The sequence below is a fragment of the Aeromonas popoffii genome (assembly GCF_000820025.1).
In the GTDB taxonomy this organism is placed as follows: Bacteria; Pseudomonadota; Gammaproteobacteria; order Enterobacterales; family Aeromonadaceae; genus Aeromonas; species Aeromonas popoffii.
Map to the genome: position 1 here is coordinate 1 of NZ_CDBI01000066.1, position 112,665 is coordinate 112,665.

A 112,665-nucleotide genomic window follows, 5' to 3' on the forward strand; every position below is an offset into this window, starting at 1 on the left:
GAAGGGGGCGGTCTCGCCATCCAAGGCCAACAGCTCCCCCTCCAGCTCGATCTCGATGGGCTTGTCACTGAGGAAGTCCACCGCCTTCTTGGGGGCCAGACTGGCGCGGGGCACCGTCAGTATGATGGACTCGCCACCGATCACGCTGCGCCCGTCCAGAACCAGCTTGGCTTTCACCTCCGGCTGCACGTTGCCGGCGATGCGTGACCCTGTGACAGCGTTATAGCTGGCGCTGACGGTCACCGGGCCGCCGTCTGCCACGGCGCCCGCCTTGGTGGCGCGCAGCAGTCCCAAGGCATAGTTGATCTCAAAATCAGTGCCGAGCACCAAGGCGGTGGCTCCCTCCTTCACCACCAGACCGGTGGCCGAGAGGTTAGTTTTACCGAGTGACAACCATTTCGGATGGGCGGGCAAGGTCAGTGGGACCTCGGCCAGCGTCCCCGCCCCCTGGTTGATGGGGCTCTCCAACCCCATAAAGGCGGCGGCCAGCAGGACCGGCGGGATCTCGCTGGTCTTGATGGTGACAGTAGCGGGCTTGGGCACGAAGTAGGTCTCCCGCGCCTGACCCAACTTGCCCTTGCGCTTGCTCGGGATGCTGATTTTCTCGCTGTCCGGTTTGACCTCCAGGCTGTTGACGTCCACCGGGCCTATCACCCCGTTCGATACGTTGTTGGTGAAGGTCTCGATATAGAGATCCCCTTCCAGGTGCAGTGTTTCGCTCATCAGCGTTCTCCCTTGAATTTCACTGTCGTCTTGAAAGCAAGGGGCAGATACGCCACCCCGCCCTTGTAGCTCGGCCGAACCGGTGCAGTTTCACGCCGAAAGGTGCTGTCACCGCAGGCCCGCCCGGCAACGACCTGCAGCATCCGCCCCATCCACACACCGGCGCCGGCCTCCTTCGGGCTGGCGCGATGCACCAGCACCAACAGCCAGACCTGATCGAACGCGCTTTGCCGCCCCGACTGGGTGGTGTCGCTCTCCCGTTCGCCCTGGTAAATCACATGGATGGCCGGGGTGTGCTGACCCAGGTTGGCCACCGCATCCAGGTCGGTGGCCACAAACACCTCCTTGAGCCCTTTCGCCTTTAATGGCAGCAGCAGGTCGCGCAGCACCTCACCGGCAGCGAGGTAGTCGAGCTCGGGGGATGAAGTGCTGGCTTGAGTGCTGGCTTGAGTGCTCATAGAAAGCCCCCATTGCTTCGGCCAAAGACCCGGCCATCAGAGTGCAGTTGAGCCAGGTTCTGGCTCTCCAGGGTGGCCCCATCGACCGCCAGGCCCAACGCCAGCTCTCCCTTGCCCACCAACTTGAGGAAGGCCAAGGCAGCCTCGTTGCGCTTGGCGATCTGCTCCGGTGCCTGCTCGCCATAGAGGCGGTGACGGGCAATATCGGCGCAGATAGGTACCAGGGCACTCGGGATATGGGCCAGCGGCAAGGGGTAGCGCCCTGCCAGGTAGCCATCGATCAAGGCTCCGGCGTCCTGCAGGGCGATGGTGATGGCGGCCTGATCCAGCTCGCCGGCTGGCGTCATGGCGAGGCGCAGCAGCTCCGCCTCGCCAAACCGGATCACCATGTCATTGACGCTGGCGTAGCTCATTTGCCCTTACCCTTACCACTGGCAGGCTTGGCGGCAGGCACCTGGCTTGGGGGCTCTGTGCTCAGGCCACCCACTGCTGCGTCCAGCACCCCGCCCGTCTGCGGTGGGTCAGCTGGCGAAGGCTCGGCATCCTCCGCCAACCGCACGACCACCAGACGCGGATCGGCCTCCAGGGTCTCGCACTGCAGAGGCGACACCGCCATCTCAGACTTGCCTGGATCAATCGCCAAGCCCGCTCGGAAATAGACCTGACGAAGCGTTGATGTAATGCCAACTCGAATAGCCTGTTCCATCTCATGTTTCCCTCTGTCTCGTTCAGTCCAGGATCCTGTTTAAACGAGGGTTAAACACCCGCTCTGGCTCGTTTAACCTCACCGTTAAACAACACGGGTGACTTACAGGTAGTCAGCCACCACCAGCTTCAGCTTGCCCTTGAGCTCGTTGCTGCTGCTATCGGAGAGCTCCCGCTCCAGCATCCGGGTCGCCAGCTTTTCCAGGGAAGGCGGTACCACCAGCAAAGTCGGCTTCACGCCAAGCTTGCGGCCGCCATCCGCCTGGAATTCCCGCATCCTGGAGAAGGCATCCCACAAATTGTCTGGGGTGAGTGCCCGTTTGTTGGCAAACGCCAGCTGCCAGAAACCAAAGCCAGCGGCATCGCGGCAGTCCACCCCGTAACGAAACTCCTTGCGGGTGAACACGGCTTCATCATCGATCTTGGTCATGGCGATAAGCTGCGGCGCCTTGCGCTCCTGGAAGATGATGGGCTTGAGGGCGCGGCTGGTATCGAGCAGGAACCAGGGCTCACCGGCATAGGCGCCATCCACCACCAGGTTGGCGCTCATTACCGGAGTCCCCGTGCCATCGGCTTTGGGATAGACGGGGTGATCGGTGTCGAAGAAATACTGAGCGTCGTAGCATGGCGTGGTGAAGCCAGCCCCGAGCAGGCCGAAGCAGAGCTCGTCGGGATGTACCCCTGCCGCCAGACCCATCTCCTGAAACAGGGGGGCATAGATACCCAGCTCGTCATCCTCGATATCGTTGCGATCGACCCCCACGGTGGCCTCGAAGTCTTCGTTGACGATTTGGTAACCGTGCGCCTTCATTGACTCAATTACCCGATCCCCGACCCACTTGCGCAGACTGGGAAACTTGCCCAGCCAGCCATAGGTATTGGATTTGGTGGTCGATTTGATGACGGTCGCGATCTCTGTGTATTGGGTCGGCGCCTCCCCCTTGGCGTCTTCAAAGTTCTTCTTGAAGCCGGTGAAGAGGGACTGCAGCAACGCAGGTGTAATGATGGCCATAGCGGTGTTCCTTCTCTGGATAAACAGGTTGGTCTGGCGGTCGCGTTCGTCCGATTACGCCGCTGCGCGGCTAATCGCACCTACCGGCCTTTTGCCTTGGCAAACTCTTCGTAACTGATACCGAGTTGATCGGCGGCATACTTGTCATCTGCCGAGAGCACCGCCTCTCCCTTCTTCTCTGGCAGGGTCACTTGGGTGGTCTGGCTGGCGGCCAGCGCGGCAATGGCCGGGCGCGGCTCCAGCAACGCCTTGAGGGCGGCCACCCCCTTCTGGGCGGCGTAGGCGGTCAGGTACTCCTCTTCTGCAGCCACCACCTTGCCCTGGGTACGGGCATCTTTAATCAGGGTCGCGGCATCCGTGGTCTCGACCTTGGCGCTTAAGCTCGCCACCTGAGTCACCAGGGCGTTGTAGGTCTCCACCGGCACATACTTGGCCAGGTCAATCTGGCCACCCTGCCCTGGCTGTGCCTTGAGGGCGGCCAGCGAGGCCTTTTCTGCTGAGAGGGCCGCCTCAAGTTCCGGCGCTTTCTTGGCGCTGGCCTGCAGGGTATCCAGAGCAGCCAGAGCGGCAGTCCCCTGCTCGGCGGTAAACTGGCCATCGGCCCCCGGCTGGATGCCGAGTTTGCCGAGCAGCGCGATCAAGTGTTCGTTCATGGATTTCTCCTGTTGTGCAACATGGGATGAGGTGGCCAACTGGCCGGGTTGATTGGTCTTGGGGGGTAAGGCACTGAGGGCGGCCAGCGCCTGCATGCCCACCACACCGGGATCGTTAGTGATGGCAGTCATGCGCAGCTCCAGCGGGCGGCCTTGTGCGTCATAGGGGAAAACGGCAGACAGGAAGCGGTACTCTTTGGCAGCCACCAGAGCGGCGGCGCGATCGGTCCAGCGCGGCTTGATAAAGAGGCCCTGCCCTTCGCGCCATGCAATCTCGTCACTGTTGTACCAACCGGCCGCAGGAGCTGGCTGGCCGTTCTGGTCGGTCTTGAGGGTCTGGTGGTCGTAGTCGATGAGGATGTCTTGCCCAAGGGCTTTGGCGCGGGCAATCAGGGCTGCAGCGATCTGCCCGTCCAGTTGCCAGTGACCACTCGCCACATCGAACGGGCGACCATCACGGGCCTTGAAGGGGCCAACCGGCAGCAGCTGGTACCAGCCATCGCCTTGGGGGGTGAGTTGCGCATCGAGCACCGCCAGCCGCTCCCCGTTGACGGGGTTGGGTTGGAGGATGGCCACGAAGGGCGCTGAGTATGGGGTCTTGGATATGTTCATGCCGCCATAGTGCGGCGGCATGAAAGGAGATGGGGTTTATGGTAGGTTAGAACACCTCAGATTACTAATAACGACTATTTATATGAATCAGATTAAGAAAGTTGTTCAAGATGGTTATAAGTGCGACACCGATCACTCAGACCTTGAACTAGCATATATCTCATTGAAGATCGCATTAAAGGCTTACACGTCAACATATAAAGAGCTTCAGTATGAATTTGCGCCATTAATAAACACACCCACTGTTGACTACTCTAAAATTTCTGCAAAAAACACCTATCAAATCCTTTATACTGAAACCATTATTCATTTTCAGCATTTCTTTGAGCTTGTATTAAAAAGTTTTTTAAGAAATGAACATCCATTACTAAGTGATCGTATACAAGATGACCAAGCCACTCTACTTTTCAAGATCTTAAAAGGCCAGAAAGTTACACCAAAAGAAGATACCCAACTCCTGTCGATAGAGTTCGGAGAAACAATTAACCGCGTAATAAAGTTAGGCTGCGAGATCGAAGAAATAAAAGAGCTTGCACTGTCTCCTGTAGACTTCGATACGCTAAGAGAACTTAATAGCCTTAGAAATAGGATATGGCACAGAGGTCTTTTTATTCTCAACTATAATTCCCTTGATATTTTAATTTGTAAGTTCGTATTACCTCTCCTGAAGAAAATACTAAGTAAAAAAGTATTCACAGAAAACGAATCAAAATGGAAATATTCGCAGTTAGCATGCTCATTGAAACCTCTAGAAGAACTCTTTGAAATGTCTAACTCTGAATCTATTGATATTGGTAAGATAGCAATGCTAAAAGAGTTCTGCCGCGCAGCTTATAACAATCCCTTAGACATGAATAACATCGAGGATGATTATGATTTTAAATGTGATAACCATACCATAATGGAAAGATATGCGGCATTCGCTAGAACCAATGCGAATGATGACTTTGGTGATGTAACGGATTGCCCCGTGTGCGGTGCTTTTACTTTAGTTCATTATAAGGACTGTGACTTTGATCTTGAAGATGAGAGCGAAATTATCTGCTATACAACCCGAGTTGCATGTTCATGCTGCGACTTCACCTTAATAAGAGGATTCAAAAACCCTAGAGAATACGGACTTCCGAACATAGATGACTTTCATCTCCATGAGTAACGCATTCCAGCTATATGACTCGATCTAGCTGTTTAAGGGTGTTTAAATCACTCTCATAAGCCGTCAAATCAGGCGCCCCACCCAATTGATGGGGCACTTATCCAAAACGTCTACACCTTCGCCTTATCAGCTAGTGACTTCACTATGATATCAACGGGACTGTTAAAGGAGGTTTCGGCAATCATGCCGGTCTGAGAAGTGCGGAACAGAGCCTCTAATGCCAGATGGCGATCTTGGTCAGACTTCAGCTTACCCTCATTAAGCAAGGCAAGGTACGTTTTGACCATAGTGACCCGTTCCTCCGCCTCAAGGCTAAGATGTGAATAGGTATTAAACTGGCGTAGCGCAACTCTGATGATAACTGCCATCAGAGTGACGACAAGAGCGGCACCTGTCGTATTGAATACTAGGTGCTCCATGCCACCACTAGCTGAACCAACTACAGATTGTATTTTATTAACTGTTTCCCCAGTACTGGCTAAATTAGAAGAAATTCCAATAATTCCGCCTTTTGCATAATACTCCGCCAATAAATAAAAGGTAGCTGCAACAGACCCACCAACACCAAATATCAACCATATAAATGCATTTCTATTATTTCTATCTTTCTTTGACTTCCAGTAACTGACAGAAGCATCTAGATCTACTTGTTCGTGGTATGCAGCAGAAGCCTGTTTCACATCAGCATATGATTGTGTGAGTCGCTCTCTTGCCACACTACCAACCTTATTAATTGCCCTTAGAGACCGCGATGCTAGCGTTTTGAATTTAAGCTTGGTATCTTCATGTAATGAGTGATGTTTAGCAATAATACCATCCATCTCATCACTATATTTCCTTTCAGAAAGGATAATTTTCTCTTCAATCGAAGATAATGTAATCACAAATTGTTCATGAGCTGCCTCGACAGATGTGATATATGAACTTACTTTTTCGCGTTTATATTCACCCTTAAATGAAAATACTAAATTTATAGCGTAAGCGTTTTGAGAAGAGTACCTACTCAAAAGATTCACATAAGCGCTATCTTGCTGTGCAGCATCTGATATAACATTGTGACTAAGGTCGCAAATATGTATCAAAGCAAATGCCGCTATTATGTCACCGTATTCTTCCTTTATTGTGAAGATGTACTTCCCTTCAGGAGTAAAGGAGTATACAGGTAACCAATTACTACATCTGCCATTAAGCAGTTCTATATGATATTCGAGATTATCATAATCTACTTCATATAACTGCTCTTCAATACATTTATTCCAAGCCAGAGTAAACAACAAATTGACTGGATACGGGCTACTTGTTTGTAACCATCCCCAAAAACTTCGCTCTCTCTCAATAAATTCGTTATATATATCCATGGAAGGAAATGACTTTTTTTTCCCTCCTTGACCGAGAGGAATAACTAATTTATTGATAATCTCTTGTTCACTCATCACACACCAGCCTCAATCGAATTCTGGATATGATGACACTGAAACTTGCTAGATCTCAATCATTTTCAATCAGTTATGAGATACCCCTCCAACGTCTCCAGCACGCTCTGTTGATCCTCTTCCGACAGCCCCAGATAGGGGCGCTCGGGCAGATTGATCTCGGGACGGCCAAACTGGTGGGCCGCACCATATTCCAGAGGGGTACCGAAGTAGAGGGTCTGGGGCTCGGCCTGATAGTTGAGGGTATCGCGCAGATCGTCATTGAGGCGCAGCACCTCATCGGTATGTCGGGGCTTGCGGGCACGGTACTTGTCCGAGAGCGGGGCCCAGGGCTCCCCTTCCGGGCTCTCTTGGGCATCCCAGCGATCCCGGTGCGCCAGCAGCAGTCCTTCGCCAATATCGGCCAGCGGCTCACTCAGGTCACCGGTTTGCTGGTAGAGCTTGGCCAGTAGATCAAAGGCATCGGCCACCCCATGATGGCTAATGGCAATAAAGCTACCGGCCATCAGATCTCATCCTCAAAGGTGGTCATATAGTGCAGCGCTTCCTCATCTGCATTAGCCATCGCGGCCTCCCAGAGATCCCCCATCAGGTCAGCCTCCGCATCACGGGCTTGCTCACACAGGGCATCCAATGCCTTGGCTTGCGCAAGGGTAAAGGGGCCATCCTGTGCCAGCAGGGCGCTGGCTTGTTCCAGCAAGGTCATTATCTCGCTCCTTTATTTTTTGATCTCTGGGCCACTAGCGGCCGCCTTTGGTAGTGGCAGCCGTGGCGTTGGCCAGCATGGCTTCCACCCGCTTGGCCAGTTCGGGAAAGTGCTCCAGCATGGATTCCCTCGCCAGTACCCAGGCGGCAAACGCCTCGGCAGCCATCTCTTTGCCATTGGTTCCGGCATATTCGGTAATCAGGCCAATACCGGTGAGATTAGGCTCCCCGGCCCAGAAGTGAACCTGATGGCCGAGCTCATGCAACCAAGTCGAGATCCGCTGGGCCGATTCCCCCAGTTTACCGCCTACATTGGCCGACACACTCCAGTGACGACGCAAGGTTTCGCCACTGGTACCTCTTGGCAGCCATTGGCGCGGACCGCTATTTGCGTGGGCATCAGTCAGCACTTCGGTGGCCGCCGCTTGCACCGCCTGCATATCCACCGTCTTTAAAGTATCGCCCCCCTTTACCTTGATAACCAGATGATCCCAGCTGGTTGCGGTAAAGCCGTTGACCCTGCTGGCCCGGCGCGCATAGTAAAAGGAGCGCACCAGGTACGGGTCTTTACCCAGGTAATCAGCAATCGCCGGGGCAATCTTGAGCCCTGCCGCCCCCTTCCCCATTTCGGTCTGCTTGATAAACAACGTTTTGACCGGATGCGCCTTGAGGAACGCCGCCAACGGTTCGCGCTGGGGGGCTGGCAACTTGGCCAGCAGATCACTCAAACCCTGTGCAGTGACGCCTTTAACGCTGGAGAAGGCGCTCTCCACTATCCGCTCTGGCAGCCGCGCTGCCAACGCAGGCTTGGCCGCTTCGCGTTTGGCCACTGCTTTGGTCAGCTCTGCCGGGGTCTGGGGGCGATAATCAAAGCCAGGATCGATACCTTTGGGGATCTTGTGCAACTCCCCGGTGGCCTTGTCCACCCACTCATATTCGCCATCGTCCGGGGCCTTGCCCACCACCAAGCCGCGCCGCTTGAGGTCGGCCCCGGAGAGCAGGAATTTCTTGCACTTGCAGCCATAGCCATTGCTCGGGCTGTGTGTCTCCCACCAGGGGTGATCCACCGGCAGCACCAGGTTGTTCCACTTGAGGTGCAACTCCCTGGGGTGCTCGGAGTCCCCGTGACGATAGAGCGCATAGGGGCGTTTGTGCTTGATTCGCTGGATCTGCTCTTCACGCCCGGCGTTATAGCTCTGGCGCAGGTTGGTCTCGAAGATGACGCGAGAGCGCCACGACGCCGGGCCGGTATGCTCCCAACCGTGGCGGGCCACAATCTCCTTGAACGCCTTCTGAAAGGCCCCGATGGATTGTCCTTCACTGATCGCCTTGTCTACCGCACCACGCAAGTCAGCCAACAGATCCCTTTTGGTGGCCCCCGCCACCATAAAGGCGCGGTTATGGGCATCGCGCCACACATCGGCCCAGCGTTCGCTCGGCATATCAAGCTTCTGGCGAAAGAAGGCGATCGCCTCGGTAAAGGGCAAGGAGCCATATCTGACTGGCGAAGAGCGAACCGGCATCAGCGGCCCTCCTCCATCTCAAGCATGCCGAGCAGCTCGCTGGCGGCGATGGCTTGTGCCATCAGCGCCCCCAGTTCGTCATGGCTGAGCTCAGGCTCCATTGCCAACAAGCCATCCCGGATCTCCTCCAGGGTGGTGGCCTGCATCACCAGTGCCTGGACAGCATCGGTCATTCCTGCCAGCAAAGGGGCTGCTTCGGCCTGCAGTCTGGCCAATTGGGCATCGTTGTTATCTCCCTGCGCATCTTTATGTGCGGCCAGTGTCGCCAGTCCCTGACGGGTCAGCCGAGCCTTGAGCTCAGCCTCCCCTGTTGCGCCCCGGTTATCCTGAATGGCCAATACCTCATCCTGGGCGGTGGGCACCGGGATCTGCAGCTTGTCATAGACCCACTGGGTCGGGATCTTCATGCCGATAGAGACCAGAGTGCGCAGCGGCCCCGCCAGTTGCTGCATATCCTCCGGCTCGGTCACGTCGAACTCCAGCCGGGGACTGCGGCGCGGGCCCTGATAGCTCTTGCCGTTCAGGGCATAGAGCGGATAGACCAGATCGCGGGTCAGGGTGGCGGCCAGCTGGCGTAGGTCGGCATCTCGCACTTCCTGGCGCACCTCGTTATGGACATTGCCCAGGGCATTGGTCGAGCTCTTGCCATCGGCCTGCGAGGTCAAGGTGCCCCCCAGAATGGCCTTGCTCATGGATCGCTCGCACCACTCCATCATCACCACGAAGGGATCAGCCTGACCGCTGGCGGCGTTCTGGAACTCAATATCCATCCCACGCGGAATAATGCCCCCGGCGTTATGACCGATGGAGAGCACTGCCTGCAGCAGGGTGGCCTTCTCTTTCTCGGTCGCCCCTTCCGGGTATTTGCCCAGCCGCACCGGCAGACCGTAGATCTCCAGAAACTCGGCGAGATCCCGCACGCTGTAGTTCTTGAACAGAAAGGGCCAGATCAGGGTACGGACAAGGCCGGTGCGCGCCAGATATCCCGATTTGGACTTGGCCTTGTGCAGCAGCCAGCCAAAGGGATTGAGCGCAACCCCCTCGTGGCTGTTATCACGCAGCCGCAGCTGGTTGCGATCGTCCGGGTGGGTCTGGAACCAGGCGGGATCGCGCCAGATGATGCCCTTGGGGAGCTGCAACCCCTCCACCAGCTCCCAGCCGCAGAACTCCTGGGCACAAAACCCCTTGAGCACCGCATCGGTGGCGTCAAAGATGGCATCGTCGAACCAGGTAAAATCCTCAATCAGCTCGCGGATCATCTCGCTGTCGCGCTTCTCCGCCGGGGTGGTATTGCGGGGCGGCTCGATTGTCCAGCTCACCCCCAGCAGAGCGCGGCGACGCTTGCCCAGCTCACTTTGCAGGTGGGCGTCTTTCTCCTCCATGTCTTCGGCCAGTTCGCACTGGGCGATCAGGTTGCCCTGTTCTGCTTCCTTCAATGCGGCTGCCGCCCTGCTCGGGGTAAGCCCCACCGTGGGGTGTTCACTGTAGTGACGGCGCAACTGGGCCAGTGCCGCCGAGTTCTCGGTCTGCGGCTCTTTTTCAAGTCGCAGGGGATTGCCGTTGATATCGATGATCCTGCCCATTACCAGGCCCCTCTTTCGAACGAATGATGGTGATCGCCCCTTGCTTCATCGCGCTTGTTGGGCAGAGGGGTGAACTCGATAGCGCCCCCCTCCATCCAGCTGGCCCGCACCGCCATGGCCAGGGCCACTGCAAAGTCACCGTGGCGCTGTTGGCCCCCTTGGCCTGTGTTCTTGCCCTTGTCGATCTTGGGGATGCCGTTGATGACCTGGATTTTCCCCAAGTCATCCTGCACGTCTGCATGGCGCGGGATTGTCAGGTTGCCATCCTCAAATTCCGCCTTGAGCTTGGGCATCCACTCTCGGTACCAGGGGTCATTGAGCATCACGCACTCGATCATCCCGGCCCCCCAGCGCAAGCGGGCGGCCTCTGCCAGATAGCCGCCGTTACCGGTGGCATCGAAGGCCGCCGCCGTGAAACGGTGCAGCCCAATCAGCAGGTAGAACAGGATCTGGCGCTGACTCTCATAGGGGGCGTTGATCAGCTCCACCACAAAAGGCACCCGTTTGCGCAAGTTGGTGGCGAGGGAAAGCGGCACGAACACCGACAAATCCCCCTTACGGGCGAAGTCTTCGCCCAGCACATGGCGGCAACTGCGGTCGAGCGCTTCCAGACAGGGTTTTAGGTTCTCCTCGCACCAGATATCCACTACCGCCTTGCGGGTCTCCTCGCTTTGCAGCTCGAAGTCCTTGGGCGCGGTAAAGCGCAGGATGGGAATATCCGGCTGCATGGCCCGCTCAATCAGCACCCGCTTGATATAGGCGCCGCTGCTCTGCTTGGGCACGCAGAAATACTCCTCCAGGGCGTCTTCTTCGGTGGCCGTGTCCTTGAGCAGACCCGCCTTCCAGGCTTCCTCTGCCTCCGGTGTCCAGGGCGTGCCCTTGACCTGGCAGATGCGGCGATAAAGCCCCTGCCGACAGGCGTCGTCCAGGGTGATGGTATGAATGGAGTAGCGTTTCTTCCCTGCCCGGCTGTCATTGATGAGCTGGTTAAACAGGTTATCCACCCCGTTGTGGGTGCTGATGAGGCGCACCCTGGCGCCCCACATGGTTAGTGCCAGCGCCGCTTTCAGTACCTCGGCCAGCCGGTCGTGGAAAGCGGCCTCGTCGATGGTCACATTGCCCTGCATCCCCCGCAGGTTGCTGGGATTACTGGAGAGCGCCTGTACTTTGAAGCCGGAGGCGAAATAGACCACGAAGGTGAGGATGGCTTTATCCTCATCGTCGGTGAATACCTCCTCCTGGATCTCACCGGCTGCCTTGTTGAACGCCTTGGCCCACATGGCCACGGCGTCGATAAACTCGCGGGCCATCTCCTTGTTGCTGCCCACGTAAAAGTGATGGCCACCGCCAGCCGCCTTTGCGCGAGAGGCCGTGAGCGTGGCATCGGCGGCCTCTGCCCAAGTGATGCCGGTACGGCGGCTCTTCTCGGCGATCTTGAGCGGGCTCTCGTCGGCGATCCACATCTTCTGATAAGGCAGCAGCACCTCATCCGGGCTGTATTCGGTGCCGAGCTCCTGCGCCAACTGCTGGGAACGGGCGATTGCGGTCTGCTCCATAGGGCTCTCGCTCATCAGGCAATCCCCAGAATTTCACGGCGAATGGCTGCAGCAGCTTCACCGCTCAACCCCGTCTGGGTGACGATCGCCTCTGTCTTGGCGGCCACCTCTTCGGCGAAGGCCTGGCGGATCTCCTTCTCCCGCTTGTGACTCTGCATGGCGGTGGATTCGAGCCGCTGGGCCGCCAGCATGGCGTTTTTCAGCATGTCGATATCCACCGCCTCCTCCGGGTTTTGCACCTGGGCCAGCATCGCCTTGAACAGCTGGGATCGGCCCAGCTCCAGGATGAGCTTGGTGGTCTCCCCCATCGGCTTGTCACCGAGTTGGGAAGTCAGGGCCGCTGTGGTTTCGCGCAAATCCCGCAGGTGCTGGCCCACCTGCTCCACCTGGCTGGCGTGGCGACTGAGCCCGGAGCGGGAAAGCTTGAGATCGTCCGGCAACCCGGCCTCTTCGATCAGACCATTTATCTCATCCAGAATGGCGGCCTGGCTGTTGCCCTTGTCCCGTAGCATGGCATTGAGGGCATCGCGGATAGGCTCGGGTAGCAGCCACACCTTGCTGGCGCGGCCACGGGTCGGTTTCTCGGCCATGGCTAGTCCTCCTCAATCTTCAGCTCGGGGCTTCTTGATGCCAGGCACCACTGCCCGGCCCTCTGCAACCTCCTGACCCCGGCCGGTGAGGTGAGCCACCTGCACCGTGGCCAGCCGCTCAATACGCACCAGCCCCTGCTCTTCCAGCCAGGCCAGCAGCGTCTTCACCCGATCCCGTGTCACCCGGCCGGTACCCAGCTGATCGAGGCAGTCATTGAGGATCGACTCGTTGGCCGCACCACCGATATCCAGCAGGGAGCGCAAGATCACCAGGCGCTGCTGGGAATCCAATATCGCTTGAATGCTCATGGCTTCTCCTTCTGTACCGCTGCAAGTTCATTCTCCAGCAGCATGTCGGCGAGGCGGCGGGCTTGGCGCAGCTCTGGCTTGACCTCTCGCAGCTCACCGCGCAGCTCGCTTATCTCCAGCTGCAGCTTGTGCAGCTCCCGCTCGCTCGGCAGATCGATCAGCGCCTGCTCCACCCTCTGCACCCGAGCCACCAGGGCGGTGAGATCTTCCCGTTTGGCGTAGGTCTTGGAGAGCAAGATGATGACCACCAACCCAACCAAACTGGCCAGGGCATACAAGGGCCCCCAGTTCCTAACGATGAATTCCCACACGGACTGCCTCCTTGCGCTCATACAGGGTCTGGCACTCGATACAGCGCTCGGCACCCGGTTCTGCAACAAGGCGGGATGGCGGGATCGCGTCATCACAATCGCAACAAATGCCATCCCCCTGGGGCCTTGACCTTGTTTGATGGGATTGAATAAGGCGCCCGGTTCGCTCGGCGTCGAGTTGCTGGGCGCGGTCTATGAGGTCGCTCAAGATCGTCTCCTTGCGGGCCGGTTACTTGACGATCATTTAACAATCTGGGTCGCTTTGAGACGGCCCCAGATAGCAACCAGACCACCGACTGCGCTGGCCAGATCAACAAGGGTGGTGGCCAGACTGGCTTGGGTACCTACATCGACCGGCACACCGAACAGACCGGCAATACCGGCGCCGACAGCAATCAGGCCGCCGATCACGGTGCGGCTCTTAAACGCCGATTTTGCTTGGGGTAACAGAGAATCAGCCATGTTGAGGCTCCTTATGTGGGGGTTGGTACTGACAGGGGGAAAATCGGGCACGGGCCCGCAGGCGATCCAGCTCGGTGACCGAACACCAGCCCTGATCGAACAGCGATTGGCGGGTGGCGTGGTGGCTGTAAAGCGGGATCGTCTCCAGGTCTGCACTGGTGGTGCTCGAAGCGGCCAGGTATGCCTTGAGGTGGGCGCGGCGCCCATCCTTGAAGCTGGCGAGATAACGGGGATTCTTGAGCTCGGGAATACCAAAACAGCCAGCGGCCTGGATCCCTTGCAACGCCTGACGGCGCTTGTTGATCAAGCTGGGTTTGCTCATGCCACCTCCCCGAACCGGATCGAGAGCAGATAGCTTTGCAGGCGCAGCAAGCGGTTGACCCAACCCCAAGCGTTGGCCCATTGACTCGGGTCTTTGCGCACTATGCCCAGCATGTAGCTGGCGCGGATCTCCAGTAATCCAAGCAGCAGGGCGCGGCCACCATCCCGACCGGTCTTGGCGGCCAGCACCCGCAAGGTTTGCTGGCCCAGCACCCCATCGGCCAGGATGCCCAGTGCCTGCTGCAGCTGACGCACCGAACGGCCAGGGCCGTGATGCACAGCCCCATCGAACAGCGCGATGGCAATCAGCGGGCAGACGCTATCGACCCGATCACAGCGGGCGGGTAACCAGTAGTTGGATCGGTAAAACAATTCGGTGTGAGCAGGTGTCAGATCGCGAATGGCGATATCTGGTTGGCCGTCTCGATCGAGGTCGGCCATGCCGTCCTTCTTGCCATCGGCGGCATCGGCGATACCGTACTTGGTATGACCACCCCGGTCTGCCGGGTGATTGACCTCGCCCCCTTCCACATCGGGACGAAGCAACCAGGCAAGAGCAATGGGGTAGGTATCAGGCAACATAAAAGGCCCCTCGATTAACTGCGTTATCCGCAGCGTACCGAGGGGCCTCTATGGCAGGGGTTTATGGTGGGTTACATGAAAATTAACTGTCTAACTTTTTGAATTCCGAATTGAGACATTCTTAAGCGACAATTTGCCTAGCTCTCTTTTTGTCCAAAAAGAAACTTGCCTACATACCAAATAGATCGCCCAATATTGTGAATGAGTTGCTCGCCTTGTATTAAAAATGAATTGTCTTGATCAATACCAGCAAGCTTGATTGCGTCTGTGATTTTTGAGCCAGTTGGATGTGCATCACCGACGCGCATATCATAGACACCAGCAATTTCAGAAAAAACTTGACGAGCCTTATCTGCTCCAATTTTCTGGGAAAGAATATCTTGCAGAAGCTTGTTTGAGCCAAGCTTATCTTTGTCTGCATGGGTAGCAATTTTTCGAAGGTCACGGACGTTTAGTCGATCCGAAAAGACGCGGACAAGGTCTTTTGCCAATCTGAGCAACGATGCTTGATCTTTGCTATGGAAGCGAGATATCTGCTGCATTGTAGATTCATCATCTATGTCGTGACTGAATAACTCCATCCCAAACTTATCACGGAAGCCTTGCTCTAGCATTCGCATGCTAGCAAAAAACAATTCCTCAACCGCATGTGTAGACGCAGGCTCGGCCTTAACTTGCGCCATCAGCAACTCTGGTGAAACCTTGCCCTCTGGCGCAACGTTGTTCGCAGCCCAGACATGTTGTTCCCAAGCAGCGAGACGGGCAATGTCGTAGGCATAGACTGTTATCAAATCCGCAGAATTTATGCCAAAGTGGGTAGCGTAGCCAGAGGTAGAACAAATCTTACCTGTCTCCGCCGTACACCATTTCAAGGCAAAGCCGCGGTGGCCTAGAAGGTCAGTCACAACACTTGAACGAAACCAAAGCCATCGGCCAATATCTTCATTATTTAGTTCAGAAGATGCCATGCGTTTGCCATCAGTCTCAACTATGAATTGAGGGAGATTAGTATCGGTATCACCACGAACACGCACGCTATGAGCTTGGTGATCAATCCACTCATCTCGCCAAAATTCACCCTCAACTCGGACTCCTTCATATCCACCTCGCTCTCCTGTCGAGCTTTCATGGCCAGTATTATGATCATTTTCTGGCCCCATCACTGGCGCATCTTCATCTTCGTCAACATCTGTACGCCAAGCACGGAATATCGCCCAACGGCCTCCGAACACATCATTGACATCACTAATTCGGAGCTCAAATCGACCGCTGTCCCGTTCCTCTTCGTGTGCTTTTAGAGCTGCGTACTCACTGCCTTCAATAGATGGCACATTTTCCACTCTTTGGCGGTAATAAGAGAGTCGAAGTGAAAGGTTCCTTGCAGCCAAATAATCAATGAGGAATTCTCGTTTGATTTCTATCAAACGATGTTCACCATTTTTATCAAAATGCTCTCGTGCTACAACAACGAAATCCTCTTCAGGCCTAACCCAATTCGTTCCATCTTTTATCAAGCGGAGCGCAACCACTAAGTCTGGATTTAGTATCCATTGTTTTCCCCCAACAACAGGTTGTGGATGCTCGAATACAAGATTTACGCCTATTGGCTCTTTATCGTTGTATTGATATTGGTCAATAGTGGCGTAATATCCATCTTCGTAAGCATAGGGGGCTACTGTATGCCCTATCCCGATATCACTCCAGCCTAGGCGCTCCTCAACTAATTTTCTATGCTCTGGTGGAAATGCGACAGACCCACAACCTAAATACTCGCTGTAATAACCAACTTTTTTTATCTTCCCATTCTCATCGTTTTCGTTTGCCCTCAATGGGATCCAGGTTGCGTTAGAGAATGTTCGGCGAGTTTCTTTGATTTGGAGAATCCACTCTTGATTCATGGTTCATCTTCCTTCATCAGCATGTTACATGCACAATTGACACCATGCTTTTATCGTAAAAGAATCTACATATCAATTATTTATTATCTATGTAGGTTATAATTGATGACCTCCAATGACCGATATCAAAAGACCTCATCAATGTGAGGTCGTTGGTGATACCTAAAACAGTTCTTGCTGTATCCGTCGTCGCATCAACTCCCGCTGTTCAGCCACCACCGCATAGGTCTGTGGGACCGACAGACCATGCTTGCGCGCAAGCTGGTCGATATTGCGGCCGTTGAACTCATCCCAGATAGCCCTATCCCGCAGCGCAGCCTTGAGATGATCCCCAGTGGGGATGTAGTAGGCACGGCCCCCCATATAATGGGCCTGCACCAGCGCCAACTTGCGGGCCTGAGCCTTGGCCTGCTCGGGCCCCATCCCCCCTCTGACCAATTCGCAGGCCAGCACATCCACCAGCTCGCTCAGGGCTTTGGGCCATTTGGCCGTCAGCTCAGAGACAGGGATCTGGTCAAGGCGATCGACCAGTTGCCCCAGCGAGGCATGATCATCGGCGAACAGATCCAGATTTTCAGTGTTAGCGTCCATCATGCATCTCCGCTTTCATCTGCTCGAAGGCCGCCAGCACAGTCTGATAACCAGCCACCCGTCCACTCTTCTTATTTGTGGGGATTACCTTCTTGGCCTTATGTAGCGCCTTCACCATCTCCCGCTTGTGCCAATTTTTGAGGGATTCCAGCACCGAGTAAGCCAGCGCATCGCTGAGCCAGGCCACCTCAGCGACCCCGATCCCCTTGTTTATCCGCACCGTCTGGCGCTCGACGTAATGATTGAGCGCTGTCTCGCTACCATCACGCAGTAGCCCATGGCGGTGCATGGTGATCCAGACTGCCCGGATAACGCCTATCTCGCCCGTTCTGACCAGGCCACCGCTGGCGGGGCTTAAACGCTGGCTGGCAGCCCCTTTAACAGGACGTTTAACGGTCGGTTTAAAGCCTGCGGCCTTCATGGCAACCAGCACCTTATCCAGTTCCTGAAGGGTCAGTTCGGAGGCTGAACGCTTGCCGCTCTGCTGCTCCAGCACATCCCGATACGTCTCCTCATCGAGCCCCAGGGTGCGCCTGCCTACCTGGACCAGCCGGATCAGGCGGGTGCGCTCACTACTTGGCTTATTGCTCGTGATTGCGCTCATCTTTACCTCCTGCCTTTGCCGTCCAGATTTGCCCTGCAGCCATCACGTCCGGCCCGCTGCGCCACTGAGGGCAATGGCTATCGAGCCACTGCTCTGCCTGCTGCTGATTCTGGGGGACGAACTTCATCACATATGCCAGCAATTGTGGCCAGTTAGACATGGCCATGACTGACTTCCCCCATAACGGCCCTATCCCGTTGCAACTCTGCCACCAGTTGCCAGCGCATCTGGCAGGCTTCTTGGGCCAGCGCATGAAAGCCACGAGCCCGTGCCTCTCTATCGAATTGCTTGAGCTGTTTGCACACAGTCCGTTTATCAGGGGCTGCCTGTGCAATGGCTGCCGCGCTGAAAATCTTGGTAAGCCGAATATCCATCTCTGTTTTGGTCATCGCCGAGCTCCTTTATCGAGGCGGTGAACTCCTGGGCTGCGCTTTCACGTTTTCCATATCGGATTCCTCAGTTGGCCAAAAACAGGCCGATGCACAGACCAGCAATGAAGGCCCCATAAACGGCGGCCATCACGTTGACCAGCAACCAGAAGGCGGCTTCGTGGTTCATACCGCCCCCAACTTGGCTTGTTCCCGGCCACTCCCCCCTGCATTCAGCTCAACCTTCATCGCCGCCATCAATGCATGGATCGTCTTCATTGCATTGGCTGACTCATCGGCGTTACCCCGCTCAACCAGCGCAAACAACTTATTGGTCTGCACTAACATTCGACTTTTCATCTGCTTCTCCCTAGCTGCTCATCAGTACCCGGCCACCACGCCGAGCAGACAGGGCGGCAGGCCGCCCTGTTTCGCACCCTCATTGCTCAAACTTGAGCGGCATCACGCCCTGATACTCCTCTTCATTGAGAGGCGCGGGCCCCAGCCCCAATGCCCAGAGCAGGGCGGCTTTGATACCATCCTCATAGGTGTCGTCGGGGTAGCAGGTGCCCTCGGTTTCGGTGATCTGCTCACAGAGCAACAGTTGTTCTTCGGCTTTTTCCACGTTGATTTCCATCGCGCATACCTCTTTTACAACTTGGCCAGTTCCAGGCTCATCTGGACGTAACGGCCCTGGCCATCCCGCTCGTAGAGCCGCAGATATTGACTGGTGCCGGTCACCTGAATGGCGTCGGCGATCGCTTTCATGGCCTGCTCCCAGTCGGCATCCTCGATATTGAGCTGACGCAGGGAGAGCACCTGGTTGACGTCGATATGACCCGCCTTGGAGACCCTAAACGCATGGTCAACCAGTGCCCGCAGCTTGGCGTCGGCACCATCGCTCCAGCGCGCGATGCACTGGTCAATCAGCGTCTTGGCTGCCTGGATCCGTTCATCAAATTTGCGGTGCTCCCCCACCGCCCGGATCAGCTTGTAACGACCGTCGAAACTGAGCAGGGTCACGTTGCCCTTGGTGCCGCCCCACGCCACCCCGTACTGCTCGGCCGAGAGATCTACAAAGTCAGCGATCTGCTGCATGGCGTTTATCTTGAACGCCGCCAGGCGGGAGCGTTCTTCACGGGCGGCCGCGATGATGGCCATCACCACCTCGTCGCGCAGCTTGTCCGCCGAGCCAATCAGGTTTTCCGGTACCCAGTGCCCCTGGGCGTTCTTACGCATCGGGGTCGAACTGCTGGTGTGTGCTTCTTGCATGACTCTCTCCTTGATTAATCCCGTTTTATTCCGGTGGTTGTCCTTACTGGCGCCAGTGCAACAGGCAGCCACCAAAACGCACTAGGGCCACATCGCGCACCACACCCCCCAGGTACTCCCGCCCCCACACCGCCCGTTTGGTCATCACTTCGGGCAGGGGGCCGGTCACCGCCAACAAGGGGGTATGACACACCCGGCTGGTGCTCACCTTGCACCCGTTCGCCGTCAGCCAGATCTGCAACTGCTCGGCAGTTTTTTGTAGATTTCTGTTCATCCCGCTCTCCTTGTGATGCCCATCCCTGTGCCCACAGGGCCCGCTGGTTTACTGGTTATTCTTCTCGGCCCGGTCGAGCAGCCGGTTGTACTTGATCCCCATGATCTTGAGCTCCTCCGCCAGCAGCTCGGTCAGGATGCGCAGGGACGAACTGGCATTCTCTCCATCGCTTTTTGCCTGTCTGCGTAACCGCGAAAGAGTGGCCTCGGCGTCATATCTGGCGCTCCTGTCCATGCCTTTGTTGTGAGGCTCAACAGAGATGCGCATCGGCCGACGCAGTTGCTGCTCCTCACCCAGTTGGCTATGGGGACAACCGCTACGGCACGCCTTCCAGAGTTTGATATCCATCGGACTGCTGCCCACGTCACGAGGACCACGCCGCTGATGGGCGAGACACTGATGCACCGGTATTTCGCCCAGAATGGGGCACATCACCTTGCTGCCCATCAGGGCCCCTTCCACCAGGGTTTTTACCCTTGCCATATCGCCGGGGTATTTTTCGTTGCAGACCTGGCTGATGGTGGTGCGAGAGATCCCGAGTTTCTCTGCCACCTGGGCCAGCGAGCTGGCCGCCACTTCGGCCTGCAACACCTCAAGCCACGTGTCCATGTGTATCCTCCTCTCGCTGGTACGGGTATAACTGCTGCTGGTTTTGATCCCAGCAACCATGGCCACGACACAGAGGGGCGTAACGTCCTGTATCCCTGACCAGCTGATAGCGTCCTGTCAGCCCTTGTCTGGCGGGCACAGGCAGCAAACTGTCAACTTTGAACAGCACTTTGACGTAACCGGCTTTCACCAACCGATCAGTAAAAAACCAGGCTTGTTGCTGACCCGCCCCAGCGGTCAGGATCAAATCAGTGAGGGTGAAGAAACGGCTGATCTTCATGGTGTTCCACATCTTCTGTTGATTGGTTTTGCGCTTGTTCCGGCATTTGGGCCTCTTCTGGCCACAGCTCTTGCCAATAGGTGGCATGTATTGGGCGCTGACCACTTTGAAATAGGCCGGACGAGATACCACGCCGTCCGGGTGTTTGACTAGGTGGCCAGCGGCCAACCAGTCACGCATGACCTTGTAGATATGTGCCTCTGACATTCCCGTCACGGCGATCACGTCCTTGATCAGAAATACCTCTTGCTGACACATCCATTCCCAGGCTTGCAACGTCATTAACGTCGCTTTTTTATCAACCACTGGAATCCCTCCCGTGCTTTGTTTTTATTGGCTGTAGCCTGACGGCTAGCGACTACGGCGCACGTCATGGAGCAGTTCGCTGGCGTCCACATCCTCCAACCGGATAATCCGGGCATCAGAGGCCATGGCCATCTTCTCTATCTTGTCGAGGGCCGAGACGATGGTGCGCACCACGCCATTGGAACGCTTGCGGATGAGATCCAGCAGGGCATCGTCGATCTCCACGTCCACCTCCAGCATTTCGCTGGCGATCAGGGACACGTCTTCCAGATCGGCGGGTTTGAATTCAATCCACTGAGATATGCGGTTAAACAGCTGCTTGCGCTGACTGATACGACGGGCAATCTCTTCCATGCCCACCAGGATCAGGGGTTGTTCGGTGGCATCGTAGATATCGCGCAGTGTCTCCATGATGCGGGCATTGCCGACCACGTAATCGGCCTCATCCACGAAGATGGCCAGCTCTTCGGCGCGCACGGATTCAATGATGCTATCGACCTGGGCCCGCAAGTTGTGGCGCTGGGGAATGCCGATCTCTTTGGCGATCTGCTCCAGCAAACTGGTCACAGTGTCGGCCTTGTAGCAGCGGACATAGATGCCGTTCACTTCGTCCTGGTTGAACAGCCACTCCACAGCGGTGGTCTTGCCAAAGCCGGAGGGGCCGTGGATTAGCCCGATACCCGGCACTATGCTGGAGCGGTTGAGCAAGTTGTCGAGCAGCTGCTCGGTCTTGATCATGTTTTTGACTTCAACGATCTTGTGTTTCATCGTGGTTTTGTCCTTTGTTTTTGGGTCTTTTCGGGCTAATCGCTAACCTTTTGCCTGGGTGTGGCGGATCGCCCGAACATCATCCAGATGGCGGTTAATCCGTTTCGCCATCAGCTTGTGGCTGTAGAGGTACCGGGTCAGCCACTCCCTCTCCCGCTCTGTCAACGGGGCATCCAACTCCTTCTCTGCCAAACAGATGGCCTGTTCGTACTCGGTCTTGAGCGCTCTCGATTCCTGCCCTGCCGTTGCTTGCTGGCGGGCGGCTTTCTCTTCTCGCCTGGCCTCAATGGCGGCAAGTTCTGCAGCGCTGAACTGAGCCGGTTCACCGGGGACGGCAATGCCCGATAGTGCGGTCAGGGCCGGGTTATCGAGGGTGAGATCACTGCGTTGGAACTGGGCGATATCCCGCGCCTGGGAGACGAAGTGGCGCACCACATCCTGATGGAGCTGGTCGATGCCAAAGGTCTTGGCCACATTGCGCATCTCGCGGCGAAAACCGGCCAGAGCCTTGGCATCGGCACGCTTGGCGGCACGGAAGGCATCCGGGCTGACACCATTGCCCAGCAGGTCGATGTTCACGGCCTCGATCCGCTCGTTCCAGTCGCCTGTGCGATACAAGATGGCGCGGCCCACATCGCTGGGGTCGAGGAACACGCTGACCCGCTGGCTCTTCCAGCTATGCTCCAGCAGTTCTGGGGCCGTGTATTTGAGCCCACCGGCTTTGATGAAGCCTTTGGAGACGGTGGCCTCGCCGATGTGGTTAAGCAGCAGATCCAGCGCCGACTCATCGCCAATGGCCCGCCGCTGATAGCGGGCATGACCATATTTTTCGTTGGGGGTCATCCCCAGGGAGCCATGCTTGCGGTTGTGGTAGCGGGCATCGAGCCAGTTATCGAGCAAGCTCTGCAGCTCACAGGCCGTCATGGCCAGCTCGAAGATCTCCTTTTCGGCATCCGGTTTGCGTTTTTCTTCCAGACGCTGGGCAAAGCTCTTGCGTGCCTCGATCACCTGCCGATCGGCCACGCAGTGGCCGATATAGGAGGGCAGCAACTCGATAAGGCCGTGGCTCATGGTGCGAAAGAAGCGCTCTATGTGCGGTTTCTCCCACCCCGAATAGGCGTTGGAGCGGCTAACGTTCATGCCGAGCAGGGTGCAGATGGACATGACCCGCTGACTCACGTAATCAGAGCCGTTATCGGTGCGCATCACGCCGTTATCGTTGAGGGTGCCCCACGCCAGCAGCGTCTTGCGCAGCAGCAGGCAGATCCCCTCGCTCGATGAGGTTTTAGCCACCAGCAGGCGCACCCGACGGGTAAACACGTCGATCACCGCGATGATGCTGTGACGACCATCCACCAACATGGCATCGACCGGCGTACTGTCGAACTCCCAGACGTCGTTGGGCTGAGCCATCCAGGGGTACATCTCCTCGATCGCGCTGCGGTATTTGTTGTTGTAGGCATCCGGGTTGGTGGCATAGGTAAAGGCCACCTTGTTGTCTGCCAACCATTTCACCATCCAGCGACGCAAGGAGGATTGGCTGGGGATGTGCCATCCCAGCTGATTCATCTCGTTGTATTGGCTGGCAAGTTCGTGCAGGGCTCCCCACTTGTTGGCCAGATGGGGTTTGGCGGTGACCAGTGCGGTGAGAAACTGGGCCAGATCCGGGCTCTGCTCGACGGTCGATGGCCGCTCCCGCTGGTAGTTGCCCGCCAGGGCTGCGGGGCCTTCGTCCGCCAACGCACTCTGCCAACGGCGCAGGGTGATCAGGCTGAATGGTTTTTGCCGGTCATAGACGCTCGCAGGGAGTGACAGGCTGCGGGCACGGTAAGCCTCAATAAATGCCCGGCGCCCCACCTCCCCTTGTTGGCAAGCTTGATAGGGTGCCAGGAAAATATCGGCGGCCTGCAGGATCAGCAGTCTGGCATCGACCTTCTGGCGAGCACCCTCCCCCAATGTCAGCAATTTGCGGCCTGCCTCCGGTTTGACCGGCACCTCACGCGCCAACAGCTTGGCCATGGCCTTGCCACCCGCCGCATGATCGGTCACGGCTTGACCTTGTGCGGCCACGGCTTGCTCTGCCAGATAACGGCGGGCTTCGATCGGCAGTGAGCTGATGTGGTACTCGGCCCCTTTGCCTTTCTCGCGTTTGCGGCTTTGCCACTCTTCACGCTCGGCCTTTTTTCGCACACCATCGGGGTAAGCCGGCATGCCGGCCAACCCCGCCAACGCTTGGGCGGTGTACCAAGTGCTCATTGGTCACCTCCCAGCAGATCGATCCCAAGCGACTCGGAGAGCAAGGCCATGATGGAGCGACTTTCCCGACGCTTGGGGCTGACACCCTTGGCTGGGGCATAGTGTTTGATACAGCGCTGTACGGCTCTGGGATGCAGCCCTTTAGCGCGGGCCCAAGCAGCTTGGGAATATCCACGTTTTATGAGCTCAGCCCTGATCCACTCTGGTGTTTTCCCTGACATACTCACCCCGTTTCGGTATCATCAAGTGTCGCGGCGCGCGTCTTCACCATTCATAAATGAATGATTTTATGTCGCAATGCGTCATATATGAATGATTGATCACCCCAAAAAGATTGACAAGTCTTTTTGTGCGGAATTTTTTGTCTGTTGAATCACCAGCATTAGCTACTAGCCGAGAATTCCTTGTATGTCAGAGCGTTATGAAGAAAAACCACAAGCAGTACAAAAAGACGGTGAGGTATCTTTTCTGACGGCTGGAATGGATACTCTGAGTGACCGTCTGGATGAGCTTCGCGGGAGTCTGAGTTACAAGGCATTCGCTAAACAGGCGGGGATGAGTGAATCGGGGATGCGTAAATACTTCCCTCCGTTCAATTCACTGCCCACCATCGACAAGGCGCTGCGCATCGCGCGGGTGTTCAATGTCAATCTGGAGTGGCTGGCCACCGGTCAGGGCCCGAAACATCCTGATGGAACGGGCGAGCAGATGGTGCAATGTGAGGAGTTTGATGAGGAGTACGCGCTGATCGATGGCTACCATGTCACCGTCAGTACCGGCCATGGTGCGTTTAATGATGATCATGAGGTTAAACGCAAGCTGGCCTTTCGCCGCAAGTGGCTCACGTTTCGCAAGTTAAACCCGGATAACCTGGTGGTGGTCTTCGCCAAAGGCGACAGCATGGAGCCCACCATCCACTCTGGTGACTCTATCCTGGTCGATATCAGCAAGAATCAGATCGAAGATGGATCCATCTTCGTGTTGCGCCTTGGCGAAGAGCTCTATGCCAAGCGCCTGCAGAAAAACTTCGATGGAGGGATCACCATCATCAGCGACAACCGCGATGATTACCCCCTGCAGGTCGTTCCAGCCAACCAGCTGGAGAACTTGACCGTGATCGGCAAGGTAGTCTGGGCAGGACACGATTTTTTTTAAACTGTCGCGCTTCAAAACGGGCTCTAAACAGTAGCTTTAACCCCGTTTTGAAGCGCCAGATCCTGTTTTTCATTTCCAGCGCATTCACGCCAAGAGTCACGCACCGTCTTTCATTTTGGTACCGCGCGCACCTGGCGTCTTCCGTTCCCCCTCCAAGCCTTGTCAGCCTTGAGTTTGTCCCGCGATCTCCCACTTACTTTCGGTTGCTCCCGGCTTTTTCATTCTCAGTGGTCGGTTACATCAGGGGCACCGAGATCTGGCCGAGCAAGGAGGCGCTGGTCACCAGGTATTCCGGCAGCGCAATGTGCAGGTTAGCCACCAGCAAACCGGCGAGGGCGGCCCACAGCACCGGGCTGCGCAGCCAGAGCCAGCGGGAGGTGTTGGCCGAGAGGATGAACATGCCCACCGAGAAGTGGAGCAGGTTGGAGAGCACGAACAGTATGATAATGGCGCCCAGCTGCTGCTCGCCAAAGGCCAGCACCATCAGCGGAATGCCGAGGTTGCCCGTGTTGCGAAACATGGCGGGCAGGATCAGCGCCGGCCGGCTGATGCTTGTTAACCTGAGCAAGGAGAGCAGCAGACCCGGCAACAGGATAACCAAGGCCCCCGCCGCGATGAGCGGCAGGTGGGCCATCAGCGCCAGCGGGTACTTGACCAGTGCCGAAAACACCAGCGCCGGGGTAAACAGCTCGATATTGGCCCGGTTGACATAGCCCAACGCCCCGCCCGGTCGCAACCGGCCATAGAACGCGCCGAGGCCCACCACGGCAAACACGGGGATGACGATATTGAGCAGTGCGCTGAACATGGGCGGGCTCTTTACAGTTCGCGGGCGGGTGGCCCCATCAGCAAGACGGGATCCAGTGTCACTTCCAATGTGCCGTTGCTGACCCAGAGCTGACCGTCGGAGATGGTGCAGGTGAGGTGCATGGTGCGCGCCACCATGGCGGTCAGTGGCAGGGTCTGACTGTCGGAAAGCTCGATCACCGTGAGGTTGTCGTGCTGGCTGAGCTTGCCCTGATTCTGCTTCCACCAGACGTGGGTGCCACGGCCACCGTAGAGGTAGAGCACCACATGACGGGAGCGGTTACACGCCTTCTTCAGACGGCGCTCGTCGGGCTGGCCCAGTTCGATCCAGAGCTCGATTTCGTCGGAGTAGTTCTTGCGCCACAGCTCGGGCTCGTCGTCGGCACTGAGCCCCTTGGTGAACTCCAGCCGCTCGGCGGCGTGCCAGGCGAAAGCCGCCAGCCGGATCATCATGCGCTCATCGGTCTCGGAAGGGTGACGAGCCAGGGTCAGTGAGACGTCCTGATATTGGTGGCGGTCCATGTCGGACAGGCTGAGTTGAGCCTTGAATACGGTTGCCTTGAGAGCCATAGAAACCTTGAATACCTTGAGTGATCAATCCGGGGTGGAAAAACTGCGCGTCAGTGTAATCAAAATCGGCGATCGGTTCGACCACCTTGACCACACATTTGGCCTGAGTCTCGCGGATAAGTGTCGAAAAAGGCTAAAAAAACAAATGCCAGTCCGAAGACTGGCATTTGGCGGTATGAACGAAAGAAGCGTATCACTTCTCGGCGGACTTGACCCCGAAGGCATTGAGCAGCAAGCAGCAGGTCACTGCCACCGCCACAAACCCGCTCAGGAAGATAAAGGGCATGGCCCCGTATCCCAATACAGTCCAGATGGTTTGTTCAAGCAGACTCATTATGTGTCCTTCATCCAGTGAAATGGGTGTTCCTTTCGTGACGGGGTTATCTCCCCGTTCCTGATGACGCTATTTGACCCCAACCGGCGCCTGAGTCCTATGCCACCAAAGTAATAAATAGGGGGCTACTTTGCGCTGGATCAACAATTTAGCCCTTGACCAGGCCAAATATGGACACAATTCAACCCATGTTGCCTGCCGCCCCTTCAGGGATCGCACAAAATGCAGGAGGCGACCCGGGGGTCGCCTCCTTGAGATGGGCCCTGCCGTCACCGGCACGACACTCTGCTTAGTAGAAGCTCAACTGCTCCGCCGCCATCGCCTTGAGACGCTCACAGGGTGCAAAGCGGTCGCCGTAGCGTTTCTGGTAGTGCTCGAGGCGCCCCACCAGATGTGCTATGCCGAGCGTGTCCATGTAGCGGAATGGGCCGCCGAGGAAGGGCGGGAAGCCGATGCCGAAGATGGCGCCTATGTCGCCGTCACGGGCCGAGGCCACCACGCCGCTGTCCAGCGCCATGGCCGCTTCGTTGAGCATCATCAGCACGCAGCGTTCAGCCATCTCCATCCGGGATTGCTTGGGCACAGGCTTGACTCCCAGCACGGCGTAGACGCTCTCGTCCACCATCTTCTTGCCCTCTTTGCCAGTCAGCTTGTTGCGCGGCGCCGCCTTGCCGTAGAGGTAGAAGCCCTTGCCGTTCTTGCGTCCCTTACGATCGTTTTGCAGCAGCTTGTCGAACGCCTTGGGCGCCTGGAACTGCTCGCCGCCCAGCTCTTTCTCCAGAATGGGGGAGATCTTGGCACCCACGTCGATCCCCACCTCGTCGAGCAGGGCGATGGGGCCGACTGGAAAACCGAAATCGAGCAGGGCACCATCCAGCACCTCCACCGGCTCCCCTTCCAGCACCAGCCGCGCCGCCTCGTTCATGTAGGGGGCCAGGATACGGTTGACGTAGAAACCGGCCTCGTCTTTCACCACGATGGGCGTCTTGCCCTGGGCACGGGCAAACGCCAGCGTGGTGGCCACCGTCTCGGCACTGGTGCCAGCGTGAGGAATAATCTCGGCCAGCGGCATCTTGTCCACCGGGCTGAAGTAGTGCAGCCCCACGATCCGCTCCGAGTGCGCCGCCTCGGCCGCTATCTGGTGGATGGGCAGGGAGGAGGTGTTGGAAGCAAAGACGGTGTGGTCACCGCATTCGCGCTCCACCTCCTTCACCATCTGATGTTTGAGGGCGAGATCTTCAAACACCGCCTCCACCACCATGTCCACCCGGTGAAAACCCGAGTAGTCCAACGTGCCTGACAGCAGGCTCATCTGCTTCTCCAGCTCGCTGCGCAACATGTGGCGACGCTTGAGCTTCTTGGCCAGGATCTCGTAGCTGTAGCGCATGGCATTACCGATACCATTACTTGCCACATCCTTGATCCGCACCGGCACCCCCGCCTTGGTGGCGGTCACGAAGGCGATGCCGCCCCCCATCAGGCCCCCGCCCAGCACGGCGGCGTGAGTGACCTTGCGCGGTTCGGCCCCCTGATAGGTGACCTCCTTCTTCATCTCGGTGGTGGCAAAGAAAATGGAGCGCAGGGCGGCGGATTCCGCCGTCATCACCAGCTCGCCAAAGTGGCGGGATTCGGCGGCAAGGCCTGCCTGCATGCCCTCTTCCACCCCGATGCGTACCACCTCGAGGATCCGCTCCGGCGCCGGGTAGTTGCCCCGGGTCTTGGCTTTGACCCCCTTGCGGGCCTGATCGAACAGGACCTTGCGACCCAACGCATTGGTCTCCAGCAGCTTGCCCTGCAGATCCCGCTTCAGCTCGTGGCGGGGTTTGCCCTTCTTGGCCAGCTTGATGGCGGCCTCAAGCAGGATGGAAAGTGGTACCACATCGTCCACCAGCCCCAGTTTTTTGGCCTGTTTGGCTCTTACCTGCTTGCCGGTCAGCATCAGATCCAGCGCCTTGGCTACCCCGATGAGACGCGGCAGCCGCTGGGTTCCGCCAGAGCCCGGCAGCAAGCCCAGTTGCACTTCCGGCAGCCCCAGCACGGTTTTAGCGTGATCGGTCACCACCCGGCCATGACAGGCCAGCGCCAGCTCCAGCCCGCCGCCAAGGCAGGGGCCATGAATGGCGGCGATCACCGGGATGGCCAGCGACGCGATCTCGGCAAAGATCACCTGCCCTTCCCGCGACAGCGTCTGGGCATCCTGGGCACTGCTACAGGCCGCCAGCATGCTGATGTCGGCACCGGCGATGAAAGAATCCTTCTTGCCGGAAACCACCACCAGACCGATCAGCTCCTTGTTGGCCTTCACCTCGGCCAGCACGGTGCGGACCTCGTCCACGAAGGCGGCCTTCAGGGTATTCATGCTCTCGCCCGGTACATCCATGGTGAGAATACCGATGCCATCCTGGCGTACCGCCAGGGAAAAACTCTTCTCGCTCATCACTCTACCTCCAACACCATGGCCACACCGAGCCCACCCGCCGCACAGGCGGTGTTAAGCCCCAATCCCCCACCCCGACGACGCAGCTCGTGCAGCGTCTGGGTGATCATGCGCGCGCCCGTCGCGGCAAAAGGATGGCCGTAGGCCAGGGAGCCACCGAGGACGTTGAACTTGTCCATGTCCACTTCACCTATGGCTTGGCTGCGCCCCAACTTGTCACGGGCAAACTCGGCGCTCGCAAACATCTTGAGGTTGGCCAGGGTCTGGGCGGCAAACGCCTCGTGCATGTCGATCAGGGTGAGATCGGCGAGGGTGATGCCGGCGCGGTCCAGCGCCAGCGGCGTAGCATAGGAGGGACCCATCAGCATGTCTTGCCAGACATCGATGGCAGAGAAGGCGAAGCTGCGGATATAGCCAAGCGGCTCAAGTCCCAGCTCTTTGGCCCGCCCTTCTCGCATCAACAGTACGGCGGCGGCGCCATCGGTAAGCGGGGTGGCGTTAGCGGCGGTCACTGTGCCATGCACCCGGTCAAACACGGGTTTGAGCTTGGCGTAGCTCGCCAGATCGGACGCTTCGCGGATGTTGTTGTCCCGCTCCAGCGGCGACGTGTAGGGGGGCACATGGGCGGTAAACACCTCGCCGCTCAACTTGCCATCGGCCCAGGCTTGCGCCGCCAGGCTGTGGGAGCGGTGGGCCAGCGCATCTTGCGCCTCGCGGCTGATCTGGTGGCTCTTGGCCATCTGCTCGGCGGTCTGCCCCATGGAGAGGCCAGTGGAATACTCGGCCACAGCGGGCGGCACCGGCATCAGATCCTTGATCCTCAATGTCCGCAGAATATTGAAGCGCTGCTGCAGGTTACGTGCCTTGTTGAGGTCCACCAGGGCGCGCGCCAGCTTCTTGCTGACGCCGATGGGCAGCACGGAGGAGGAGTCTGCCCCGCCGGCGATGGCGATGTCGACCGTGCCGGCCATGATGGATTCGGTGACGTTAGCCACCGCCTGGAAACTGGTGGCGCAGGCGCGCGACACGCTATAGGCATCCGTGGTAACGCTCATGCCGGTGCCGAGCACGATTTCGCGGGCTATGTTGGGCGCTTCCGGCATCTGTACCACCTGGCCGAACACCAGCTGGTCAATGAGTGTGGGATCGAGATCGGTGCGGGCGAGCAGCTCGCTCACCACCAGCTTGCCAAGATCCACCGCGGGCACGCCGTGAAAGGCGGTGGCCTGCTTGGCAAAGGGGGTACGCAAACCCGCCACGACGGCAATCCGTTCGCCCTGGCGAGTCGTCAGTTTCAATGGCTGTTTCATCCTGGCTCCTTGGGTTAAAAGGCAGAGGTCTGACCTCATTGCGCCACATCTTAACAATCCACTCACAAATTTCATACGGCTGATTGAAACTTAATTGGCCCCATCTTTGCCCCCTCCCTCGCCCTCGGGGACCAACTGGAGTATAAAAAGAGCAACCTCCATAAAAACAACGGGTTCATCACATGGCAGCAGCCGAGTTCAGACAGCTTGGGGACTATCTTGGCAGTCAAATTCTGGGACAGGGAGCACTGATAGAAGGGCTGCTGATCGCCCTGCTATGTGAAGGACATGTGTTAATCGAAGGCGCTCCCGGTCTTGCCAAAACCCGCGCCGTCAAGGCGTTGGCCGGGGCCGTGGAGGGGCGTTTCGCCCGCATCCAGTTTACCCCCGACCTGCTGCCTGCCGATCTCACCGGCAGCGAGGTGTTTCACCCGCAAGACGCCAGCTTCGTGTTCCAGCCCGGCCCCCTGTTCAACCACCTGGTGCTGGCGGACGAGATCAACCGGGCCCCCGCCAAGGTGCAATCCGCGCTGCTGGAAGCCATGGCCGAGCACCAGATAACAGTGGGCAAGAAGAGTTGGCGCCTGCCACCGCTGTTCATGGTTGCGGCGACCCAAAACCCCATAGAGCAGGAAGGGACCTACCCGTTGCCGGAGGCCCAGCTCGACCGCTTCCTGCTCAAGCTGCTGGTGGAGTACCCCAGCCCTGCCATGGAGCTCGCCATCTTGCAACTCAACGCCCGGGGCGAACAGCTGACGCCACCGCCAGTCACCCTGAGCCAGGCCGACCTGCTGGCGGCCCGCTCGGCGGTACAGGCAGTCCAGATGCAGGGGCGACTCGAGCACTATCTGGTGCAATTGGTGTGCGCAACCCGCCCGGACAGCGGCCTGTGCCCCGAGCTTGCGCCCCTTATCGCCGTGGGTGCCAGCCCCAGGGCCAGCATAGGCCTGGCCCGCGCCGCCCGCGCCAAGGCTTGGCTCGCCGGACGGGACTTCGTGCTGCCGGAAGACATACAACAACTGGCGCCGGCCATACTGCGCCACCGCCTCATTCCCAGCTATCAGGCGCTGGCAGACAACCTGGACAACGACATCCTGATCGCCCGACTACTGGACGCAATACCGTGCCCTTGACTTCCCACCCGGCCCCCCGCGCACATCCCGATATTGCCCTCACCCTGGCCCAGTTGCTGGCCATCCGGCTGTGGGCGAGACAGGGGCCGAAGCCGCGTGTCCAACCGGCCCAGCAGGGCCGGCTTGGCCGCATGCCGGGGCTCACCTTTCGCGAGCTGCGCGCCTATCAGGCGGGGGATGAGGTGCGCCACATCGACTGGCGGGTCACTGCCCGGCTCGGTCGCCCCTACACCCGACTCTACAGAGAGGAGCAGGATCAGGCCCACTGGCTGCTGCTCGATCTCTCCCCCGCCATGTACTTCGGATCCCGTTGCCAACTCAAGGCACGCCTGGGCTGCGAGCTGGCGGCGGCCCTCTTGTGGCAGGGGGAGAAACAGGCCAACACCCTGATCTGCCACGGCGTTGAGTGCCATGTCCACCCCCAGCGCGGCCCCCTGGTGCCCTTGCTGGAGGCCCTTTGTCACCACTACGACAAGGGGCTGGATCGCACGCCCCTGCCGCGATCACTGGCCCAGACCCTGGCACGGCTCACCCTGCCCCATGGCGCCAGATTGACGATCATCACGGATCACCAACCCTGCGATGCGGCCCTCTGCCAGCAGTTGCAACTGCTCGGTCGACGCCACGACATCCACTGCTGGCAGATCCGGGATCCGCTGGAGGCAGACCTGCCCGACCAGGGACGGCTGGCGGTGCAAGCGGGCAGACAGAGAGGCTGGCTCGACGCCACCCAGCCAGGCTTTGCCCACCGCTACCAACGGGCGGCCGAGCGGCTGGCCCGGCAAAGCCATCAGCAACTGCTGCCGCTGGTGCAGCGTCTCTACCGGCTCGACAACGGCCAGCCGCTGCAACGCCAGTGGCAGGAGGGCGCATGTCGCCAGTTCTGAGCCTGCTCGCCGCCATCTCCGGTACGCCTCCCGTGTCCGCGCTGGCAGCGCAGCTGCGCGACATCCACCCTGGCCCCATGTTGACCCAGGCACCGGATCCCCGCCTTCAGGGCTGGTGGGCGCTGCTGATCATACTGCTGATGGGGGCGCTGATCGGCCCAGCCCTGCTCAGCCTGCTGCGCTATCGCCACTGGCAGCGACAAATCGACTGGCAGGCGCCCGAGCTGGTGCCCCGACTGCAGGCCGCGCTGCGTGAGGCCGCCCTTGGCCGCTGGCCCGAGGCGCGCACCTTGCAAGGGGAGGCCTGGCTCGCGTTTCTGGACAGGCAGGGAGGCAGCCAGTTCCGTGAGTTTGCCCCCCTGTGGCCACACTGGCTCTACGGTCAGGGGATACCGGATCCCCGCCAACGGGAGGCGCTGCGCCGCGCCTACCTCCGTTGGGGGCGAGCCTGCTGCTGCCTGCCACAGAGGGTGATCACACTGAGGATCCGTTGGCAACAGGGTCTGGCGCGCCTGCGCGCAAGGAGCTCATCATGATCCTCGCCTGGCCCTGGTTTGCGCTGGCACTGGTAGTGCCACTCCTGGTGCGCTTCGGCCTGCCGCCGCGTTCAACCGACCAGCACAATGGAACTACGCTGGCGCACGACGGCTTTCCTCTGTTGCGTGCCCACGCCGGCCAGCCACTCTGGCGCATGGCCCTGTGCTGGTGCGCCCTGGTGCTGGCCCTGTGCCGCCCCCAATGGCAGGAGCCGCCCCTCGTCAGTTACCAGAGCAGCCGGGATCTGATCCTGGCGGTGGATCTCTCCGACAGCATGCGTACCCAGGACATGCTGGATGAGGGGGAGCAACGGGACAGGCTCAGTGCGGTGCGCCAGCAGATAAGTCAGCTGATCCAGGCCCGCCCCGGCGATCGCATCGCCCTCATCGTCTTCGCCGATCACGCCTACCTGCTTTCGCCCCTGACCCAGGAGACCCAGGCTCTGCTCACCCTGGCCCGCGAGCTGGACTTCGATCTGGTGGGCCGCACCACAGCACTGGGGGAAGCCATACTGCTGGCCCGCCAGCACGCCGACCCCAACCGCCCCACCGCTCTGCTGCTGGTCACCGATGGTCGCAACACGGCGGGCAACGCCGATCCCCTGAGCGAGGCAAAACGGGCCGCTGCCAGCGGCATGACCCTCTATACCCTGGGGGTGGGGGCCGATCCCGATACCTTCGCCGAGGCACTGGCTCCGGCTCAGAGCGATCCCAGCACCGAGCTGGACGAGACCCTACTGCAACAACTGGCCAAGATGGGCCATGGCCGCTATTTCCGCGCCCGCACCCAAAGCGATCTCGATGCCATCAACCAGACCCTGGATACCCTGGAGCCCGTCGCCACGCCCCACACCCACTATCGACCCAACGTCGAGCTCTACCCCTGGCCGCTGGCGCTGGCCTGGCTGCTGTTGAGCTGGCCCGCCCGGCTGCGCTGGCCACCCTCCTTGCGTCTACGCTGGCGACTGCCACGGGGGCAGGCTCATGATTAAACCACGCTGCCAGGGATGGCCGTCATGGAGCTGATCCTCTTGCGCCCGCTCTGGCTGCTGGCCCTGCTGCCCTGGCTGTGGCAGGGCTGTCGTCGCCGGCAGCCACCGTTGCTCGCCCCTGCCATGCAGGCCTACCTGCTGCCGGGGCGCCGCCGTACCCTGCCCTGGCTCTGGCTGGCAGGTCTGCCCGTCATACTGGCCCTCAGCGGCCCCGCCCTGCGCCAGCAGAGCCAGGCCATCCCGACACCGGCCCTCGACATCTGGTTACTGGATCTCTCCCGCTCCATGCTGGCTACCGATCTGCTGCCAGACAGAGCCACCCGGGTGCGGGTGCTGCTGCAGGATATGTTGGCCGAGGCCCACCCGGGCAAGGAGGGGCGCCCCATCGCCCTCATACTGTTTGCCGGCGATGCCTACCTCGCCATGCCTGCCACCCGGGATCACCAGGCCATGGCGCTGCTGTTGCCCGACCTGCGCCCGGCCATCATGCCCAAACAAGGGAGTGCCCCCGAGCGCGCCGTGGCGCTGGCGCTCGACCAGATCCCCCCGGGCCAGCAAGCACGCCTGCTGCTGGTCACCGACGGTCTCTCGGCGCAGCAGGCAGAGAGGATCCGTGCGCTCTGGCCCTGTCAGGGCAGCCTGTTTTGTCATCAGCAGGCGGCGCCCCGCCTCGATATCCTGCTCGCCAACGGCGGCAAGAGCAGCAGGCTGCCGCCCGCCACCAGCAAGATACAAAGCTTTGGCGCAACCTTAGGCAGCGAGCTGCCCGCCCCCGATGTGGCGACCATGCAGCAGCTGGCCAGCGAGCTTGGCGGTCAGTTGCAATGGCTGCAGGCAGGGCTGCCACGCTTTGCGCCCCTCCCCATGAGCCAGACGCTGACGGCCCATCAGTCACGGGATCTGGGCCCCTGGTTGCTGCTGCCCCTGCTGCCCCTGGCCCTGCTGGCCCGCGTCGGCACGCTCTGGCTGCTTCTGCTGGCCGCAGGTACTGGCCTCTTCAGTCCACCTCCCTTGCAGGCCAGCCCAGCCTCCGCGTTATCCACGCAGGAGAGCCAGGCCTGGCAAGCGTTCCAGCAGGGGCACTATCTGGCAGCGGCTCGCCGCTTCCAGGACCCCGTCTGGCAGGGGAATGCCTGGTACAGAGCCGGTGACTACGCACGGGCTGTCGCCGCCTACACCCGTGCCAACAGTGCAACCGCCCACTACAACCGGGGCAATGCGCTGGTACAGCTCGGGGATCTTGCCGCCGCCGAGCAAGCTTATCTGGCAGCGCTGGCGCTAGAGCCCGGCCACCAGGATGCACTCTATAACCTCGCCCTGCTGCGAGCCCAACCGCCCCAGGCCAGCCCGGCTGCGCAAGATCCCAAGCCCATCGACGCCCCCGAGCAGGCCACCACCCCGGACGCGCCGCTGCCGCCAGCCCCCCCCGTGGTGCTGCTGGAGCAGCGGCTGCGCAAGGAGGCCGAGCGTCGTCAGCTCAAGGAAGAGGTGAAAGGCACCTGGAATAGAGCACTGAAAGGGGATGACACCTGGTGAAAATCAATCCTCTGCTGTGTTTGCTGCCTTGCTGGCTGCTGCTCTGCCTGCTTTCAACCCCTGTGCTGGCCGCGCCGCCAAGGGCAGAGCTGTTGCCGGGGGCCGACAGCCGTGACTGGCTGCTGGTCATAGAGGCGGACGGGGAGCGCCAGAGCAACGAACTCGTCATCGCCCCCCTGCTGCGCCAGTTCGCAGTGGGCAAGGTAACCATGAGCCGGGTCACCACTCCCGTGCACAGCCTGACCCGCTGGCAGATCCCGCTGCACACCCTGGATACAAGCCCCGAGGTTGTGCCCTCCCTATCACTTGGGCAGGAGCAGACTCCAGCCTTGCCCCTGCCGCTGCGCCGCCAGGCGGGCACACTGGTAGCGCAACCCAGCCAGGCCATCTCCCCCATAGAGCTGCAGGCCAGGGTGCTGCATCAGGGGCCGCTTTATCCGGGCCAACCCTTCATCTATCAACTCAGCCTCTGGTTACCCGCCAACATGGAGGCCCCCAACCTCACAGAGCCAGCCAGCGACGCCTTCACCATTCGCCGCCTGGGCGAGGATCAGTGGCAGGCCCCGGCAGGGTCAGGACTGCCGGGCCGGCTGACCCGCAACTGGCTGCTGCAGGCCAGAGAGCCCGGGCTACATCCGCTGGTGTCGCCGCGTTTTCAGGGCCGTCTGCCCCAGGATAACGGCACCAGTGACCCCCTCTCGGCCAGAGCGGACACCCTGTTTGTGAAAATCGACCTGGCGCCGCAGCAACCAGTGGCCAGCCAGTTGACCCTGAGCCAGCAGTTAAGCCCAGCCTCGGGTGCCAGGGTGGGAGAGCCGGTGATCCGCACCCTGACGCTGGTGATGGAAGGCGGCGATGGCAACCGGCTCACCCTGCCCAAGCTCACCGGGCCCGCTGCCCTGCCCGCCGCAATGGCGGCAAGACCGGATGGAGAACAGCAGCAGGAGCGCTTTCTCGCCAAGGGAGTGCTGCGCTTCGAGCGCCAGTGGCGTCAGGCCTTGACGGCCACAGCGCCAGGCGACTACCTGTTGCCAGCCATCACGCTGCCCTGGTTCAACACCCGGAGCGGGCGCATCGAATACGCCCGTCTGCCCGCCACCCCGCTGCGCATCGAGGCAGTCACACCGACACAGGAAGCCTTCACCGGACCAAACCATGAGAGCCTTTACTGGGTGATCTGGGCCCTGCTGCTGCGCGCCCTCTGGCAAGGGTGGCCACGCTGGCACGCCTTCTATCGCTTGCAGCGGGCACTGCGGCGCGAGGATGCAAACCATGCCAGAGCGACCTTGCTGGCATGGGCCAGCCTGCGCTGGCCACGACGCCATGCGCACCGCACCGCACACCTCACTGACTTGCCCTGTCGCCATGCCCCCGCGCTTGCCACCGGACTCGCCGCACTGGATTGCGCCTGTTTTGCCACCCAGGCCTCCCCCTCTGACCGTCAGCCCCCATGGCAAGGCCTCGCCGGCCCGCTATGCGCGTATGAACCTTTTGCGATAGCCTATGGCCTCATGCAACTGGCACGCCTGGGTCAATGACCCTTGGGGACACTCATATAAAGGAAGCCCAGCGATGGCGTTAGGTTTTTTCAAAAAAAAAGGAGCCACCGTCGGAAAGGATCCCACGGTTTCCCCGGTCTATGGAGGCATGGCAGACAAACAGACCAAATACGAAGCCCTGGTGCATGCCCTGCACGGGGACATTTATCGCTACGCCTACTGGCTATGTCGGGATCCGCAGGTGGCGGAGGATCTGGTGCAGGAGACTTTCCTGCGCGCCTGGAAGGGCATCGACTCGCTGCTCGATGACAAGGCCGCCAAGGCCTGGCTCATCACCATATTGCGACGGGAGAATGCCCGCCGGTTCGAGCGCAAGCAGTTCGATCTCATCGATCTCGACGCGCATCCCCAGAGCGATCCGGATGCCTTGCACAACGAGCAGGAGATGGAAAACGAGTGGCTCAGACGCCACATAGCCCGCCTGCCCGCCGAGTATCAGGAGCCCCTGCTGTTGCAGGTGTTGGGGGGCTTCAGCGGCGACGAGATAGCGGCGCAACTGGGATTGAACAAGAACACCGTCATGACTCGCCTGTTTCGGGCCCGCAACCAGATCAAAGAGGCCATGGAGTCAACGACACAACAGAGAGGACACACCAATGGATGAGCTGGAATTTCGCCGGCGGGCCATCACCCATCCGCTGGAGCATGACCCCGCCTTTCTCGATGCGGCGCAGGCCTCCCCCGCCAATCGCAAGCATCTGGACGAGATGAAGCAGCTGGACCGTCGCCTGCATCAGGCGCTGGAGGTCGAGGTACCGGCCGGGCTGGTCGAGCGCATCCTGCTCAGGCAGGCGCTGAACGCCGAACAGGAGAGCCAGGTTCCCCTGCAAGTAAGCCCGCGCAGCCAATGGCGCCCGCTGGCCATGGCTGCTTCGGTCGCCTTCCTGCTCGGCATGAGCACCCGCTGGCTCAGCTGGCCGCTGACGCCACCGGCTGAACTCTCCCTTGCCCAAGTCGCCATGGCCCACGTCTACGGGGAGGAGCCCTTCATCAAGGATGTGGATGAGAAGGTGAGCCTGCGCACCATCAACGCCAAGATGGAAAAATATGGCGCTACCCTGATGGGCATGCAAGACCTGAACGTCACCTACGTCAATCACTGTGCTTTTTACCAGGGACCGGCGCTGCACATGGTGTTCCAGGGCAAGATGGGACCCGTGACCCTGTTCCTGGTGCCCAAGCATGTGCCACTCACCCTGCAGCCCACTTTCGAAGATGGCCAGCTCAAGGGGGAGATAGTACAACTCAAGGGGGCCAACATGGTGTTAATCGGTGACATGCAGGAGCCACTGGATCCGATGGTGCAGGCGCTGGGGTCCCGTCTGCACTGGTCGATTTAACAGGAGTTAACCCAATCCTGACTCGCATCGCATCGAGTCAACTGCACGGGCAGACAATCCGGTTGTCTGCCCGTTCCTCTCCTTTCCCACCACAATCCTCACTCATTTGCCGCCCAATCACTGCAAATGGTCAAAATTATTTTTGTGATGCGGATCAGCATTAACGCTCGGATTTCATTCAATAAGTGGCAAAAGAGACTATTTAAACGCCAAGTTAAAACAAATGATTAACACAATAGTCACTTTTATGTATTCTGCTGTCACTGGTCTGATTTCTTACCTCCTACCAGAACCATAGAATCACGCCAGAATTGAATGGGAAGAAGCTGAAATAACAACAGATCTTGTCATATACGGTGGCAAAAAAGCCCTGATGCTGACAGAAAATCTGCCTACAAGAGAGAACACTATGACAACTGCCTTTTTCAAAAAGAGCCTGATCGCTGCCGCCGTCACCCTGGCCAGTACCCAAACCTTTGCCTCCGCGTTCCAGCTGAACGAACACTCAGCCTCCGGTCTGGGTCGCGCGTACTCAGGGGAAGCCGTCGTGGCGGACAATGCCTCCGTGGTGTCACGCAACCCGGCAGCCATGACCCGCTTTGACAAGATGGCACTCTCCGTCGCCGGCACCTATATCAAGCCGGATGTGGATGTAAATGGTGATATCTATGCCGGCCCCACCAAGTTGGCAAGCGCCAGCGAAAGCGGTATCGCGCCAAGCGCCTTCGTGCCTGCCACCTACTTCATCCAGCCGCTGAACGATCAGTGGGCATGGGGTATCGGCATATTCTCCAACTACGGTCTGTCCACCGAATATTCCGACAACTTCAACGCAGGCTCCATTGCCGGCGATACAGAGCTGCTGACCGTCAACATCAACCCGAACATCGCCTACCGCGTCAACCAGCAATTCAGTGTCGGTGCGGGTCTGAACCTGGTGTATGCCGAGGCTGAATTGAACCGCCGAGCCGGTGTGCTGGCCGCCGTGCCGCCACTGAGTGGCGTGCCGGGTATCGGCAAGGACACCATCGTCAGCCACATGAAAGGGGATGACTGGGGTTACGGCTGGAACGTGGGCACCATGTATGAGGTGAACGAGAACAACCGTTTCGCCCTGACCTATCGCTCCCAGGTAGACCTGACCTTCAAGGGTGACTATCGGGGAACCTCCTCCGGCTTCAAGACAGTCGGTGGCGAACTGCCGCTGGAGCTGCCAGCCCAAGCCGAATTCGCCGGTTACCACCGCCTGAACCAGCAATTTGCCACGCATTACTCGGTGAGCTGGACCGACTGGAGTGCCTTCCAGGAGCTCAAGGCCACCAGCGGCCAGTGCAACAGCGCTGACGGTGTCGGTGTCTGCCTGCACAAGCCGGAGAAGTTCAAGGACTCCACCCGTTACTCGCTGGGCGGCACCTGGTACGTCAATCCCGCTTGGGAAGCTCGCATCGGCTTCGCCTACGACAAGACTCCGATCACGCAGGAATACCGCAGCCTGAGTATCCCGGACTCCGATCGCATATGGTACAGCGCCGGTGCCACCTACCACATCGACAAGGACATGAGCGTCGATTTCGGTATGGCCTATCTGGACGGCAAGAAAGTTGACGTCAACGAGAAGCTGGTCGAAAACAGCGAAGCGCTGCGCTGGAAGGGTACCTCCCACGGTAACGCCCTGCTGGCCTCCGCTCAGTTCAACATGAAATTCTGATCGTCAGCCAATTGACAAGAGCGCCTACGGGCGCTCTTTTTTATGCCAAATTTCGTTTTCAGCGTACAGCTGTAGCAAACAGTTGTTCACTTTTCCTTTTTTATCAAGCTATTAGTCTCCTATCCCTCAGCATTTAATCTTGTTTTTCTCCCCACAGCCCCCCTGCCGTTGCCTTACTGGTCATACCATATAAAATCCTGCACCCGACCATAAGACAGATTGAACGCCAAGTTCACTTTCAAGGACCATCCCATGCACTCCACCATGACGCCGTCTCTCATCGCCCTGCTGATGCTATCAAGCCAGGCCCAGGCGGCAGGTTTCCAGCTGGCAGAACAATCCGCCACCGGCATGGGCCGCGCCTTCGCAGGCGAGGCCGCTATCGCCGACAATGCCAGCGTGCTCTCCCGCAACGCCGCCGCCATGACCAGCTTCGATCGCATGGCCTTCTCCGGCGGCTTCATCTATGTGCGCCCCGACGTCAACATCCAAGGGATCACCCGGGTCCCCACCGCCATGGGACCCGTCACGCTGGATGCGAGCGCCCACGACATTGCCGATGATGCCTGGATACCGAACGCCTACCTGATAGTGCCGCTCAATGAGCAGTGGCGGCTGGGACTGGCAGCGACCGCCTACTACGGCCTCGGCGTCGAGATGCCGGACAACTATAATGCCGGTCACTTCGGCAATGTCTCCGATATCAAGACCCTGGATCTGAGTGCCTCACTGGCCTATCGCATCAACCGTGTCTGGTCTGTCGGTGCCGGCATATCCGCCATTCAGGGGGAAGGGGAAGTGGGTGGCACCTTCCCCTCCAACAACAAGATCGCCAAGCACCTGAAGGGGGATGGCTGGGCCATGGGCTGGAACCTGGGTACCCTGCTGACGCTGTCGGACGCGACTCGCATCGGCCTCTCCTACCGCCACGACGTGACCCTGAGGCTCTCTGGCGATGCCATCGGCATCGATCAAAACGATCAGCCATTTACCGATACCGGCAGCCTGGAACTCCCCCTGCCCGCCACCGCCGAACTGGCGCTGTTTCATCAGCTGACGCCTAGCCTGGCGCTGCACTCAAGCATCAACTGGACCAACTGGAGCAAGTTCGTGCAGCTCGAATCCGAGCTCGACCACCACGGTGTCATGCACATCAAGGACGAACATTGGGAAGACAGCTGGCGCTACGCTCTGGGCCTGACCTATCAGCTGGCACCGCAATGGCAGCTGCGCTCCGGCTTGGCCTATGACCGCAGCCCGGTGCCGGCTGATCGCCGCACCATCTCAATCCCTGACTCTGAGCGGGTCTGGTATAGCGCCGGGGTGGGTTACCAGATCGACCGCCACCTCTCGCTGGATCTGGGTCTGACCCTGATCGATGGCAAGAAGGTGGAGGTGACCGAAACCATGCAGCTGAAACCCGGGCTGCCGCAGACCACCTCCACCTTCCAGGGTACCTCGGAAGGGGATGCCTGGCTGGCCGGCCTGCAGTTGAATTACCTCTTCTAGCCCAAGCAGAGGCAGATCTCTCCTGCCATACAAGCACTATGCCAGTTATTGACCGTTTCCAGTCCAGTAGCACTGGCATAGTGCGCATCTTCACAATAAAATCAATCCAGTACCCACACTGGAGAGATGCATGTATTCATACGTAGCAAGGCAGCCCATCCTGGATCGGGAGTTGAATACCCACGCCTATGAGCTGCTGTTCCGCGACAGTCTGAATAATGTCTTTCCGGTGATCTCCTCCCAACAAGCCACAGCCAGACTGGTGGTCGAGCAGTTCCTGCAACAGAACATCGATCAGCTGCTCGGTGGGCATCCCTGCTTCATCAACTTCCCCCACTCCCTGTTGCTGGAGGGGCTGGCCGAATGCCTGCCACAAGATAAGGTGGTCATCGAGATCCTGGAAGATGCCGATCCCGATGATGCCCTGCTGGCCAAGGTGCAGCAGCTGCATGGGCTAGGTTATCAGCTGGCGCTGGACGACTTCACCATGTCGGACGAGTGGGAGCGCTTCCTGCCCTATATCCACATCATCAAGTTCGATCTGCGCGCCACCTCGCTGTTGCGGATCAAGATGTTCATCCAGCAGCATAAGCACCTCTCGCTCACCTATCTGGCGGAGAAGGTAGAAGACAAAGCGGAGTTCGAACGGGTGAAAAAACTCGGTATCGATCTGTTCCAGGGTTTCTTCTTCAGTCGACCCGAAATGGTGAAACAGGCCACCATGCAGCCCGCTCAGGTGGTGGTGATGCAACTGCTTAACGTGGTCAATCAGGAGGAACCCGACCTCAATCGCATCGAGCAACTGCTAAGTCAGGACATATCGCTGTCACTCAAGCTGCTGCGTTACGTCAACCACCTGAAGAGCCACGCCAATCCGATCTCCTCCTTTCGCCAGGCGGCCGTCTATCTTGGCCACGCCCAGCTCAAGCGCTTTGTAACCCTGGTCGCCACCACCAGTGCCGGCCATGGCAAGAGCGCCGAGCTCTATCAGATGTCCATGATCCGGGCCCGTTTCTGCGAGCTGCTGGCCCACGCCCATGCCCCTACCCAGCAGGCACAGCAAGCCTTCATCACAGGGTTGTTCTCGCTGCTGGATGTGCTGATGGAGCAGCCGATGGACAAGCTGCTCGGCACCATTCCCCTGATCGAGGAGATCCGGGTCGCCCTGCTGGAACGCAAGGGCAACCTGGGATTTTATCTCTCGTTCTGTGAGGATTATGAGAGTGCAAACTGGCAGCGCATCACCGCCAAAACGGCCCGGCTCGGGCTCAATGAAGAGAAGGTCAGCCAGCTCTATCTGGCCGCAACGGCCTGGGTCAACCAGCAACTCCAGGCCATGGCAGACACGGATTAACCCAGCTCGATGGCAACCGCCGTCGCCTCTCCCCCACCGATACACAGGCTAGCCACTCCCCGCTTCAGGCCACGCGTGCGCAACGCATGAATGAGGGTGACCAGGATCCGGGCGCCGCTTGCCCCCAGGGGATGACCCAGCGCGCAGGCCCCGCCGTTCACATTCACCTTGTCATGGGGCAGCTTGCAGCCCGCCATTGCCAGCATACTGACCATGGCAAACGCCTCATTGACTTCGAACAGGTCAACCTCTTCCACTCGCCAGCCCACCTTGGCCAGCAAGCTATGGATGGCGCCGACCGGGGCGCTGGTGAACTCCGCAGGCGCGGCCGCATGACTCTGATAACCCACCAATCGTGCCAGCACGGGCAGATCCAGTTGCGCGGCCGTCTCGGCCCGCATCAGGATCAGCGCCGCCGCCCCATCCGAAATGGAGCTGGCGTTGGCTGCCGTGATGGTGCCCTGCTTGCTAAATGCCGGTTTCAAGTGAGGGATCTTATCGGGCCTGGCCTTGGCGGGTTGCTCATCCTCGGCAAGCAGCAGGGTATCTCCGGCCAGCACCGGTGCCAGCTCATCCCTGAAGGCACCGCTTTGTTGCGCCGCCAGGGCGCGCGCCAGGGAAGCGATGGCAAAAGCGTCCATGTCGGAGCGGGCCAGACCGGCGCGATCAGCACTCACCTGAGCGTAATGTCCCATCAGTTGTCCTTCATAGGCATCCTGCAGGCCATCAAGGAACATGTGATCCAGCACACTCTGATGCCCCATTCGAAAACCGCTGCGCGCCTTGTCAAGCAAGTAGGGCGCACGGCTCATGCTTTCCATACCGCCTGCGATCACGATGTGCGTGTCACCGAGGCGCAAGCCATCTGCCGCCAGCATCACCGCCTTCATGCCGGAACCACACACCTTGTTGACCGTGGTACAGGGGATGCTGTCCGGCAAGCCGGCCTTGAGCACCGCCTGACGCGCAGGCGCCTGGCCCACCCCGGCACTGAGCACATTGCCCATATAAGCTTCATCTATCTGCTCCCCCTTGAGGCCGGCTTGCACCATGGCGGCCGCAATGGCGCAAGCGCCCAGCTCAGGGGCAGACACATTGGCCAACGCCCCCTGGAAGGCCCCCATGGGGGTGCGTTTGGCCGCAACAATCACAATATCCATCAATTGCTCTCTCCTTGTTACCTGGACATAACATATGCTGCTCCCGCTGCGGGAACAAGACTTGCGGGGAAGTTGACGTTTGGGTAAGGTGCCAGCCTGCATTGACAACAAAATGACAGTCAAGATAGCGCCATGAACCGAACCAAGGATGACTCACGGACCTACAGCATCAGCGAACTGGCCCGTGAATTTGATGTGACGACCCGAAGTATTCGTTTTTATGAAGATCAGGGACTTTTGAATCCTACCCGTCAGGGACAGACCCGGATCTACAGCCGGCAGGACCGGGTACGCCTCAAGCTGACCCTGCGCGGCAAGCGGTTGGGTTTCAGCCTGGCGGATATCCGCGATCTGTTCGATCTCTACGATGCGGACAAGAGTAGCAGAACCCAGCTGCAGACCATGCTGGGGTTGGTTGCCGACAAGCAGGAGATGCTGGAGCAGCAGCTGGAAGACATCAAGATGGTGCTGCTGGAACTCGATGCCGCCGAGCAGCGCTGCCAGCAGGCACTGAACCAGTTGCAGAGAAGCACTGGGGATAAACCATAAAAAGGGGCCGGATGGCCCCTTTTTCAATGACTCGTTTGTGTTCCTGTTATTTTGACCAACGATCCGGATCGTAATCCGGGCTGTAGCGGTCGACGATAATGGCGCAGGCCGCATCCCCTGTGATATTCAGGGCGGTACGGATCATGTCGAACAGGCGATCCAGTGCAAACAACAGCGGCAGCCCCTCGATCGGGATCCCGGCAGCCAGCAGCACGGCCACCACCAGGAAGCTCGGGCCCGGCACTCCGGCCTGACCAATAGCCCCCAGGGTCGAGGTCACTATGATGGCGGCCCAGGCACCCATGGAGAGATCTATGTTGTAGACCTGGGCGAAGAAGATGGCGACCAGACCGTAATAGATGGCATTGCCGCTCATGTTGATGGTGGCACCGAGCGGCAACACAAAGGAAGCCGTGGCGTTGGTCACCTTCAGATCCCGCTCGCAAGTTTCCATGTTCACCGGCAGGGTCGCCATGGAAGAGGCGGTGGAGAAGGCGACAATCTGCGGCTTCTTCATGGCAGAGAAGTACGTCATCACCGGCGTATTGGAGAAGATCATCACCAGCAGCGGGTAGACCACAAAGCCGAAAATCAGCGTGGCAGCCACATAGACCACGAACAACTTGAGTACCAGGGTCAGCACGTCGAAACCGTAGGTGCCTATGGCCTCGGCCATCAGACCAAATACCCCGAGCGGTGCTATCAGCATCACCTTGTTGATCATCCAGACGAAGGCGTCCACCAGAGTGTTGAGCCCGTCCACCAGCGGCTTGGCGCGCTCGCGGGGCTGCTTGGCCAGCGCGATGCCGAGGAACATGCAGAACACCAGGATCTGCAAAATGTTGGCCTCGTTCAGTGCCTGGAACACGTTGGTCGGGATCATGCCAAGCAGGGTCGACACCGCATCCGGCAAAGCGCCCTTGTCGGCGTAGTCACCGGAGAACATGGAAGCCATGGAGCCAAAATCGACCCCAACGCCCGGTTTGAACATTTGCCCCATGACCAGCGCCAGCAGCACGGCCAGCGCAGAGGTACCGAGGAAGAAAACCAGGGTGGTGACCCCTATCTTGCCTGCCGCCGGGCTGGCGCCCAGATTGGCCGCGCCCGACAGTATGGCGACGGCCACCAGCGGGATCACCAGCATCTTGATCAGCTGGATAAAAAGGGTACCGAGCGGCGCAAAGATGGTGGCTTGTTCACCCATGAACGCCCCCACCAGTGCCCCCAGCACCATGGCCACCACAACCTGGAAGCCAACGTTCTTTATGAGTCCTTTTGTTAACACAGAATGTTCCTTTTATTAGCAAATATTCACACTTTCCCAGTGTAATTAACCAAACAGGGGAAGAAACCTTGTTCATTCCCCTGAGCGCGCGCTTTATCTCACATTTATCTGCTATTTTAAATCGCCAGATCGTTAACAGGAGTTATTGATAAGTTTGCAAAAAAGTAAAGATTCAAAAGGAACATGGTGATTTTTGCTGCTTTGCTCATGACAACTGACAAAAAAATGTGCTATTTTTGCTATTCAAACGTGCATACAGGGATGGAAACATGCTGAAAGTTAACGAATATTTTGACGGAAATGTAAAATCCATCGGTTTCGAGCAAAAAGGAGACAAAGCCACGGTCGGTGTGATGAATGCGGGCGACTACCAGTTCAATACCGCCGCCCCCGAGCGGATGACGGTGGTCAAGGGTGCCCTCACCATACAACTGGCCGATGAGGATGAATGGCGCACCTACAGTCAGGGCCAATCCTTCGACGTGGCGGGCCACTCCTCTTTCAAGCTGGAGGTGAAAACCCCCACCGCCTATCTGTGCGAATTCCTCGACTGAGTGACCGAATGCAGATGAGTGGCTGAACAGTGCCAAGGAGCGGGCCCAAGTCCCGCTCCTTCTCTTTGACGCCCGCGCGCTCATTCCAACCTTTCCTGCCCGCTGCCAGCCACTCATTTGTATGCCGCCATCACACGCCTCAGCTTCCCTGCTTTCCATCGACTACAAAAAAATTACAATGTTTAGACAAACCCCATAATCGGAGTGGTGTCATGATCAGTGTCTTCGACCTGTTTTCCATCGGGATCGGCCCTTCTTCTTCGCATACCGTGGGGCCGATGCGGGCCTCCTGCACCTTTGTTAAAGAGCTCAAGCGACAGGGTCTGCTACCCCGGATCGAACGGGTAGAAGTGGAATGCTACGGCTCCCTTGGTCAGACCGGCAAGGGCCATGGCACCGGCAAGGCCATCATTCTGGGGTTGGCCGGCTTTGATCCGGAATCAGTGGACATAGAGGCGATTCCCGCCTTCCTCAGCGAAGTGGATCGCAACCAGTCGCTGCTGCTGGCCGGCGAGCAGCCATGCCAGTTCGCCCGAAGTGGCGCCATCATCTTCAATCGCCGCAAGACACTGCCCGCCCACTCCAACGGCATGACGCTGCGAGCCTTCGCCAGCGAAACCCTGCAGTTCGAGCAGACCTACTACTCGGTCGGCGGCGGCTTCATTATAGAAGAGAGCCACTTTGCCAACGCCAAAGAAGAGGCGGCCCGCTTCGATGCCGCCCATCCCATTCCCTACCCGTTCGAGAGCGGCGCCCAGCTGCTGGCCCATTGCCAGGAGAGTGGCCTCTCCATCTCGGGTCTGATGCTGGCCAACGAGAAGGTGTTTCGCAGCGAACAAGAGATAAAAGCGGGACTGCGCAAGATCTGGCAGGCGATGCAGGCCTGTGTCGAGCGCGGCTGTCGCAGTGAAGGGGTACTGCCAGGTGGCCTCAAGGTGAAACGCCGGGCCCCGGCCCTCCATCGTCAGCTCAGTTGCGAGACCAACTTCAACAAGGATCCCCTGATGGTGATCGAGTGGGTGGACTTGTTTGCGCTGGCCGTCAACGAAGAGAACGCCGCCGGAGGCCGGGTGGTCACCGCCCCCACCAACGGCGCCGCCGGCATCATTCCCGCCGTGCTGCACTACTATGATCGTTTCGTACGCAAGGTGGATGATGAACTGCTGCTGAGCTACTTCCTTACCGCCGCCGCCATCGGCATCCTATATAAGAAGAACGCCTCGCTGTCGGGGGCCGAAGTGGGCTGCCAGGGGGAAGTGGGCGTCGCCTGCTCCATGGCCGCCGGCGCCCTGACCGAAATCCTGGGTGGCAGTCCCGCCATCGTCGAGAATGCCGCCGAGATCGGCATGGAACACAACCTGGGCCTCACCTGCGACCCAGTGGGCGGACTGGTGCAGGTGCCCTGCATAGAGCGCAACGCCATGGGCGCGGTCAAGGCCATCAATGCCTCCCGCCTGGCCCTGCGTGGCACGGGTGAGCACAAGGTGTCCCTGGACAAGGTGATCAAGACCATGTGGGAAACCGGCAACGACATGAAGACCAAGTACAAGGAAACCGCTCGCGGTGGCCTGGCGGTTAACATTACAGAATGTTAATAACAGCCAATTGACTCCACTTCGTCCCCACATACCCGGCCTAGCCGGGTATTTTTATGGGCAAACGCTTAACAAAATGGATAAGCATCAAAATAAATTTTATACTCGCGCCTCTGATTCAACAAAAATAGATCTATTTCAACTTTTTTTAGGCTTTGAACCGTTACACTGCGGTTATCTGGTTCATTGACCTCGGCGACGACGCCCTCGTCCCATGGATCACCCCGTTTCTGCGAGTGGGCATGGCGCCCCCTTCTATCCTGAGGTAATTGTTACATGATCAGCGTTTTTGATATCTTCAAAATCGGTGTTGGCCCCTCCTCTTCCCACACTGTCGGCCCGATGAAAGCTGCCAAACAGTTCGTGGATGAACTGCGTGCAGGCGGCAAGATCCGTGACATCACCCGGATCCAGGTCGATGTTTATGGCTCACTCTCCTGGACCGGTAAAGGTCATCACACCGATACCGCTATCATCATGGGTCTGGCGGGTAACCTGCCGGAAAACGTCGACATCGACGCCATCCCTGAATTCATCTCCCGCGTAGAGCAGACCGGCCGCCTGCCGATCGGCCTGCACTGCCACACAGTCAGCTTCCCCAAGGGGGCCATGGTGTTCCATGATGAGGCCCTGCCGCTGCATGAAAATGGCATGAAGCTGACCGCCTTCATCGAAGATGACGCTGTCTACAGCAAGACCTACTACTCCATCGGTGGTGGTTTCATCGTCGACGAAGAGAACTTCGGCAAGGCCGACAGCGGCGACATGTCCGTCAACTACCCGTTCAAGAGCGCGGCTGAGCTTATCGCCCACTGCAGCCAGACCGGGCTCTCCATCTCCACCCTGATGCTGGAGAACGAGAAGTGCTTCAACACCCCGGAAGAGATCTACAAGAAGCTCGGCAAGATCTGGAACACCATGCGTGAAGGGATCGAGCGTGGCTGTCGCACCGAAGGTGTGCTGGCCGGCCCGCTGCGTGTACCCCGCCGCGCGGCGCCCCTCTACCGTCAGCTGACCACCAACGAGAATCTCTCCAACGATCCGATGAATATCATCGACTGGGTCAACATGTTTGCCCTGGCGGTGAGTGAAGAGAACGCCGCCGGTGGCCGCGTCGTCACGGCACCGACCAACGGCGCCGCCGGTATCATCCCGGCCGTGCTGGCCTACTACGACAAGTTCATCCAGCCGGTGGGTCGCGACGAATACACCCGTTTCTATCTGGCTGCCGGTGCCGTGGGCATGCTCTACAAGATGAACGCCTCCATCTCCGGCGCCGAAGTGGGTTGCCAGGGTGAAGTGGGTGTCTCCTGCTCCATGGCCGCCGCGGGTCTGACCGAACTGATGGGCGGCAGCCCGGAGCACGTGTGTGAAGCCGCCGAGATCGGCATGGAGCACAATCTGGGTTTAACCTGTGATCCGGTTGCCGGTCAGGTGCAGGTACCTTGCATCGAGCGCAATGCCATCGCAGCCATGAAGGCGGTCAACGCCTCCCGCATGGCCCTGCGTCGTACCTCCAAGCCCCGCGTCTCCCTGGACAAGGTCATCGAGACCATGTACATCACCGGCAAGGACATGGACTCCAAGTACCGTGAAACCTCCCGTGGTGGCTTGGCCATCAAGGTGATGCAGGTTGCCTGCGAATAAGCAGCGGCTGCCAAAAATACAAAAAGGCGGGAATTCCCGCCTTTTTGTTGCCCGTTATTTCGATTGCCTCGCCTGACTTGTCATCCCTGCTCATCCCATATTCCCGCGCCCCATTCATCCCTCAAGATAAATACAGCGTTCCACACGCCACCTGAATCGTCCGGGTCTGCACCGATTATTCCACGAGGCGATCGGCCAGGGTGCCCACCGCCACCACGAAATAGTGGGAGCGATTCCAGTGGCGCAACACCAGATAGTTGGGATAAGCCAGATAGGCGCGGCCCTTGGCATCATCGGGGCGCACCAGAGAGGCCTGCATCTCGACCCCGGGCAAGGGTGAACCATCAAGCTGACGAACGCCGAGAGCCTGCCACGCCGACAGCTGCCGGGTCTGCTCCAGCCCGAGCAAGGCGGGATCCAGCCCCTCTGGCAACTTGACCTGACGCCCCCAGGTTTCATCGCCGTGCCAACCATTCTGCTGCAGATAATTGGCTGCCGAACCAAACACATCCGCGAGATTGCCCCACAAGTCCTTCTTGCCATCCCCATCCTGATCGACCGCGTACTTGAGGAAGGAAGATGGCATGAACTGCACCTGCCCCATGGCACCGGCCCAGGAGCCCTTGAAGGCGGATGGGGTCACATGCCCCTGCTCTATGATGCGCAGGGCATCCAGCAGTTGCCCCTTGAAAAAGTCCTCCCGCCGACCATCCCAGGCCAGGGTTGCCAGCGAGGAGATCAGCGGATAGGTGCCGGTCAATTTACCGAAATTGGTTTCTATGCCCCACAAGGCGACAATAAAACGGGACTGCACGTCATATTCTGCCCCTATTTTTGTGAGCAGCGGCAAATGCTGACGATATAGGGCCTTGGCCTGATTGACTTTCCATTGCGGAACCGCGCGTGGAATATAGCTGTCCAGTGTCAGTTTAAATTCTGGCTGGTTTTTATCGTGTTTGATGGCGGGCTCGATGACCCGAATATTGGCAAAGGCAGCGGCTACCGTTTCGGGCTTGATACCGGCGGCCAGGGCCTGCTGTTTGAGTCCAGCCACATAGGCGTAAAAATCGGGGCTGGCCTGCAACGGGGCACTTAACAGCCCGCTGAATAATAACAGAGCCAGCCGACACTTCATCAGCGCGAGGCCTTTAATTGTGCCTTGTGCTGTTCCAGCAGATTTTCCGGCGGCGGTGGCACCTGCAGATAGAAGCCCTGGCTTGTCAGCGCCGCCATCACCCGGCTGGTCGAAGCAATCCCCAAGGGCCTGGCTGGGTCCAGCTTGGTCATCAATACCAGCTCAGGGCGACCAAATGTCCTCATCAGCACCTCGGGTACACGGGAAAAATCCTCTCTTCTTTCAACAAAAAGATAGGTCTCGGCTTTTTTGCGACTTTTATAGACTGCACATAACATGGAAATTGATATAATCCGACGGGTTTATTGCCTCTGATGGTGGCAAACTATAACATCAGGAATTGAATAACAATAACGGATTACCGTCTCTGTCTCGGGGAAGATTCATGGTTGAGCGCGATAACGAATTGAAAGGGACCACCTTCACTATTTCTGTGTTGCATATCAGCGATGGCAAGCCTGAGCGGATCCGCCAGTTGCTGGCGGCAAAGGTCGCCCAGGCACCCCTGTTTTTTAATTGTGCTCCCCTCGTCATCAATGTGGAACGGCTTGCGGATATTCCCGACTTCGAACAGCTTAAGGAGCTGGTGGAGTCTGAGGATTTCGTGCTGGTCGGGATCACGGGGACACAAAATGAGGCGATGAAGACGGCCGCCAAGGCGGCGGGGCTGGCGGTGATGGCCTCTGGCAAGAGCCGCAAGGCCGAGCATCCGCCGGAAAAAACCCCCATCCCGGCGCCCGTGGTCGAGGTAACCGCCACCCCGGCGCCTCTGGTGCCGAGCAAGGTACACGTGGGCCCGGTGCGATCCGGCCAGCAGCTCTATGCTGCCGGCACCTCGCTGGTGATACTGGGCTCGGTGAGCCCGGGAGCCGAAGTCATCGCCGATGACAGCATTCATATCTATGGCACCCTGCGCGGCAGGGCCATAGCCGGTGCCAAGGGCAACACCCAGGCACGGATATATTGCCAGCAATTACAGGCCGAGCTGCTATCCATCGCAGGCACGTTTCAACTGAGCGATGCACTGCCGGCCGGCCTGATACAACAGCCGGTACATGTCCGGCTGGATAACGAACAACTCCGAATAGACCATATCAAATAGAGTTACAAGGAAGCGAGAATGGCGCGAATCATAGTCGTTACATCGGGTAAAGGTGGCGTTGGCAAGACCACAACCAGCGCGGCCCTGAGCACAGGTTTGGCTCAGCGTGGCCACAAGACGGTGGTCATCGATTTTGACATTGGCCTGAGAAATCTGGATCTCATCATGGGCTGCGAGCGGCGCGTGGTGTATGACTTCGTCAATGTGATCAACGGTGAGGCCAACCTCAATCAGGCCCTCATCAAGGACAAACGCTGCGAAAATCTGTTCATCCTGCCTGCCTCCCAGACCCGGGACAAGGACGCCCTGACCCGTGAAGGGGTCGAGAAGATCCTGGATCAGCTGGCGGAGATGAAGTTCGATTACATCGTCTGCGACTCGCCAGCCGGGATCGAAGCGGGTGCCTTGATGGCGCTCTACTTTGCCGACGAGGCGATCGTCACCACCAACCCGGAAGTCTCTTCCGTGCGTGACTCGGATCGCATCCTCGGCATCCTGGCCTCCAAGTCCCGTCGTGCCGAGCGCGGCGAAGACCCGATCAAGGAACACCTACTGCTCACTCGCTACTGCCCGACCCGCGTCAGCCGTGGCGACATGCTGAGCGTGCAGGATGTACAAGAGATCCTGGCTATCAAGCTGCTTGGGGTGATCCCGGAGTCCCAGGCTGTACTGCGCGCCTCCAACTCGGGGGAGCCGGTCATCCTGGACAAGGAGTCCGATGCCGGTCAGGCCTATGAGGATGCCGTTGCCCGTCTGCTGGGCGACACCAAGGATTTTCGTTTTCTGGAAGAAGAAAAGAAGGGCTTCTTTAGCCGACTGTTCGGGAGTTAAACATGTCACTATTGGATTATTTTCGTTCCAACAAGAAACAAAACACCGCACAACTGGCCAAAGAGCGGTTGCAGATCATAGTCGCGCACGAGCGTTCATCCAGAGGGGGGCCGGATTACCTGCCCCAGCTCAAACAGGACCTGCTCGAGGTGATCCGCAAATATGTGCAGATAGACCCTGACAAGATCACGGTCCAGCTGGACAAGAAGAGTGATGAGCTGTCGGTGCTGGAGCTCAACATCACCTTCGCCGATGACAAGAAGGGATGAGCTGACGCCCCATGCGTGACCCCTTCCCTCAATGAAGACCGGATCCTGTACCAGGATCCGGTTTTTTATTGTCACAAATGGGACCAGCTCGCGGAGCCAGATCTCGCCAAGGGAGAAGGGGCCAGCTAGAATAGCGCGCGCCACCGTCCGGCATCGCCGGCGGGGCTTCTTTTTTTATTATCTGGAACAGACCAATGTCTTTGAACGACGAAATGCACAGCGTCGAGGAACTGCTCGACACCGCCCTCGAACTCTTCATGGAGCTGGCCTCCGACAACCTGCCGGAGCAGGAGATAGCCCTGTTCAACCAGGCGTTCAACGATCGGGGTCTGCTGGCGGAAACCGATCCGGCCGATGACTGGGAAGCGGATGTGGGTTTTGCGGTGAGCGATGCCGAGTACGCCGAGATCTGGGTCGGGCTTGGCAATGCCGAGCAAGAGTATGAGCACCTGTTTGCCCGCATGCTGCTCTCCCGCCGTGTTGACGAGAAGTTCTGCCACATCGAATGGCTGCCCCAATAATTCCGGATCCCGATGATCCGCGCCACTACATCTGGGAGAACGAGCCCGAGCCCGTGCGACCCGCACTGGGGCGACGCCTGCTGAGCTGGCTTGGCAGGCTGCTGCTGGCAGCGCTGGTCAGCTCCATCGTCTCGGTGGCACTGCTGCGCTTCATCGATCCCCTCATGTGGTCATGGCGCATCGAGCGGGCCCTGTTTCCGCCCGCCAAGGTGGCCGAGGTCAAGCACGACTGGGTGCCGCTCGAGCGCATTTCGCGGGAGCTGCAGCTGGCGGTGATCGCCGCCGAGGATCAGCGCTTCCCAGACCATAACGGCTTCGACATGAATGCCATCAGCTCGGCACTCAAGCACAACCAGCGCAGCGAGCGGGTGCGGGGCGCCAGCACCCTCAGCCAGCAGACGGCCAAGAATCTCTTCATGTGGAGCGATCGCAGCTTCTTGCGCAAGGGGATCGAGGCCTGGTTCACCCTGCTGATGGAGCTGGGCTGGGACAAGTCCCGCATCCTCGAGGTCTATCTCAATATCGTGGAGTTCGGTCCCGGCATCTATGGCGCCGAAGCCGCCGCCAGGCACTATTTTGGCAAACCGGCCGCCCGCCTGACCCGCTATGAAGCCTCCCTGCTGGCCGCCGTCCTGCCCAATCCCTGGCGCTATCGGGTCAAGCCGCCCTCCCCCTATGTGCAGCAGCGTTCGGCCTGGATCCGCCGCCAGATGGGGCAGCTGGGCCAGGTCACCCTCAACAGGGTGCATCAGGCCGACTAAGGCATTCGGGCCCGGTAGGCGCACCTCAAACCTATGGGCTCGACCCCCTCACGCTCCCCGGCCACAGAAGGTCAGTCAGCGTTCGGCGGGGAGGTCTCGGCCGGCGGGCCCAAATGACCGCCAACCGTGCCCTGGTGCAGCGGTAGATAGTGCCACCACCAGGCCTCCCGCCGTCGCTTGATCTGCTGTCGCCGCACCCGTCGCTTCATGTTCTCACTCCTGTGAACACGGACCAGGCTCAGCCAGCCCAGATTAACCACCTCGTCAACCATACCTCCTGTCCGCTTCGTTGGATAGGCAACAAGCGGCCATCCGCACTGGTCTGGCCGCCACCGTCAATACTTGCTACAGTAGCGAACCTCGATGTATCTGGAGTGATTTCATGGAACAGCGTACCCCGGATCAGCTGGTCGAATGGGCCTATGATCAGTTTCTTGAGCAGGCCGCAGACATGCTGGCCGCCGAACAAATCGTCGACATCACTCTGGAGTTCGAACAGCGTGGCGCCGTCGAGGCGACTCTGCCCAACGGAGACTGGTCAACCGAACTCGGTGTACCGGTCGACATGGAGCGCTGGGTCGAAGTGTGGGTTGGCTTGCTGGACCATCAGGATGAGTTTGAGGTGATCTATGCCACCTTCCTGCTGCCCCGTTATCTGAACGAGCACCATGTTCATGTGCGCTGGCACCGCCAGCAACAGGCATAAAAAAGGCGCCATGGGCGCCTTTCTTGTTTTTGTTCTCCGCTAAGCCTGCGCCGCTATGGCCTTGGCCAGACAGCGTCGACACCAGCAGGTGCTGGCCTGCTGCATCGGCAAGGCAGGCAGCTGGCTGCACCAGCACTGATCTATGGTCTGACCGGCCGAGACGGCGCAAAACGCCGGTTCGCCACAGCCAGGGCACACATGGGTGCTTTTTGACCCATCCAGCTCTGCCATCACCGCCAGCTGGGCGTCGCTCTCCATGGCCGACCAGTGCCCTATCTCGGTCAGGGTACGACCACAGCCGAGACAGAGCCCATCCCTGGCCTGACACTGGCCGATACAGGGACTCGGCACTTATTCGCCGTCCGGCGACGCTGCGGTCTCTGCCTCGACCAGCGTGATGCAGTTGTCTTCGATGACAATCTTACCCTGCTTGTAGAGACCGCCGATGGCCTTCTTGAAGGTGCCCTTGCTCATGTTGAACATCTTGTAGATGAGCTCGGGTTCACTCTTGTCGCCCACGGCCAGGCTGCCACCCTGCTTCATCAGCCGGGTCAGGATCCGGCCACCGGCGTCGTCCATCCGATCCATTCCCGGCTTTTGCAGGGTCAAGTCCAGTTTGCCATCATCACGAACCTGCTTGACCCAGGCGGTCAGCGGTCGACCTGTCATCACCCGGCCAAACACCTCGTTCTTGAACAGCATGCCGGAGTATTCACCGTTGACGACAGCCTTGATGCCAAGCGGAGTGTGTTCGCCCGGCAGCGCCGTCACCTCGTCGCCAGCCTTGAAGGGAGGCTGATCAGTGCGCAGGAAACGTTCCAGCCGGCTGGTGCCCACCATGCGCCCCTCGTTGTCGAGCATCAGGTGCACCAGATAGACGTGGCCCACCTGCATGGGTTTGTTCTGCTCACGAGTCGGCACAAACAAATCCTTTTTCATGCCCCAGTCGAGGAAGGCCCCGATCTTGTTGGCATTGACCACCTTGAGGCCGACTATGTCGCCCACCATGGCAAAGGGCTTGTCGGTAGTGATCACCGGCTCACAGTCGGCATCCAGATAGAGAAAGACTTCCACACCGTCATCCTCGGCCACGCCTTCCGGCAGCTGACGCTTGGGCAGCAGCAGCTCGCCATATTCGTCGGCCGCAAGCCAGGCGCCCCTGTCTTCTAGCTCGATTACGGTGAGGGTGTTCATCTTGCCAATCTGTAACATGGTGATCTCTTCTTTCATTATCCGGATGGCCAATATTTCATTGCCCGTATGGGCGCGCATGTTACCTCAAGAGCGGTAACCGGGCCTAGTCCCCTTGCCCTTCTCCCACACGATTTTCGGGGTAGCCAGCTCGGCTTGTGGCGATATCATCGCCAGTCAGCCAGGGCTTGGCTGCAAATAACCCCACTTTTTGGTAGACTGCGCCGCTGTTAAAATCCAGAGGAACTGTCGATGAATCCATCCACTCGTACCCGTCATCTCAATCAATGGATCCAGACCCACAGTGGGCAGGACATGACCTACCCGGCGCTGCACGGTTTTCTGTGTGCCCGTCTGGTGGGACCGGATGCCCCTGACTGGCAAGCCCCGCTGGCGGGACTGCTGGAACAGGATGCCGAGCTGGATGAGAAGAGTGCCGAGGCATTGCACCACCTGATCGCCGAGCTGGAAGCACAGGCTGACGTGGCCCAGCTCGCCTTGCCAAGCCAGTGCCGCCTCCCTACCGACAGCCCGGAGCAGGTGTTTGCGCAGAGCCACCCCCTTGGCCAGTGGTGTTACGGTTTCAGCCAGGGGTTTGCCTGCTGGCCCAAGCCGAAGGATCTGAACGATCCTACCACCCAGTACCGCTTCAGTCTGGCCGCCGAACTCAGCCTGTTTCGCGACAAGCCCATGGCCCAGATGCTGCACGTGGCGGCTGGCAGCGAGCTGTCCTTCATGGAATTTTGCAAACGCCAGCGTCAGAACATGAAGACGGCGCTCAATCAGCTGCTGCAGCTGGATGAGTATCAGGCAGTGCCCGACGCTCAGGCAGCCCTCGACAGCAAGCAGGCCGAGCAGTGGCAACAGTGGTTCGAACTGGCCGATGCCTGCCGCGATCCCCAGGCTCGCCTTCGCTGGTTTGACAAGGTGATTGTCGATGCCGAGCCCCTGTTCGACGACGCCTTCTGGCAACAGATGGCTGGCCACAGCTGGCGTGCCTACGAGGCCCGCCCCCTGCTCGCCGCCAGGGCCGGCCGGGCCGATTGCCTGTTGCGCCTCGGCCAGCTGGAGCAGGCTCGCCAGGAGTATCTGGCGCTGCTCGACCTGTGCATCGCCGATGAGCTGGGTTGCCGTTATACCCTCTCCAGTCTCTATGCCCTGCAAGGGGATTGGAGCGCCCTGCGCGCCTTGCTGGTCCGCTTCGACGAGGCCTCCAGCTGGCTGCTCTACAACAGGGCGTTGATGGCATTTGTCTGTGATGGCCCCGAGGCGGCGCTGCCACAGCTGGATGCGGCCATCAAGGCCAATGCCCACGTGCCGGCCTGTCTGCTGGGTCAGCGCAAGCTGCCCAAGCAGGAGCCCCAAAGCTGGCAGGCAGGCAGTCGCGATGAGGCGGCGCGCTACACGTTGCAGAGCCGCGAGGCTTGGCTCAAGCACAACGCCTTGATCTGGCTGCGTAAAGGCTGACCAGCCCGAGGCAAAACCAGCCTCGAACAGACCCGGTTGCGGCGGATGACGTGCGCAACCGCACATTTCTCTGGTGCTTGTTCAGACAAATGTCCTTGTGTTACGTATCATCAAGGTCAAAGTATCAAGAGAAACTGCACCCGATGCAGCCGTCACAGCAGGATGTCATATGTCAAAGATCATAGAGCTGCTTGCGCACTACCCCCCCTATCAGCTGGTTCACGCCGCCGAAATGGTACGCGATACCTTTGAGCAGTTTTACCAGCAGCGCTATCAGCTAACGGTGCCCCAGTGGCGCCTGATGATGGTGCTCGGCCCCAACTACCCCATTAGCCAGAAAGAGCTGGTAGAGGCAAGCGGGATGGACAAGGTGCGGATCTCCCGCGAAATCCACCGCCTGGTGGAGAAGGGGATCCTGTTTACCGAAAGCAGCGAACAGGACAAGCGGGTCAGTCTGGTGTCACTCACCCAGGCCGGGCTCACCTTGTTCCAGCAACTCAAGACCGAAGCGGGCAGCTGGCAGCATACCCTCACCGACTATCTGCCCACCGAAGCGCGCCAGACCATTCGCCTGCACCTGCAAAGCGTCAGCGACGCCATCGAACAGCTCCATCTGCTGGATAACGAGCACACGTCATGAACCTGAATAACGTCGCCACCATGGACATCAACATGCTGCTGAGCCTTGTCAACATGCAGCTGCGTGATCGTTTTGATGATCTGGATGATCTCTGCAAGGCACAGGAGATCGACCAGGAGGTCTTGGTCGCCAGGCTTGCCAGCGGCGATTTCCACTACCGGCCGGATCAGAAACAGTTCAGATAGGGATCCGGATCACAATCCGGCCAACGGCACTGGCTCTGGCGGTAAAAGCTGATATGTTGATGGTTGCCCCGTGCAATGACACCCAGCGACATGTATGGATACATCAAGCTGTCATACTCGGTGGTTAGCCTTTCACTCGCGACCGCTAGCCAAGGACGACCCATGATGCTCCTGACCCGACAGACCAGCCTGATCACCCTCTGTAGCCTGCTCATCATCAGCCTGTTTTACCCCCGCCTGCCCGACAGCGCCGAACAGTGGCTCAGCACGCTGTTACTGGGCTCCCTGGTCGCCGTGTGCCTGATGGTGGGCAGTGGCTGCCGCCGCTTCATTCGGGATTGACTCGCGCCCTCTGCCCCTGTTGAACCATGTCTCTTCGCCCGCACCAAACCAAACAACGCAGCCCGAGGGCTGCGTTGTTTGGTTTGACATGGCGGGTGCGCCATGGTCAGTCTTTTGATCAGAGTGCCAGAGTTTCCAGCTGCCCCTTGGCCTGCGCCATGCCTTTGGCTTGTGCATCCGGGCCCATCCCCATCCCCTCGGCGTAGATGAAATCCACCTCTTTGATGCCGATGAAACCGAGCAGGGTACGCATGTAAGGTGTCACCAGATCGGTGGCGCTGCCGACGTGCATGCCGCCGCGGGGGCTTATCACCAGGGCACGGGTGTTCTCTACCAGACCGACCGGACCGGTTTCGGTATAGCGAAAAGTAACGCCAGCGCGAGCCACCAGATCGATCCAGTTTTTCAGCTGGGTCGGGATATTGAAGTTGTACATGGGGGCCGCAATCACCACCAGATCGCTCGCTTTGAGTTCGGCGATCAGCTCGTCGGACTGGGCGATCACCGCCAGCTGGCGCGCATTGAGGTTGTCACCACCGCGCAGACCGGAGGCTAGCTCGCCATCCAGCACCGGCAGGTTGAGGGCGGCCAGATCCCGCACGGTCACGGTATCGCTCTGATGCTGGGCAAGGAAGCCGTCGATCAGGGCGTTGGATTGGGAATATTGACCCAGGATGCTGGATTTGAGTACGAGGATATTGGCCATGGTGAAACTCCATTTGATTGTCGGTTGAACAGCTTGGCTGTCGATGGAGGTCACTCTAAACATTGTGCTTATTTGCTGATAGCGAAAATAGATGCTCAACTTATTCAAAATTTTTGATGCAAGGCCACTTCCTCGCCAGCCAGCCCCGCGACCGCGCTTCAACCCTTGGCAGAACAAACGATTGCCGTTATGATCCGCCGCACTTTTTTCCAGCGACCCGGATCCCATGATACCCTCACGCAGGCACTCTCCTCTGGCCGGTGCAGTCTGGATGATGGTGGCAGGACTCTGCTTCGCCGCCGTCAACAGCCTGAGCCAGTATGTCAGCTTCACACTCGGCCTTGCCTCTACCCAGGTCGCCTTCCATCAATACCTGATCGCCCTGATCTGCCTGTTGCCCTGGCTGGTTCGTCACGGCCTGCGCCAATCCCTGATGACCAATCAGTTCCGGTTGCACCTGCTGCGGGTGTTGCTGGCGGTGATCGGCATCCAGCTCTGGCTGTGGGCACTGGCGGTGCCCGTTCCCATCTGGCAGGGGATCGCCCTGCTGATGACCTCGCCGCTGTTTGCCACCTTGGGCTCCGCCCTGCTGCTCAAGGAGCAGGTGAGCCGGGCCCGTATTCTGGCCACTCTGGCGGGCTTTGCCGGCGCCATGCTGATCCTCGCCCCCTGGGCTGACGATTTCAGCTGGGCCTCCCTGCTGCCGGTGGCGGCGGCGCTGTTCTGGGCGGGCTACTCCCTGCTGGTACGCTATCAGGCGGCCAACGAATCATCCCACACTATCGTGGTCTACCTGCTTATCTTCAGTACCCCGTTCAACGCCATGCTGGCGCTGCCAGAGTGGCAGTGGCCCACCGAGCCACAATGGCTGCTGCTGGCGGCAGCGGGCATTCTGTCGGCACTCGCGCACATGTCCATCGCTCGCGCCTACAGCGTGGCGGAAGCCTCCTTCGTGCAGCCTTTCGATTTTGCCAAGCTGCCGATGAACGTGCTGGCAGGCTGGCTGGTCTTTGGCTGGGCGCCCCCCGGCCGTCTGTGGCTGGGCGCCGCCATCATCATTGGCGCCATTACCTTGCTGACCCATCTGGAGCAGCGCGCTCACAAACCCGTTTCCTGAGGTACGCCATGCGTGCCTCTTTTTTTGCCCGCTATTCCCGCAATCAAGTGTGCAATAGCGGCCATCAACAGTGACCATCGACATCAGGAGAGATCGTATGTTTGGAACCGCAACCCGCCCCGGCGCCACCCGTGCCCTGCTGCTGGGCTCCGGCGAACTCGGCAAGGAGGTCGCCATCGAGTTGCAACGGTTCGGGATCGAAGTGATCGCCGCCGACCGCTACCCCAATGCCCCCGCCATGCAAGTAGCCCATGCCGCCCGGGTGCTGGATATGCTCGATGGCGCCGCCCTGCGCGAGCTGGTCGCCGAGATCAAACCCGACCTCATCATCCCCGAGATTGAAGCGATTGCCACCGATACCCTGGCCGCCCTTGAGCAAGAAGGGGTCAAGGTAGTGCCCAATGCCCGCGCCACCCAGCTCACCATGAACCGGGAAGGGATCCGCCGCCTCGCCGCCGAGACCCTGGGTCTGCCCACCTCCCCCTACCGTTTTGCCCAGAGCAAGGAGGAGTTTGTCGCCGCCGTTGAGGCCATCGGCCTGCCCTGTGTGATAAAGCCAGTAATGAGTTCATCTGGCAAGGGGCAGAGCGTCTTGCGCGATCTCGCCAAGCTGGATGAGAGCTGGACCTATGCCCAGGAGGGTGGCCGCGCCGGTCGTGGCAAGGTGATTGTCGAAGGGTTCGTTCCTTTCGAGTACGAAATCACCCTGCTCACGGTACGCGCCGTCGATGGCATTCACTTCTGCGAGCCGATCGGCCACCGTCAGGAAGATGGCGACTACCGCGAATCCTGGCAGCCGCAGGTGATGAGCGAACTGGCGCTGGCTCGCTCCAAAGAGGTCGCCGCCAAGGTGGTCGAGGCGCTGGGCGGCTATGGCCTGTTCGGGGTCGAGCTCTTTATCAGGGGCGATGAGGTGTGGTTCAGCGAAGTCTCCCCCCGCCCCCACGACACCGGCATGGTGACCCTGATTTCTCAGGATCTCTCCGAATTCGCCCTGCACGTACGCGCCATTCTGGGGCTGCCGGTCGGCACCATCACCCAGTACGGGCCGAGCGCCTCTGCCGTGGTGCTACGCGACGGGCACAGCCAGAATATCCGCTATCAGGGGATTGGCGAGGCATTGGCGCTGGTACCGGGTGCCCAGCTGCGGCTGTTTGGCAAGCCGGAGATCGCCGGTCGCCGCCGTCTCGGCGTGGCGCTGGCCCGCGCAGAGGATTGCCCGGCTGCGGTGGAAAAAGCCAAAGCCGTGGCCGCCAAGGTCGAGGTGATGTTCTAAGGGCTTTTTTTGCCACCGTAAAACAAACGTTTGCCGAGTGATCGGGCGCAAGGGGCATGGCACTGCCCCTTTTGCATTTTCCCGTCAGGCTTATAATCCCCTCTTCAAATTTGTCAGGAGTACAAGATGCTAGCTGCGGTGATCTTCGATATGGATGGTGTTCTGATCGACTCGGAACCCTTTTGGCAACAGGCCCAGATGGCCGTTTTCTCCGAACTAGGTCACCCCCACACCGTCGAGGATTGTGAATCGACCATAGGCGTGCGCATCGATCAGCTGGTGGCACACTGGTATCGGCTCCGCCCCTGGGTGGGCCCCAGCCAGGAAGAGGTGGTGCAGCGCATCCTGGATCGGGTCAATGCCCTCATTCTGAGCGAAGGTCAGGCCAAGGCGGGTGTGCTGGACGCGCTCGACCTTATCGAAGCGCGCGGGCTGAAAGTGGGTCTGGCCACCTCCTCCCCGTTCGCTATGGTGGAGGCAGTACTCGGCAAGCTCGGCATCCGTGATCGCTTTATGGCGGTTCACTCCGCCGAGGTGGAGCGATTCGGCAAGCCGCACCCGGATGTCTATATCCACGCGGCCGAGAAGCTCGGCGTCGAACCTGTGCACTGTCTGGCCATTGAAGACAGCTTTACCGGCCTGCTGGCGGCCAAGGCGGCCTCCATGAAAGCGCTCATCGTGCCGGATCCCGCCCTGGTGGGCGATCCGCGTCTGGCCATCGCCAACTACCAGCTAAGCTCGCTGGCCGAACTGGATGCCGACATGCTGGCCAGCTGGGTCGCGTGAACGCGCGCGCGAGCCTGGGGCGCATGGGCCAGAAAGCCTGCAGCACCCCCTTTGATCTTGGTCATAAACGTGCACTTGCTCGCGGTTAACCCCCTCTTGGCCGACTAGAATCAGGGAAGATAGGCGGCCACTCGGCCCCAGGAGGTCACTATGATCGAGTACACCAGCAAGAGTATCGTCTGCCCCCACTGTGGCCACCACACCCGGGTCGAGCTGGATGCCAGCCAGGGGGATCAGGAGTTCTACGAAGATTGCATGGCCTGTTGCAACCCCATCCACCTGCGGCTGCACCGGGATGAGGCCCGCGACTGCCTGCAGCTGTTTGTGGATGCCGACGACGAGCAGCTGTTCTGACTGCGAATCACAAAAAACAGTCACGCGGTTTTGACTGCGAGCGAACGCGAACAAGGGATCACAAAGGGCCTGCAGGATGCAGGCCCTTTTCTATGGCAAGTCGCCAGAAGCGAGCAAAACCTGGCAGATCACCCCGGCTGGCGCGCTGCCAGCACCCGCTCCACGGTATCGACGATGGCCTGGGTCTGGGGATCGATCTCGATATTGGTGTGCCAGCCCGCTTTGACCCAGCCCAGGTTGGTACGGGCCAGGGTCTCCGGGATCAGGTTGACGCAAAATGTGTTCTCACGCACCTCCCCCACGGTCAGGCTGATGCCGTCGATACCGATGTAACCCTTGGTCAGCACATATTTCATCAACTCGGGGGCCAGGCGATACCACACCTGACGGTTGTTGGGGGTGTCGATGACGGAGATCACCTCAGCCGTGCCCATGATGTGGCCAGACATAGCATGGCCGCCAATCTCGTCACCAAAGCGGGCCGCCCGCTCCACGTTGACCTTGTCCCCCGTTTGCAACTGACCGAGGTTGGTCAAACGCAAGGTTTCCTGCATCAGATCGAAGCTGACCAGATCCCCTTCCACCCGGGTAACCGTCAGGCAACAGCCGTTATGGGCCACAGAGGCGCCGAGCGCCAACCCCTCGCCCCAAACCCGGCTTGGCATACGGATCACGTGGATGCGAAAGTTGGGCTGCTCTTCAATGGCCACCAGTTCGGCGGTCCCCTGCACTATGCCGGTGAACATGTCTCGTCTCCTGCTACGAAAAAAGGCAGGTTAACCCCGCGTTGCGGCACTGACAAGCGCACCAGCTGACAAGCCAGCCCTCGATCGCTATAGTGGCGGCGTTTACATTCGGGTTAACGAGGAAAAGAAATGCAGGTATATCAATGTTGTGAGGCCATTCGCATCGCCTATAACCAGATCGGCTCAGGTGATCAGGGCTATGTGCCGCAGGCCATCGCCGCGACCATCAGGGCGCTCAACGCCGTGGCCTCTGACGAGCGGGTGCCAGCCGACCTGCGCGAGCAAGCCGCCTATGCCGCCGCCAATCTGCTGATCAGCGATCACGAAGACGCCTGAACCCGCTACAAAGCCATGGCTCAACCGTTTCGCGATGGTTGATTTTCAGGCTAGAATGCCCCCCCGCATGTTGTCTCCCCGCAGTGGGGAGGCAAAAGCCCATCCGTTATCCGCTCTTTCTCTTTTTATCTGATCCACTCGGAGGTGTCAGTGCAACGTTACTTGTCCGAGGCGAGGCAGCTCGTTCGTTTAGCCAGCCCCATTCTGGTGGCCCAGGTGGCCCAGATCGCCATGAACTTTGTCGATACCGTGATGGCGGGACAGGTCAGTGCCGTGGATCTGGCGGCTGTGTCGGTTGCCTCCAGCTTCTGGTTGCCGATCATCTTGCTGGTGCAGGGCATCATCATGGCGCTCACCCCCATCGTTTCCCAGCTCAACGGCGCCCGTAAACGGGACGAGATCCGCCCGGCCGTGCACCAGGGTTTCTGGCTGGCCCTGATGGTGACCCCCATCGCCATGGTGGCGCTCTATTTCAGTCCGCTGGCGCTGCACTTCATGGACGTGGATCCGGTCATGGCTGCCAAGACTGCCGGCTACCTGCACGCCATTTTGTGGGGCCTGCCCGCCTTCGTGATGTTCCAGGTGCTGCGCAACTTCAGTGAGGGGCTCTCCCACACCATGCCAACCATGGTGATCGGCTTTGTCGGGCTGGCGGTCAATATTCCCGCCAATTACATTTTCATTCACGGTCACTTCGGTATGCCCAAGCTCGGCGGCGTCGGCTGCGGTGTGGCCACCGCCATCGTGCTGTGGGCCATGCTGCTGGCAATGATCGTCTACGTGAAGCTCTCCCCCCACTTCAAGAAGATCAACTTGTTTGCCCAGCTTGCACGCCCCAACGGCAGCCGGATCTGGCGCCTGTTTCGTCTCGGCTTCCCCATCGCCATGGCCATTTTCTGCGAAGTGACCCTGTTTACCGTGGTGGCCTTGATACTGGCCCCGTTCGGTGCAGAGACGGTAGCGAGCCACCAGATTGCGCTCAACTTCTCCAGCCTGGTGTTTATGCTGCCCCTCTCCATCGGGGTGGGTGTCACCATCCGGGTCGGCCACAGCATAGGGGAAGGCCAACCCCATCACGCCCGGGTGGCAGCCCGTACCGGTATTCTGCTGGGCATGACTGTCGCTGTGCTCACCGCGGCGGTTACCGTGCTACTACGGGAGCAAATCGCCTCCATCTATACCGATGACCTGCAGGTGATCGCCCTGGCGGCCACCTTGCTGTTCTTCGCAGCCATCTACCAGCTCTCCGATTCGGTGCAAGTGGTGGCGGCCGCGGCACTGCGCGGGTACAAGGATACCCAGGCGATCTTCTACATCACCATCGTCGCCTACTGGGGACTGGGGCTGCCGACCGGCATGATCCTGGGTCTGACCGACTGGCTGGTACCGCGGATGGGGCCGCAGGGCTTCTGGATCGGCTTTATCGTCGGCCTCACCAGTGCCGCCCTGATGCTGGGGGCGAGATTGCGCTACATCTACGGTCGTTTTGCCACCCCGGAGGCCTGCACTACCTTGTCGCGGGCCCAGTAACAGGGCGTGGAAGCGACAACTCGCCTGCAAAATCAACAGGCTGCGCAAGAACTGGGCAAACAGTCTCCTTTGTGCGTGCGGCCTGTTGACAGCCTTGGGGGGCATGGGTAGTATGCCGACCACGTCAGCAGTGCTGGCGTAGTGAAGAAACAATGAAGTGGGTTTATAGCTCAGTTGGTTAGAGCACTACCTTGACATGGTAGGGGTCGTTGGTTCGAATCCAATTAAACCCACCACTTTTCTGTGATGCGTCCTTAGCTCAGCTGGTTAGAGCACCACCTTGACATGGTGGGGGTCGGTGGTTCGAATCCACTAGGACGCACCATCACAGAATACCGAGTATGCGTCCTTAGCTCAGCTGGTTAGAGCATCACCTTGACATGGTGGGGGTCGGTGGTTCGAATCCACTAGGACGCACCATATTCCCGTGAGTTGACCTCCTTCAGGTTGAACCTCATGCGAATAGAAAAAGTTGCCTGATGTGGGTTTATAGCTCAGTTGGTTAGAGCACTACCTTGACATGGTAGGGGTCGTTGGTTCGAATCCAATTAAACCCACCACTTCTCGCAAATGAAAAGCCGCATCGCGCACCCTGCGTCCTTAGCTCAGCTGGTTAGAGCATCACCTTGACATGGTGGGGGTCGGTGGTTCGAATCCACTAGGACGCACCAGATTAGAAAAGCCCGCTCATCGAGCGGGCTTTTTGCATTCTGCTTTACTGCCACAGCTTCCCCGCCATCCTGACACAGCCCCGCCCCTGGTTGCAGGTGCGACGTCGCTAGAAGAGATCCAGCTGCTGGCCGCAGATCCGGTCGAATGACTCGCCGATGAAGGGCAGTATAGCGTCGGCGATGGGCCTTAGCTGCTTGTCGATGTAGTGCTCGTAATCGATGGCGCTGCGTCTGTATTCCAGCGGCTCCGGGCCGCCCAGCGTCATCAGATAGGCGATGGTGCCCCTGTGCTGATAACGCTGGGGCTGACCGCGGCGCAGGTTCTCCTCGTCGGCCAGCCGCGCCGCCCGCACATGGGGCGGCACATTCTTCTGATACTCTTCGAGCTTCTGGCGCAGTCGCTTGCGGTAGATAAGCAGATCATCGTGCAGGCCAGCCCGGGTCTGATCCACTATGGTGCGCACATAACCGCTGGGGTCCTCATCGTGAAACACCAGCTCGTAGAGCCGGGTCTGGAATTGCTTGGCCAGCATGGTCCAGTCGGTGCGCACCGATTCCAACCCCTTGAACACCAGGTGCTCCTCCTCACCTCGCCCCTCTTCCTGTTTTCCAACCAGGCCGGCGTAGCGCTTCTTGCTCCCCTTCTCCAACCCGCGAATGGTGGGCATCAAGAAGCGACGATAGTGGGTCTCGTACTGGATCTCCAAATGGCTCGGCAGGTCGAATTCACGCTTGATCAGCGCACTCCAGTTGTCGTTGATCATTCGGGCCAGCTCATGGCCAATTTCATCCGCCTGCTGCGGGCTTGTCTCCCTCCCCAGGTGGACGAAGGTGGAATCGGTGTCACCGTAGATCACCTCAAACCCCTGCGCTTCTATCCACTCCCGGGTCTGCTGCATGATGCTGTGGCCGCGCAAGGTGATGGAAGAGGCAAGCCTGGGGTCATAGAAACGACAGCCACCCGAGCCCAGTACGCCGTAAAAGGAGTTCATGATGATCTTGATAGCCTGGGAGAGCGCCTTGTTGCTGGCTGCCTTGGCCCTGTCCCGCGCCGCCCACAGGGTGGCGATAAGATCCGGCAGAAAGTGGCGAGTACGGGAAAACAGGGCGCCGCGAAAGCCGGGAATGGCCTCGTCCGGGTGCTGCAACCCTTCTATCAACCCCATGGGATCGATGCAGAAGGTGCGGATGATGCTGGGATAGAGGCTCTTGAAATCGAGCACCAGCACGTGACGATAGAGACCGGGTTTGGAGTCCATCACATAGCCGCCGGGGCTCGCGAGCCCGCCATCGGCAGGCAGATTGGGCGCCACGTAGCCGCCGCGATGGAGCCGCGGCAGGTAGAGGTTGGTGAAGGCCGCCACCGATCCCCCCACCCTGTCCAGCTCAAGCCCGGTGAGAGAGGCCCGCTCGATGGCAAAGGGGATCAGGTGGCAGTAGTCGAAGATCTCCCACACCAGCCTGCAATCTTCCAGGTTGTAGCGGGCGAGCGCCTCCTTGTCGGAGTGGAACAGTTCGGTGATCTTCTCTCCCCGATTGGCCACATCCTCGATATCCTTGCCACGGCCGAGCAGCTCGCTTGCCACTGCATCCAGGCTGTAACTGGCAAACTGCCAGGTGGCGCTTTTGAGGGTATCGATGCCGTCGAGCACCATGCGGCCCGGGATGATGACGTTGCCGGTCTGGGGATCGTTACGCGATGAGCGCCAGAAGCAGAGTTCGCGCCCCCGCCCGAGCCGCAGCCGCCGCTTGTTGAGCTCGGCGCGGCGCAGCAGCAGGCGAAAGTCGAAATTGACCACGTTCCAGCCGATCACCAGATCGGGGTCGTGCTGGCTGAACCAGGTTTCCAGCGCGCTCAGCAGGCCATTTTCATCCGCCACCCACTCGATGCGGGTCTCCCACGCCTCGGCACCGGCTTCGGGGGCGCCAATCATGATGACCCGCGCATCCTCACGGCTATAGAGCCCTACCGAGAAGAGGGCCCCGTCCATGGCACACTCCACGTCCAGCGACACCCAGGAGAGGCTCGGCGTCACCGCCTGCGGGGCGCAGCGCGCCTCGTTCACCTCCCAGTAGCAACGCTTGCCCCCCTTCTGCAGGGCATGGCCGCCAAAACGCACCCCGGCGGTGATGAAGCGCTCCATCAGGAAACGCTCCGGCAGCCGGATATCCGCCTCGAAGTGCTCCAGCCCGCGAATGAGCAGCAGCTCGATGGCGCGGTGAAAGGCGCTCAGGGTGGAAAAATAGCAGCCCACCACGGCACGCCCGTCGAAGGTGTGCATGGGCAGACGGCGAAATCGCCCGCTCACCCCAGCCCCCTTGAACAGCTCGGCCGCCTCCTGCATGTGGCTCTGTGGCAGGAAGAACACGGGCTCTTGCCCCGGCACCACCAGCCGCACCGGCCCCAGCGCGCTCCAGAGCCACATCACTATCTCGGTGCGCCCCCCTTGCCCGGCACGGTCACGTACGTCCCGGCCATGACGGGTCAGGATGAAACCGTCGCGAGGAGGCGTGGCAGGAGAGGTGACAGTCACAGTGGGCTGGGTCGCAGTCATTCAGGATAAAGAGGTCGGCCTTGGGATGAGACTATTGTACGTTCATACAGTGCCTGGCCGCAATCGCCACACCAGGCTGCGCGGCAGGCGCCAAGCTGGTAAGCTCGACCCTCTGCCCATGCGCCGGGAGCCCAGTGATAACGGCCCGTTCCCTGCGCCTATTTGCCTACTACAAGGAGCCCTGGTGACACTCTATTCCCTGCTGGACCGGCTGACCATTTCCTACCAGCGCATCGACCATGCCCCCGTCTTCACCTGTGAGGAGGCGAGCACACTGCTGCCCGATCTGCCCGCCGCCAGGACCAAGAACCTGTTCTTGCGCGACCCGAAAAGTGAACGGCTGTTTTTGGTGGTGGCGCCGGAGGAGAGTCGGGTCGATCTCAAGGCGCTGGCCATGGCGCTCGGGGTCAAGCGGCTGAGCTTTGGCTCCCCCGAGCGGCTCAATGCGGTGCTCGGCCTCACCCCCGGCGCCGTCACCCTGCTCGCCATGGTGCGCGACACAGAACAGGCGGTGACGCTGGTGGTGGACCAAACCATCTGGCATGCCGAACAGGTGCAGTGCCACCCGCTGGTCAACACCGCCACCCTCATCATCACGCTGGACGATGTGCGCCGCCTGCTCGCCCACCTGGGCCGGGAGGCCTCCGTCATGGCACTGCCGGTGCAGCCAACCTGACCCACTCAGATCAGTAGCGCGATCGACGCCCCCCGTCTCGAGTCCTTGATGAATCGAATCAGCTGCCGCCATCGATCCGGTTGTGGCCGCTATCGGACTACAGCCGCTCAAGCCATTGATAATGAGCGGGATGCATCTTGTCATCCGGCACTGTCATGGCGACCCTCAGGGTCGAGACACAGTGACCGGCAGGACGAGCCCGTAGAGACCCTTTAATGCAAAATCTGTTTTCCTCAGCACAGTTGTCGAGGCTGGTGCTGTTTGTCACGCTGTCGCACGTCGGTGGCGCGGCCAAGCCCCTGCAGACGGCAGCGCTGCGCGCATGACGGCCACCATAGTGTGCCGGGCCGCGCAACGTGCCGATGCGCCCGCCTATCGCCGTTATGTGGCCGAATGCGGTGAAGCAGGCCTGCCGCTCTATCAGGTGGCGCAGTTTGATCCCGATGGCTGGCTGCAAAGCCTGCTCCATCATGCCGAGGGACGCCAGCTACCCATGGGGTATCCGCCTACCACTACCTACTTTGCGCTTGAGAAAGGGGAGATCCTCGGGGCCCTGCGCCTGCGCCACGGCGACAATCCGGCCACCCGGGCGTGGCTTGGCCACATCGGCTACGAGACCCGCCCCTCCCGCCGTGGTGAAGGGGTCGCCCGTACCCTGCTGCTCTGGCTGCAGCAACATGTATTGACCAGCCCAGTACTCATCAGCTGCGACGAAACGAATAGAGCCTCCCTCAAGATCATTGAATCTGCCAACGGACAATGGCTGGATCGCCGCTACCATGCCGGAGATAACTGCTGGGTGCGGTTCTACCGGATCTCTCCCTCTGGATGGCGGCCAGCCTGACTCAGTGCGGGCCCAATAAAAAGAGCGCCGCTAAGGCGCTCATGTTGTGACTGATGACGTGATGATGAGTGGCGATCAGTAGCTGTCTTCCTGCTCGGCGTTCATTCGGGCCAGACGGGCATGGGCTTCCTCTTCGGCGCTCTCGATTTCATGCAGCACGGCATCGATATCGATGGCCTCGGTGCTCTCCTCGAACAGGCCGGTCAGCTCGCTCTCCGGGGTCAGCTTGCCATCTTCGAACAAGGCCCACATCTCCTTGGCGTAGCGGGTCTTGAGCAGCTCGGGGGCATACATGCCGTAGTAGTTGCGCATGTTGTTGACGTCCCGCTCCAGCATGGCCTTGGCCTGGTTGTTGGCGGCGGCATCCACCACCTGGGGCAGATCTATGATGACGGGCCCCTGGCCATCCACCAGCACGTTGAATTCGGAAAGGTCGCCGTGGATGAGGCCGGCACAGAGCATGCGCACCACGTAGCGGATCACCTTGGCGTGATCGGCGATGGCCTGCTCGGACGAGAGCGCCACATCGTTGAGACGGGGGGCCACGTTGCCCTCCTCGTCGGTGATGAGCTCCATCAGGAGCACGCCGTCGAGGCAGACATAGGGCTGTGGCACCCGCACCCCGGCCGCAGCCAGCTTGAACAGGGCGTCGACCTCGGTGTTCTGCCACACCTCTTCGTGTTGCTTGCGACCGTACTTGGAGCCCTTCTCCATGGCGCGGGCGCTGCGGCTGTTGCGTACCTTGCGCCCTTCCTGATAGACCACAGCCTGCTTGAAGCTGCGCTTGGACGCCTCTTTATAGACCTTGGCGCAGCGGATCTCGTCACCGCAGCGCACCACATAGACGTCGGCCTCTTTGCCGCTCATCAGCCGGCTGATGACGTCATCGACCAGGCCGTCATCAACCAGAGGTTGGATTCGATTTGGAATTTTCATGGCCGCCCTTTTACCCTATTTGCGCATCAGAAGATAGCCCCTGTGGGGCCAGCGTGCATATCCCTGTTATCTGGCGCCCTGCGGCGCCCTAATTGCCGACTTTTTGCCCACCAAACTGCCTGAATGACAAGCAGTTGTCACCCGCCTCCGCTCAACACGCCAACCGATGTCTTTCCCTTCAGGGTTCGGGTGGCAGACCGCGGCGGATCCGCTTAATCCCCTCTTCATAGAGACCGTCCGGCCCCGCCTGATGCTCCTGGGTTTCGAAGATCTTGAGAAACCACATGTACTGCTCGGGATGACGGCGCAACTGTCGCTCCACCATGCAATTCATGGCGTTGACGTCGGCGGTCAAATCGTCCGTGGGGTAAGGATCAAACGGGGGGTCAATCTCAAGCCGGTAGCACTCTTCATCCTCGTCGTAGCAGGCGAGGATGGGCACAGCCCTGGCGCCGGTCAACGTCACCAGCTTGGGCAGGGCCGGCAGGGTCGCCTTGGGGTGGCCGAAGAAGGGGATGAACAGGCTGGCCTCGCGGCCATGATCCTGATCCGGCAGATAGAAGAAACTGGCGCCGCTGCGAATGGCCTTGATGGCCGGCTTGATGCCGACACTGCGCTCATACACCTTGCCCCCCTTGGCCCGTTCGCGGTTGATGTACCAGTCAAATACCTGATCTTTCGGGCTCTTCATCATGGTGCACAGAACAAGCCCCTCGTCACTCAGGTAGCGGCCAATCATGTCCACCGCCCAGGTGTGAGGCACCACCAGTATCATGGGACGCCCGGCGGCCTGTTCCGCCGCTATATGTTCCCAGCCCCGCACCTTGATGCGGCTTTTAAGATGCGCGGCGCTGCGCAGGGTCAGCTCGCCAAAGCCCATGAAGGTCTTGAGGCCGGTGCGGATCGCTTTGAGCAAGAGGGTGCGGCGTCCGGCCGCATCCAGCTCGGGAAAACAGATCTTGAGATTGGTCTCGGCAATGTAAGCCTGCTTTTTGGAAAGGCGCAGCAACGCCGGGGCTATGGCATTGGCAAACCACCCGCGTACGCCGTGAGGCACCAGGGCCAGCAGGCACAAAAAACCAAGCGCCAGCCAACTGCCCCACCAGCGCGGATGGAGCAGACGGGCATGAAATGAGGAGTCAAAAACCGGATCGTGTGAAGACATGGCCACCATCAAGTCATAAAAAATAAACGGTTATTGTAATTATCCTGATATTTTTTTCCACTTTGGGGTGCCAGGGGCTGCGCAAGCCAAGGCGTGGCGCCCACAAAAATGGCCCCGAAGGGCCATGACAAACAGCGCTGACACCCGCTCAGGGACGAGGGGGAAGATCGCCCCGGATCCGCTTAATGCCCTCTTCGTAGAGGCCATCCGGCCCTTCCTGATCCTCACGGGTATCGAAGATCTTGAGGAACCACATGTACTGACCGGGATGACGGGTCAGCTGCTGCTGCACCATGTCATTCATGCGACAAGTGTCCGCCATCAGATCGGCGCTGGGATAATCCGTAAACGGCGCCTCTATCTCCAGACGGTAGCAGTAGTGCGCCTCGTCATAGCAGGCTAGCAAGGGCACAGCCCGGGCACCGCTGAGCTGCACCAGACGTGGCAGGGCTGGCAGAGTTGCCTTGGGATAGCCGAAGAAGGGAGCGAAGATACTCGCCTCACGGCCATGATCCTGGTCCGGCAGATAGAAGAAGCTGTGTCCACGCTTGATGGTTCTGATCACCGACTTGATACCGGCACTGCGTTCATAGACACGGCAGCCATTCTTGGCCCGCTCCCGATTGATGTGCCAGTCAAAGACCGGATTGCGGGCACTCTTCATCATGGTGCACATGGGCACGCCGCGCTGAGTGAAGTAGTAGCCGGCAGCATCGACTGGCCAGCTATGGGGGACCACCAGGATCATGGGGCGGCCGGCGGCCTGCTCCGCCTCGATATGCTCCCAGCCACTCACCTGGATGCGCTTCATCAGGTAGGCGGGACTGCGCACCGTGAACTCACCGAAGCCGAGCAGGGTCTTGAGACCGATGCGAATCGAGGTCATCAGGATGGCATCACGCTCGGCTTGGCTCTTGTTGGCAAAGCAGATATCCAGATTGGTTTTAGCGATATAGATCTGTTTCTTGGAGACCTTGAGCACCAGCGGCGCCAGCCATTCTGCCAGCTTGTCACGCCAACGCGGTGGCACGAAGGCAAGCAGACACAGCGCACCCAGTGCCAACCAGCTTGGCCAGTAACGCGGTCGCAATAAACGGGTCTGAAAAGAGGTGTCAAACACAGGATCTAGGGAAGACATGAATGAGGTCAAACGAAGAAAATGGGGTTGCATTGTATTCATCCTGACAGGTAATACCAGTGAAATTCATCATGAGCACCTCAGGGTGAGCGCTGGTTCAAAAAATGGATTCCCCAGCGGCAAAAAAGTCTCCTTCGACACTTCACCGCAGACAAAAAAGCGCTCCGGCTGGCGAAGCGCTGTCACTAGGTCTGGCCAGTGGAGTATGTCATCACCCATGCTCTTCTCGTTGACTGACCCCTTATCCCCTTGCTCTCCAACAGGGTCTTTGCCTAGCGTCGGGCTCCATACCGGGCCATGCCGGACACCCTGCCACTCTCACCCAGCGGCAGGAAGAACATCAGATAACGCAAGGCCACGTAGCCGACAATCAGGGTGGCGGCGCCCAGTTCGAAGTGGGCAAGCAGGTTGATCTGCGCCACATAGTGGGTCGCTTGCGGCCACTGCGCCAGCAGGTGTCCCACCTTGAACAGGGCGGTGGCACCTATCACCAGCGGGAAGGTGAAAGCGGCATACCCCGGCGAGAACGGCAGACGCAGCAGCTTGAAGAAGGCGAGGTAGATGATGCCGGTCATCAGGATGGCGATCCCCAGCAGCACGGCCACCAGCAGCAGGGAAGGATCCTCGGTCACCGTCAGGTAGCCCGCCAGTGACAGGCTGGCAGGGGCCGCCAGAATGGCGATGGTCGGCTTGGCGGCATCCGGCACTTCATGGCTGAAGATAAGGCGGTAGAGCATCAACGGCAACATCAGGCCGTAGCAGAGCAGGCCGAACCAGAGCAGAGCATCGGCCAGCACGGCAAACTGGCCGCCAGGAAAGGCGACGTCAGCCACGATAATGCCCACCGGCGGCACAAACCAGCTCGGCACCATGTGATGGATCTCGAACTGCTTGGCCCTGTGCCAGATGAAGGTCGCCAGGAAGAGAAGGTGCAGTACCACGGCAAACAACCAGAGCCCCTCGCCCATGCCCGGGCTCAACATGCCAACGGCTTTGGAGACCACCATGGTGGCCATGGCATAGGTCGGCACCACACTGCCCACCACGGGGTGGGCCAGATCCTGCCACAGCAGGCGCGGATGGAGCAGAAACTTGAAGGTGAGGATCACCAGCAGCACGGCGGCGACGGCGGCGCCCAGCAACTGCAGGCGACCATCGAACTGACCGGCATTTTCCCAGCACCAACCTAGACTGGCGATCCCGAGTGCCAGGCCCGCCATGGGGGTCGGGGCTTTGCCCAAGGATTGACGGGTGCTTGCGATCATGTCTGAAACCTCTTGTGAGAGACGATGGGCATAGGATAAAGAGCAGCTATCGTTTACGATATCTAAATGAATTAAATCAATCGTTCAGGTTAACCAAACATGAAGCTGACCCTGCAACAACTCAAGGTATTCGCCACCATCGCCCGCTACGGCAATCTGGGGCTGGCCGCCAACGAGCTCTGCCTGAGCAAGGGCGCCGTCTCCCAGTCGTTGCAGGAGTTGGAGCGCCAGCTCGCCACCCCCTTGTTCGATCGCATCCATCCCAGATTGCAGCTCAACAACGAGGGGCGCTTGCTGCAACCGGCCGCCGAAGAGCTGCTGACCCGGATGCAGGATATCGAAACCCTGTTCAGCCCGGATGCCGAGCCGAGCGGCCAGCTGCGCCTCGGCGCCAGCCAGACCATAGGCAACTACCTGCTGCCCACCCTGCTGGCCAGCAGCCAGCAGGAGCTGGGCCTGCCCCCCAGGGTCACCATCACCAACACCCACCAGCTCTGCCATCTGCTGACCAACTTCGAGCTGGATCTGGCCTTGATAGAGGGGCAGAACCACCACCCGGATCTCGTCAGCGAACCCTGGCTCAATGACGAGATGCTGATCGTGGCCCACCCCGGCCACCCCCTCGCCCGGCGCAACCGCCTGTCGCTCACCCAGCTGAGCGGTGAGACCTGGGTACTGCGCGAACCCCGGTCCGGCAGTCGCGAACAGTTCGAGCAGCAGATCCTGCCCGAGCTGCCCCGCTGGCAGGCGGGGCTGGAGCTCAATACCCTGGAGGCGGTGATGCTGGCGGTTGAAAAAAGGCTGGGGATCTCTTTCATCTCCCGCCTGGCGGTATCGGACAGGTTGCAGGCCGGTCGGCTGGTCGCCTTCTCCCTTGCCCGGCGGTTTCCCCGCCAGCTCTCCCTCATCTGGCATCGGCAAAAATACCACTCGGCCACCCTGCGCCGCTTCCTGCAGTTTTGCCGCGCACAAGAGGGTGCCCTGTCTCAACCTCAGGCGGCCACAGCAGGGTCACCAACGAGCAGATAGGGTGCTCGACGCCCCTCGCGCGCCAGCCTGTCTCTCGCCGCTTCCCGCTCAAGCCGGCAAGCGATCAGATAAAAAGAGAGGGCGCTCCGGCGCCCTCTCTGCATAGCCATGATCACGAGCCGACTTGCAAGCCGCGCTCGACCCACCCCAGCACGTCTCTGGTCAGGGCCTGCGGCACCCAGGGGGAGTCGTTCAATCCCTGCCTGACACAGGCGGCGAAATGATCCGCCTCATGCTGCATGCCACCGCCTGCCACCGGCTCTGCTATGTCTCCCGGCCAGGCAGGCAAGGGATCGCCCGTGAGCCAGCGTACCTGTTGTGGGTTCCACCACTTGCCGACCAGTTGCAGGGCCCAGCCCTCGCCGCCCAGATACGCCGCCTTGTCGAGATCCTGGACGATGGAGGCATCCAGCTCGGCCGCAAGGGGGCCGGTAAAGGCAAAATGCACCGACTCATCCACCTCGCCCGTTTGGCGTACCAGACGCACCTCTGGCTCCCCCGCCGGGAGATCCTGCTGCAGGCAGATCGCGGCGTAGAGCCAGAGCGGATAGACACCCACATCCCAGGCGGCGCCCCCGGCCAATGCGGGATCAAACAGCTTGCCGTCTCGCGCCTGTACCGAGCCGAAGGCCGCCCGCAGCCGGTTGAGTGCCGGCAAGGCACTGAGCCGCTGGAGCAACGTGCGCATGGCGGGGAAGCACATCACCTTCATCGCCTCCATCAGCAGCAGGCCACGGGCCTGGGCAAGCTGCACCAGCGCATCCCAATCAGCGACGTGAGTCACTGCCGGTTTTTCCACCAGCACGTGCTTGCCCGCCAGCAACATCTGCCTGATCAGGGCGGCATGCTCGGGATGGATCACCGCCACGTAGACGGCCTCCACCTCCGCACTTGCCGCCAGCGCCTGATAGCCGTCATAGGCAAGGGGTAGCCCCTGTTCCTCGGCAAAGGCCCGGGCCCGCGTCTGATCACGGGCGGCGATCGCCACCACTTGCCCCAGGCGGGCATGTTCATTCACGTCCTGGCAGAAGCGACGAGCAATGGCCCCTGCTCCGGCAATGCCCCAGCGCAGTGGCGCCCCGCTCAGCCCCTCGGTTTGCATCCGTTCTGTCTCCTGCACGGGTTATGCCTTGGCCAGACTGCGCAGCCAGCGGATCTCGTCGCCCCAGATCGTCTCGTCGATGGTCTCCAGGATCAGCGGAATGCCGTCGAAGCGGTCGTCATTCATGATGTGGTGGAATACCGCCTCCCCCAGATTGCCCTGCTGCAGGCTGTGATGACGATCGACCCGGCTGCCGAAGGTGCACTTGGCGCCGTTGATGTGCATCCCCTTGAGATACTGGAAGCCGACGATGCGATCGAAATCGGCGAACACCTGGGCACAGGACTCAGGAGTGCGCAGATCGTAACCGGCGGCGAAGGCGTGGCAGGTATCGAAACAGACGCCGACCCGGTGCTTGTCCTCCACCCCGTCGATGAGGGTAGCCAGGTGTTCAAACGACCAGCCGAGGTTGGTGCCCTGTCCGGCTGTGTTCTCAATCACGGCCGTCACCCCCTGGCTGCGCTCCAGCGCCCAGTTGATGGATTCGCTCACCAGTGTCAGGCTGGCCGCTTCCGGGATCTGTTTCAGGTGGCTGCCGGGGTGGAAATTGAGGTAGCAAAGTCCCAGCTGCTCGCAGCGCTTTATCTCATCGAGAAACGCATCGCGAGACTTGGCGAGTCCGTCGGGATCGGGATGGCCCAGATTGATGAGGTAACTGTCGTGGGGCAGGATCTGCTCCGGGCGAAAGCCGGCTTTCTCGCAGGCCAGCTTGAAAGCGCGAATGCTGGCCTCCGACAGCGGCGCGGCCTGCCACTGGCGCTGATTCTTGGTAAACAGGGCGAAGGCGTTTGCGCCGATAGCCTCTGCGCGGGCGATGGTGTTCTCCACCCCGCCGGCGGCACTGACGTGGGCTCCGATATATTTCATGAGATCTCCTCTGCTCTGTGAGAGCGCCATTATGCCGATCTCCCCCGCCAGCACCAAACCGGGATCCTCGATGGCCGCCATAGACGCACTGTATGTTCGCAGACTGATTTTGCCCGCCATCAACTGTTTAAACCGGCACATCGCCGTTTCCACCAGCGAGCGACGGTGAGACCTCGACATCTTCTTCCAGTGCGCCAGCCCTTCCTTACGCATCACCAGCGCCGCCTCATGTATCGGATCTCCCTTTTTCCATAACCCCGCACGCTTGCGAGGTGAAATACAGGCTGTCGCCCCTTTGTGCGCGATCAGCTGATGGCTGGCTTTGCTGTCATAGGCGCCATCGGCATAAACTCGCCCCAGCTTGCGCCGCAGTGGGCTGAGCAATGTCGGCAGCACCTCAGCGTCAGTGGTGTCCCAGCCCCCCCGGGTACAGACCTTCTACAAGCTGGCCGAGCTGCTCACCCCGCTGATCGAACCCAAGGCCTGACGCTCGGCTGACCCCCATGAAAACGCCGGCAAGTTGCCGGCGCTTTTATTGGTCAAGATACGAACACTCAATCAGAGGACGTTTGGCTGGTAGTTTTCGAAGAGCTTGGTGTAGCTGGTCAGGGTACGCAGACTGACGCCACCAGGCTGGCCATGCTCGTCATAGAGCGCCAGCGCCCCCGTCTGCGTGTTGTGACCCAGCAGCTGATGGGTGCTCTTGTTGCTGAGCGCATCACTATTAGGCTTCCACTCCCAACGTTGTCTCAGGTCCGAGCTGCAGGTCTGCACCTTTTTGAGGTTGCTGGCATCCAGGCAGTAGCCGGTATCCCGTGCACTGACATAGCGGCCGTCCCGGTCATAGATGAAGGACTGGTCGGCCGACTTCTCGTCACAAGTCACTGCGCTCACGTTTTGCTGGGTATTGACGCTCAGGCAACGGTTGCTAAAGCCCCCCAGCTGCAGATTGACCGGGCGACCGCCGGTAAACACCGGGTGGTTCCAATCAACTTCGAAATAGTTGTATTTAGACACCCGTCTGCGCATATTGCCATCCTCGTAGCCATAGTATTTCGTCATAAATCCCATATCGGCTCCGGTGTAAATGGGACGGATATTGACCGAGGAGGTAATGGAAAACCAGGTGGTACCCGTCTCGCCCGAGCTAGCCTTGTAGATGACGTCAAGATTCGGCACGAAACCCATGTAGCTGATCGGCTTGATGCGATTGTGATCCACATTGTAGCCTCTGTGTAAATTCAGGGACTCACCGGAGTAGAGCAGAGACTCCGCAGTAGCATATTGCTCCCGCACCCAGCTGAAATTCACCTGATGGGCGCTGCCCGAGTAATTGACCCTATAGTCCTGAGTGTCATAGGTGAGCGTGCGACTCTGGGTGAAGGTGCCCGAGCCATTCAGCATGGCCTTGGGCCCAGCCTTGCTCAGATCTCCACCGCCGCTTACCCCCACAGTGACGCCGGAGGTCACACTCTGCTTATACTCGGTGTTGAGGTTGGTGGGCTGGCTCTTGAGCACAGACGCCTTGGTGTCGAGGGCTTCGATGGTGAAACTGTAATCCTGGGCGATGGCGTCTGTGGCATAGTCCCATTTTGGTGTTGATGGTGATACCCAGTCAGGCTTTTCGGTTTCAACATAGTCCAGCCTATTGTTGAGCCGGATGCCGGCACCGTGTGACTCCGCATCCAGCGAGATCCGCACCAACTTGGCGTCCGGCGTGGCGGAGCCCATGGTGCCATATTGCAGGGAGCGCATCAGATTGATCCGATAGACCAGCGAGATGTTAGGCGAGTCACAAAAATTCCTATCCCCGATACCCCAACGGTAAGAGCGCGGGAAGGTGCACTCGGAGTTGTTGATCGGGCGGTAGACGTTGAGATAGAAGGCCACGTGAGGCAAGCTGTCGCCATCGGCGGCTGGCTGGATCAGGGAGCGTTTGCCCTGCTCAGCAAGACTCTCGACCCGCTCCATCACCTGAGAGAAGGCCGTATCATCATCGACGCCCCCCAGCGGGGTAAACATCAGCGCCCCCTTGTAGGCGGAGACCAGTACCCAGTCGGCATCGAACGAGATAGCTGTCAGCCGCGCCATGGCTTTTTTGGCCTGTTGCCGCTCGTCCTTATCCGTGAGGGCGCTGAAATCGATGAAGACGCGCTCACCCTTCACCAGCACGCGTTCGTGCAGTTGCTCAGGGGTCAGCCCCCTGGTGGCTTGCTGCTCATCCAGCCAGATGCTGGCGTTGAAGTAGACAAGTCCCTGCTCCGATTGCAGGCTGGCCAGCATGCTGATGCCCTGATCGGTACGCTCGCCTATGTCTTCGGCCTGCACGCTGCCTGCCAGCAAAGCCAGGGTGAGTAAACTGAGAGTGGGAACCCGAGTGATGATTTTACGTGGTTTTTTATTTTTCATTGTTAATTCCTTGTCGAATCACGCCAGACTATTTCCATCATGAGGTGGAACAGCACCACCCTATTGTTGATGGTTATATTTCGGCGTGATACTGCTTGCTTGCCGAACAATGCCAACCATTTTTATCGCCGTGAATGAGCAGATGTTCATGGTAGGTCTTTCATATGGCAAAACAAGGACTACGATACAGTCTAGTGTGGAATATTCGGCGCTCGCCGATGCTATTACACGGTTGTCGCGCTGTCATAGCGCTGCCCCTTTTTGATGCGGGCGACACCTGTTTTTAGCCTCGCGTTCCGGTTCATCGCCTGAACGATGAAGCGGGAGCCTGATGTCTTGCGCATTCTGCCGCGAGGAAACACTCAGGGCTATGAGATAGATATCATGGGGTGACCCTCCTCTGTCTGGTGATATTATATTGTCAGCCAACGCCCGCCACAGGCTGAATATTGCCCAGTGAACCGATGATGGAAATAAATTCAGATATATTTCGTTTTCTGTCATCCTATTGATGACGGGCGTGGCATGTCTCGCTATCAGCTGATGGCAGGCTTTGCTGTCGTAAGCCCCATCAGCATCAACATGGCCCAGCGTGCGCCTCAGTGGGCTGAGCAATATTGGCAGCACCTCGGCGTCATGGACATTTTCCAACTGCAATGCTGCCGCACGATATCCGGGCTCGCTGGATCAATCGCCAAATGCAACTTACGCCAAACTCGCCGCTTTTCAGCACCGTGTTTTCTGACTTTCCACTCGCCATCACCAAATACCTTGAGGCCAGTTGGTGATGGGGGGAAGCGACTTGCCCATGATGCAGACTTGAAGGGAATAGTGGTGATCAGAACGCCACATTTTCAGTTAGTTCCATGCAAGCTGCATCGATTTTGGAAACAACGCCATAAAGTAACCAAAAGAAATTTCTTCCTATTTTTATCCTGTTAGGATAAACGTCACTATTAACTTTTATGCCAATAATAATATACTATCTATCTTGATACTTCGTTCGGGTCCTGATGGAGTTTAATTAGGTTTTGTTCGAAAGAAACTAATTACCCGCGACTTTGTGATGCAGTTCTTAACTATATATTATTTGTTTTTTTTTATGTGGCTGGTTAAGGTTCTGTGCAGCTTTATTTTGTTATCTGATTTGTGTTGATCCGCATGGATCTGATCAGGGGGTGAGAATAAGGACCTCATGAACAAAAAATGGAAAATTTATCCATTTAAAATCAATTGGTTAGGAGGTGGCGTTTTTGTGTCATATGACTTGTTCGCACCTTCCCTGAGAGTTCACATGGCGTTGGTCTTCCCTATCCATGATTTTGAGCTGCATGCGGTATGTGTCACCGGGGCATCTCCCGAGGTGGGTGGCAGGCTTCGGTAAACAAGCGGGCAGTTCGTATTACCCGCGAGAAGAGAGCGACATCACCCCCGCAGGGTAACGCCAAGAGCACAGCAGTACAGTGTGAAACAAGCCCATAAAAACAATGCCAGTCAGGCTTAACTGACTGGCATTCAGGCAGATGCCTCCCTTTGTTCTATCTGGTCGGCAGCAGGTTCGTGAACGGGTGACTCATGCTGAATCCCATCCCTGCGATCTCACATCAAGGACTTTTTCGCACCTCCCTAACCAGAACGGACATTCTCGTCTCAGGCGCCCTACGCTGCGCTCCAATATCGCGGGGTGAATTCGGCCGGTTCAGCCGAGTGGTATCCTCGCCATGACACCGGAAAGATCTCGCGGCAAGCCGGGAGCCCCCCGAAACCTACGCCCATTCTACCAGGGCTTGCTGGCTGGCACTGACGATCGGGGCCCGCCGCTGCAGCTCGGCAGAGAATTGAGCGCCAAACTGTTCCAGATACTGGCGTTGCAGCAGGCATTCATGGGGCGCGTTCACCTCGTACTCTATCAGCTTGCCGGAGATATAGGGCTGCCACAGCGACGGCTGCTGATCCTCGGGGCGCAGGATGTCGGTGGTGGCACGGATGAAGATCAAGTCGCCGTCGTAGCGTTGGTAGCTGCAGCGAGCGAGCAGCTCCAGCATCAGCTTTGAGTCATTCACCAACCGGGTTAGGAACTCCTCGCCAACCTGGCTGCCGCCCAGCACCTCCTCCATGGCACTCTTCAGCCCCTTGATACCGGCGCGCGGCGCGCCGACGATGGCGCGAGTCATCCGGGTGATGATGGTGGCGTCGTCCAGTTTCAACGAGGCCGGCCCGCCTTGCAGCGGATAGCTGTCGAACATGCACAGGAAGCTGACCTCGTGGCCGTCGGCCTGCAGCATGGCGGCCAGGCGCAGCGCCAGATTGCCGCCCACCGACCAGCCGGCCAGCTGGTAAGGTCCACTCGGCTGCACCGCCTGGATGCGCTGCCGGTATTCCTGCGCCAACTCGTCCAGCGATCCGATGACACGGTCCGGATCGCGCAGTATCGGTGACTGGATGGCGTACAGCGGCTGATCCTCCGGCAGGAAGGGCAACAGGCCGGCATAGGGCCAGGCGATGCCGCCGCCCGGATGGATGCAAAACAGCGGTGGTCGGCTACCCTGGACGCGCAGCGGCAGCATGGCGTCGAAGGGGTCGCTGAAAGCGGCTGGCCGCTCCAGGCGCTGAACCAGCTGGCGCGGGGTCGGGGCGGCCAGGAAGTCGGCGATGCCCAAGGAGACGCCAAAGGTTTCCCTGATGTTGTTAATCAGCTGCAGACCTAGCAGCGAATGCCCGCCCAGCGCGAAGAAATTCTGATTGGCGTAGACCTCGCTGCATTCCAGCACAGTCGCGAACAGCCGGCACATGATCTCTTCTTCCGGGGTGCGCGGCGGCGTTTGCTCGCCGTCGTCCTGCAGCGTCGGCGTGGGCAGTTCGCCTGTGGCCAGTTTGCCGTTGGGCGTGAGCGGGAAGACCGGGACCACCATGATGACACTGGGGATCATGTGATGGGGCAATTGACGGCTCAACGCCTGTTTCAGTCCCTCGCTGTCCAGCTCCAACTGCTGGTTGGCCACATAGCCGACGATGGCCGGACCTTGAGGCAGATCGCGCAGCAAGGCGACGGCGTCCTCTACACCGCTACAACCCAGCAGGGCGTTTTTGATCTCGTCCAACTCGATCCGCAGCCCGCGCAGCTTAATCTGGTTGTCCTGGCGGCCTTGATAATGGATGCGGCCGGCATGGTCGAAAAATACGCGGTCGCCAGCCCGGTACATGGTATTGCTGGGGTCCAGGATATCGGGGACGAAGCCTTTGGCCGTCAGCTCCGGACTGTTGCGGTAACCGCGGGCCACGCCGGGTCCGCCGATGAACAAGTCTCCCCAGGCGCCAGGCGGCAACAGCCGTTGCCGCGGGTCCACCACGTAGAGCCGGGTGTTGGCGGTGGCGGCACCGATGGAGAGGTCGCCATCGCCATAGTCGGCGTTGATCGAGGTAGCGAAGGAGGTCTCGGTCGGGCCGTAGACATTGAGCAGGCGGCAGTGGGAGAAGCGCGCCAGCAGCGCCGGCGTGCAAGGTTCGCCGCCCAGCATCAGGACGGTGTCCCGGGGGAAGTCTTCGGTCTGGTGGTAGGCCAGCAGGCTGGGCGTCATCACCAGCAATTTGATGTTTTCCCGTTTTACCAGAGCGGCCAACGACTTGCCGGGCGCGCTGGATACTTTATCACAGATGACCAGCGTGGCGCCGGCCAGCAGCGTCATCATGATTTCCAGAACCGACATGTCAAAACCGGCTGCGATGAATTGCAGCACGCGTTGGCCTGCTTGCAGCTCAGCCGCCCGGATGGCGGTGTCCGCGATGGGCACCAGGTTGCGGTGAGTCACTTCCACGCCCTTGGGTTTGCCGGTGGAGCCCGAGGTGTAGATCAGATAGCTGAGAGCCGAAGGGGCCACACGGGGGAGCGGGAGAGCGGCAGGCGGCAGCGCATCCAGCGCCGCAGCGTCCAGAAAAAGCAGTTTCTCCGGCGCGAGCGCGGTGTTGACGGCGTTGCCGGCGGTAACGATGACCGCGGCCGGCGCGGCATCGGCCAGGATGTATTCGATGCGGGCTTCCGGCAGTTCAGGATCAACCGGCACATAACCGGCGCCGAGCTTGAACAGCGCCACCGCCGCCACCGCCCATTCGACGCTGCGCGAGACGATGACGGCAACGTCATCGCCGGGCCGCACGCCACGCGCCAGCAGCAAGCTGGCCAGGCGGTCGGCGCGGTCATCCAGCTCGGCGTAACTGAGTTCGCGCTCGCCTTGGCGCAGGGCCGGCAGGTGACCATGGCTCCTCACGGAAGCAGTGAAGGCATCGGCGAAGACAGGTGAAGCGTCTGCCTGCGCCAACAACGGGTAATAGCGTTCGCGCTCGCCGGGCAGCAGCAACGGATAATCCTCGGCGAGGGTGTCCGGACCAGCGGCGAAATGCTCCAGCAACTGGGTCATCCGCGCGTAATGCAATTCCAGCGCCTCAAGCGGGTAGAGATCGGCGTTGGCGTTGAAGCCTATCTCCAACCGGCCGTCAACGTTGCGGTCGAAGATGTCTATACCGAGATGATCGGCAGGGCCATTGGCGACGTTCTGAACCGTGGCTTCACAGCCATCGAAGCCCATATCCTGCTCATAGGCAACGATATTGAGCAGGGTGTTGAACAGTGGTTTTTGGCCGCGTTCCGCGTACAGGTCGCGGATCATGGCTTCCGAACGGTAGCCTTGGTGCAGCAGATGACGCCGCAACTGGCGTTGGATGTCCGCCGCGACCGACAATATCGTGGATGCTGGCGTAAACGAAATGCGCAGTGGCAATATGTTGGCCACCATGGCTGGGATCTCGCGCAGGGCCTTTAGCTGACGGGCTGCTACCGGCATGCCCACCGCCAGATCGCTCTGGCCAGTCATCCTGTAAAGATAGGTAGCGCAGGCCGCAAGCAACACGCTGGACAGGCGAAGTCGATGCAAAGTGGCGGCTTCCCGTAACCCTTCCACCGCGGCGCCGGAAAAGGTCTTGCGCAGCCGGTTCAGCTTGCGTAGAGGCATGTCGCCGGGCACCAGCTGAGTGGGAGCGGGCAACTCCAGACAGTATTGGCGCCAGTAAGACTGGTCCTTGAGATAGGACTCGCTCTGGCGATACGCCTGTTCTGCTTCGAAGACCCGGCTCAGCGGCTGCGCTGGCAGAGACTCGATTGCCTCGCCACGCGCCAACCGGGCATAGCAGTCGGTGATGTGCTTGAACAAGATGGCGTGGCCGAAGCCGTCCACCACCAAGTGGGACCCCAGCTCTACCATGCAGTGGCGGCGGTCTGCCAGCTTGACGACCAGAAATCGAATCAGCGGTTGATGGGCAAGATCCATATCGCTGGCCAGCAACGCCTCTAACATGGCCGAGTAGGCCTGCTCCGGATCCGGTGTGGTGGACAGGTCGTGCCAGGAAAAATAGGTGTCGTGCAGTGTCGAGTTGAGGCGTTGTCGGTATTGCCCGGTAGCCTGGTCCTTTTCGAACGCGGCGCGCACAGTTTCGGCCTGCTGGCACACGGTTCTGATGGCCTGTTCCAGCAACGATGTCTGCAAATTTCCGTTGAATTCTATCACATCACACAGGTGATAATGGAGGTTGCGGCCTTCCTGACCAATAGCGAGACAGACTTCCTGCTGGGCCGCGCTCAGCGGGCAGCTTAATTCTTCATTTAACATATTTAACAAAATCCTGATGGCGATTTTTTGGTTTGCAGGAGGTGGCCTGTGACAAACAGATGAGTTACAAGAGCAATAACCTAAGAGGCTTCCCCACTGGGGGATAAAAATGGTCTCATGCGAACCCTTGCAATGGCAATTTATTTTTTAATTGGTTGCTTAGGGGCCGTCGTCATAAGATCGAGGCCCACAAGTATGTGCAGCGGATCTGCACCGCTGCCACAAACGAGCCCGTGTTTTTGGCGTATCTTGTCGCAATTCCTCGCCATTGCTTCAAATGAAGGAAGGCGTTTTCCACCAGATGCCTTGCCTTGTATAGCTCCCGGTCATACTCTCGCTGCTCCTTGCGATTACGTTTAGAAGGGATGACTGGCTCCATTCCCTTGGCGCGGGCAACCTCCATCAACGCATTGGTATCATATCCCCTGTCTGCAAATAGGTACGCAGCCTCCAAGCCCTCAATCAAGGGAGCTGCTTGCGTACAATCAGCGGTCGTTCCGGATGTAATGATGCATTTTATTGGCATTCCATGTCCGTCAACTGCCAAATGGATCTTGCTGTTTAGCCCCCCTTGGTGACCCCCATATCCTGATTACCACCTTGAGCGCCACTGGCATGGGGATGGACCTTGATATGGCTGGCGTCGATCATCAGCCATTCGTAATCAGGGTCTTTTATCAGACGTTCTTGAAGCCGAGCCCAAATCCCCTTGTCGCGCCAACGACAAAAGCGACGATGAGTGTTTTTCCAGTCCCCGTAATCAGATGGCAAGTCTCGCCAGGGAGCGCCTGTGCGCAAAATCCAGAAAACAGCATTGATAAACAATCGGTTATCGCGAGCCACGCGCCCCCAATGACCTTTCTGTCCCAGTAGATGAGGTGCAATTAAGGACCATACGCGGTCTGAAATATCGTGGCGGCGGTGAGCTGGTGTTGGCATGAGGCGATGATTTTTACGTTAACGGGGCTGGCATTGTACTGAATTTAATCAGTTCAAGACGACAGCCCCTAAGGAGGGTGCGAACGAGTGGATCGTGTCTTTATCATGAGTCACGGGACTGGAAGCAGGCGATGAGCCCATTTGTCCCTGATGGAATTGGCTGGCGCCTCTATCAACGCTACGTACCCGAGCACCCTGTTTCACCTCGGGTTTTGCCAGCCAGAGTCTGACCCACCTCGTTATCACGTCATGATTGCCTGCGTAACTGATGGTTCTTCTCAACTCTGCTTGCTGTGAACTTGTGACTCTCCCCCGCTTGCTCAGGGCCCCTCACTACCGGAAGTCGGCCCTTTTCATACCGCTATTCCAAAATCGGCTTCAAATTCTCGATCATGGGCGAGCGCGACCACAGCCACATTGTGGTGAGATCTCGCGGTGTCAGCCCATCACGCCTGCCCGCCAACTACCTGCGTGTTGAGCCTTGCGAACCGCCATGCGTAGCGCAACTCGTGCCCCGTGAACGAGTAGAATGCGCAGATAACTGTCGTCACGCTTACCGATGCCCAATCAGGTTTGCTTGCCACCACTAGCATGTTGCCGTGGCACCAGTCCCAGCCAAGCTGGCCAACTGTCGGCCATGCTTGCACTGCGTCGTATCAGCGCCAGTGGCCACCAGCGCGCTCGGCAGTTGATGAGCCCATGGCGGGTCAATCTGCTGCAATTTGCTGCTACCCTCAGAGGCAAACCATTGAGGCGCCAGTAATATCGGGGCAATCAACGCGAAAGCGGCTTGCAAGCGACTCGACATCATCAAACCGGGAGCCAGATACCATGACCATACTGCCTGTTTACGCGGCCCTGCTCGCCCTGCTGTTTGTGTTGCTGAGCATACGCACCATTCGTACTCGCCACCGTCAGGGGGTAGCGCTGGGGCATGGCGATGATCCTGCCATGCTGCGGGCCATGCGGGTGCACGCCAACTTTGCCGAGTATGTCCCCCTCGCCCTGCTGCTGATCTATTTTGTCGAATCCAGCCACCACCCCCCCTGGCTTATCCATCAGCTGGGGGCCGCGCTGCTGTGCGGCCGCCTCAGCCATGCGTTTGGCATGAGCCGCACGCCAGAGAACTTCCGCTACCGGGTGGTAGGCATGGGGCTGACCTTTACGGTGATCCTGGTGAGTGCGGCCCATATCCTGATCACGGCGCTGATCCCCTAACCGTTTGCCGACCGGCTAAACGCTGACTCGCGGACAAAAAAAAGCCCTGCCAGATTGGCAGGGCTTTTTAGATCAACCGATCAGCTGGGGAGAGAGGCTCCCGAGCCGCTTACTGGTTGTGGGTAGAGCGACGGGGGCGACGAGCCTGAGCCGGTTTACCCGCGCCATCAGCCGGACGCTGACCGCCCTGCGGCTTTGGCTTGCCACCGTTACCGGTACGGGCACCGCCGGCGTTGCCGCCATTGGCGGAGCGACCGGCGCCCTGACGCTGGCCCTGACCCTGCGGACGCGGCGCAACACGGCGCTGCTCGCTCGGATCACGGGGCTCTTTGCGCAGCGGCGCGCCGATACCACGGGCTATGTTGTCCAGCGTTTCGCGGGAGGCTTCGAAACCGACCACCTGCTCGCACGGGATGTTCTGCTTGGTCAGACGCTCGATGGCCTTGATAAGCTTGCCTTCGTCGGCAGCGACCAGGGAGATGGCGTGACCGGCAGCACCGGCACGACCGGTACGGCCGATGCGGTGAACGTAGTCCTCCGCCACGTTGGGCAGCTCGAAGTTGACCACTTGCGGCAACTTGTCGATATCCAGACCACGGGCAGCGATGTCGGTCGCCACCAGCACCTTGACGTTGCCATCCTTGAAACCGGCCAGGGCACGGGTACGGGCACCCTGGCTCTTGTTGCCGTGGATGGCGGCGGCGCTGACGCCGTTCTTGTCGAGGGTCTCGGCAACACGGTTGGCCATGTGCTTGGTACGGGTGAACACCAGTACCTGCTGCCAATCATTGCTGGTGACCAGATGGCTCAGCAGACCTATCTTGTTGGCCTTGTCACACGGGTGCACCAGCTGCTCGATACGCTCGGCAGTGCTGTTGCGCGGCGCCACTTCGATCACCGCCGGGTTGTTGAGCAGGCCAGTGGCCAGCTCGCGGATCTCTTCGGCAAAGGTCGCGGAGAAGAGCAGGTTCTGACGCTGCTTGGGCATCAGGGCCAGGATCTTGCGGATGTCGCGGATAAAGCCCATGTCGAGCATGCGGTCCGCTTCGTCCAGCACCAGGATCTCGACTTCGTCGAACTTGACGGCGTTCTGGTTGTAGAGGTCCATCAGGCGGCCAGGGCAGGCAACCAGCACGTCCAGACCACGGCGAGTCGCCATCATCTGCGGGTTGATGCTGACGCCGCCGAAGACCACGTGGCTGCGCATCGGCAGATGCTTGCCGTAGTTGCGCACGCTCTCGCCCACCTGGGCGGCCAGCTCGCGAGTCGGGGTCAATACCAGGGCGCGGATCCGGTTGGGAGAAACTTTACGCTTGCTCTCCATCAGACGCTGCAGCATCGGCAGGGTAAAGCCTGCGGTCTTGCCGGTCCCTGTTTGGGCCGCCGCCATCAGGTCGCGGCCAGCCAGAACGGCGGGGATCGCTTGCAGCTGAATGGGAGACGGGGTGTCGTAGCCTTGCTCGGCAACGGCACGCAACAAGGGTTCGGCCAGACCGAGGGAAGAAAAACTCATAATTACCTGCTAGGGATAGTGGCGCCGGGGATTTGTGGTGGGGCTCCTCTGCTGAGCCGATGCCATCTCACAAGATCTGGGCCTATTGAGAAAACAACGATTTCCCCGGGGAGCAGAGCAAAGGGGAAAGAATAGAGGCGCAGTCTAACGGAGTTGCTCGGGATAAACGAGAAAAATGTGATGCTCCTCCCAGCACGAACAGAAAAGTCCCCCACTCCCCTGCGAATAATCCTGTTGATAACAGACGCACATACCACACTATTAACTGATGACACAATAACCACCCTCGCACGCATGGGGGGCAGAAGCACGGAATAGAAGAACAGAGTAACGAGGTTTAGCTATGACCACGCGATATTGTCCCCTCGGCAATTCCCGCAGCAGATGGCAGGCAAGGATCGGCATGCTGCTTCTGCTGCTAAGCCCTGCGCTGAAAGCCAGTCAGACCATGACCGTGGCCTGGAGCCACTGGCCTCCTTTTAGCCACATCGACAACCGGGGCGAGCTGGATGGGCTGGACATCACGCTGACCCGCCAGATCCTGCAACAAGCAGGTGTTACCCCCAGGTTTCGCGAAATCCCCTGGGCACGGGCGGTGCATCTGGTGGAACACGATCAGCTGGACGTGGCGATGGCGGCATTGCCGCTGCCGGCTCGTCAAAAGTATGCCCGCTTCTCGGCGCCCTATCGCCAGAGCGCCTATGTACTACTGAGTCATAACCCCATCCCCGGTCAACAGGATCGCTGGGAGAAGCTCGATACCCTGCCGACCCTCTGTCACGAGAAAGGGCTCAAGATTGGCAAGCTGCGCGGAACTCGCCCCATCCATCAAATGGATGAGTGCCCCGCCCTCAAGGTGGCAACCGAGTACAATACCGATGATCGGCTGATCGATCTGCTGCTGGCCCATCGGCTCGATGGCATCATCATGGAGTGGCAATATGCCGGTTATCGGCTCTCCCAACTGGGTGCCAAAGGGGTGATCCGCTGTCAGTTACTGCTGCACCACCAACCGGTCAGTCTGATGTTTGCCAAGGAGAGTATCAGCGATGAGCAGCTGACCCGGGTCAATCAGGCCATCACTGCCCTGCCCAAAAACCATGGCCAGTTTTCGCCCCCCACCTGCCGCCTAGACGCGGATCCCCAGGCGGCCGATCTGCTGACCCGGCACCAACCATAGCTCTGCAACTGCCAACAGGCACTGCACAGAAATAACAAAGGCGACCCAAGGTCGCCTTTGTTATTCGTGACCGCTCATCAGCCGATGATGCGACAGGGTGCTATACCGCTCAACGCAGTTGCGGGGTATGGGTCAACACACCCTGATTCTGGGCGCGGTGGCGCAGCAGGTGATCCATCAACACCAGCGCCAGCATGGCTTCGGCGATGGGGACTGCACGGATGCCGACACAAGGATCGTGTCGACCCTTGGTGATCATCTCGATGGCCTCGCCTTCGGTATTGATGCTCTTGCCAGGCACCGTGATGCTGGAGGTGGGCTTTAAGCCTAAGCTCACCACGATATCCTGACCGGATGAGATGCCGCCCAGAATGCCGCCCGCATGGTTGCTGGCAAAGCCGGCCGGGGTCATCTCGTCACGGTGCTCCGAGCCTTTTTGCTCTACCACTGCGAAGCCGTCGCCAATCTCCACCCCTTTCACCGCATTGATGCCCATCATGGCGTGGGCGATGTCGGCATCGAGGCGATCGAAGACCGGCTCGCCGAGGCCCACCGGTACATTGCGCGCAATGACCTGCACTTTGGCACCAATGCTGTTGCCCTCTTTTTTCAGATCGCGCATGTACTGATCGAGCGCTTCCAGCTTGCCCGCATCGGGGAAGAAGAAGGGGTTCTGCTCAATCTGCGCCGCGTCGAACGCCTCGGCCTTGATGGGGCCGAGCTGGGAGAGGAAACCGGTGAGCTCGATGCCATGCATCTGCTTGAGGTACTTCTTGGCGATGGCGCCCGCCGCCACCCGCATGGCGGTCTCACGGGCGGAGGAGCGACCACCGCCCCGATAATCCCGCTGACCATATTTCTGGTGGTAGGTGTAATCGGCATGGCCCGGGCGGAACACATCCTTGATGTCGGAGTAGTCCTTGGAGCGCTGATCGGTATTCTCGATGAGCAGCCCGATGGAGGTCCCCGTGGTCTTGCCCTCGAACACCCCGGAGAGGATCTTCACCTCATCCGGTTCACGGCGTGGGGTAGTGTAACGGGAGGTGCCGGGCTTGCGCCGATCCAGATCTCCCTGCAGATCCGCTTCGCTTATCTCGAGCCCGGGCGGGCAGCCATCGACGACGGCGCCCAGCGCCAAGCCGTGGCTCTCGCCAAAGGTGGTGACCCGAAAGAGTTGGCCAAAACTGTTCCCTGCCATGGGTGCTCCTTGCTGCTTAGCTCTTGTAAATCGCGAAATGGTCCTGGTATTGCTCCAGCTCGGCCTTGGTCATCACGAACACGCCGTGACCACCGTTCTCGAACTCGACCCAGGTAAAAGGCACTTCCGGGAACTGGGCTTCCAGGTGGATCATGCTGTTGCCCACCTCGACCACCAGCACACCGTCATCCTTGAGAAAGTCAGCGGCATTGGCCAACAGGCGCTTGGTGAGCTTGAGACCATCGGAGCCGGAAGCCAGCGCCAGTTCGGGCTCGTGGCGGAATTCATCCGGCAGATCCGACATGTCTTCGGAGTCCACATAGGGCGGGTTGGAGACGATGAGATCGTACTTGTCACCCGCCGGCAGATCACGCATCAGATCGGAGCGGATCGGAATGACCTGCTGCTCCAGGCCGTGATCGGTGATGTTGCGCTCAGCCACGTTCAGCGCATCCACGCTGATGTCGATGGCATCCACTTCCGCATCCGGGAATTCATGGGCCATGATGATGGCGATGCAACCGGAACCTGTGCACAAATCCATGATCCGGGTCGGCTCATGCTTAAGGAAAGGGGCGAAGCGGTTGGCCACCATCTCGGCAATCGGTGAACGGGGGATCAGTACTCGTTCGTCCACGTAGAACTCCCAACCGGCATACCAGGCCTTGCTGGTCAGGTAGGCGGCCGGCACGCGCTCCTGCACACGGCGAATGACGAGCTCGGCGATGCGATGACGCTCGCTGGTGGTGAGGCGGGAGTGGCGCATGCCAGGATCCGCGTCCGGTGGCAGATGTAGCGTGGGCAGTACCAGCAGCACAGCCTCATCCCAGGCGTTGTCGGTACCATGTCCGTAGAAAATCCCGGCGTCGTTGAAACGACTCATGGCCCAGCGCAACATGTCCTGGATGGTGTGCATCTCGGCAACCACCTCATCGATAAATATCTTGTCCAAATCCACCTCCAAGTCGAGTAATATCCGGCCCGAGCACCCACTTACAGTAGCGGGCAAGACGCATACCTAATAAATGAGCATCTGATGAAAAAAATGCCCTCACCGACGATCGAGGAAAGCCTGCTGTTTCGCGATGCGGTCAAAGGTACCCGGAAAATTAAGCAAGATACCATAAGGGCCGACCTGCGCCCGGTCAAGCAGAAACGCGAACTGCGCGAAAGCCGCGAAAAGCTTGGGGTTGGCCACTTTTTCAGCGACGAGTACCAGCCTCATCTGGACGAGGATGGCCCGACCCGTTACGTGCGTGACGATGTGTCAAAATTCGAGCTCAAAAAGCTCAAACGCGGCATCTATCCGCCGGAGATTTATCTGGATCTGCATGGCATGAACCAGCAGCAAGCAAAACAGGAGCTGGCCGCCCTGCTCACCCTCTGCCAGAAAGAGAACATCCATGTCGCCTCCGTGATGCACGGCATCGGCAAACATATTCTCAAGCAGCGCATTCCCAGCTGGTTGGCCCAGCACCCCAATGTGCGAGCCTTCCATCAAGCCCCCCGTGAATGGGGCGGTGACAGCGCCATTCTGGTATTACTCGATATCGAAGAGTAGTTGGCCACGCATGCGCCCCACACTCGATATCAATATGTTATTGACAGTGGAGGTCGCATGTTTACTCAGGGTTCCCAGGCAGACATACCGTCATCCCTCGGCGCCGAGGCCATAGGTGCCGCCAGCAACAACTTGAACCGGGCATACCAGACTCGCCGTTTCTCGGCACTGTGTTCTCTGACTTTCCACCCGCCTTCATCAAACATCGTCAGGCCTGTCGAGTCGATCGGTGATACGACCCTTTGAAGGCTGCCGATTGGCCACCTGCACAGTGCAAGCACGCTGCTGACGCCAGGGTCGGGGGCACACAGTGGCCACTCGAACAGGGAGTTGAGTTGCCCCTGAGCTACTCGCAAAGTCAGATTAAAAATGCCCTTGAGCATCAGGAAGGTGCCGATGGTCTGGCCGGTGTATGGCTGGCTGCAGCCCCGTCGCACGTGTTGGGTGCACCACACAGCAGCTTATTTTGAAGCTGAGCGGTGTTTCCCATACCGATGCGGCTGTGGGCCATGAAACTGACGCTGACTTGTCTGATGAGCCACAGTATGCCCCGCTGGCAGCAGGGCAATCCGGGGCAGGCCACTGAGGGGTTTATGCGAGCGAGGATCGCACGGCGCGGATCAAGATATTTCTGGGGGTCATGGGTTTGTCGCAAAACTCGCCCACTTCCACCCGGTAGCCCTGTTCTTGCAGGAAGAGCGCCCGATCGAGCGCCAACCAGATCTCGAGCGGCCGACGAAACAGATGGCGTACCAGCTCCATGCGGGCGACATCGCCATAACGCGCCTCCCCCTGCGCCAGAAAAGTGGCAAGGTCCATTCCCGCAGGCAGGGCTATCCCCTTGCGCTCGGCCGCCCATTCACAAAACGCCTCGAAACTGCCGGTAAGCAGGCTTTTTTGCATATTGGGCACCGGCAGGTATTCGTTCACCCCGCGCACCTGGCGCTGCAGGCAGTCAAACCCGAGCCGCCACACCACCTCCAACTCGCGAAGGCGCGAGATGCGGGCACCTGAGGTCACCGTCTCCTGCAGCGGCAACCGCAGATCCGCCTTGGCCAGGTGCAGATCGCTGGCCCGAGCGGCGGCGGACAGGGGGACATAGTGAGAGCCACGGATCAGGTGATAGCAGCAAGGGGATATGGTCACCCCCTGGGCGCCACGCTCGGCCACCAGCGCCAGCAGATGGGTGTGCAGCTCGCCGCAGGCGTGCAGCGCCATGGCATGATGCTCGGTGGCAAGTAACTGGCCGGCATCGACCGCAAAGGCATCCGCCTGCACAAACTGCATGCGGGCCCCGTCACGCACCGCCAGCCGACGCCCCTCCTCACAGAGCGGGCCTTGCAGCTCCAGACTCAGGATCTCTGCCCGGCGATGCAGGGAAACCAGCCGCCCCAGATGCCCCTTGCCCGCGCACCACTCCAGATAGGAGCCTTGATGGGGTGGCAGGCAGCCGGTAAAGGCCTCTATCTGTGCCTGCTTGCGTCCCGGCATGTGCAGCGCCATCTCCTTGGCGCACTGGATGGGCTCGGGGGTAAAGCGCGCGAGTTCACTCAGAGCATGCAGCGTCTCCCCCGCCGGGATCCAGGGGGCTAGCAGGTCACACAGCGCCACCATGTCACCATCGAGTCGATTGATCTGCTCAAGGGGCATGGCATTGAGCCGTGCGGCCAGCGCAGGGGCCTCGTCGGCGAATGCCAGATTCAGGTGATGATAGGGTTGGTATTGCCACCAGCGCCGGGTCTCGGTCAGCAATCTATCCAGTTGTTGAAAACGTTGAGCCAGCACGCGTGCCCTGCCTTGCAGTCAAAAAAGAGGCTTATTCTAGCGATCCCTCCCCAAAAAGCACTCGCCAATGCGGGTCTACCGCCATGAAACCGAGCTCGGGCCTGGCAGGTGGTCATGCACCCCGGCTTTGCCCCGGTAAGCCGCCGTGAGCACAGGTGTCAGCCTGGCAAACAACCTGTAGCCCGGGCGTTGGCCTGACAAAGCGAGGGGTTTTATGCTATGTTTCGCCCCCTCTTTACCCTGGTTCGCTCAGGCGGGCCATTTCACCAACATGAATGGAACCAAAACATGACCATCAATGCCATCCTGCAAGCGCGCGCAGACGCCAAGTGTGAACTGTGCGGCGCCGAACAGGCACTGACTGCCTTCACAGTGCCCCACTCACCGGCCAGCGATGATGATCACAGCCTTGCCCTGTGTGACACCTGCCGTGGCCAGCTGGAGCAGCCGGAGACCACAGTGGTCAATCACTGGCGTTGCCTGGGCGACAGCATGTGGAGTCAGGTTCCGGCGGTGCAGGTCATGGCGTGGCGTCAGCTGAAAAATTTGTCCGGCCAGGGCGAAGTGTGGGCTCAGGATATGCTGGACATGATGTACATGGAAGACGAAACCAAGGCTTGGGCCGAAGCCGGTCAGGCTGGCGACGATGACGACAGCGTACCGACCCTGGATTCCAACGGCGCCATGCTGGTCGAAGGCGATTCGGTTACCTTGATCAAGGATCTGGACGTCAAGGGCGGCGGCTTCACCGCCAAGCGCGGCACCCTGGTCAAGGGCATCCGCCTGACCAACAACCCGCTGCACATCGAAGGCAAGGTCAACGGCGTGCAGATAGTGCTGGTCGCCGCCTACCTCAAAAAAGCCTGATATAACCCGGTTTGCCAGTGATACCAAGAGCGCCCCACGGGGCGCTTTTTGCTGGCCACGCTATGCCGCATATACCTTCTGGTCATCGCCCAACCCAAACCGACGTCTCCTGCAACCGAGGCTATACGCAGCTAATGCTGCCCTGTTTTGCCTCACTCCCCCGGCTGAAATGTGCAGTTTTTTTCGACAGAGACTTGCCTCATACGGAAACCTTGTGACACTCTGGGACGTCGATGGACAGACTCACGGACACTCACAGTGTCCCCACTGCAAAAGGAGCAACACAGATGGCCAAAGCCAGCAAGAAAGATATCAAGAAGAAGATCGCCGCTCGCCTCGAGAAAATTGCCAAGCACGAAGGCAAGATCAAGAAGCTGAAAAAAGCCCTGAAATAAGGGCCGGCATGATAAACAAACCGCCATCAGGCGGTTTTTTTATGGCGGCATTAGCCGCAAGCCACCCCCAAAGGCCATGGCTGCCAACGCCTGGCCAGCACCAACACCTCTTGCTCCAGCCACAACCCGTGTGCGATCAGATGCGTGAGCGCCTCCGCCAATGGATCACCGGGCCTGCCTGCCGCAAGTTCGGTACACCAAGGGATTTTACCTCTGTTGACCTGTTGCCCCTCAAGCCGATGGGTCAGAGGGCGAGCATAGTGATGGATATACGCCATCAGAGTGTCGGGCAACCAGAGTGCGAGGGGCCGATGAATGGCACCGGCCAGCTCGGTGGCAATATCCAATCCCCGCTGATCCAGATCCCCAAAGTGAGCCCAGGGCACAGCCGCAGGCAACAGCGGAATCACTTGCCGTGCCAGCTTGGTATTTCGGCCAGGCACATAAAGCAGCAGGTCCCCCGCTTGCAGTGGGTAATCCACGAAGGCGCCCTTGTTCTCCACCGTTACTATCTGCCGCCCTTGCCACTCAATGCCCTGCAACCTGGCCACGCTGCGCTCCGGCAAGGCCAGCTCTCCCAATAGCGCCATCTGTGCCGTCATCTCGTGGTGCTGACCGCCCAGATCGATGAGTGACAGCGGGCTCAGGGTACGCAGCCGGATCACTTCATCCTGCGTCAGTGCTATGTCCATCGCACCTTGAACTGGGCCTGTGTCGCTACGTGGATGCTTGCTATCCCCATGCCAGAGGGCATGAAAACTGGCCTGATTCAGGGGCGATGGCAGCGTCAATCCTAGGGTCTGCACGCTGTCTCGTTTGTCCAGCATCTGAGGCATTGTTTGGGTCAGCTGCTTTGCAAGATAGTCGTGCCCTTCGGGGGTCAACATATAGCGAGCGCTGCGCCCCACCGGCTTGACACCGCCCACAGCCTGCAACAAGGCAAGCAGCTCTTGTCCATGCTTGCTATCGAGTGAATACCCCTTCTCATTTGTGCTATCCAACAAACGGGCACAGAGATCCTGTACTTTGCGATCATCAAACAGTGACATCCTCGCCTCCTCATTACGGTGCCATATGACCAAGTAGAGAGGATTTTACTGTCCGTTACCGTGACCCGTCTCGCACCAGGAAAAGTCCTCTCGCGGCCCCCCACGCAGTAAGGTGCACGGCCCCGCAGGATCTGCCCGCAGCTTCACTGGTAAACCCGAGGTAAACACGGCAAGCTGGATGGGTCTGTGCCAGCCAACACGCCACCCCGTTGGTACAAGCCTGCTTGCTGACACCATCTCTCCGAGGGCGACCCCATGACCCAGTCGACAAAACAACCGCCGGTTTCCTCCTGGCATCTTTCCGATATCCGCGAGCTGGCCCACTTGCTCACCCAGGCCCTGCCTGCGGCAGTGCAGATCACCGAGGCCGTCCATCAGGCGGTGTTGAGTGGCATGGGAATAAGGGGTAAGGCCCAGGGTCAGACCCGGGGGATCACGGGTCTGGTCTACAAGGGGGTACACGGCGCTGCCCATACCCTGAGCGGTGGTATCCATGCCCTGCTTGCCCGTTTGCCGCCAACGCCTCCCTTGCACCAGATCCCCGAAACGCCCAAACGCGCCGCCCTGCTCGCCACCCTCAATGGGGTGATGGGGGACAAGCTGGTCGAGAGCCACAATGCCCTTGCTACCCCCATGACACTGCGCTATCACGGTGAGCCCCTGGACTGGCACGCCATGCCGTCGAGCCTGCCCGCCGAGAGCCGGGTGCTACTGATGGTGCATGGCCTGTGTATGAACGATCTGCAGTGGCAGAGCCAAACCAGGGGGAAGGAAAAAGAAAAAACGCTCAACCTGGGGGAGAGGCTGGCCAACGAACTGGGCTATGTGCCCGTCTATGTGCGCTACAACTCGGGCCTGCCCGTTGCGCAAAACGGGCGGGAGCTGGCTAGCCAGCTGGCCCAGCTGACACGCCATTGGCCTGGCCAGATCAGGGAGATTAGCGTGCTGGCCTACAGCATGGGGGGGCTGGTGATCCGCAGCGCCTGTCACCATGCCCGCCAGCGTGAGATGGACTGGCCCGACGTCCTGAAAAACATGGTGTTTCTCGGCACGCCGCATCATGGCGCCCCCCTTGAACACGCCGGTCACTGGCTGGAGCAGCTACTGCCAGCCACCGCCTATACCCAGCCCTTTGTCAGGCTGGCACAGCTGCGCAGCGCCGGTATCAAGGATCTGCGTCACGGCAAGGTGATGGACTCGCCGCCCCCGCAGGGCGATACGCACACCTTGCCCGATCCTCGCCCTCCCATGCCCTTGCCCACCGGCGTGGCCTGCTTCACGGTAGCGGCCACCACGGCGGCCAAGCGCGGTCTGCTGGCTGATCGGCTGATCGGCGATGGCCTTGTGCCCCTGCGCAGCGCCCTCGGCCAACATGACGAGGTGCGCCACCAGCTGGCATTCCCCCCTTCCCACTGCTGGATTGCCTACCGCACCAACCATATGGCCCTGCTCGGCAGCCTGCAGGTCAGTCGTCAGCTGCTGCAGTGGCTCACCCCCGTTCACGCAGAGTGCTGCCCGTCTGGGGAGCATGGCCAGAACGCATAACGGGCGCAATAAGCCAAGGCTCGCTGAAGTTCGCACCAGCACAAGGTCAAAAACCGCCCGTGGGCGGTTATTTCATTGCGTGTCACTCACATCAATCTGGCTCGACCAAATACCCGGATTGAGCTGCCGGGTTCGGCCGGGATCTCGGCGTGCAGGTGCGACGCCATCCCCATATCCTCCCCCTGGAAGAGATCTATGATGCCGCCGTGGGGCCAATGGATATCTCGCAGGTAACCGGCAAAGGCAGCGGTGGCTGCACCTGTGGCAGGATCCTCATAGACGCCACCATAGGCGAAGGGGTTGCGGGTATGAAACAGCTGATCCCGGGCTGCATGGGCCAACAATATGGTGACCAATCCTTCCCTTTGCATCAGGGTTCACCCCTGCGCCAGTTCGTAGTGCATGGCCGAGAGCGCAGCCCGACTGTTCAGGGCCAGCACCAAGTGATCGGCGCCGCCATGGATGAGGGCTGGCGGAATGCGGGGATCCAGATCAGCTTGGGTATAACCAAACAACGTCAGCGCGGCACTCACCAACTCGGCCGGGGCCGGCTTGCTGCGGGTCGGCGGCGATTGCAGCGCCGCCTGCCACTGCCCCTCCCCATCCTGCCAGCCCGACACCTTGATCTCGGTCTGATTGAGGTGCAATGCATACTCCCCTTCCCCAAAACGCCGCGCCAGTGCCACACCCAGGGCGATGGTGGCATGACCGCAGAAGGGCACCTCGGCCTCGGGGGAGAAGTAGCGCACCCGCCACACCCCAAATTCAGCAACGTGCCTGGCAGTCACGCCCCTCCGGGGTGAACCTGGTGGCGACAAGGGTACGGCGAAGGCCGTTTCCGAGAATCCCACCAGGGAGGCGATGCGTTGCATCTCCTCTGCTGCGGGCAAGCGAGGCCCCAGCCAGACACCGGCAGGATTCCCTCCTTGCAGCCCATCAGAAAACGCGGCGATCCGCACCAACTCAGGCTCCAACGGGGAGGCTAGCTCCTTCATAACCACTCCTTGCTTACGTGCTGAAAAAGACGGGGGCTCACTCTGGCGCCTGTTTACGACCCCACGCAAGGGACTCGTGCAAACGCAGGCCATGCCGCCATCCATAAGATAAGCAGACCCAGCTTACCCGTTAAATTAAATGCCGCACAGGTGCCGCTTGGGCGCCGCGGATCCGGACAATGGCAACTAGCCTTGTAATGCGTGTCTGTATACGGTCCTGCAGTGGAGAACCCTATGTATTCGTACACCCTCACTTTCAAGGAAGAGATCGACAAGTTGACCGCCCCCGAGCAGGAGATCACCTTGCAAAGCCCCGCCCAGGCTGGCGACTTTATTATTCTCTCCGACGGCAGCCGCCATCAGGTGATGTTTGTCACCCACCGCGCCCACTACAGCAGCCTCTATCTCGATAAAGGGGTCAGAGTGCCGCAAAGCTAGCGAAGATCATCCCTCAGTTTGCGAAAGCAAAAGAGCGGCACCTGGCCGCTCTTTGATCTCTCTGTATGTGGATTTGCTGTCACAGCACCTTGATCACCGGTTGGTGCACTATCTCGACGTCGTTTTTATAGACCACCAGCTCACCCGGTGGCACGCCACGCTCACCCAGTACGGTGACAACACACTCGTAGCGGTAGGGGCCGCTTTTGAATTGATAGGTATGGTTGCCCCCCGTCCCATCCACCCTGACAGTGCCATGTTTCAGCACCAGATCCGGCTTGTCACTGAGCGCTTTGCCCTTGGCCCAGGAGGCGTAGCGATAGCGGCTATCACCCAACTCGTCGATGCGGATGGTGAATTTCTCGGTCTGCCACATCAGCTCGGGGCTCTTGTACTCCCGCACGCTGGGATGCAGGTCGCTTTTCTGTCTGGCGATAAGCTCCCCTTTCAATTTGGCGGCCCGCGCCGTCTGATGATGGATACCGATCACCTTGCCCTCAAAATCCATCCAGACCTCGCCACTGCCCAGCATGATGCCGCGCCAGCCCATGGTCTGCCAATCCTGTCCGACCCGGGAGCTGGCGATGCTTTTTAAAATGGCGTCATCAAACACCTCGTCAAAACGGGTCAGCATCTCCGCCGGGGTTTTGATGGCGGGAATGGGATACTCCAACTTGAAGGGGTATTTCATTTGATTGGCAAGGGCCTGATGATCCCGGGCTTCTGCCGCATCGACCAACTGCTGCACAAAGGGACGATACTCGGCTGGCAACCGCTCCTCGTCGGCAGATGCGGGGAGCGCTCCCCAAAATGTACTCAGCAACACAGTAGCCAACAACCCAATGCGTCTGCCAGTTCGGTTAAATAGCACCTTGATATTCATGGCAATACTGTGTGTCAGTTTCACGCCTCCCCATATCAATAAACCATCAAACGTTCTCATCAGAGAGTGCTAGCTTGCAGACTTGATGGATTTTTTCACTTTTTTCAGTGCCATCTGCCGCTTGAGTGGAGAAAGATAATCAATAAACAGATTTCCATGAAGATGGTCAATTTCATGTTGCATGACAATCGCCAAAAACTCACTGCTCTCGATGGTAATGGGTGTGCCCTCTCGATCCAGTGCAGATACCACCACCGAGCGGTAACGCTCAACATCCGCATAATAATCGGGAACAGATAGACACCCCTCTTGCCCAAAAGCCTTGTCAGTCCCACTGTTCACTTCCGGATTGATCAATACCAGCGGTTGATCCCTGCTCTCTGACAAGTCGATAATAACGATGGCCTCTTGACGGCCGACTTGAGTCGCGGCCAAACCAATGCCATTTTCCGTCGCATACAGGGTCTCCAGCATGTCGTCAATCAGCCCCTGCACGGCAGTGATATCCTCAACCCGTTCGGCTTTTATTCTCAACCTGGGGTCGGGAGCTGTCAAAATATCCAGAATCGCCATCATCACCCTCTATCAACCATTATTTTCTTACCAATGAGCGGGACAAGGAGACAAACGCCTGATCTCCCTCTATCACCTTGTAACCGAGGCGCTGATAAAACCGTATCGCCCTCTGGTTGTCTGTGAAGCTGGACAAGGTCACCCGGCATTTTCCCTCACGCTCTGCCTCGCGATGAAGCCGCGCCATGACGGCAGCGCCAAGCTGCCGACCCTGATACTGGGGGAAAATGATCAGCAAATGAACGTGCAGCGCATCGTCGTATGGTTTGCAACAGAGCAGACCGACACGCTCACTGCTCTGCAGGATCCACGAGAACCAATGCGGTTGATATGCGCAGGTTAAGCGCTCGCGCTGAAATTCGTCATCCCAGCCAAAGACCGCCTCAACATAGGGAAAGAGCCCCTGTTTGACCGCAGCAAAAACCTGTTCGAACTCACTCTGTGGAACACCCGCCAACTCGATTTCCATCTCATCCCCTGTTCAAGTGATATCGACGCCTCAACATTGCTATCGCGTCGTTAAGCATGTGCCTCCAGCCATTGCTGTTTTGCCTCACCCAGCCCTCTATTATCCCTCATTGTTGGTATCATACCGACCGAGGCGCGGATGAAAAGGGTCATTGATTAGACATCATGTTAATCCCCCACCACGTTAGCATCGATGAAATATCAACCATATTTTTTCAAATTTTATTTAGCCTCAGCTCTGACATGGTCAAATGTCCCAAAGCAGTGACAATCACTTTTTATTTTATCTACTTCATCAAAACCATGTAAAACTCAACAAACATGTCTTTCGATAAACCCCATTCCCTCGTTGATGCAAACACCTAATTCATTTCCATTAGCGCATTATGATACTGTGTCAGACGCTATAACATCGTGGACAGTCACAGCACCTCAACCTTTACCTTGATAATCCCATCGCGAATATTGCCGATACTGCTAAAGGCAGACTTGGAGAGATCGATAATACGCCCGTTTTTAAAGGCGCCGCGGTCATTGACCTTGACCACCACACTCTTGCCATTGGCGAGGTTGGTGACGCGCACCATGGCCCCAAAAGGCAAGGTCATATGGGCGGCACTATTGAGGTTATTGCGATAGCGCTCGCCGCTGGCGGTTTTTTTGCCGTGATAGCGGTCGGCATAATAGCTGGCATAACCGGTCTCGCTATAGCCGCGCCAGCTGCCGCCGTGACTCTCGTCATAACGGCTGCTACAGGCTGCCAGTAGCAGGCAAAGAGATAACAGCAGCCCTTTCTGGATATGTTGCACCTTTCCCCTCTCTTCTTCTTTCTGTTCTTCTATGTGGTTCGTGACACTGGTGGCACGTTCGCAGGCTGGCTCACCTTGCCATCGGTCCAATGCACTCACCATGTTGCCACGCAGTGACCGCGCGGCTACTTTGCCATATCTTCCATGCAAAAAGGGAGGCAAATGCCTCCCTTTACCTTTTTACCCGTCATCCCGTGTCAGGATGAGCCAGAAACAGGTCAGGCAATCAGCTTGTCATCGCTAAAGCCAAAGCCGCGCAGCCCCACCACATGCACATGCTCGTGCTTGCCCTGCACTTTACGGATGAGCTTGTAGGTGGTGCCCTTCTCGGGGCTGATGTTCTCCGGCGCCGCGATAAGCAGCTGCATATCCTGCCGCTCGCACAGTTCGAACAGGGTGGCAATGGATTTGCCATCCAGACGGGCCGCTTCGTCGAGAAACAGCAGGCGGCAGGGGGCGATATCCTTGCCGCGCAGACGGCGGGACTCCTCCTCCCAGCTGATCAGCACCATCAGCAAGATGGCCTGACCGGTACCGATCGCTTCACCGGTGGAGAGCGCGCCGCTCTCGGCCCGCAACCAGCCATCGGCGCCACGCTGCACCTCGATCTCCAGCTCCAGATAGTTGCGATAGTCGAGCAGCACGTCGCCCATCACCTGATAACTGCGATCCCCCTGCTCGGTTTGCGGGTTGAGGCGCTGGAACAGCTTGGCCATCGCCTCGGAGAAGCTGAGCTCCTTGTCGGCGAACAGATCGTTGTGCATGGCACTCTGATCCGCCAGCGCCGTCAGCAGGCGAGTGTGGGCCTCGCGGATATTGACGTTGAGGCGCACCCCGCGTACCAGACCGAAGGCGATGTTCTGCAAGCCCTGGTTAAGCACCCGGATGCGGTTCTGCTCGCGGCGGATGATGTTGGTGATCTTGGCCGCCACCTCGTGGGAGGAGAGCGACAGATGGTTTTCCCGCTGCTTGAGCTCGTCAGCCAGACGGGCCAGCTCGATTTCCATCTCCTCGATCGCCTCCACTGGATCATCGGAGCGGATGATGTCGTTGCGGATGCGATCTTTGAGGTAACGGTAGACCTGCACGTAGAAGGCGACCTTCTGCTCGGTGCTGCGGTTGCCCTCCGACAGACGCAGCGCATCGCGCAGCGCTTCGTCGTGGGCCACCGCCACCCGCAGGGCGCCGAGGGCCTTGTCCGACATGGAGCGCAGCTCGTCGCTGTCGAGATAAGCCAGCTCGCGCTTGTTGAGGCGCTTCTCGACGTCGGTCTCCCGCGCCAGCCGCACCACCCGCGACCAGCTCGCCTTGTGACCCACCAGGGATTTGCGAGCGCTGTAGTAATCCTTGCCCTCCAATTTGAGACGACCGCCAAGGGATTCGATTTCGCGCTTGGTCACCTGCAACTGGGCCTCGGCGCTGGTGCGACGGGAACGGGTGCGAATGAGCAGCTCTTCAATCTCTTTCTTGTGGGCGCGGGACTTCTCTTCCATGTCGTCAGAGAGCGTCAGCCCCATGGCCGCCAGCTCCTGCTCGAACTCGGTCAGGGTCTGGCGCTTGGCCGAGGCGCTGGAATCGAGCGCGGTGCGCAGCTGCAACGCCTCGGTGTGGCGCTGGGCAATTTGCTTGTGCTGCTCACCGGCGGTGCGGGCCGCCAGCTCGGCGGCTTTGAGCTTCTCTTTGAGTCGCTCGCTCATCTCGGACGCCTTGCCCAGCAGGTCTTGCGCATCCTGATAGGCAAAGTGCGGTAGACGGGCCACCAGCTGATCGAGGGCATAGCAACGGCGCTTCTGCTCGGCCAGCAATTCGTTCGTCTCGTCGAACGCCGCCTGCAGGGCGGCGAGATCCTGCGGATCCTGACGCAACACCTGCACCATGGTTTCAAGCTTCTCGAGCGCCTTGCCGTACTTGGCAATAAAGGCTTCGGCCTGTTTCAGCGCTTCCACGTCGGCGTGAGCCGCCTCAAGACGAGCTGCCAGGTCTGTCTCGGCAAACAGGTGTGCAAAGGGCAACATCCCCTGCACCAGCTGGATATGGCGGGCCAGCTGGGCGGTGGCCGCTTTGGCCTCGGCCAGCTGCTTGTCGCACTCGGCTATGGTTTCTTGCAGCTTGCGCTGCTCATGCTGCTTGGCCTGCACTTCGGCTTCGGGATCGGGGCGGAAGGCGATGTCCAGATGCTGACCGATAAAGTCACGGAAGTGACCGTAGAGACGGTGGTACTTCTGCTGCTCAAAGGCGGCCTTGGCATAACCCTCAATCAGATTTTCCCGCTCGAGATCGAGCTGCTCGATCCGTTTTTCCCGGGCGGCACGACCAAACAGCGGTAGCTCTGGGTAGCGGGAGAAGCGCACCTGACGCTTGCTGGTGCGCACCAGCACGGCGTCCCCCAGCTCGTCCGCTTCCACCAGATCCTCGTCAAAGGAGTCGGGGTTGCCCTGAATGAGGTAGATATCTTCCGGGCAATCTTCCAGCTTTTTCAGCCGCTCGATGGCGCCCTCAAGGTCGAGCACCACCAGGGCGCTGCGGGCCGGGCCATACAGCGCGGAGTAGTAAGGGGCATCGTCGATGGAGATGTCGTCATAGACATCGGAGAGCAGCACGCCCCCCACCTGCTCGGCGATGCGGGCAAGGCGCGGATCCGCCTCGCCAGCCCCCAGTTGCAGGTTGCGAATTTGCAGCTCCAGCGCCTGTTTCTGCGCCGCGATGCGGTTGCTCTCCTGCTCGAACTCGCGCTCCTTGTCGAGCACGCTCTGCATACCGGACGACAGCGCCTCGGCGGTGGCGAGTGGCAGACCACTCTGCTCGCGCAGCTGCTCGAGTTTTTCAAAGGATTTGAGCCAGCGCGGGGCCAGCTTGGTCAGCTCCGAGATATCACGGCCCAGCTGGGCACCCTGATGCTCGAGGCTGGCACGGCGCTGGTTGACCTCAGCCTGCTGATCGGCAAGCTCTTCCTGACGGGTACGCTGGGCCTCAAGAAACAACTCCAGCTCGTCTTGGCTCGCGATCAGCTGGCCAGATGCCTCAGCCAGCTCGTCGCGCAAGCGCAGCAGCGCCTGCTGGCTGTCGCTCTCTTTCTCAAGGCGAGCCAGCGCGGCGCGCAGTCCCTGCCCCTGATTGACGCGGGCCTTGTCTTCGATATGACGCTTGAGCAGCGCCTGCGCCGTGGGCCAGGCGGCATCACGGGCGGTTTCGGGGGCAATGCTGAGCAGCAGCGTCAACGCGGCCTGATGCTCGGCTACCGCCGCCTTGGCCAGCGCCAGCTGTTGCTCGGCACCCAGCATCCGGCTGGTGAGGCTCTGCTCGGCGGCGCGGAACTGGTGCAGGGTGTCGCTCGCCTGTTCGGCGCTCAATCCCGGCAACTCGCACTGTTCGCGGGCATTTTCCAGCGCCTGCACCGCCTGACGGTACTGGATGGCGCGGGTCTGCTGAATGTCCAGCGCCTGCTGGTAGTCAGCGAGCTGCGTCTTGAGGCTATCTACTTCGGCCTGCGCCAGCTCCTTGCGCTCTTCCACTTCCAGCAACTGGCAATGGATCTCTTCCACCACGGCTTGCTGCTGCTCCAGCTTGTCGACAAGCTCCGCCAGATCGGCGCGATACATCTCGATCTTCTTCTGCAAGCTGACAGCAGCCATCACCTTGGCCAGATGTTCGGCAGCCGATTCCAGCTCGTCGGTCAGCAATTTCTCGCGGTTGGTGAGCTGCTCCACCTCGTCGGCCAGATAGATGGCGCGCTGGCGCTCTTCGGTCAGAATGCGGCGTTTCTGTGCCAGCTCCTGACGCGCCTTGAACGCCAGCTCGGAGAGACGGTTCTTTTCGGCAGCGTTGCGCACATAGTCAGCCGCCACATAGTGGGTGGTCTCGGTGATCAGGTTCTTGAACAGATCCCGCTGACCTTGCGTCTCTTTAATGGCTTCCAGAGTGCGGCGGTTTTCATAGATGGCCGCCTCCATGTCCGCAAACGCCTTGCGCACGCCGGAGTTCTCCGGCAGCAGGTATTCGCGCAGGGATCGGCTGATGGACGAGGAGATGCCACCGTAGAGAGAGGCTTCGATCAGACGGTAGAACTTGCCGCGATCTTTTTGATCCCTGAGCTTCTTCGGGGTGATGCCAAACTCGAACATAAAGTTGTGATAATCGGTCACCGTATTGAACTTGGCGACCTTCAGCGCCCCCAGCTCGGCGGCCGCCCCTTTCAGATCGGCAAAGGCACGAATACGCCCCTTGCCACCATCGAGTTTTTCCAGCAGCAGATCGGTGGGCTGCAGCTGCTCCGGCACATCCACCAGCGCGAACGGGGTGATGTTGACCTTGTTGTCACGGTTTTGGATCTGCTCCAGGTGCACGCCGACCCAGATCCGCTGTTCGCGGCTGTTCATCACCTCCAGCACTGAGTAACAGGAACCCCGTTGCAGCTTGCCGTAGAGCCCCTTGTCGCGCGACGCACTGGAGGAGCCCGCTTCCGTGGTGTTGCGAAAATGGAGCAGAGACTGGTCGGGAATGAGCGCCGCAATAAAGGCCGCCATGGTGGTGGATTTGCCCGCCCCGTTGCCGCCGGAGAGCGTCGTCACCAGCTGGTCGAGATCGAAGGTGCGGGCGAAGAAGCCGTTCCAGTTGACCATGGTCAGGGATTTGAATTTGCCTCTCACGACGTTGCCTCCATCTGGGCCTTGTATTTAACGCGGCAGGTCATCTTCTACCTCCAGTTCAAGCTGTTCTTCATCAAGATCCGCTTCAATGTCTTCAAACAGCGAGTCGCTGCTCGGCATCTCGTCATCGTGGAAGATCGCCTCCCCTTCCTGGATCATCCGCAGCTGCACGGCGCGCGGATCTTCGTCGGAGCGCACGTCAGCGGCAAAACGGAATACCGATTCGTTGACCCGAAATTTGTCGCTGTTGCCAAGGGCGGTGATCATGCCAAGGCGGCGCAGGCGGCGCATGGAGGTGCGGATCTTCTCGAGCAGCTTCTTCTTGTCGAGATCCGTGCCGCCGGAGCGGCTGTTGACCATGCGCAGCAGCTGCTTCTCGTCGGCCAGGCTCAGCACCTCTTCTTGCAGCTCGCCCATGGCGAACACCCCTTCCGAGGCGAGCCGGTCAGGGCTTAAGAACAGGTAGCAGAGCACCTTGCCCACCAGCATATCGAGCTCGGACAAGACTGTTGTTCCGATATCGGCGCTGGGGCGCGGACGCAGGTAGAAGAAGCCCTCCGGCGCCTTGATGAGTTCCACCTGATAACGGCCGTAGAAGATCTCCAGCTCGTTGTGGTACTCCACCAGCGCCGAGTGCTGTTCGAAATCGTCGGCACTGATGTGACGGCCCGAGCGCAAGGCGGTGTCGATGCGCGGAAACAAGGGGTTGGCAATCGCCTCTGCAAGCCGCAGCGGCAAGGGAAACTCAGTATTGATCAATGACATAGGCCTGAACCTTGGATCCAGCTTGGTTAATGGGTTTCCATGCGGGTTGGTGGTGCAGCTCGCGCTCACCGCTGGCATGGCCCAGGCGCACGGCCTGGTCGATCAGAAGACGCGCCACATCGAAATGGGCGTGAGCCGGGTAGTCCACCAGGTATTCCCGCAGCACATCGGCCAGGTCCAGCTGATGGCCCTGTTCGGGGTAACGGGCCAAGTAGCGCTCGATGCGCTCGGCCAGCTCCTGGTTGATGTCCACCATCTCCATGTACTCCATCTCGAGGGGCACCTCGCCGGTCACCTCCTCGTCGTGAATGGCAATGGTTTCATCCCGCAGCTCCAGCAGACGGGGCTCCTCGGCGATACGCAGCAGCCAGTTATGCTGCTCGAAATTGCGGATAGAGTCGCGCAGCCGCTGGCTGAAGGCGCGGTTCTTGTCCATGTCGATGGCGTTGCGGATAAATTTGTGAACGTGCCTGTCGTAGCGGGACCAAAGCTCGATGCACTGCTGGCCCCAGCTGGTGATGACGTCAAGCCGCCCTTGCAGGGCATGGGTCAACTCCTCGACGTGGAACAGATCGTCGCGTCCCTGGGCCACTTCCTGAATGTTGAGCAGCCCCGCCTGCAGGCGGTGACCGGCGGCGTCCAGGGTATCTTGCAGCTCGCGCAGGGTCTGGCCGGTCTCGTGCAGCAGTTTTTCGCAGCTGTGAATGGCATCGACCCAGTTCTGGGTCAGCAGGGCCGCTATCTCGCTCTTGACCTGATTTTGCTGCTCATCCATGGCGCGCTGGGTGAGATCGATGCGCCCCAGGGTCTCTTCCAGTGAGAAGGTGAGCCGTGGCAGCACCTCGGCATCCCACTGCTCGCGGGTATTGGTCTCGAGCGCCGCCTTGCGGGCGGTGTCGAGCTCAGCCGCCAGGTGTTCGAGCAGGATGGAGAGCTTGATGGAGTCGACCTGGCGCTGATCCATGAAGAAGTCGACGATCCCCATTCCCAGCCGCGACAGACGATAGAGGCTCTCCCCCGCCACCATGTCGGTGTTGAAGCGTGACAGCAGCTGCTGGCGAATGAGGTCGTTGATGGCGTTGTTGGCGCGACCGGTCAGAGTCTCGTCCATCTGGCCAAAGGCGTTGCTGACGTAGCCAAAGGCATCGTGCAGCGCCGCTTCCGACAAGTCCGACTCATCTTCGGACAGGGTCTTGATTGCAATCAGAAAGGCCAGCCGGTCGGTAGGCAGGCTCAGCGCCAGCTCCTCCTGCCTGACCCACCCTACTATCTCCGGCACAGAACGCTCGGGCAGGGTACGGGATGTACTCATCATGACGTCATCATCTCGTTGTTATCCATTTGGATGGCCTCATCATGGAAATCTGACCATCTCGTTGTTATCCATCGGGATGGCCTCATCATGGAAATCTGACCATCTCGTTGTTATCCATCGGGACGGTCTCATCATATGAAACTGACCATCTCGTTGTTATTACAAGGCTGCCAGACAGACTGCTTGTCAGCTTGACGGTTTCTGCGCCATCACATGGATATAGCGACCCAGGGAGATAAACGGCTCCTGGCGGCAATATTGCTGCTCCATGGCCAGCAGATCATCGAACTTCTCGACCTGATCCTGCTTGTGGCGCATGTAGTCGTGGATGACCCGCACCCCTGTCTTGCCGATGATCTTGAGCCCCCCTCGCCCAATCCAGTCGTACACCTGCTCCGGCAACTGCGGATTGGTAGGGGTCAGGGCGGTCTGGCGTTTCTTGCGAAGGCCGAGGCGCACATAGTCAAAATTACCCACCACCAGGCTCTGAAACAGCAGGCCATGACGGTTGTAAAAAAGCAGCGACAGTATGCCCCCTGCATTGACGAAAGGGAACAGACCGAGCAAGGTCTGGCGCGGCTCGGCGAGCCACTCCAGCACGGCGTGACAGAGCACCAGATCAAAGGTGCCGGTCACGTGGCTCTTGAGATCCTGAATGGGGCACTGGATGAGACGGATTCTCTCTTCCAGCCCCTGTTCGGCGATCTGGACCCGGGCCAACTCAAGCATTTCGGCGGAGAGATCGCACAGCTCCACCTGATGACCCATGGCCGCCAGCTTCTGGGCAAAGTAGCCAAATCCGCCCCCCGCATCCAGGATGCGCAGGGGCCGGTTGCCAAGGCGAGCCAGGCAGGCTTCGATGTCGCTCCACACCACAGTGGTGCGAATGCGCCCCTTGGTGGAGTCATAAATGTTGCGAGCGAACTTGTCGGCGCGCCCGTCAAAACTCTGATCTTGCTTCAAGACACACTCAACTTTTGGCCACAGGGTTGGGCCTGACGAAAAAAGAGGGGTATTCTGTCACATCCCGAATTTGCTGAAAACTCAAGGACGACATCCCAGTGTTTGAGCTCAACCTGTTTGCTGCCAACTTGTTTGTTATCAAGAAATGGCTAGGCCAATTGCTGATGCCGCTACCCTTCTCCCTCTCATTGTTGTTGCTGGCGCTCTTGCTGCTCTGGTTCACCCGTTTTCAAAAAACCGGCAAGCTGCTGGCGACCCTCTCCTTGCTGGTCGTCGCCCTGATGGGAATGCGACCAATAAGCTATGAGCTGGCCCGCCCGCTGGAGCAGACCTTCCCGCCCTTCGAGATAAGCCTGCACCCGGATATAACCGCTATCGTGGTGCTGGGCAACGGCCATGTGAGCGATCCGGCGGTGCCCGAGCGCGCCTGGCAAAACAATATAGCCCTCGCAAGAACCCTGGAGGGCGTGCGACTGGCCATGGCCTATCCACAAGCGGAGCTCATCTTCTCCGGTTATGTGTCCGGAGATCCCCTCTCCAACGCCGAGGTCAATGCCCGCATGGCGATGAGTCTGGGCATTCCCCGCTCGCGGATGACGTTGTTTGAAAACAACAAGGATACCCATGACGAAGCCGTCAGCATCAGCCGTTATCTCAAGGGCAAGCGGGTGGCGCTGGTCAGTTCGGCCACCCACCTGCCCCGGGCCATGGCGCTCTATCAGGGACAGGGACTCAACGCTGTGCCGGCCCCTACCGACTACACCGCCAAGCAAAGTCAGGTGGCGCAACCCCTCTACAGCTACCTGCCGAAGGGGCGTTATCTGATGTATTCCGAGGCTGCCATTCACGAATGGATTGGGGTATGGTGGGCCCGTTTGCGAGGGCAGGTTAACGATTGAGCAATCGAGCCTTTCATTCCTGATTTGGATCAGGAAAGCGAAAAAAAATTACGTTATTTGCCGCCGGGTCAGCTATCTTGGGCTCGGTTCAATTCATATAATGTCGCGCAATCAAATGCCTAGGAGATATACAAGATGAGACAGCACCTGGTAATGGGTAACTGGAAACTGAACGGCACCAAAGCTTCTGTTGAAGCTCTGATCAAAGGACTGACCCCGGCTGCTGCCGCTCATCCTTCTGTGCAAGTCGCCGTCTGCCCGCCGGTTATCTTTTTGGGTCTGGTTGAGCAACTGACCGCCGGCAGCAAGATTGCCTACGGTGCCCAGAACGCCGACGTTCACGAGTCCGGCGCCTTCACCGGCGAGAACGCCCCCTCCATGCTCAAAGCCTTCGGTTGCACCTACTCCCTGGTCGGTCACAGCGAGCGCCGTACCCTGCATGCAGAGAGTGACGACGTGGTCGCTG

At 59.3% G+C, this 112,665-nt stretch carries 109 protein-coding genes, 5 tRNA genes, 1 other RNA gene and 8 pseudogenes (1 of these 123 only partly in view); 50 read left to right on the plus strand and 73 right to left on the minus strand.

The features are described from left to right. From BN1129_RS13730 to BN1129_RS13755, 6 genes are all read right to left on the minus strand, one after another. On the minus strand, positions 1-723 hold a 723-nt coding region (locus tag BN1129_RS13730), incomplete at its 3' end, for a phage tail tube protein (protein ID WP_042037285.1). Beyond that, the gene (locus BN1129_RS13735) at positions 723-1,181 is read right to left on the minus strand and encodes a phage tail terminator protein (RefSeq protein ID WP_042037286.1); all 459 of its coding nucleotides are present in this window, start codon (positions 1,179-1,181) and stop codon (positions 723-725) included. The genes BN1129_RS13730 and BN1129_RS13735, both read right to left, overlap by 1 nt. Continuing rightward, positions 1,178-1,594 carry a gp436 family protein gene (locus tag BN1129_RS13740; protein WP_042037287.1) on the minus strand — a complete coding sequence of 139 codons (417 nt, stop codon included), beginning with the start codon at positions 1,592-1,594 and terminating at the stop codon, positions 1,178-1,180. Before BN1129_RS13740 ends, BN1129_RS13735 begins: the two co-directional genes overlap by 4 nt. Continuing rightward, a complete protein-coding gene (locus tag BN1129_RS13745; RefSeq protein ID WP_157013404.1) occupies positions 1,591-1,887 on the minus strand; it encodes an HI1506-related protein in 297 nt (98 codons plus the stop codon). The genes BN1129_RS13740 and BN1129_RS13745 overlap by 4 nt, the downstream gene beginning before the upstream one ends. Positions 1,888-1,989: 102 nt before the next feature. Next, positions 1,990-2,898: a Mu-like prophage major head subunit gpT family protein gene (locus BN1129_RS13750; protein ID WP_042037288.1), complete on the minus strand. Its 909-nt coding sequence runs from the start codon at positions 2,896-2,898 to the stop codon at positions 1,990-1,992. Positions 2,899-2,978: 80 nt separating this feature from the next. Further along, complete coding sequence (locus BN1129_RS13755; protein WP_042037289.1) at positions 2,979-4,184, minus strand: phage protease; 1,206 nt, start codon at positions 4,182-4,184, stop codon at positions 2,979-2,981. A 61-nt stretch (positions 4,185-4,245) separates the two neighbouring features. On the opposite strand from BN1129_RS13755, the gene BN1129_RS13760 reads away from it, so the two are divergent. Beyond that, a complete protein-coding gene (locus BN1129_RS13760; protein WP_042037387.1) occupies positions 4,246-5,319 on the plus strand; it encodes a hypothetical protein in 1,074 nt (357 codons plus the stop codon). A 110-nt stretch (positions 5,320-5,429) separates the two neighbouring features. Here BN1129_RS13760 and BN1129_RS23470 read toward each other — a convergent pair whose 3' ends face one another. The 26 genes from BN1129_RS23470 to BN1129_RS13880 all read right to left on the minus strand — a co-directional run bounded on the left by BN1129_RS23470 (position 5,430) and on the right by BN1129_RS13880 (position 23,920). Next, positions 5,430-6,752: a DUF6161 domain-containing protein gene (locus BN1129_RS23470; RefSeq protein WP_157013405.1), complete on the minus strand. Its 1,323-nt coding sequence runs from the start codon at positions 6,750-6,752 to the stop codon at positions 5,430-5,432. Between the two features lie 65 nt (positions 6,753-6,817). Beyond that, a complete protein-coding gene (locus tag BN1129_RS13770) occupies positions 6,818-7,258 on the minus strand; it encodes a phage virion morphogenesis protein (RefSeq protein ID WP_042037291.1) in 441 nt (146 codons plus the stop codon). Next, complete coding sequence (locus BN1129_RS13775; RefSeq protein WP_042037292.1) at positions 7,258-7,458, minus strand: hypothetical protein; 201 nt, start codon at positions 7,456-7,458, stop codon at positions 7,258-7,260. Before BN1129_RS13775 ends, BN1129_RS13770 begins: the two co-directional genes overlap by 1 nt. 34 nt (positions 7,459-7,492) lie before the next feature. Further along, entirely contained in the window at positions 7,493-8,980 is a 1,488-nt protein-coding gene (locus BN1129_RS13780) for a phage minor head protein (RefSeq protein ID WP_042037293.1), read from the minus strand. Continuing rightward, positions 8,980-10,563 (minus strand): DUF935 domain-containing protein, encoded by a 1,584-nt coding sequence (locus BN1129_RS13785; RefSeq protein ID WP_042037294.1) that lies wholly within the window; start codon positions 10,561-10,563, stop codon positions 8,980-8,982. Before BN1129_RS13785 ends, BN1129_RS13780 begins: the two co-directional genes overlap by 1 nt. After that, positions 10,563-12,134 (minus strand): hypothetical protein, encoded by a 1,572-nt coding sequence (locus BN1129_RS13790; RefSeq protein WP_244463064.1) that lies wholly within the window; start codon positions 12,132-12,134, stop codon positions 10,563-10,565. The genes BN1129_RS13785 and BN1129_RS13790 overlap by 1 nt, the downstream gene beginning before the upstream one ends. Then, a complete protein-coding gene (locus BN1129_RS13795) occupies positions 12,134-12,709 on the minus strand; it encodes a DUF3486 family protein (RefSeq protein WP_042037295.1) in 576 nt (191 codons plus the stop codon). The genes BN1129_RS13790 and BN1129_RS13795 overlap by 1 nt, the downstream gene beginning before the upstream one ends. 12 nt (positions 12,710-12,721) lie before the next feature. Further along, positions 12,722-13,018: a VpaChn25_0724 family phage protein gene (locus tag BN1129_RS13800; RefSeq protein WP_042037296.1), complete on the minus strand. Its 297-nt coding sequence runs from the start codon at positions 13,016-13,018 to the stop codon at positions 12,722-12,724. Further along, positions 13,015-13,329, minus strand: a complete 315-nt coding sequence (locus BN1129_RS13805; RefSeq protein WP_052449363.1) for a DUF2730 family protein — start codon at positions 13,327-13,329, stop codon at positions 13,015-13,017. The genes BN1129_RS13800 and BN1129_RS13805 overlap by 4 nt, the downstream gene beginning before the upstream one ends. Continuing rightward, positions 13,310-13,537: a TraR/DksA C4-type zinc finger protein gene (locus tag BN1129_RS24395; RefSeq protein WP_042037298.1), complete on the minus strand. Its 228-nt coding sequence runs from the start codon at positions 13,535-13,537 to the stop codon at positions 13,310-13,312. The genes BN1129_RS13805 and BN1129_RS24395 overlap by 20 nt, the downstream gene beginning before the upstream one ends. Positions 13,538-13,569: 32 nt before the next feature. After that, positions 13,570-13,791, minus strand: coding sequence for a hypothetical protein (locus tag BN1129_RS13815; RefSeq protein ID WP_042037299.1), 222 nt, complete (start codon positions 13,789-13,791; stop codon positions 13,570-13,572). Continuing rightward, complete coding sequence (locus BN1129_RS13820) at positions 13,784-14,113, minus strand: hypothetical protein (RefSeq protein WP_042037300.1); 330 nt, start codon at positions 14,111-14,113, stop codon at positions 13,784-13,786. The genes BN1129_RS13815 and BN1129_RS13820 overlap by 8 nt, the downstream gene beginning before the upstream one ends. Further along, a complete protein-coding gene (locus BN1129_RS13825) occupies positions 14,110-14,694 on the minus strand; it encodes a glycoside hydrolase family 108 protein (RefSeq protein ID WP_042037301.1) in 585 nt (194 codons plus the stop codon). Before BN1129_RS13825 ends, BN1129_RS13820 begins: the two co-directional genes overlap by 4 nt. 137 nt (positions 14,695-14,831) lie before the next feature. Then, complete coding sequence (locus tag BN1129_RS13830; protein ID WP_042037302.1) at positions 14,832-16,592, minus strand: hypothetical protein; 1,761 nt, start codon at positions 16,590-16,592, stop codon at positions 14,832-14,834. A 162-nt stretch (positions 16,593-16,754) separates the two neighbouring features. Continuing rightward, positions 16,755-17,183, minus strand: coding sequence for a Mor transcription activator family protein (locus tag BN1129_RS13835; protein ID WP_042037303.1), 429 nt, complete (start codon positions 17,181-17,183; stop codon positions 16,755-16,757). Continuing rightward, positions 17,173-17,787 carry a gp16 family protein gene (locus tag BN1129_RS13840; RefSeq protein WP_042037304.1) on the minus strand — a complete coding sequence of 205 codons (615 nt, stop codon included), beginning with the start codon at positions 17,785-17,787 and terminating at the stop codon, positions 17,173-17,175. The genes BN1129_RS13835 and BN1129_RS13840 overlap by 11 nt, the downstream gene beginning before the upstream one ends. Before the next feature lie 152 nt (positions 17,788-17,939). Further along, positions 17,940-18,176, minus strand: coding sequence for a hypothetical protein (locus BN1129_RS13845; protein ID WP_042037305.1), 237 nt, complete (start codon positions 18,174-18,176; stop codon positions 17,940-17,942). 165 nt (positions 18,177-18,341) lie between these two features. After that, positions 18,342-18,515 carry a hypothetical protein gene (locus tag BN1129_RS23475; protein ID WP_157013406.1) on the minus strand — a complete coding sequence of 58 codons (174 nt, stop codon included), beginning with the start codon at positions 18,513-18,515 and terminating at the stop codon, positions 18,342-18,344. 8 nt (positions 18,516-18,523) lie between these two features. Then, positions 18,524-18,592: hammerhead ribozyme type II (locus BN1129_RS22630), an RNA gene on the minus strand. Positions 18,593-18,594: 2 nt separating this feature from the next. Then, positions 18,595-18,792: a hypothetical protein gene (locus BN1129_RS13850; RefSeq protein WP_042037306.1), complete on the minus strand. Its 198-nt coding sequence runs from the start codon at positions 18,790-18,792 to the stop codon at positions 18,595-18,597. Between the two features lie 14 nt (positions 18,793-18,806). Further along, positions 18,807-19,427, minus strand: a complete 621-nt coding sequence (locus BN1129_RS13855; protein WP_042037307.1) for a DUF3164 family protein — start codon at positions 19,425-19,427, stop codon at positions 18,807-18,809. Positions 19,428-19,470: 43 nt separating this feature from the next. Then, positions 19,471-19,701, minus strand: a complete 231-nt coding sequence (locus BN1129_RS13860) for a hypothetical protein (protein WP_042037308.1) — start codon at positions 19,699-19,701, stop codon at positions 19,471-19,473. Between the two features lie 48 nt (positions 19,702-19,749). Continuing rightward, positions 19,750-20,310, minus strand: coding sequence for a helix-turn-helix domain-containing protein (locus BN1129_RS13865; RefSeq protein ID WP_042037309.1), 561 nt, complete (start codon positions 20,308-20,310; stop codon positions 19,750-19,752). Continuing rightward, a complete protein-coding gene (locus BN1129_RS13870; protein WP_157013407.1) occupies positions 20,294-20,896 on the minus strand; it encodes a hypothetical protein in 603 nt (200 codons plus the stop codon). Before BN1129_RS13870 ends, BN1129_RS13865 begins: the two co-directional genes overlap by 17 nt. 45 nt (positions 20,897-20,941) lie before the next feature. Beyond that, complete coding sequence (locus tag BN1129_RS13875; protein ID WP_005353404.1) at positions 20,942-21,664, minus strand: AAA family ATPase; 723 nt, start codon at positions 21,662-21,664, stop codon at positions 20,942-20,944. A 42-nt stretch (positions 21,665-21,706) separates the two neighbouring features. After that, complete coding sequence (locus BN1129_RS13880) at positions 21,707-23,920, minus strand: DNA-binding protein (RefSeq protein ID WP_042037311.1); 2,214 nt, start codon at positions 23,918-23,920, stop codon at positions 21,707-21,709. A gap of 408 nt (positions 23,921-24,328) precedes the next feature. On the opposite strand from BN1129_RS13880, the gene BN1129_RS13885 reads away from it, so the two are divergent. Next, positions 24,329-25,075, plus strand: coding sequence for a LexA family transcriptional regulator (locus BN1129_RS13885; RefSeq protein ID WP_084204659.1), 747 nt, complete (start codon positions 24,329-24,331; stop codon positions 25,073-25,075). Positions 25,076-25,313: 238 nt separating this feature from the next. Here BN1129_RS13885 and BN1129_RS13890 read toward each other — a convergent pair. The 5 genes and pseudogenes from BN1129_RS13890 to fadI form a co-directional block, all read right to left on the minus strand. Further along, positions 25,314-25,883, minus strand: a pseudogene (locus BN1129_RS13890) (AEC family transporter); the annotation flags it as partial. Positions 25,884-25,894: 11 nt separating this feature from the next. Then, on the minus strand, positions 25,895-26,452 hold the full coding sequence (locus BN1129_RS13895; RefSeq protein WP_042037313.1) for a YaeQ family protein: 558 nt from the start codon (positions 26,450-26,452) through the stop codon (positions 25,895-25,897). 193 nt (positions 26,453-26,645) lie between these two features. Continuing rightward, a complete protein-coding gene (locus BN1129_RS22640) occupies positions 26,646-26,786 on the minus strand; it encodes a TIGR02808 family protein (protein ID WP_005301193.1) in 141 nt (46 codons plus the stop codon). A gap of 289 nt (positions 26,787-27,075) precedes the next feature. Then, positions 27,076-29,223 (minus strand): fatty acid oxidation complex subunit alpha FadJ, encoded by a 2,148-nt coding sequence (fadJ, locus tag BN1129_RS13900; RefSeq protein WP_042037314.1) that lies wholly within the window; start codon positions 29,221-29,223, stop codon positions 27,076-27,078. Beyond that, positions 29,223-30,533 (minus strand): acetyl-CoA C-acyltransferase FadI, encoded by a 1,311-nt coding sequence (gene fadI, locus BN1129_RS13905; protein WP_042037315.1) that lies wholly within the window; start codon positions 30,531-30,533, stop codon positions 29,223-29,225. Before fadI ends, fadJ begins: the two co-directional genes overlap by 1 nt. Before the next feature lie 182 nt (positions 30,534-30,715). Here fadI and BN1129_RS13910 point away from each other — a divergent pair, with 182 nt between their 5' ends. From BN1129_RS13910 to BN1129_RS13960, 11 genes are all read left to right on the plus strand, one after another. Continuing rightward, complete coding sequence (locus BN1129_RS13910) at positions 30,716-31,666, plus strand: AAA family ATPase (RefSeq protein WP_042037316.1); 951 nt, start codon at positions 30,716-30,718, stop codon at positions 31,664-31,666. Then, a complete protein-coding gene (locus tag BN1129_RS13915) occupies positions 31,663-32,553 on the plus strand; it encodes a DUF58 domain-containing protein (protein ID WP_209418515.1) in 891 nt (296 codons plus the stop codon). The genes BN1129_RS13910 and BN1129_RS13915 overlap by 4 nt, the downstream gene beginning before the upstream one ends. Further along, positions 32,538-33,089: a DUF4381 domain-containing protein gene (locus BN1129_RS13920; protein WP_042037318.1), complete on the plus strand. Its 552-nt coding sequence runs from the start codon at positions 32,538-32,540 to the stop codon at positions 33,087-33,089. Before BN1129_RS13915 ends, BN1129_RS13920 begins: the two co-directional genes overlap by 16 nt. Further along, the gene (locus tag BN1129_RS13925; protein ID WP_042037319.1) at positions 33,086-34,081 is read left to right on the plus strand and encodes a VWA domain-containing protein; all 996 of its coding nucleotides are present in this window, start codon (positions 33,086-33,088) and stop codon (positions 34,079-34,081) included. The genes BN1129_RS13920 and BN1129_RS13925 overlap by 4 nt, the downstream gene beginning before the upstream one ends. Positions 34,082-34,105: 24 nt before the next feature. Further along, positions 34,106-35,617, plus strand: coding sequence for a VWA domain-containing protein (locus BN1129_RS13930; RefSeq protein ID WP_042037320.1), 1,512 nt, complete (start codon positions 34,106-34,108; stop codon positions 35,615-35,617). Continuing rightward, positions 35,614-37,155 carry a BatD family protein gene (locus BN1129_RS13935; protein WP_157013408.1) on the plus strand — a complete coding sequence of 514 codons (1,542 nt, stop codon included), beginning with the start codon at positions 35,614-35,616 and terminating at the stop codon, positions 37,153-37,155. The genes BN1129_RS13930 and BN1129_RS13935 overlap by 4 nt, the downstream gene beginning before the upstream one ends. A 34-nt stretch (positions 37,156-37,189) precedes the next feature. Beyond that, on the plus strand, positions 37,190-37,780 hold the full coding sequence (locus BN1129_RS13940; RefSeq protein ID WP_084204660.1) for a sigma-70 family RNA polymerase sigma factor: 591 nt from the start codon (positions 37,190-37,192) through the stop codon (positions 37,778-37,780). After that, positions 37,773-38,516, plus strand: coding sequence for a DUF3379 domain-containing protein (locus BN1129_RS13945; protein WP_042037321.1), 744 nt, complete (start codon positions 37,773-37,775; stop codon positions 38,514-38,516). Before BN1129_RS13940 ends, BN1129_RS13945 begins: the two co-directional genes overlap by 8 nt. A 409-nt stretch (positions 38,517-38,925) precedes the next feature. Beyond that, on the plus strand, positions 38,926-40,224 hold the full coding sequence (locus BN1129_RS13950) for an outer membrane protein transport protein (RefSeq protein ID WP_042037322.1): 1,299 nt from the start codon (positions 38,926-38,928) through the stop codon (positions 40,222-40,224). Between the two features lie 252 nt (positions 40,225-40,476). After that, positions 40,477-41,733 carry an OmpP1/FadL family transporter gene (locus BN1129_RS13955; RefSeq protein ID WP_042037323.1) on the plus strand — a complete coding sequence of 419 codons (1,257 nt, stop codon included), beginning with the start codon at positions 40,477-40,479 and terminating at the stop codon, positions 41,731-41,733. 130 nt (positions 41,734-41,863) lie between these two features. After that, on the plus strand, positions 41,864-43,087 hold the full coding sequence (locus BN1129_RS13960) for an EAL and HDOD domain-containing protein (RefSeq protein ID WP_042037324.1): 1,224 nt from the start codon (positions 41,864-41,866) through the stop codon (positions 43,085-43,087). Here the strand turns inward: BN1129_RS13960 and BN1129_RS13965 are convergent. Continuing rightward, positions 43,084-44,247 carry an acetyl-CoA C-acyltransferase gene (locus BN1129_RS13965; protein ID WP_042037325.1) on the minus strand — a complete coding sequence of 388 codons (1,164 nt, stop codon included), beginning with the start codon at positions 44,245-44,247 and terminating at the stop codon, positions 43,084-43,086. The two genes, BN1129_RS13960 and BN1129_RS13965, sit on opposite strands and share 4 nt — an antisense overlap. Positions 44,248-44,379: 132 nt before the next feature. On the opposite strand from BN1129_RS13965, the gene BN1129_RS13970 reads away from it, so the two are divergent. Further along, the gene (locus BN1129_RS13970) at positions 44,380-44,796 is read left to right on the plus strand and encodes a MerR family transcriptional regulator (protein WP_042037326.1); all 417 of its coding nucleotides are present in this window, start codon (positions 44,380-44,382) and stop codon (positions 44,794-44,796) included. A 46-nt stretch (positions 44,797-44,842) separates the two neighbouring features. Here the strand turns inward: BN1129_RS13970 and BN1129_RS13975 are convergent, their stop codons facing one another. After that, entirely contained in the window at positions 44,843-46,081 is a 1,239-nt protein-coding gene (locus BN1129_RS13975) for a dicarboxylate/amino acid:cation symporter (protein ID WP_042037327.1), read from the minus strand. Between the two features lie 269 nt (positions 46,082-46,350). Between BN1129_RS13975 and ppnP the strand changes: the two genes are divergently transcribed. The 3 genes from ppnP (at position 46,351) to BN1129_RS13990 (ending at position 49,877) form a co-directional block, all read left to right on the plus strand. Beyond that, positions 46,351-46,635 carry a pyrimidine/purine nucleoside phosphorylase gene (gene ppnP, locus BN1129_RS13980; RefSeq protein WP_042037328.1) on the plus strand — a complete coding sequence of 95 codons (285 nt, stop codon included), beginning with the start codon at positions 46,351-46,353 and terminating at the stop codon, positions 46,633-46,635. A gap of 212 nt (positions 46,636-46,847) precedes the next feature. Continuing rightward, a complete protein-coding gene (locus tag BN1129_RS13985; RefSeq protein ID WP_042037329.1) occupies positions 46,848-48,230 on the plus strand; it encodes an L-serine ammonia-lyase in 1,383 nt (460 codons plus the stop codon). A 276-nt stretch (positions 48,231-48,506) separates the two neighbouring features. Beyond that, entirely contained in the window at positions 48,507-49,877 is a 1,371-nt protein-coding gene (locus tag BN1129_RS13990) for an L-serine ammonia-lyase (protein ID WP_042037330.1), read from the plus strand. Between the two features lie 175 nt (positions 49,878-50,052). Here the strand turns inward: BN1129_RS13990 and BN1129_RS13995 are convergent, their stop codons facing one another. Beyond that, positions 50,053-51,012 (minus strand): lytic murein transglycosylase, encoded by a 960-nt coding sequence (locus BN1129_RS13995; RefSeq protein WP_042037331.1) that lies wholly within the window; start codon positions 51,010-51,012, stop codon positions 50,053-50,055. Then, a complete protein-coding gene (locus tag BN1129_RS14000) occupies positions 51,012-51,290 on the minus strand; it encodes a YcgL domain-containing protein (protein ID WP_042037332.1) in 279 nt (92 codons plus the stop codon). Before BN1129_RS14000 ends, BN1129_RS13995 begins: the two co-directional genes overlap by 1 nt. 107 nt (positions 51,291-51,397) lie before the next feature. On the opposite strand from BN1129_RS14000, the gene minC reads away from it, so the two are divergent. From minC to BN1129_RS14035, 6 genes are all read left to right on the plus strand, one after another. Further along, positions 51,398-52,114: a septum site-determining protein MinC gene (gene minC / locus BN1129_RS14005; RefSeq protein WP_042037333.1), complete on the plus strand. Its 717-nt coding sequence runs from the start codon at positions 51,398-51,400 to the stop codon at positions 52,112-52,114. An 18-nt stretch (positions 52,115-52,132) separates the two neighbouring features. Then, entirely contained in the window at positions 52,133-52,945 is an 813-nt protein-coding gene (minD, locus tag BN1129_RS14010; RefSeq protein WP_042037334.1) for a septum site-determining protein MinD, read from the plus strand. A gap of 2 nt (positions 52,946-52,947) precedes the next feature. Then, positions 52,948-53,214 carry a cell division topological specificity factor MinE gene (gene minE / locus BN1129_RS14015; RefSeq protein ID WP_042037335.1) on the plus strand — a complete coding sequence of 89 codons (267 nt, stop codon included), beginning with the start codon at positions 52,948-52,950 and terminating at the stop codon, positions 53,212-53,214. Between the two features lie 194 nt (positions 53,215-53,408). After that, positions 53,409-53,735, plus strand: coding sequence for an HI1450 family dsDNA-mimic protein (locus tag BN1129_RS14020; protein ID WP_041205707.1), 327 nt, complete (start codon positions 53,409-53,411; stop codon positions 53,733-53,735). A 53-nt stretch (positions 53,736-53,788) separates the two neighbouring features. Further along, positions 53,789-54,496, plus strand: a complete 708-nt coding sequence (gene mtgA / locus BN1129_RS14025; RefSeq protein WP_157013414.1) for a monofunctional biosynthetic peptidoglycan transglycosylase — start codon at positions 53,789-53,791, stop codon at positions 54,494-54,496. 382 nt (positions 54,497-54,878) lie between these two features. Beyond that, entirely contained in the window at positions 54,879-55,202 is a 324-nt protein-coding gene (locus BN1129_RS14035; RefSeq protein WP_042037338.1) for an HI1450 family dsDNA-mimic protein, read from the plus strand. A 39-nt stretch (positions 55,203-55,241) separates the two neighbouring features. On the opposite strand, the gene BN1129_RS14040 is transcribed toward BN1129_RS14035, so the two are convergent. Continuing rightward, on the minus strand, positions 55,242-55,553 hold the full coding sequence (locus BN1129_RS14040; protein ID WP_042037339.1) for a DUF1289 domain-containing protein: 312 nt from the start codon (positions 55,551-55,553) through the stop codon (positions 55,242-55,244). Continuing rightward, on the minus strand, positions 55,554-56,432 hold the full coding sequence (locus BN1129_RS14045) for a CvfB family protein (protein ID WP_042037340.1): 879 nt from the start codon (positions 56,430-56,432) through the stop codon (positions 55,554-55,556). Positions 56,433-56,645: 213 nt separating this feature from the next. Between BN1129_RS14045 and BN1129_RS14050 the strand changes: the two genes are divergently transcribed. The 4 genes from BN1129_RS14050 (at position 56,646) to BN1129_RS14065 (ending at position 59,027) form a co-directional block, all read left to right on the plus strand. Continuing rightward, on the plus strand, positions 56,646-57,860 hold the full coding sequence (locus BN1129_RS14050; RefSeq protein ID WP_042037341.1) for a UPF0149 family protein: 1,215 nt from the start codon (positions 56,646-56,648) through the stop codon (positions 57,858-57,860). A 169-nt stretch (positions 57,861-58,029) separates the two neighbouring features. Continuing rightward, the gene (locus BN1129_RS14055; protein WP_042037342.1) at positions 58,030-58,500 is read left to right on the plus strand and encodes a MarR family winged helix-turn-helix transcriptional regulator; all 471 of its coding nucleotides are present in this window, start codon (positions 58,030-58,032) and stop codon (positions 58,498-58,500) included. Further along, complete coding sequence (locus BN1129_RS14060) at positions 58,497-58,685, plus strand: DUF4250 domain-containing protein (protein WP_042037343.1); 189 nt, start codon at positions 58,497-58,499, stop codon at positions 58,683-58,685. The genes BN1129_RS14055 and BN1129_RS14060 overlap by 4 nt, the downstream gene beginning before the upstream one ends. A 162-nt stretch (positions 58,686-58,847) precedes the next feature. Then, positions 58,848-59,027, plus strand: coding sequence for a hypothetical protein (locus BN1129_RS14065; RefSeq protein ID WP_042037344.1), 180 nt, complete (start codon positions 58,848-58,850; stop codon positions 59,025-59,027). 118 nt (positions 59,028-59,145) lie between these two features. Here the strand turns inward: BN1129_RS14065 and BN1129_RS14070 are convergent, their stop codons facing one another. Then, on the minus strand, positions 59,146-59,733 hold the full coding sequence (locus BN1129_RS14070) for an FMN-dependent NADH-azoreductase (RefSeq protein WP_042037345.1): 588 nt from the start codon (positions 59,731-59,733) through the stop codon (positions 59,146-59,148). 226 nt (positions 59,734-59,959) lie between these two features. Between BN1129_RS14070 and BN1129_RS14075 the strand changes: the two genes are divergently transcribed. From BN1129_RS14075 to BN1129_RS14090, 4 genes are all read left to right on the plus strand, one after another. Continuing rightward, positions 59,960-60,850: a DMT family transporter gene (locus tag BN1129_RS14075; RefSeq protein WP_042037346.1), complete on the plus strand. Its 891-nt coding sequence runs from the start codon at positions 59,960-59,962 to the stop codon at positions 60,848-60,850. A gap of 97 nt (positions 60,851-60,947) precedes the next feature. Beyond that, positions 60,948-62,126 (plus strand): formate-dependent phosphoribosylglycinamide formyltransferase, encoded by a 1,179-nt coding sequence (gene purT / locus BN1129_RS14080; protein WP_042037347.1) that lies wholly within the window; start codon positions 60,948-60,950, stop codon positions 62,124-62,126. A gap of 126 nt (positions 62,127-62,252) precedes the next feature. Beyond that, positions 62,253-62,912 carry a hexitol phosphatase HxpB gene (hxpB, locus tag BN1129_RS14085; protein WP_042037348.1) on the plus strand — a complete coding sequence of 220 codons (660 nt, stop codon included), beginning with the start codon at positions 62,253-62,255 and terminating at the stop codon, positions 62,910-62,912. 150 nt (positions 62,913-63,062) lie between these two features. After that, complete coding sequence (locus tag BN1129_RS14090) at positions 63,063-63,266, plus strand: CPXCG motif-containing cysteine-rich protein (RefSeq protein WP_042037349.1); 204 nt, start codon at positions 63,063-63,065, stop codon at positions 63,264-63,266. Positions 63,267-63,394: 128 nt separating this feature from the next. On the opposite strand, the gene BN1129_RS14095 is transcribed toward BN1129_RS14090, so the two are convergent. Then, entirely contained in the window at positions 63,395-64,012 is a 618-nt protein-coding gene (locus BN1129_RS14095; RefSeq protein ID WP_042037350.1) for a riboflavin synthase, read from the minus strand. 129 nt (positions 64,013-64,141) lie between these two features. Here BN1129_RS14095 and BN1129_RS14100 point away from each other — a divergent pair, with 129 nt between their 5' ends. The 7 genes from BN1129_RS14100 (at position 64,142) to BN1129_RS14130 (ending at position 66,549) form a co-directional block, all read left to right on the plus strand. Continuing rightward, positions 64,142-64,348 carry a YaeP family protein gene (locus BN1129_RS14100; protein ID WP_042037351.1) on the plus strand — a complete coding sequence of 69 codons (207 nt, stop codon included), beginning with the start codon at positions 64,142-64,144 and terminating at the stop codon, positions 64,346-64,348. A 150-nt stretch (positions 64,349-64,498) separates the two neighbouring features. Continuing rightward, positions 64,499-65,878, plus strand: a complete 1,380-nt coding sequence (locus BN1129_RS14105) for an MATE family efflux transporter (protein WP_042037352.1) — start codon at positions 64,499-64,501, stop codon at positions 65,876-65,878. 159 nt (positions 65,879-66,037) lie between these two features. Then, a tRNA-Val gene (locus BN1129_RS14110) sits at positions 66,038-66,114 on the plus strand. A gap of 12 nt (positions 66,115-66,126) precedes the next feature. Next, positions 66,127-66,203 (plus strand) — tRNA-Val (locus tag BN1129_RS14115). 18 nt (positions 66,204-66,221) lie between these two features. Continuing rightward, positions 66,222-66,298, plus strand: a tRNA-Val gene (locus BN1129_RS14120). 63 nt (positions 66,299-66,361) lie between these two features. Then, positions 66,362-66,438: transfer RNA gene (locus BN1129_RS14125), tRNA-Val, on the plus strand. Between the two features lie 34 nt (positions 66,439-66,472). Next, positions 66,473-66,549, plus strand: a tRNA-Val gene (locus BN1129_RS14130). A gap of 107 nt (positions 66,550-66,656) precedes the next feature. Here the strand turns inward: BN1129_RS14130 and BN1129_RS14135 are convergent. Next, positions 66,657-69,104: a DNA polymerase II gene (locus BN1129_RS14135; RefSeq protein ID WP_042037353.1), complete on the minus strand. Its 2,448-nt coding sequence runs from the start codon at positions 69,102-69,104 to the stop codon at positions 66,657-66,659. A gap of 184 nt (positions 69,105-69,288) precedes the next feature. Here BN1129_RS14135 and BN1129_RS14140 point away from each other — a divergent pair, with 184 nt between their 5' ends. After that, positions 69,289-69,780, plus strand: a complete 492-nt coding sequence (locus BN1129_RS14140) for a prolyl-tRNA synthetase associated domain-containing protein (protein ID WP_042037354.1) — start codon at positions 69,289-69,291, stop codon at positions 69,778-69,780. Positions 69,781-70,102: 322 nt separating this feature from the next. Further along, positions 70,103-70,624, plus strand: a complete 522-nt coding sequence (locus BN1129_RS14145; protein WP_042037355.1) for a GNAT family N-acetyltransferase — start codon at positions 70,103-70,105, stop codon at positions 70,622-70,624. Between the two features lie 75 nt (positions 70,625-70,699). On the opposite strand, the gene BN1129_RS14150 is transcribed toward BN1129_RS14145, so the two are convergent. The 4 genes from BN1129_RS14150 to BN1129_RS14165 form a co-directional block, all read right to left on the minus strand. Continuing rightward, entirely contained in the window at positions 70,700-71,560 is an 861-nt protein-coding gene (locus BN1129_RS14150; RefSeq protein ID WP_042037356.1) for a PA4780 family RIO1-like protein kinase, read from the minus strand. 178 nt (positions 71,561-71,738) lie between these two features. After that, positions 71,739-72,734, minus strand: a complete 996-nt coding sequence (locus BN1129_RS14155; protein ID WP_042037357.1) for an LpxL/LpxP family acyltransferase — start codon at positions 72,732-72,734, stop codon at positions 71,739-71,741. A gap of 139 nt (positions 72,735-72,873) precedes the next feature. Then, a complete protein-coding gene (lpxM, locus tag BN1129_RS14160) occupies positions 72,874-73,863 on the minus strand; it encodes a lauroyl-Kdo(2)-lipid IV(A) myristoyltransferase (protein ID WP_042037392.1) in 990 nt (329 codons plus the stop codon). A 272-nt stretch (positions 73,864-74,135) separates the two neighbouring features. Further along, positions 74,136-75,128, minus strand: a complete 993-nt coding sequence (locus BN1129_RS14165; protein ID WP_042037358.1) for a TDT family transporter — start codon at positions 75,126-75,128, stop codon at positions 74,136-74,138. Positions 75,129-75,227: 99 nt separating this feature from the next. Between BN1129_RS14165 and BN1129_RS14170 the strand changes: the two genes are divergently transcribed. Continuing rightward, the gene (locus BN1129_RS14170) at positions 75,228-76,157 is read left to right on the plus strand and encodes a LysR substrate-binding domain-containing protein (protein WP_042037359.1); all 930 of its coding nucleotides are present in this window, start codon (positions 75,228-75,230) and stop codon (positions 76,155-76,157) included. Between the two features lie 112 nt (positions 76,158-76,269). Here the strand turns inward: BN1129_RS14170 and BN1129_RS14175 are convergent, their stop codons facing one another. From BN1129_RS14175 to BN1129_RS22650, 5 genes and pseudogenes are all read right to left on the minus strand, one after another. Continuing rightward, complete coding sequence (locus tag BN1129_RS14175; protein WP_042037360.1) at positions 76,270-77,259, minus strand: Gfo/Idh/MocA family protein; 990 nt, start codon at positions 77,257-77,259, stop codon at positions 76,270-76,272. A gap of 21 nt (positions 77,260-77,280) precedes the next feature. Then, positions 77,281-78,126, minus strand: a complete 846-nt coding sequence (gene nfo, locus BN1129_RS14180; protein WP_042037393.1) for a deoxyribonuclease IV — start codon at positions 78,124-78,126, stop codon at positions 77,281-77,283. A 69-nt stretch (positions 78,127-78,195) separates the two neighbouring features. Continuing rightward, a pseudogene (locus BN1129_RS23480) lies at positions 78,196-78,531 on the minus strand (transposase); the annotation flags it as partial. Positions 78,532-78,684: 153 nt separating this feature from the next. Beyond that, positions 78,685-80,535: a leukocidin family pore-forming toxin gene (locus tag BN1129_RS14185; RefSeq protein ID WP_042037361.1), complete on the minus strand. Its 1,851-nt coding sequence runs from the start codon at positions 80,533-80,535 to the stop codon at positions 78,685-78,687. A gap of 528 nt (positions 80,536-81,063) precedes the next feature. Continuing rightward, positions 81,064-81,317, minus strand: a pseudogene (locus BN1129_RS22650) (transposase); the annotation flags it as partial. A 491-nt stretch (positions 81,318-81,808) separates the two neighbouring features. Between BN1129_RS22650 and BN1129_RS24240 the strand changes: the two are divergent. Beyond that, positions 81,809-82,039, plus strand: a pseudogene (locus BN1129_RS24240) (IS4 family transposase); the annotation flags it as partial. 262 nt (positions 82,040-82,301) lie between these two features. Here the strand turns inward: BN1129_RS24240 and BN1129_RS14190 are convergent. From BN1129_RS14190 to BN1129_RS22660, 3 genes and pseudogenes are all read right to left on the minus strand, one after another. Beyond that, a complete protein-coding gene (locus BN1129_RS14190) occupies positions 82,302-86,195 on the minus strand; it encodes a non-ribosomal peptide synthetase (RefSeq protein ID WP_042037362.1) in 3,894 nt (1,297 codons plus the stop codon). A 172-nt stretch (positions 86,196-86,367) separates the two neighbouring features. Beyond that, positions 86,368-87,134, minus strand: a protein-coding gene (locus BN1129_RS22655) for an IS5 family transposase (RefSeq protein WP_157013412.1) whose coding sequence is annotated in 2 segments (ribosomal slippage) — positions 86,368-86,759 and positions 86,759-87,134 — 768 coding nt in all. Because the reading frame shifts where the segments join, the coding sequence is not laid out codon by codon here. A gap of 353 nt (positions 87,135-87,487) precedes the next feature. Further along, positions 87,488-87,876, minus strand: a pseudogene (locus BN1129_RS22660) (transposase); the annotation flags it as partial. A gap of 89 nt (positions 87,877-87,965) precedes the next feature. On the opposite strand from BN1129_RS22660, the gene BN1129_RS14205 reads away from it, so the two are divergent. Next, a complete protein-coding gene (locus BN1129_RS14205; RefSeq protein WP_042037364.1) occupies positions 87,966-88,352 on the plus strand; it encodes an MAPEG family protein in 387 nt (128 codons plus the stop codon). A gap of 109 nt (positions 88,353-88,461) precedes the next feature. On the opposite strand, the gene BN1129_RS14210 is transcribed toward BN1129_RS14205, so the two are convergent. After that, a complete protein-coding gene (locus BN1129_RS14210) occupies positions 88,462-89,865 on the minus strand; it encodes a DEAD/DEAH box helicase (RefSeq protein WP_042037365.1) in 1,404 nt (467 codons plus the stop codon). A gap of 343 nt (positions 89,866-90,208) precedes the next feature. Between BN1129_RS14210 and BN1129_RS14215 the strand changes: the two genes are divergently transcribed. Continuing rightward, on the plus strand, positions 90,209-91,045 hold the full coding sequence (locus BN1129_RS14215; protein ID WP_042037366.1) for a substrate-binding periplasmic protein: 837 nt from the start codon (positions 90,209-90,211) through the stop codon (positions 91,043-91,045). Between the two features lie 109 nt (positions 91,046-91,154). Here BN1129_RS14215 and aroC read toward each other — a convergent pair whose 3' ends face one another. Together aroC and prmB are read right to left on the minus strand one after the other, a co-directional pair. Next, positions 91,155-92,243, minus strand: coding sequence for a chorismate synthase (gene aroC / locus BN1129_RS14220; RefSeq protein WP_042037367.1), 1,089 nt, complete (start codon positions 92,241-92,243; stop codon positions 91,155-91,157). A 16-nt stretch (positions 92,244-92,259) separates the two neighbouring features. Then, positions 92,260-93,195 (minus strand): 50S ribosomal protein L3 N(5)-glutamine methyltransferase, encoded by a 936-nt coding sequence (gene prmB / locus BN1129_RS14225; RefSeq protein ID WP_042037395.1) that lies wholly within the window; start codon positions 93,193-93,195, stop codon positions 92,260-92,262. Positions 93,196-93,279: 84 nt separating this feature from the next. Between prmB and smrB the strand changes: the two genes are divergently transcribed. Next, entirely contained in the window at positions 93,280-93,804 is a 525-nt protein-coding gene (gene smrB / locus BN1129_RS14230) for an endonuclease SmrB (RefSeq protein ID WP_042037368.1), read from the plus strand. A 146-nt stretch (positions 93,805-93,950) separates the two neighbouring features. On the opposite strand, the pseudogene BN1129_RS14235 reads toward smrB, so the two are convergent. Both BN1129_RS14235 and BN1129_RS14240 read right to left on the minus strand, forming a co-directional pair. Further along, a pseudogene (locus BN1129_RS14235) lies at positions 93,951-94,244 on the minus strand (transposase); the annotation flags it as partial. Positions 94,245-94,395: 151 nt separating this feature from the next. Beyond that, positions 94,396-95,624 (minus strand): annotated as a pseudogene (locus BN1129_RS14240) (methyltransferase). Between the two features lie 253 nt (positions 95,625-95,877). Here BN1129_RS14240 and BN1129_RS14245 point away from each other — a divergent pair. Beyond that, positions 95,878-96,456, plus strand: a complete 579-nt coding sequence (locus BN1129_RS14245; RefSeq protein WP_042037370.1) for a PhnA domain-containing protein — start codon at positions 95,878-95,880, stop codon at positions 96,454-96,456. A 445-nt stretch (positions 96,457-96,901) separates the two neighbouring features. Here the strand turns inward: BN1129_RS14245 and BN1129_RS14250 are convergent, their stop codons facing one another. After that, the gene (locus BN1129_RS14250) at positions 96,902-97,900 is read right to left on the minus strand and encodes a Wadjet anti-phage system protein JetD domain-containing protein (RefSeq protein WP_042037371.1); all 999 of its coding nucleotides are present in this window, start codon (positions 97,898-97,900) and stop codon (positions 96,902-96,904) included. 255 nt (positions 97,901-98,155) lie between these two features. On the opposite strand from BN1129_RS14250, the gene BN1129_RS14255 reads away from it, so the two are divergent. Beyond that, positions 98,156-99,445, plus strand: a complete 1,290-nt coding sequence (locus tag BN1129_RS14255; RefSeq protein ID WP_042037372.1) for an esterase/lipase family protein — start codon at positions 98,156-98,158, stop codon at positions 99,443-99,445. An 86-nt stretch (positions 99,446-99,531) separates the two neighbouring features. On the opposite strand, the pseudogene BN1129_RS14260 reads toward BN1129_RS14255, so the two are convergent. After that, positions 99,532-100,440, minus strand: a pseudogene (locus tag BN1129_RS14260) (PhzF family phenazine biosynthesis protein). Positions 100,441-100,674: 234 nt separating this feature from the next. Here BN1129_RS14260 and BN1129_RS14265 point away from each other — a divergent pair. Next, positions 100,675-100,878 carry a hypothetical protein gene (locus BN1129_RS14265; protein ID WP_042037373.1) on the plus strand — a complete coding sequence of 68 codons (204 nt, stop codon included), beginning with the start codon at positions 100,675-100,677 and terminating at the stop codon, positions 100,876-100,878. Positions 100,879-100,957: 79 nt separating this feature from the next. On the opposite strand, the gene BN1129_RS14270 is transcribed toward BN1129_RS14265, so the two are convergent. The 8 genes from BN1129_RS14270 to cmoM all read right to left on the minus strand — a co-directional run bounded on the left by BN1129_RS14270 (position 100,958) and on the right by cmoM (position 111,300). Further along, the gene (locus tag BN1129_RS14270) at positions 100,958-101,761 is read right to left on the minus strand and encodes a hypothetical protein (protein WP_084204663.1); all 804 of its coding nucleotides are present in this window, start codon (positions 101,759-101,761) and stop codon (positions 100,958-100,960) included. Between the two features lie 69 nt (positions 101,762-101,830). Next, complete coding sequence (def, locus tag BN1129_RS14275) at positions 101,831-102,334, minus strand: peptide deformylase (protein WP_042037375.1); 504 nt, start codon at positions 102,332-102,334, stop codon at positions 101,831-101,833. A gap of 19 nt (positions 102,335-102,353) precedes the next feature. Beyond that, complete coding sequence (locus BN1129_RS14280; protein WP_042037376.1) at positions 102,354-102,803, minus strand: GNAT family N-acetyltransferase; 450 nt, start codon at positions 102,801-102,803, stop codon at positions 102,354-102,356. 421 nt (positions 102,804-103,224) lie between these two features. Next, positions 103,225-103,611, minus strand: a complete 387-nt coding sequence (locus BN1129_RS14285; RefSeq protein WP_042037396.1) for a septal ring lytic transglycosylase RlpA family protein — start codon at positions 103,609-103,611, stop codon at positions 103,225-103,227. Positions 103,612-103,829: 218 nt separating this feature from the next. Beyond that, positions 103,830-108,257 carry a chromosome partition protein MukB gene (gene mukB / locus BN1129_RS14290; RefSeq protein WP_042037377.1) on the minus strand — a complete coding sequence of 1,476 codons (4,428 nt, stop codon included), beginning with the start codon at positions 108,255-108,257 and terminating at the stop codon, positions 103,830-103,832. A 27-nt stretch (positions 108,258-108,284) separates the two neighbouring features. Further along, a complete protein-coding gene (gene mukE / locus BN1129_RS14295; protein ID WP_042037378.1) occupies positions 108,285-109,022 on the minus strand; it encodes a chromosome partition protein MukE in 738 nt (245 codons plus the stop codon). After that, entirely contained in the window at positions 109,003-110,337 is a 1,335-nt protein-coding gene (mukF, locus tag BN1129_RS14300) for a chromosome partition protein MukF (RefSeq protein ID WP_042037379.1), read from the minus strand. Before mukF ends, mukE begins: the two co-directional genes overlap by 20 nt. A 186-nt stretch (positions 110,338-110,523) precedes the next feature. Continuing rightward, the gene (gene cmoM, locus BN1129_RS14305) at positions 110,524-111,300 is read right to left on the minus strand and encodes a tRNA uridine 5-oxyacetic acid(34) methyltransferase CmoM (RefSeq protein WP_042037380.1); all 777 of its coding nucleotides are present in this window, start codon (positions 111,298-111,300) and stop codon (positions 110,524-110,526) included. Positions 111,301-111,428: 128 nt separating this feature from the next. Between cmoM and elyC the strand changes: the two genes are divergently transcribed. After that, positions 111,429-112,199 (plus strand): envelope biogenesis factor ElyC, encoded by a 771-nt coding sequence (gene elyC / locus BN1129_RS14310; RefSeq protein WP_042037397.1) that lies wholly within the window; start codon positions 111,429-111,431, stop codon positions 112,197-112,199. A gap of 135 nt (positions 112,200-112,334) precedes the next feature. Further along, on the plus strand, positions 112,335-112,665 hold the beginning of the coding sequence (gene tpiA / locus BN1129_RS14315) for a triose-phosphate isomerase (protein WP_042037381.1). Its footprint extends 425 nt past the window's final position; 331 of the gene's 756 nt are visible here — the first part of the coding sequence; its start codon is at positions 112,335-112,337; the stop codon falls past the right edge of the window.

Coding starts and splice junctions, on each gene's coding strand:
- BN1129_RS13835 (WP_042037303.1), bottom strand. CDS start 17,183: ATGGACGCTAACACTGAAAATCTGGATCTGTTCGCCGATGATCATGCC.
- BN1129_RS13790 (WP_244463064.1), bottom strand. CDS start 12,134: ATGAGCGAGAGCCCTATGGAGCAGACCGCAATCGCCCGTTCCCAGCAG.
- BN1129_RS13825 (WP_042037301.1), bottom strand. CDS start 14,694: ATGTTGCCTGATACCTACCCCATTGCTCTTGCCTGGTTGCTTCGTCCC.
- BN1129_RS14050 (WP_042037341.1), top strand. CDS start 56,646: ATGAATCCATCCACTCGTACCCGTCATCTCAATCAATGGATCCAGACC.
- BN1129_RS13910 (WP_042037316.1), top strand. CDS start 30,716: ATGGCAGCAGCCGAGTTCAGACAGCTTGGGGACTATCTTGGCAGTCAA.
- BN1129_RS13865 (WP_042037309.1), bottom strand. CDS start 20,310: ATGGACACGTGGCTTGAGGTGTTGCAGGCCGAAGTGGCGGCCAGCTCG.
- BN1129_RS14075 (WP_042037346.1), top strand. CDS start 59,960: ATGATACCCTCACGCAGGCACTCTCCTCTGGCCGGTGCAGTCTGGATG.
- BN1129_RS13770 (WP_042037291.1), bottom strand. CDS start 7,258: ATGGCCGGTAGCTTTATTGCCATTAGCCATCATGGGGTGGCCGATGCC.
- nfo (WP_042037393.1), bottom strand. CDS start 78,126: ATGAAATATATCGGAGCCCACGTCAGTGCCGCCGGCGGGGTGGAGAAC.
- BN1129_RS14100 (WP_042037351.1), top strand. CDS start 64,142: ATGCAGGTATATCAATGTTGTGAGGCCATTCGCATCGCCTATAACCAG.
- BN1129_RS14065 (WP_042037344.1), top strand. CDS start 58,848: ATGATGCTCCTGACCCGACAGACCAGCCTGATCACCCTCTGTAGCCTG.
- fadJ (WP_042037314.1), bottom strand. CDS start 29,223: ATGAGCGAGAAGAGTTTTTCCCTGGCGGTACGCCAGGATGGCATCGGT.
- def (WP_042037375.1), bottom strand. CDS start 102,334: ATGGCGATTCTGGATATTTTGACAGCTCCCGACCCCAGGTTGAGAATA.
- BN1129_RS14020 (WP_041205707.1), top strand. CDS start 53,409: ATGTCTTTGAACGACGAAATGCACAGCGTCGAGGAACTGCTCGACACC.
- BN1129_RS14245 (WP_042037370.1), top strand. CDS start 95,878: ATGACCATCAATGCCATCCTGCAAGCGCGCGCAGACGCCAAGTGTGAA.
- BN1129_RS13925 (WP_042037319.1), top strand. CDS start 33,086: ATGATCCTCGCCTGGCCCTGGTTTGCGCTGGCACTGGTAGTGCCACTC.
- BN1129_RS13955 (WP_042037323.1), top strand. CDS start 40,477: ATGCACTCCACCATGACGCCGTCTCTCATCGCCCTGCTGATGCTATCA.
- BN1129_RS14090 (WP_042037349.1), top strand. CDS start 63,063: ATGATCGAGTACACCAGCAAGAGTATCGTCTGCCCCCACTGTGGCCAC.
- fadI (WP_042037315.1), bottom strand. CDS start 30,533: ATGAAACAGCCATTGAAACTGACGACTCGCCAGGGCGAACGGATTGCC.
- BN1129_RS13830 (WP_042037302.1), bottom strand. CDS start 16,592: ATGAATCAAGAGTGGATTCTCCAAATCAAAGAAACTCGCCGAACATTC.
- BN1129_RS14270 (WP_084204663.1), bottom strand. CDS start 101,761: ATGAATATCAAGGTGCTATTTAACCGAACTGGCAGACGCATTGGGTTG.
- BN1129_RS13785 (WP_042037294.1), bottom strand. CDS start 10,563: ATGGGCAGGATCATCGATATCAACGGCAATCCCCTGCGACTTGAAAAA.
- BN1129_RS14280 (WP_042037376.1), bottom strand. CDS start 102,803: ATGGAAATCGAGTTGGCGGGTGTTCCACAGAGTGAGTTCGAACAGGTT.
- lpxM (WP_042037392.1), bottom strand. CDS start 73,863: ATGTCTTCCCTAGATCCTGTGTTTGACACCTCTTTTCAGACCCGTTTA.
- BN1129_RS13930 (WP_042037320.1), top strand. CDS start 34,106: ATGGAGCTGATCCTCTTGCGCCCGCTCTGGCTGCTGGCCCTGCTGCCC.
- BN1129_RS13880 (WP_042037311.1), bottom strand. CDS start 23,920: ATGAGCACTTGGTACACCGCCCAAGCGTTGGCGGGGTTGGCCGGCATG.
- minC (WP_042037333.1), top strand. CDS start 51,398: ATGGTTGAGCGCGATAACGAATTGAAAGGGACCACCTTCACTATTTCT.
- BN1129_RS13760 (WP_042037387.1), top strand. CDS start 4,246: ATGAATCAGATTAAGAAAGTTGTTCAAGATGGTTATAAGTGCGACACC.
- BN1129_RS14250 (WP_042037371.1), bottom strand. CDS start 97,900: ATGTCACTGTTTGATGATCGCAAAGTACAGGATCTCTGTGCCCGTTTG.
- BN1129_RS13940 (WP_084204660.1), top strand. CDS start 37,190: ATGGCGTTAGGTTTTTTCAAAAAAAAAGGAGCCACCGTCGGAAAGGAT.
- BN1129_RS14135 (WP_042037353.1), bottom strand. CDS start 69,104: ATGACTGCGACCCAGCCCACTGTGACTGTCACCTCTCCTGCCACGCCT.
- BN1129_RS13820 (WP_042037300.1), bottom strand. CDS start 14,113: ATGAGCAAACCCAGCTTGATCAACAAGCGCCGTCAGGCGTTGCAAGGG.
- minE (WP_042037335.1), top strand. CDS start 52,948: ATGTCACTATTGGATTATTTTCGTTCCAACAAGAAACAAAACACCGCA.
- BN1129_RS13750 (WP_042037288.1), bottom strand. CDS start 2,898: ATGGCCATCATTACACCTGCGTTGCTGCAGTCCCTCTTCACCGGCTTC.
- BN1129_RS13845 (WP_042037305.1), bottom strand. CDS start 18,176: ATGACCAAAACAGAGATGGATATTCGGCTTACCAAGATTTTCAGCGCG.
- BN1129_RS13920 (WP_042037318.1), top strand. CDS start 32,538: ATGTCGCCAGTTCTGAGCCTGCTCGCCGCCATCTCCGGTACGCCTCCC.
- mukF (WP_042037379.1), bottom strand. CDS start 110,337: ATGATGAGTACATCCCGTACCCTGCCCGAGCGTTCTGTGCCGGAGATA.
- BN1129_RS13780 (WP_042037293.1), bottom strand. CDS start 8,980: ATGCCGGTTCGCTCTTCGCCAGTCAGATATGGCTCCTTGCCCTTTACC.
- BN1129_RS13885 (WP_084204659.1), top strand. CDS start 24,329: ATGTCAGAGCGTTATGAAGAAAAACCACAAGCAGTACAAAAAGACGGT.
- mukE (WP_042037378.1), bottom strand. CDS start 109,022: ATGTCATTGATCAATACTGAGTTTCCCTTGCCGCTGCGGCTTGCAGAG.
- BN1129_RS14035 (WP_042037338.1), top strand. CDS start 54,879: ATGGAACAGCGTACCCCGGATCAGCTGGTCGAATGGGCCTATGATCAG.
- BN1129_RS14265 (WP_042037373.1), top strand. CDS start 100,675: ATGTATTCGTACACCCTCACTTTCAAGGAAGAGATCGACAAGTTGACC.
- BN1129_RS13855 (WP_042037307.1), bottom strand. CDS start 19,427: ATGCAAGAAGCACACACCAGCAGTTCGACCCCGATGCGTAAGAACGCC.
- BN1129_RS13755 (WP_042037289.1), bottom strand. CDS start 4,184: ATGCCGCCGCACTATGGCGGCATGAACATATCCAAGACCCCATACTCA.
- BN1129_RS13970 (WP_042037326.1), top strand. CDS start 44,380: ATGAACCGAACCAAGGATGACTCACGGACCTACAGCATCAGCGAACTG.
- BN1129_RS14190 (WP_042037362.1), bottom strand. CDS start 86,195: ATGTTAAATGAAGAATTAAGCTGCCCGCTGAGCGCGGCCCAGCAGGAA.
- BN1129_RS13985 (WP_042037329.1), top strand. CDS start 46,848: ATGATCAGTGTCTTCGACCTGTTTTCCATCGGGATCGGCCCTTCTTCT.
- BN1129_RS13740 (WP_042037287.1), bottom strand. CDS start 1,594: ATGAGCTACGCCAGCGTCAATGACATGGTGATCCGGTTTGGCGAGGCG.
- BN1129_RS14215 (WP_042037366.1), top strand. CDS start 90,209: ATGACCACGCGATATTGTCCCCTCGGCAATTCCCGCAGCAGATGGCAG.
- BN1129_RS14185 (WP_042037361.1), bottom strand. CDS start 80,535: ATGAAAAATAAAAAACCACGTAAAATCATCACTCGGGTTCCCACTCTC.
- BN1129_RS22640 (WP_005301193.1), bottom strand. CDS start 26,786: ATGAGTCTGCTTGAACAAACCATCTGGACTGTATTGGGATACGGGGCC.
- BN1129_RS13850 (WP_042037306.1), bottom strand. CDS start 18,792: ATGGAAATCAACGTGGAAAAAGCCGAAGAACAACTGTTGCTCTGTGAG.
- BN1129_RS14070 (WP_042037345.1), bottom strand. CDS start 59,733: ATGGCCAATATCCTCGTACTCAAATCCAGCATCCTGGGTCAATATTCC.
- BN1129_RS13745 (WP_157013404.1), bottom strand. CDS start 1,887: ATGGAACAGGCTATTCGAGTTGGCATTACATCAACGCTTCGTCAGGTC.
- BN1129_RS13875 (WP_005353404.1), bottom strand. CDS start 21,664: ATGAAACACAAGATCGTTGAAGTCAAAAACATGATCAAGACCGAGCAG.
- minD (WP_042037334.1), top strand. CDS start 52,133: ATGGCGCGAATCATAGTCGTTACATCGGGTAAAGGTGGCGTTGGCAAG.
- BN1129_RS14045 (WP_042037340.1), bottom strand. CDS start 56,432: ATGAAAGAAGAGATCACCATGTTACAGATTGGCAAGATGAACACCCTC.
- BN1129_RS13860 (WP_042037308.1), bottom strand. CDS start 19,701: ATGAACAGAAATCTACAAAAAACTGCCGAGCAGTTGCAGATCTGGCTG.
- ppnP (WP_042037328.1), top strand. CDS start 46,351: ATGCTGAAAGTTAACGAATATTTTGACGGAAATGTAAAATCCATCGGT.
- BN1129_RS14155 (WP_042037357.1), bottom strand. CDS start 72,734: ATGGTGGCCATGTCTTCACACGATCCGGTTTTTGACTCCTCATTTCAT.
- BN1129_RS13995 (WP_042037331.1), bottom strand. CDS start 51,012: ATGAAGTGTCGGCTGGCTCTGTTATTATTCAGCGGGCTGTTAAGTGCC.
- BN1129_RS23475 (WP_157013406.1), bottom strand. CDS start 18,515: ATGAAAAGTCGAATGTTAGTGCAGACCAATAAGTTGTTTGCGCTGGTT.
- BN1129_RS14255 (WP_042037372.1), top strand. CDS start 98,156: ATGACCCAGTCGACAAAACAACCGCCGGTTTCCTCCTGGCATCTTTCC.
- BN1129_RS14095 (WP_042037350.1), bottom strand. CDS start 64,012: ATGTTCACCGGCATAGTGCAGGGGACCGCCGAACTGGTGGCCATTGAA.
- BN1129_RS13815 (WP_042037299.1), bottom strand. CDS start 13,791: ATGGCTGATTCTCTGTTACCCCAAGCAAAATCGGCGTTTAAGAGCCGC.
- hxpB (WP_042037348.1), top strand. CDS start 62,253: ATGCTAGCTGCGGTGATCTTCGATATGGATGGTGTTCTGATCGACTCG.
- BN1129_RS14165 (WP_042037358.1), bottom strand. CDS start 75,128: ATGATCGCAAGCACCCGTCAATCCTTGGGCAAAGCCCCGACCCCCATG.
- BN1129_RS14170 (WP_042037359.1), top strand. CDS start 75,228: ATGAAGCTGACCCTGCAACAACTCAAGGTATTCGCCACCATCGCCCGC.
- BN1129_RS13945 (WP_042037321.1), top strand. CDS start 37,773: ATGGATGAGCTGGAATTTCGCCGGCGGGCCATCACCCATCCGCTGGAG.
- BN1129_RS14210 (WP_042037365.1), bottom strand. CDS start 89,865: ATGAGTTTTTCTTCCCTCGGTCTGGCCGAACCCTTGTTGCGTGCCGTT.
- BN1129_RS13960 (WP_042037324.1), top strand. CDS start 41,864: ATGTATTCATACGTAGCAAGGCAGCCCATCCTGGATCGGGAGTTGAAT.
- BN1129_RS13965 (WP_042037325.1), bottom strand. CDS start 44,247: ATGGATATTGTGATTGTTGCGGCCAAACGCACCCCCATGGGGGCCTTC.
- BN1129_RS13795 (WP_042037295.1), bottom strand. CDS start 12,709: ATGGCCGAGAAACCGACCCGTGGCCGCGCCAGCAAGGTGTGGCTGCTA.
- smrB (WP_042037368.1), top strand. CDS start 93,280: ATGAAAAAAATGCCCTCACCGACGATCGAGGAAAGCCTGCTGTTTCGC.
- BN1129_RS14150 (WP_042037356.1), bottom strand. CDS start 71,560: ATGAAAATTCCAAATCGAATCCAACCTCTGGTTGATGACGGCCTGGTC.
- purT (WP_042037347.1), top strand. CDS start 60,948: ATGTTTGGAACCGCAACCCGCCCCGGCGCCACCCGTGCCCTGCTGCTG.
- BN1129_RS14000 (WP_042037332.1), bottom strand. CDS start 51,290: ATGTTATGTGCAGTCTATAAAAGTCGCAAAAAAGCCGAGACCTATCTT.
- BN1129_RS13895 (WP_042037313.1), bottom strand. CDS start 26,452: ATGGCTCTCAAGGCAACCGTATTCAAGGCTCAACTCAGCCTGTCCGAC.
- BN1129_RS13990 (WP_042037330.1), top strand. CDS start 48,507: ATGATCAGCGTTTTTGATATCTTCAAAATCGGTGTTGGCCCCTCCTCT.
- BN1129_RS14205 (WP_042037364.1), top strand. CDS start 87,966: ATGACCATACTGCCTGTTTACGCGGCCCTGCTCGCCCTGCTGTTTGTG.
- BN1129_RS13775 (WP_042037292.1), bottom strand. CDS start 7,458: ATGACCTTGCTGGAACAAGCCAGCGCCCTGCTGGCACAGGATGGCCCC.
- BN1129_RS13840 (WP_042037304.1), bottom strand. CDS start 17,787: ATGAGCGCAATCACGAGCAATAAGCCAAGTAGTGAGCGCACCCGCCTG.
- aroC (WP_042037367.1), bottom strand. CDS start 92,243: ATGGCAGGGAACAGTTTTGGCCAACTCTTTCGGGTCACCACCTTTGGC.
- BN1129_RS14055 (WP_042037342.1), top strand. CDS start 58,030: ATGTCAAAGATCATAGAGCTGCTTGCGCACTACCCCCCCTATCAGCTG.
- BN1129_RS14145 (WP_042037355.1), top strand. CDS start 70,103: ATGACGGCCACCATAGTGTGCCGGGCCGCGCAACGTGCCGATGCGCCC.
- BN1129_RS13735 (WP_042037286.1), bottom strand. CDS start 1,181: ATGAGCACTCAAGCCAGCACTCAAGCCAGCACTTCATCCCCCGAGCTC.
- BN1129_RS14175 (WP_042037360.1), bottom strand. CDS start 77,259: ATGCAAACCGAGGGGCTGAGCGGGGCGCCACTGCGCTGGGGCATTGCC.
- BN1129_RS13950 (WP_042037322.1), top strand. CDS start 38,926: ATGACAACTGCCTTTTTCAAAAAGAGCCTGATCGCTGCCGCCGTCACC.
- BN1129_RS13800 (WP_042037296.1), bottom strand. CDS start 13,018: ATGAGCATTCAAGCGATATTGGATTCCCAGCAGCGCCTGGTGATCTTG.
- BN1129_RS23470 (WP_157013405.1), bottom strand. CDS start 6,752: ATGAGTGAACAAGAGATTATCAATAAATTAGTTATTCCTCTCGGTCAA.
- BN1129_RS14060 (WP_042037343.1), top strand. CDS start 58,497: ATGAACCTGAATAACGTCGCCACCATGGACATCAACATGCTGCTGAGC.